The following is a 114,175-nucleotide window of genomic DNA, read 5'->3' as shown; positions in this document are numbered from 1 at the left end:
CGTTGTCCAGCAGCACCAGGTGGAACGCCGTGGGGCCGTCCCCGTCCGCCGTGCCCGTCCACATCGAGGTGTACGGGTTCATCCGCTCCGCCGTCGAGGAGCGGGGGAGTGTCTGCAGGAAGACCTCCAGGTCCCGCCAGGTCGGAACGATCTTCTCGATGCCGACGACCGAGATCAGTGTCTCGGGGAGGGTGAGGCACATCCGCCCGTTGCCCTCGGACTCCACCACCACCAGGGTGCCCGTCTGGGCGACCATGAAGTTGGCGCCGGAGACTCCCACCTTGGCGCGCAGGAACTTCTCCCGCAGATGCAGCCGCGCCGCCTCCGCCAGCTCCGCGGGAGTGTCGGTCAGTCCCTCGGGTGCCGGACGGCCCCACCGGCCCATCCGGGCGCGGAAGATGTCCCGGATCTCACCGCGGTTGCGGTGGATCGCCGGGACGAGGATGTGCGAAGGGCGGTCCTCGCCGAGCTGCACGATCAACTCGGCGAGGTCGGTCTCGTAGGCACGGATGCCCGCTGCCTCCAGCGCCTCGTTGAGGCCGATCTCCTGTGTGGCCATCGACTTGACCTTGACGACCTCCGACTCGCCGGTGGCCCTGACCAGCCGGGTCACGATCCGGTTGGCCTCTTCGGCGTCGGCGGCCCAGTGGACGGTGCCGCCGGCGGCCGTGACGGACTCCTCCAACTGCACGAGGTAGCGGTCGAGATGGCGCAGGGTGTGGTCTTTGATCCGCCGGCCCGCCTCCCGCAGCTCTGCCCAGTCCGACAGCTCCGCCACGGCCTTCTCCCGCTTGGCGCGGATCGTGCGGGTGGCGTGACGCAGATTGCCGCGCAGCGTGCGGTCGTGGACGGCCTGCCGCGCGGCCTCCGGGAAGGCCGGCATGCCGACGAAGGTTCCGCTCATGCTCCGGTCTCCTCTGCGATGTCTTTCGTGTCCGCTCGGCTGTCCGCTCGGCTGTCCGCTTCCGTATCGGCTTCCGTGGCCGCCTCGGTGTCCGCTTCGGTGCTCGCCAGGATCTCCGCGAGGTGGACGGGCCGCATGCCCGTCCTCAGCCGGGTCATCGTCCCGCCGATGTGCATCAGACAGGAGTTGTCGGCCGCGCACAGCACCTCGGCGCCGGTCGACTCGGCGCTGCGCACCTTGTCGGCGCCCATCGCGGCCGAGACGTCGGCGTTCTTCACGGCGAACGTGCCGCCGAAGCCGCAGCACTCCTCCGCGCCCGGGAGGTCCACCAGCTCCAGCCCCCTGACGGCCGCCAGCAGCCGCCGCGGACGGTCGCCGAGACCGAGGCCGCGCAGGCCGTGGCAGGTCGGGTGGTACGTCACCCGGTGCGGGTAGTGGGCCCCGACGTCGGTCACGCCCAGCACGTCCACCAGGAACTCGGTGAGCTCGTACGTCTTGTGCACCACGGGCGCCACGGCGGCGGCGAGCCCGTCGCCCCGCCCTTCGGCCCGGGCCCGCTCGCCCATGCGCGGGTACAGCTCCCGTACCATCGCGCCGCACGACGCGGAGGGCGTGACGATCGCCTCGTAGCCGCCGAACACGTCCGCGAAGTGCCGGGCCAGCGGCTCGGCACCGTGCCGGTAGCCGGTGTTGTAGTGGGCCTGGCCGCAACAGGTCTGGCCCATCGGGAAGTCGACCTCCACACCCAGCCTGGTCAGCAGTTTGACCACGGCCCGCCCGGTGTCCGGGTAGAGCGTGTCGTTGACACAGGTCAGGAACAGGGCGACACGCATCGCTGACTCCTTGTCGTCGATCGTCGGTCGTCGGACGGGTGCGGCACCGGTTCGCCGCACGGCTGCCGGGGCCGCCGCTCAGCGCTCCGCGAGCCGGGCCTGAGCCGCGGTCCACCGGGCCGTGTCGCCCCGTGGCTCGTACCGGGTCAGCGGCTGCGTACGGGCGATCAGGTCCCGCATGTGCCACCGGTCGCCGACGATCCCGTGGGCCCGCGCCTGCACCAGGACGTTACCGAACGCGGCCGCCTCCGCCGGCCCGGCCACCACCGGCAGCCCGCAGGCGTCGGCGGTCAGCCGGCACAGCAGCGCGTTGCGGGCACCGCCGCCGACGATGTGGACGACGTCGACCGGGTGGTCCGCCAACCGCTGCGCCTCCTCGACGGCCCGCCGGTGGGCGAGGGCCAGCGAGTCGATGACGCAGCGGGTGATTTCGGCGCGGGATTCGGGCACCGGCTGCCCCGAGGCCCGGCACGCCTCCGCGATCCGCTCCGGCATCCGCCCCGGCGTGAGGAACGCCGGGTCGCCCGCGTCCACGACGGACCGCAGCCCCGGCACGCTCTCCGCGGCGGGCAGCAGTTCCCCCAGCCCGGGGTCACCCCAGGCCCTTACGCACTCCTGGAGCAGCCACAGGCCCATGATGTTCCGCAGATACCGGACCGTGCCGTCCAGCCCCAGCTCGTTGGTGAAGTTGGCGGCGCGGCTCGCCTCCGTCAACACGGGAGCGTCCAGCTCCAGGCCCGCGAGCGACCAGGTGCCGGTGCAGATGTACGCGAACCGTTCGTCCGCGGCGGGCGCGGCGGCCACCGCCGACGCGGTGTCGTGCGAGGCGACGGCCGTCACCGGCACGGGACCGGTCAGCCCGGTCTGCTCCAGCACCTCCGGACGCAGCACACCGGCCGGGTCGCCGGGCTGCCGCAGCGGCGCGAACAGGCCCGGATCGACGTCCAGCCGGCGGGCGATGCCGTGCGCCCAGTCACGCGTCACGGGGTCGATTAGCTGGGTCGTGGAGGCGTTGGTCAGCTCGGTGCCCTGCTCACCGGTGAGCCAGTAGGCGATCAGGTCGGGGACGAGCAGCAGCCGCTTCGCGAGCGCCGTCTGCGGGGAGGTACGGGCGGCCACCAGCCGGTACAGCGTGTTGAAGGGCGCGTCCTGGAGCCCCGTCGCCGCGTACAGCTCGTCGGCGGGCACTGTCGCCCGCACCGCCTCCGCGATCCCCTCGGTACGGGCGTCACGGTAGTGGACGGGGTTGCCGAGCAGCGCGCCGTCCGCGTCGAGCAGGCCGTAGTCGACGGCCCACGTGTCGATGCCGACCGAGTCGACCTGTCCGGCCGCCCGCAGCCCGTCGAGGACGCCGGTGTAGAGGCCGAGCACGTCCCAGCGCAGCCCTTCGGGCACACGGACCGGCCTGTTGGGGAAACGGTGAGCCTCGGTCAGCTCGAGGCTGCCGGGGCCGACGCGGCCGGCCATGACGCGCCCGCTGGACGCGCCGAGGTCGACCGCGGCGTACGACTTCACGGCCTCGCTCATCGCAGGAAGGCGGCGGCGACACCGGCGTCGACCGGGATGTGCAGTCCGGTGGTGTGGGTGAGGTCGCCGCCGGTGAGCGCGAAGACGGCGTTCGCCACGTGCTCGGGCAGGACCTCCTGCTTGAGGAGGGTCCGCCCGGCGTAGAACTCGCCGAGCCTGTCCTCCGGCACGCCGTACACGGCGGCCCGCTGGGCACCCCAGCCACCGGCGAAGATGCCGGAGCCGCGGACGACCCCGTCCGGGTTGACGCCGTTGACGCGGATGCCGTGCTCGCCCAGTTCGGCGGCGAGCAGCCGCACCTGGTGCGCCTGGTCGGCCTTGGTGGCCGAGTAGGCGATGTTGTTCGGGCCGGCGAAGACGGCGTTCTTCGAGACGACGTAGACGATGTCGCCGCCCAGTTGCTGCGCGGTCATGATCCGGGCCGCCTCGCGGGAGACGAGGAAGGAGCCGCGGGCCATGATGTCGTGCTGGCGGTCCCAGTCCTTCGCCGTCGTCTCGAGCAGCGGCTTGGAGACGGAGACACCGGCGTTGTTGACCACCAGGTCGACACCGCCGAAGGCGAGTACCGCAGCCTTGAACGCCTCGGCGATCTGCTCCTCGGACGTCACGTCGACGGTCACGGCGACGGCCTTGTCGGGCCCGCCGAGTTCCTCTGCCACGGCGGCCGCGTTCGCGGCGTCGAGGTCCGCGACCACGACGCACGCGCCCTCGGCGACCAGCCGGTGCGCGATCGCCCTGCCGATGCCGGAACCGGCGCCGGTGACCAGGGCGGTGCGCGTGGCCAGCGGTTTGGGCTTCGGCGTCCGCTGCAGTTTGGCCTCCTCCAGCGCCCAGTACTCGATGCGGAACTTCTCCGACTCCTCGATCGGCGCGTACGTCGAGACGGCCTCGGCCCCGCGCATCACGTTGACCGCGTTGAGGTAGAACTCGCCCGCCACCCGGGCGGTCTGCTTGTCCTTGCCGAAGCTGAACATGCCCACGCCCGGCACCAGGACGATCGCCGGGTCGGCGCCGCGCATCGCGGGGGAGTCGGGCAGGGCGTGCCGCCGGTAGTAGGCGGCGTACTCCTCGCGGTAGGCGGCGTGCAGCTCGCCGAGCCGGGCGACGGCCACGTCGGTCGGAGCCGTCGGCGGCAGGTCGAGGACCAGCGGCCGGACCTTGGTGCGCAGGAAGTGGTCCGGGCATGACGTTCCGAGGGCAGCCAGCCTCGGGTGCTCGGCACGCGCCAGGAAGTCGAGGACGGCGGCGGAGTCGTCGAAGTGACCGACCTGCGGCTTGTCCTTCGAGGCGACGGCACGGATGTGGGGTGCGAGGGCCGCGGCCCGCTCCCGCCGCTCGGTCTCGGGCAGTGCCTCGTACCCCTCGATCACCGGACCGAAGGGTTCCGGCTTGCCGCGCTCGGCGAGGAACGCCTCGGCGGTGCGGATGATGTGGAGCGAGTTGCGCTCGCACTGCTCGGAGGTGTCCCCCCAGGCGGTGATGCCGTGGCCGCCGAGGACGCAGCCGACGGCACGCGGGTTGGCCTCCTTGACCGCGGCGATGTCCAGGCCGAGCTGGAAGCCGGGCCGCCGCCACGGCACCCACACCACCGTGTCGCCGAAGCATTCGGCGGTCAGCTTCTCGCCGTCGGCCGCGCAGGCCAGCGCGATGCCGGAATCGGGATGCAGATGGTCGACATGGGCGGCCTCGACGAGCCCGTGCATGGCCGTGTCGATGGAGGGCGCGGCGCCAGCCTTTCCGTGGAGGCAGTAGTCGAACGCGGCGACCATCTCGTCCTCGCGCTCGACGCCCGGGTAGACGCCGGCGAGGGCGCGCAGCCGGTCCAGCCGCAGGGCGGCGAGTCCGCCCTCGGTGAGTGTGCCGAGGTCGCCGCCGGAGCCCTTCACCCACATCAGTTCGACGTCGCCGCCGGTGACCGGGTCGGTCGCGGTGCCCTTGGCGGAGGTGTTGCCGCCGGCGTAGTTGGTGTTACGGGGATCGGCGCCGAGCCGGTGCGAACGGGCGAGCAGCGCGGCGGCTTGGGAATGAACGTCCATGATGGGATCAGTCCTTCGGAACGATGACGAACGTGGGCACGGCATGGGCGCGGGCTCCAGCGGGGCGGCACGCGGAACAACCCGTACGCGTACGGGAACGGCCGGTGCGCGTGCGACCGGCGGCGGGGGACGGCCTGTGCGCGTACGGGAACGGCCGGTGCGCGGGAAACAACGCGTATGCGCGGGAACGGCCCGTACGCGCGGGAAGGGACCCGTACACGATGGAACAACGGGTGAGCGCGTGACGGCCCGTACACGATGGAACAACGGGTGAGCGCGTGACGGCCCGGACACGATGGGAAGGTTCGCCCCCGTCCGCCCGCAGGAAGCGGCAGGACGCGGGCAGTACCGGCGGGTTGCGGCAGGCGGGCCAGGACGCGGCAGGGTCAGGCGCCCCAGCCCGCCTGCCGTCCACCGACCCGCTCGGCGGCGATCCGCTCCTGCCAGCCGGAGGCCCGGTACGCCGCCACCGGATCCGGGTCGAGCCCCTGCTCCTCGCGGACCTGGGCCAGCAGCGGCCGCACATCCGTGCTGTACGCGTCCATGAACACGGCGTTGGCCTCCAGCACGTCTCCCGCCGCCTGCGCGGCGGCCAGTGCCTCGTGGTCCACGAGCAGCGCCTTCGCGGTGGCCTCCTGCACGTTCATCACCGAGCGGATGATCGCGGGGATCTTCGCCTCGATGTTGTGGCACTGGTCGAGCATGAAGGCGACCCCGGGCGTGAAACCGCCGCCGCGCACCACCTCGTACATGATCCGGTACAGCTGGAACGGGTCGGCGGCACCGACCATCAGGTCGTCGTCCGCGTAGAAGCGCGAGTTGAAGTCGAAGCCGCCGAGTTTCCCCTCGCGCAGCAGCACCGCGACGATGAACTCGATGTTGGTGCCCGGCGCATGGTGTCCGGTGTCGACGACGACCTGCGCCTTCTCGCCCAGTTTGAGGCAGTGCGCGTACGCCGTGCCCCAGTCCGGCACGTCGGTCGTGTAGAAGGCCGGCTCGAAGAGCTTGTACTCCAGGAGCATCCGCTGGTCGTCGCCGAGTCGGTCGTGGACGGCCGCGAGCGCCTCGGCGAGCCGGTCCTGGCGGGCCCGGATGTCCCCCTGGCCGGGGTAGTTGGTGCCGTCGGAGAACCACAGCTTCAGGTCCCTGGACCCGGTGGCGTCCATGATGTCGACGCACTCGAGGAGATGGCCGAGCGCCTTGCGCCGGACCTGCGGGTCGGGGTTCGTCACGGAGCCGAGCTTGTAGTCGTCGTCCTGGAAGACGTTGGAGTTGATCGCCCCGATCCGCAGGCCCAGCTTCTCGGCGTGGGCGGCCAGGGCGGCGTAGTCGTCGACCGTGTCCCACGGGATGTGCAGCGCGACGGACGGCGCGGCGCCGGTGTGCGCGTGCACCCGCGCGGCGTCGTCCAGCTTTTCCTCCGGGGTGCGCGGGACTCCCGGCTGGGCGAAGACCTTGAAGCGGGTCCCCGAGTTCCCGTACGCCCAGGACGGCGTCTCGATGGCCTGGGTCTTGAGCGCGGCCTTCACCGCGGCGAGATCGGTCACTGCAGGACTCCTGTGGCATCGGTCGGAAGGAAAGGAAGGATCGGAAGGAAAGGAACGGGCGAACGCCTGTATGAAACGATTCAAACGTGAAGCTAGGTGGCTTGGAGGAGGCTGTCAACCGTCGGCGGGTCGCTTGCCGGTAGTCAAGCCATCGTGGGGACGCGGGAGGGAGACCTCTTGACCCGGCCGGTTGTCCTTGCCTAACGTCCCTGGCTGGGCTGAAACCTTTCATCACCCGGGAGTGGCACCTCGTGCAGCGCGTCTGTTTCCTCCTCAAGGTCCGTGCGGACCGGATCGACGAGTACCGGGAGCGGCATGCGGCCGTGTGGCCGGACATGCTGGAAGCGCTCTCGTCCACCGGCTGGCACAACTACTCGCTCTTCCTGCGCGACGACGGGCTCCTCGTCGGCTACCTGGAGACGGAGGACTTCGCCGCGGCGCAGGCCGCCATGGAAACCACCGACGTGAACGCCCGCTGGCAGGCCGAGATGGCGCCGTTCTTCGAATCGCTCGACGGCGCCCGCCCCGACGAGGCGATGAAACCCCTCACCGAGGTGTTCCACCTCGCCTGAAGAGCCTGCCGCCGGCCTCGGCCGGGCGCCTGAGCGGGGCAGTTCCCGAGACGGCGTGACGGTAGTGTGAAACGCCACGGCCGCCCCTCGTCCTCTCGGAGGTTCCTGCCTGATGTCCCAGTCGGTGGGTATCAAGGACGTCGCTCGCGCCGCCAAGGTCTCCGTGGGCACGGTCTCCAACGTCATCAACCGACCGGACTCGGTGGCCGCGGAGACCCGGGCCCGGGTGCTGTCCGCCATCGACCGGCTGGGCTACGTCCGCAGCGAGTCCGCACGCCAGCTGCGCGCCGGTCGCAGCAGGATCATGGGGCTCCTCGTCCTCGACATGGGCAACCCCTTCTTCGTCGACGTCGCCCGTGGGGCCGAGCGGGCCGCCCGCAAGGCCGGCCTCGGCGTGATGGTCTGCAACAGCGATCAGAGTCCCGGCGAGGAGGCCGAGTACCTGTCGCTCTTCGCCGAACAGCGGGTACGGGGCGTGCTGCTGACACCGGCCGACGCCACCGGGAGCACCGTCGCCGCCTTCCGCCGTCACGGCATCCCCTTCGTCCTCGTCGACCGCGTCGCCGACGGCGTCACGGAGTGCTCGGTCTCCGTCGACGATGTCACGGGCGGAGCCCTGGCCGTTCGGCACCTTCTCGACGCAGGGCACCGCTCCATCGCGTACGTCAGCGGCCCGCCGAACCTGAACCAGGTCGGGGACCGCCGCGTCGGCGCCCTGCATGCCCTTGCCGAGGCCGGTCTCGGTCCGGACGCCCTGCGCGAACTGCCGACCGAGCGGCTCGACGTCGGCGCGGGACGGGACGCGGGCGCCCGGATCCTCGGCCTCGTCGACCGCCCGACCGCTGTCTTCTGCGCCAACGACCTGCTTGCCCTCGGTGTCCTCCAGGCCCTGTACGCAGCCGGTGTCGCGGTCCCCGACGACCTCGCCATCGTCGGCTACGACGACATCGAGTTCGCGGCCGCCGCGGCCGTCCCGCTGACGTCGGTGCGGCAACCGGCCGTCACGATGGGCACGATGGCCGCGGAGCTGCTGCTGGAGGAGACCGAGGCGCAGGGCGGCGGGCGTACGCACGAGCACCGGCGGGTGGTGCTCCAGCCCGAACTGGTCGTCCGGCGCTCCAGCCTCTCCGTCCGCTGATCCGGCTGCCCGGGACCTCCGCGGGCGGGCAGGGGGACGACAATGGCAGCGTGCCGAAACGTAATGTGCCCAACGGGGACGCGCCCGAAAACCACGCGCCGTACGACGAGAAGGCGCCGGTCGGTGACGCGCCGTACGACGAGAAGGCGCCGGCCGGTGTCGGCCCGGCCGGCGGCAGGAAGAAGAGCGTGAGCCCCTCGCCCGAGCGCCGCCGCGAACTGCTCGGCGTCGCCGCCGACGTCTTCGCCGAGCAGGGCTACAACGCCACCACGGTCCGCAAGATCGCCGACGCGGCCGGCATGCTGGCGGGGAGCCTCTACTACCACTTCGACTCCAAGGAGTCGATGCTCGACGAGATCCTCTCCACCTTCCTCGACGAACTGTGGGCCGGATACGACGCCGTACTGGCCGCGCGTCTCGGCCCCAGGGAGACCATCGAGGCGCTCGTCGTGGAGTCCTTCCGTGAGATCGACCGCCACCGCGCGGCCGTGGCGATCTACCAGAAGGAGTCGAGGTACCTGTCGGCCCAGCCCCGCTTCTCGTATCTCACCGACTCGCAGCAGAAGTTCGAGAAGGCATGGCTGGGCACTCTGGAGCGCGGGGTCGCCGACGGGGTCTTCCGTGCCGACCTGGACGTCCGGCTCACCTACCGCTTCGTGCGCGACACGGTGTGGGTCGCCGCGTCCTGGTACCGGCCGGGCGGTCTGCACAGCCCCGACGAGATCGCCCGCCAGTACCTGTCGATGGTCCTCGACGGCATCGCCCTCGGGTGCGGACACCCGTAGCGGCCCCCGGCCGCGGCCCGGTGGCGTCCCCCGCCCGCGCCGGCTCGCCGCAGGGCTGCCGGAGCCGGCGCCGCCGTGCCCTCGCGTGCCCCGCACCGTGCCGCGGCGGGCGTCAGCCCCGGGCCTGCGTCGCGCCGGCCTTCTCCCGGTCGTAGTCCTCGCGTGCGGCCTGCACCCGGGGCACCCGCGCCTCCGCCCAGCGGGCCAGGGCCCACACCTGGTGGGCGGCCTCTTCGCCGAGCGGCGTGAGGGAGTACTCGACGCGCGGGGGGATGACCGGATGCGCCTTCCGGCGGACGAAGCCGTCCCGTTCCAGAGTCTGGAGCGTCTGGGCGAGCATCTTCTCGCTCACCCCGCCGACGGTGCGGCGCAATTCGCTGAACCGGTGCGTGCCGTCGAGCAGTGTGGCGAGCAGGAGCACCGCCCAGCGGCTGGTGACGTGCTCCAGCACCAGCCGTGAGGGGCAGTTCGCCGCATTGACGTCGGGCGCCCGGAGCCCGGCGGCGGCGGTTTCGTTTCTCACGCTCATGCCCCCAGCTTACCCAGAAGTGCGTACTTCCGAATAGTTAGTACCTCTCCTACGGTTAGTGACGTCATCGCCGCAGGCGTTCACGTACGCAGCACGGGAGCAGTCGAAACATGAGCATCGTCGTCACCGGAGCCACCGGGCAGCTGGGCCGTCTCGTCATCGACGAGCTGTTGGCCAGGATCCCCGCCGAGCAGATCGCAGCCGTCGTGCGGGATGAGGCGAAGGCCGCCCCCCTGGCCCTGCGCGGCGTGGAGCTGCGCGTCGCCGACTACGGCAGCCCGAAGGCCCTCGCGGACGCCTTCAAGGCCGGTGACACGGTCCTGCTGATCTCCGGAAGCGAGGTCGGACAGCGCATCCCGCAGCACACCGCGGTCATCGATGCCGCGAAGGCGGCAGGCGTCGCCCGGCTCGTGTACACGAGCGTTCTCGGCGGTCCCGCGGCCGCCTTCGAACTCGCCGACGAGCACCGGGCAACCGAGCAGGCCGTCCTCGGCTCCGGCCCTGACCCACACCTTCCTCCGCAACGGCTGGTACAGCGAGAACTACACGGACCAGATCCCGGTCCAGCTCCGGCACGGGGTCGTCGGCAGCGCCGGCGAGGGCCGCGTCGGCTCCGCCTCCCGCGCCGACTACGCGGCCGCCGCGGCCGCCGTCCTCACCACCGACGGCCACGACGGCAAGGCGTACGAACTCAGCGGCGACCACGCCTGGACCCTGGCGGAGTACGCCGCCCTGCTGTCCGACCGGTCCGGCCGGGAGGTGCTGTACCACGACGTTCCGGCCGAGGCGTACCGCTCGGTCCTCACCGGCGCCGGAGTTCCGGAGCCGCTGGCCGGCATCCTCGTGGACGTCGATGTCAGCGCCGTCCGGCGCGGTCTGCTCGAGGGCGGCAGCGGCGACCTGCGCCGTCTGATCGGCCGCCCGACGACGCCGATCGCCGACAGCATCGCCACCGCACTGGGTGCCGGGGCGTCAAGTACCGGTCATTGAGGCCCCCGTTACGCATCCGGGCGCGCCCGGATGGTCCGGCAGGATCCCGAGCGTGCCGCCCGGGGCCCTGTTCGGCGCGGATCGCGCCCGCCGGCCTGCGCGGTTCCGACGCGCCCTGCACGCCCTAGACTCGGCGGATGGCGAAGTACTTCGATGTGCACCCCGAGAATCCTCAGCGACGCACCATCAGCAGCGTGGCCGAAAGCATCAGGGCCGGCGCGCTCGTGGCCTATCCGACGGACTCCTGCTTCGCGCTGGGATGCCGGCTGGGCAGCCGTGACGGCATCGGCCGGATCAGGTCGATCCGCAATCTGGACGAACGTCACCACTTCACACTGGTGTGTCAGAACTTCGCGCAGCTGGGGCAGTTCGTGCAGGTCGACAACGACGTGTTCCGTCTGATCAAGGCGGCGACGCCGGGCAGATACACCTTCATCCTGCCCGCGACGAAGGAGGTGCCGCGCCAGCTGCTGCACCCGAAGAAGAAGACCGTCGGCGTCCGGATCCCCGACCACGTCGTCGCTCAGGCCCTGGTCGCCGAACTGGGCGAGCCGCTGCTGTCCAGCACGCTTCTCATGCCGGACGAGGAGGAGCCGATGACCCAGGGCTGGGAGATCAAGGAACGGCTCGACCATGTGGTGGACGCCGTGGTGGACTCCGGCGACTGCGGCACCGAGCCGACCACGGTCATCGACTTCTCCGGCGGCGAACCGGAGATCGTGCGCCGCGGGGCGGGTGACACCTCGCGGTTCGAGTGAGGCCGGCCGCCCCCGTGCGGGCCGCACCGTCGTGGGGGGGGCGGGGGGGGGGGCGGGGGCGGGGGCGGGGGGGGCGCCCGGGGCGGGGCCGCGGGTGTTTCGGCGGGGCTGGGGGGCGGGGCCGTGGGGGGCGCGGGGGGGGGGGGCGCCCCCCCGCGGGGGTCGGGGGGCCCCCCCCCCCCCGGGGGGGCCCCCCCCCCCCCCCCGGGGGGGGCCCCCCCCCCCCCCCCCCACGGCGGATGCCTCCGCCAGGAGGGCCCTCGTTGTGACACCGGGCATAGGAGCCACGTCACGTCCTAAGCCCGGTAGTGGACACCGGAACCCAGTCGAACTGGAATATGCGCCCCATCTGTGGATGATTCGGTCATGCCTCTGCAGTGGGGTAGTAGGTCACATTCTTGCGCCGCGCTCCGGCTGCCCCTGACCATGGCTGACGTCCCCGGAGGGTCATCTCCCTCCGCCGCCGAACCTCATCTGGTCGGCCCCACGACGTCCCCCTGGGAGTACCTCCGTATGACCGCCTTCGCCCGTACCGCCCGTTTCCGCAAGCTCTCGCTCACCGGCATGGCCACCGCGGGTGCCGCGGCAGTGGCGCTCACCCTGGCCCCTTCGCCCGCTCACGCCGCCCCGGCGGCGACCTCGGCGGCGGCCGGCGCCTCGGCGGAGAAGACGGCGGACAAGCCGGAGAAGGGCAAGAAGGTCTACGCCGACAACCTCGACGGCTGGATCAAGGAGGCGCTCGCCATCATGAAGGCCGAGGGCATCCCCGGCAGCTACGAGAGCCTGCACCGCAACATCATGCGCGAGTCCAGCGGCAACCCGGACGCCCAGAACAACTGGGACGCCAACGCCCAGAACGGCACCCCGTCCAAGGGGCTCCTGCAAGTCATCCAGCCGACCTTCGACGCCTACCACGTCAAGGGCACACCGCGCGACCTGACCGACCCGGTCGCCAACATCACCGCGGCCGCGAACTACGCCGCCGACAAGTACGGCTCCATCGACAACGTCGACTCCGCGTACTGATTCCTCGCCGGCGGCACCGGCAACCGCTCGGGCGCGGCGCCGCCTCAGCCCTCCGGGTGCAGCAGTCCGCGCTCGTAGGCTCGCACCAGCCGCTGCGGAACCATGACGGTCGATCCGTCGACCGTCACCGGCACGAGCTGGGCCGTCGCGGCCTTCCACTGGGAGCGGCGGTGCCGGGTGTTGCTGCGGGACATCTTCCGTTTGGGAACGGCCATGGTCGTCCTCCTCGTCGACGGTGGGCGAGGGTGACGCTACATGGAAATGAATCCCATGAACAATTCCGGAAAGGCCCCGTTACCTCTCCAGGCCCTTCCCGCCCTCCTTCGGTGGCCACAGGTGCGCCGTCTCACCCGGTGCGAGCTGGTCCACGACCTCGGCGAGCGCCGTGCAGGCCAGCTCGATCTTGCGGCGGACGGCGATCTGCTCGGTGACGATCGCCGCCAGCAGCAGCCCGGTCAGCGCCGCACATCCGTTGAGTGCCTGGAGGACGACCATGACCTCCAGTATGCTGCGGCCGCCGAACACGCCCGTACCGCCCGTCGCCGCCGAGATCGCCATGACCGAGATCAGCAGCGCACACGGCGCGGAGCCGGGCAGCTGGAACCGCAGAGCAGCCCAGATCAGCACCGGGAACACCAGGAACAGCAGTGACAGGTCGGCCCGCGTGGCCACCAGCGTCACGGCCACCGAGGTCACGCAGAGCGCCACGACCTCGGTCCACCACCACGCCCGTGTGTCGCGCGGCAGCCGAGCGCGGCGCAGTACCAGCAGCAGCGGCGTGATCACCAGAACGCCCATCGCGTCCCCGGCCCACCACGCGGACCACACGGCCCAGAACTCGCCGAGCGGCAGCGATCCGGCCAGCACCAGGGTCCCCGCACCGAGCGTCGCGCTCACCAGCATTCCGGTCAGGGCTCCCAGGAACACCAGCGCCAGTCCGTCCCTGAGCCGGTCGAGGCCGGTACGGAAGCCGATCCGCCGCAGCATCAGATAGGCGGACAGCGGGGCCAGCGTGTTGCCGGCCAGGATGCCGACGGCGGCCGGGTCGACACTGTCGATCGTGGCGATGGTGAGAAGCGCCCCCAGGCAGATCCCGGGCCACACCCCTGCCCCGGCCCACAGCAGACAGCTCAGCGCGATGCCCGTGGGCGGCCACAGCGGTGTGACGACCGCCCCCTCGACGACCACCTGCTGGAGGAGGCCGATCCGCGCGCCCGCCCAGTAGGCACCGGCGACGGCGAGGATGCGCAGCAGTGCTGCGGCAGGGCGTCGGACTCGTTCGCTGCGGACCACGCATGTCATCTCACAGCGTCTCCGTCGCCCCGTCCTCGTGACACGCGCGGCCGGAAGCCGCGAAGTTGCCGTGCAACCGCCCCGCCCGCCCCGCAGTCGGCGACTACGCCGCGTCCTGGAGCAGGACCAGGACCGCCGCGTCGTCCGTGTGATCGGTGAGCGCCGCCGTGCCCATCACCTGAGCCGCCAGCTTCTCCGCCGCGGTGCCGTGGAGGGCCGCGAACCGGACGACGTCGGCCACCGCTTCGAGCCCCACCTCGATCGGAAACGACGGACCCTCCACGACACCGTCCGTCAGCAGGACGAACGCGCCGCCCGCGGGCAGCTGTCGGCTCGCCACCGGATACACCTCGCCCGGCAGGATGCCGAGCGGTATGCCCGTCTCGTCCTCGACGATCCCGCCGTGCCCTCCGGCCGTCGCCCATACGGCAGGCACATGACCGGCACGGGCACTCCGCAGCTCGCGCAGCGCCGGGTCGTAGCGCAGGAAGCTGCACGTCGCGAAGAGCCCGTGGTCGACGGAGAGCAGCAGTTCGTTGGCGCGGCGCAGTACCTCGCCCGGGTCGGTGGTCGCCATGGCGACGGCGCGCAGCCCGATGCGCACCTGCCCCATGAAGGCGGCGGCCTCCACGTCGTGGCCCTGCACGTCACCGATCGAGAGGCCCAGCGAGCCGTCGGGAAGCACGAAGGCGTCGTACCAGTCGCCGCCGATGTCCAGGCCGTGCCGGGCCGGGGCGTACCGTGCGGCGACCCGCAGGCCCGGCACGGTGGGCAGGCCGGCCGGCAGCATCGAGCGCTGCAGTGCCTCCGCCAGTTCCACGCGGGCCTTGTGCCGCTCCGCACCCTGCCGTGCCCGGTCGGTGAGCCGTCCGAGCGTGGCCAGCATCTCCTCCGCGGTCGCCGAACGTGCGGGACGATGCCGGCTCATGGACGTCTCCGAAACCGAGTCCGAAGGTCGACCGGCCCGGTGTCCGTGCGGCGCACGGCGAACGGCCCGGCTGGGCCCTGCAGCCCGCGTTCATTGTATTTCCGCCGAACGGGGCCTGCCCGGGCTGACCGCCCGCCGCCGTCAGGGCTGTCCGGAGGGCGGGGGAGGGGGGACCATGGCCCACCGGATGGCGCCGGTCAGCGCCGCACCGGTCGGGTGTACACAGCGCCGCTCGAGTACCGGCGCGTACGGCAGTCCGAGCGGCTTCCTGGCCCACGGCGGCAGCAGCGCGACGGCGTTCGCGGCCAGGACCGCGTACGGCGCTCTGGCCGCCCAGGGCAGAGGCGGGTGGCGCAGCATGAAGCGGGCGGCCTCCCGGGCCTCCTGCGTGGCGCCGAGTTCGGGGCGGTACGCGGCGAGCCGCTCCGCCAGCCCGGCACGGTCGCGTGGCGGGTCACTCACCCCGAGAGCCTCTGCCACCCGCGCCGCGTCCGCGACGTACCCGTCGCAGCCCGCCGTGTCCAGCGGGTGCTTTCCGTAGCGCTGATGCGCGGACAGGAAGCTGTACACCTCCGCGACGTGCACCCAGCCGAGGAGATGCGGGTCAGAGGCGCGGTACGGCTCTCCCGACCGGGTCGTGCCCGCCACGCGCGCGTGGACGGCCCGCACCGACTCCACCGCGTCCCGGGCGTCGTCGGCAGTCCCGTACGTCGTCACCGCGAGGAACGTGCTGGTGCGCTGCAGCCGCCCCCACGGGTCGCCCCGGTAGCCGGAGTGTGCCGCGACGGCGGCCATGGCCAGCGGATGGAGCGACTGCAGCAGCAGCGCGCTCAGCCCGCCGATGAACATGGAGGCGTCACCGTGGACGGTGCGGATCGGCCGGTCGGGTCCGAACCAGCGCGGTCCCGGTGTCTCATGGATACGGGCACGGGTCTCGGCCCCCGAGGGGCCCGCGACACGGGCGAAGAGGCTGCTGCCCAGCTGCCGCCGCACACTCGGGATCCGGTGCACAGACTGGTCCACTCCTCAAGTATCGCGCCCGTCGCTGCGAACCCCGCCGCCCTTGCGACCGGCGTCAGCGGTGTGCGGCCAGCAGCCCCGCCAGCGCGCACAGGGCCGTCGCGCCGATCAGCGCCGCGACGCTCGCGCACAGCAGCCGGCGCCTGAGCTCCTCGTAGCGCGCGGTGTACTCCTCCCGCAGTTCGTGTGCCCGGGAGACCAGCGCCTTGAGGACACGCCGCGACAGCGCGATGCGGTCCTGGGTGTAGATGCGGACGACCTCCTCGCGCTGCGCACCCGTCAGCCACGGCATCCGGCCGGCGAACTCCTCCGCCTCCCGCTCCGCCTCCCGTACCCGGCTCTGCGCGAGCAGATAGCCCTCCAGCCTGGCGATCCCCGCGGCGGCCTCCGCGTCCGGCTGCCGCACCCGGCCCCTCACCTGCCGTCCCTGTCCTCGCCGAGCGGCGGGGCGACTCCCTGCCCCGGCTCGTAGACGTCGCGCCGTCCCGCGTCCGTGACCTCGTCGAGGGTGGCCATGGCCGGGTGGTGCAGGTCGAACGCCGGCGATTCGCTGCGGATACGCGGCAGGGTGAGGAAGTTGTGCCGCGGCGGCGGGCAGGAGGTGGCCCACTCGAGCGAACGGCCGTAGCCCCACGGGTCGTCGACCTCGATCTTCCTGCCGTACTTCGCCGTCTTCCAGACGTTGTACATGAAGGGCAGGATCGACGCTCCGAGCAGGAACGAGGCGATCGTGGAGATCGTGTTCAGCGCGGTGAAGCCGTCGGCGGCGAGGTAGTCCGCGTAACGCCGCGGCATGCCTTCCGCGCCGAGCCAGTGCTGCACCAGGAAGGTGCCGTGGAAGCCGATGAACAGCGTCCAGAAGGTGATCTTGCCGAGCCGCTCGTCCAGCATCTTGCCGGTGAACTTCGGCCACCAGAAGTGGAATCCGGCGAACATCGCGAAGACCACGGTGCCGAAGACGACGTAGTGGAAGTGCGCGACGACGAAGTACGAGTCCGAGACGTGGAAGTCCAGCGGCGGCGACGCCAGGATGATGCCGGTCAGACCGCCGAACAGGAACGTCACGAGAAAGCCGATCGCCCACAGCATCGGTGTCTCGAAGGACAAGGAGCCCTTCCACATCGTGCCGATCCAGTTGAAGAACTTCACGCCCGTCGGTACGGCGATGAGGAACGTCATGAAGGAGAAGAACGGCAGCAGCACGGCTCCCGTGACGAACATGTGGTGCGCCCACACCGTCACGGACAGGCCGGCGATCGCGATCGTCGCACCGATCAGACCGATGTAACCGAACAGCGGCTTGCGGGAGAAGACCGGGATGATCTCCGAGACGATGCCGAAGAACGGCAGCGCGATGATGTACACCTCCGGGTGGCCGAAGAACCAGAAGAGGTGCTGCCACAGGATCGCGCCGCCGTTGGCCGGGTCGAAGACATGGGCACCGAACTTGCGGTCCGCCTCCAGGGCGAACAGTGCGGCCGCCAGGACCGGGAAGGCCAGCAGGACCAGCACACCGGTCAGCAGCACGGTCCAGGTGAACATCGGCATCCGGAACATCGTCATGCCCGGAGCGCGCATGCAGATGATCGTGGTGATGAAGTTGACCGAGCCGAGGATCGTGCCGAAGCCGGAGAAGGCCAGACCCATGATCCAAAGGTCGCCGCCGACGCCCGGCGAGTGGACGGCGTCATTCAGTGGTGAGTAGGCGAACCAGCCGAAGTCGGCGGCGCCCTGCGGGGTGAGGAAGCCGGCCACCGCGATCAGCGAGCCGAAAAGGTACAGCCAGTACGCGAACATGTTCAGCCGCGGGAACGCCACGTCCGGCGCGCCGATCTGCAGCGGCATGATCCAGTTCGCGAATCCGGCGAACAGCGGCGTCGCGAACATCAGCAGCATGACCGTGCCGTGCATCGTGAACGCCTGGTTGAACTGCTCGTTCGACATGATCTGCGTGCCCGGCCGGGCCAGTTCGGCGCGCATGAAGAGCGCCATGAGGCCGCCGAGCATGAAGAAGCCGAACGCCGTCGACATGTACAGCGTGCCGATCGTCTTGTGGTCGGTGGTCGTCAGCCACTTGATCACGACGTTGCCGGGCTGCCTGCGCTGCACCGGCAGCTCGTTCTCGTATGCGTCCTCCGACTGGACGTCGAGGCGAGGACCTGACTCAGATGCCACACGAACTCCCGTACGTTCGGGTGCCTTCTGCTCTGGTTCAGGTGCGGATGCACCCACAGGCGGCGACCCCTATGACCTATACCGGTGCAATGTATATGTGTGCGCCCTTACGGGCTGTCCACGACATCCGCCATCAGGGTGACGGGCCCCGCGGCGCCCGGCGTTACGAGTTCCGGATGCCGGGTACGTCTGTGCGGTCGGTGCGCCCCCGTACGGGCCGCACGAATCGGGAGGTGCGAGGTGGACGCTTCGGCGGACCGGATCGCCCGGCGCCGGAGAGGCCGTACCCCGTATGCGCGGCACGGGACGTGGCGCGCTCGGGCGGACACCCGTCCGGTCGGCGGGGTGGCGGCGGGCGACGTGGAACGGTGGGTCCGGGCGGCTCGATTCTTCACTCGGACGGGGACGCCATGGACGTCGCAGGACAATTCCGAGGGGCATGTGATGTCTGTGCTGCCGGCGGTGCCCGACTCGCCGGACGGGTCGACGCGGGGACGGAGAGCTCCGGTGGTACTGATCACCGGCGCCTCCTCGGGTATCGGCGCGGCCGTCGCCGACCGCTTCGCCGGCGCGCCGGGCTGGCGCCTGCTGCTGCACGGACGCGACAAGGTGCGCCTCGACGAGGTGGCGAGCCGCACCCGAGGCGCCGTGCTGCGGGCCGACCTCGCCGATCCCGCCGGGGCCGCGCACCTGGCCCGTACGGCCCTGGAGTCCGCCGGACACGTGGACGTCCTGGTGGCGGCGGCGGGGATCGGCTGGGCCGGGCCGTTCACCGCCATACCGCCCGCGGCGATCGACGAGGTGCTCGCCGTCGACCTGGCGTCCGTGGTGCATCTGGTGCGCCGGCTGCTGCCGCAGATGGTGGCCCGGGGAAGGGGGCGGGTCGTGCTGCTGGGCTCCATCGCCGGAAGCGTGGGCGTCGAGGAGGAAGCGGTGTACTCGGCGGCCAAGGGGGCGCTGGCCGCCTTCGCCGACAGCCTCCGCTACGAACTGAAGGGCAGCGGCGTGGAGATCTGCGTCGTAGTGCCGGGTGTGGTCGACACGCCCTTCTTCGAGCGGCGCGGCACCCCGTACCACCGGTCCCGTCCGAAGCCGCTCCCGGCCGACCGGGTGGCAGAAGCCGTCTGGCGTGCGGTGGTGCGGCGCAACAGGGACGAGGTCTTCGTCCCGCCGTGGCTGAGGCTGCCGGCACGTGTCCACGGCGCGGTGCCGGTGGTCTTCCGGCGTCTTGCCGAGCGCTTCGGCTGAGTACCGGCACGCGCAGGACCGCCCGCCTGGTGGCGGTCGCGCGCAGACCGCCTGCGGCGGGTTCGTCCCCCACCCCGCCCCGGCGAACCGGGCCGGTCCTCGATGAGCACGGCGGGCGGCGGGGACACGTCCAAAAGCCGGCTCCGGCCCCGCCGCCCGTCGGCTGCCCGACCGCCGGTCCCGCCCTTGCGAGGGGGAGTGCGTGAACTCCCGCCCGGCGGCGGGGTCATGATGCGCAGGGACACGCCGAACCGAGAAACGGGGCGACGAGTGCGGTGCCCATGGGGGACGAGGACCAGGAACTCGCCCCGCGCTGCGGGGAACTGGCCGTCGCCTCCTGCCGCGCGGCTCCGGCCGGCAGCGGCTCCGGACGACTCTCCGGGGTGGGCACCCCGGCCGCTCCGCAATCGGCTCTCGCGCTGCGCGACGCACTGCTGAGTGTGGTGCTGGGAGTGGTGACGGTCGAGGAGCGGGTGCGGCCGGGCCGGTGTGCCCTTCGAAGCGGCGGCACTCGGCCTGCCGGTATCGGGTTGCCAGGGGCCGGTCGCCCGGGGCCGGTGAGGTCGCCGCTGCCGGCCGAGAACTCCGGGAGTGATGACGCGCTCCGGGGCGGGACCGGCCGCTGACCCCGCCGTGACGGGGACGGGGCGCGCCCTTCCGCGGGCCGGCTGTGCGATCAGGGTGTGCCCGCCCTGCCGACCGACCTGCATCCGCCCGGAGGCGCCGCGCCTGTTTCTGCCTGTTTTCCTGCCCGGATCTGTTTACTTCTCCGTGGTGCGGGCGTAGCATCCTGGAAAACCACAGACTCGGTCATGGAAACGGATGTAAAACCACATGTTCGCAGCGGAGCGTCAGCAGGAGATCATGCGCCTGGCCCGCGACAGCGGTCGGGTGGATGTGCTGTCCCTCGCCGAGGAGTTCCAGGTCACCGCGGAAACCGTGCGGCGCGACCTCAAGGCCCTCGACCGCGCGGGCCTGGTGCGCCGTGTGCACGGCGGCGCCATCCCGGTCGGCCACCTCGACTTCGAGCCCGACCTCGCGGAGCGGGACGCGGTCGCCGCCGACGAGAAGGAGCGCATCGCGCTCGCCGCGCTCGCCGAGCTCCCGGCCGACGGCAGCGTCATCCTGGACGCCGGCACCACGGCCGCCCGGCTGGCCGCGGCCCTCCCGGTGGATTCCGCGCTGACGGTCGTGACCCATGCGCTGCCCGTCGCCGCCCGGCTCGCCGACCACCCGGGCATCGCCCTCCACCTCGTCGGAGGCCGAGTGAGGCACCGTACCCGTGCCGCCGTCGACGCCTGGGCGCTGCGGGCGTACGCGGAGATCAAGGCCGACGTCGTCTTCCTCGCCACCAACGGATTCGGCCCCGACAGCGGCCTGACCACCCCCGACCTGGCGGAGGCGGCGGTCAAACGGGCCGTCATCGGCGCCGCCCGCAGAGTCGTCCTGCTGGCCGACTCCGCCAAGTTCGGGCAGCAGCACTTCGCCCGCTTCGGCGACCTCGCGGACGTGGACCTGCTGATCACCGACACGGGCCTCGCGCCCGACGACACCCGCGCCATCGAGGCGCAGGGCACGGAGGTCGTCCGCGCATGATCCTCACCATCACCCCGAACCCGAGCCTGGACCGCACCTACGAACTGCCGTTCCTGGACCGCGGAGCCGTGCTGCGCGCCGCCAGGGACCGCGTCGACCCCGGCGGCAAAGGTGTCAACGTGTCCCGCGCGGTCGCCGCCGCCGGCCACCGCACCGTGGCCGTCGTGCCGCTCGGCGGCCCCGAGGGCGCGCTGCTCGACCGGCTGCTCGGGGAACACGGCATCGAGGCCGCCGGCGTCCCCGTGGCCGGCTCCACCCGCGTCAACATCACGCTCGTCGAACCCGACGGCACCCTCACCAAAGTGAACGCGGCCGGCCCCGACCTCGCCGCCGGGGAGGCCGAGGCGCTGCTGGAGGCGGTACGGACCCGCTCCGCCGACGCGGACTGGATCGCCTGCTGCGGCAGCCTGCCGCGCGGCCTGGGCCCCGAGTGGTACGCCGAGCTGGTGGCGCGCCTCCACCGGGCCGGCGCCCGGGTCGCCCTCGACACCTCGGGCGCGGCCCTGACGGCCGCGCTGCGGGAACGGCCCGACGTGGTCAAACCCAACGCGGAGGAGCTCGCCGAAGCCGTCGGGCGCCCCCTGGCCACCGTCGGCGACGCTGTCAAGGCGGCGGACGAACTGTGCGAACGGGGAGCCCGGGCGGTCCTGGCCAGCCTGGGAGCCGACGGTCAGCTGCTCGTCGACGACACCGGTACCTGGTTCGGCCACGCGCCCGCCGAGGCGGTCCGCAGCAACGTCGGCGCCGGGGACGCCTCCCTGGCGGGCTTCCTCACCGCCGGCGGCAGCGGCCCCGCCGCCCTCGCCGCCGCCGTCGCCCATGGAACCGCCGCCGTCCAGCTGCCGGGGAGCGTGATGCCGTCACCTGCCCATCTGGACCCGGCGGCGGTGACGGTCACCCGGTCCGTCCCTCTGGACCGGGTCCTCGGGGAGCCGGCGCCATGACCGTCCTTCCGGGCCGGGCCCACCGCCCCCCTCGTACCGGAGCGCGGTACCACGGCACCGGCTCCGGCAGGGCCTGCCCGACGGATGCCGCACCACCATGTCCCACCACCGCCCCCGCGGCGGTTCGCGAGCAAGGAGCCGCGTGATGAGTGAGTTGATCACCGCAGGACTGGTCGACGTCGACCTGTCCGCCGAGACCAAGCAAGCCGCAGCGCGGTCCCTCGCCGAGCGGATGGTGGCCGCAGGGCGCGTCACCGACATCGACGGCTTCCTCGCCGACGTGGCGGCACGCGAGGCCCAGATGCCCACCGGACTCGACGGCGGCATCGGCATTCCGCACTGCCGCAGCGAGCACGTCACCGCCCCGACCCTCGCCTTCGGTCGCAGCGCCTCCGGCATCGACTTCGGTGCCCCGGACGGGCCGGCCGACCTGATCTTCCTGATCGCCGCGCCGGCCGGCGCGGACGACGACCACCTGACGATCCTGTCGTCGCTGGCCCGGCGGCTCATGGACCCCGACTTCACCGCCGCGCTCCGCGCGGAGCGGGACCCGGCGGCGGTCGCGGCCCTGGTCCGCGGGGACGAGGCTCCGGCAACGCCCGCAGACGACCCGGCGGCCCGCGAGGCCGCGGCGGGCACCCCTGCGCCCCCGGCCGCGCCCTTCCGGATCGTGGCCGTCACCTCCTGCCCCACCGGGATCGCCCACACCTACATGGCCGCCGAGTCCCTCCAGAAGGCCGGCGAGGCGGCGGGAGTCGAACTCGTCGTCGAGACTCAGGGCTCGGGCGGATTCACCCGCCTCGACCCCGGTGTGATCGCGGCCGCCGACGGCGTGATCCTCGCCCATGACGTCGAGGTCAGGGAGAAGGACCGGTTCGCCGGCAAGCCCACCGTCGACGTCGGGGTCAAGGCGGCGATCAACCGGCCCGCCGAACTCATCGCCGACGTACGCGGCAGAGCCGAACGCGGCGAGACCACCGCCGCGGCGGCAGGCCCCGCACCCATGGACACCGGCGCCCCCGGCGACCACTTCGGCACCCGGCTGCGCAAGTGGCTGATGACCGGCGTCAGTTACATGGTCCCGTTCGTCGCCGCGGGCGGCCTGCTCATCGCCCTCGCCTTCGCCGTCGGCGGCTATGAGATCAACAGCGCCCCGTCCGTCGCCGAGCACTTCGTGTGGACGGAGGCCGCGAGCTGGGCCGCGCTGATGTTCCAGATCGGGGGCGCCGCGTTCGGCTTCCTGGTCCCCGTACTCGCCGGATACATCGCCTACGGCATGGCCGACCGGCCCGGTCTCGTGCCGGGCTTCGTCGGCGGCGCGCTCGCGGTCACCATCGAGGCCGGCTTCCTCGGCGGACTCGCCGCCGGTCTCATCGCGGGCGCTGTGGTGAAGGCCATTCAGCGCGTCGACGTCCCGCCCGTGCTGCGCGGTGTCATGCCCGTCGTCGTGATCCCGCTGATCTCGTCCGCGATCGTCGGCTTCCTGATGTTCGTCGTCGTCGGCAAGCCCATCGCCTCCCTGCAGAAGGCCATGACCGACTGGCTGAGCGGCCTGTCCGGCGGCAACGCCGTCCTGCTCGGGGTCCTGCTCGGTCTCATGATGTGCTTCGACCTCGGCGGCCCGGTCAACAAGGTGGCCTACGCCTTCGCCGTCGGTGGCCTCGCCGATCCCACCGACGGCAGCCTCAAGGTCATGGCCGCCGTCATGGCGGCGGGTATGGTGCCGCCGCTGGGCATGGCGCTGGCGACGACCGTGCGCGGGAAGCTGTTCACGAAGACGGAGCGGGACAACGGCAAGGCGGCCTGGGTCCTCGGCGCCTCCTTCATCAGCGAGGGCGCCATCCCGTTCGCCGCGGCGGACCCGCTGCGCGTGATCCCGTCCGCGATGGCCGGCGGAGCCGTCACCGGTGCCCTGGCGATGGCGTTCGACACCACGCTGCGCGCTCCGCACGGCGGCATCTTCGTCGTCCCGCTGATCGGTCAGCCGCTGCTCTTCCTGCTGGCCATCGCGGCCGGCACGACGGTCACCGCCGCCCTGGTGGTGCTGCTCAAGAGCCGCCGCAAGCCGGAGACCTCGGCCGGGACCACCACCTCGGCCACCACCGACGCGGCCGCGGACACCAAGGTCCCCGCCGCCGCATGACCGGACCGGACCGGCCCGGGGCAGCGGCCCCGGGCCGGGCCCGCCCCGAGCACCGCCCGGGACCGCGCCCGGCAGACCGGTCACGTACCGCCCACCGGCCCGCCGCCGTGCCGTCCACGGCGGACACACACCCCACCGGCAGCCTCGCCCCGTCCCCGTAGGAGTGTCATCCCCATGCCCCAGCGCACTGTCGTCATCGGTTCACGTTCCGGACTGCACGCCCGGCCCGCCGCCGTCTTCGTCCAGGCCGCGGCCCGCCAGCCGGTCAGGGTGACCGTGGCCCGTGACGGAGGGACCCCGGTCGACGCCCGGAGCCTGCTGTCCGTGCTCGCTCTCGGCGCCAAGCACGGTGACCCGCTGGTGCTGTCCGCGGAGGGCGACGGCGCGGAGGCCGCCCTCGAGGAGCTGGCCACGCTGGCCGCCGCCGACCTCGACGCCCAGGAGCAGCGGTGACGACCGGCACGACCACGACGGCCAGGAGTACTCCCGTGCTGCACGGCATCGGCACCGGGGGCGGCAGCGCCGCCGGGCCCGTCGCCCGCATGGCGCCCCCGGCCGCCCTCCCGCCGTCGCGCACCGTGGCACCGGCCGATAAGCCCGCGGAGGCCGCGGCGGCGCGCGGGGCGCTGGCAGGGGTGGCTGCCGACCTGGAGGAACGGGCGGTTGCCGTAGGCGGTGAAGCGGCCGCAGTCCTGTCCGCACAGGCCATGATGGCCGCCGACCCGACCCTCGCCGACCAGGTCGGCGAGCTCGTGCTCGGCGGGGCCGACGCGCCCCACGCCCTGGACAGGGCGTTCCGCGCCTTCCGCTCGTCCCTCACGGCGGCGGGCGGCTACTTCGCCGAGCGCGTCGCCGACCTCGACGACCTTCGCGACCGCGCCGTGGCGCGTGTCCTCGGACTCCCGATGCCCGGCCTGCCCGACCCCGGCCGTCCGTACGTCCTCGTCGCGGACGACCTCGCGCCCGCGGACACCGCACTCCTCGACCCGGCCAAGGTCCTCGCCCTGGTCACCGAGCGCGGCGGACCCACCAGCCACACCGCGATCCTCGCGAAGATCCTCGGTCTGCCCGCCGTCGTCGGCTGTGCCGGCGCGGCCGCGCTCACGGACGGCACGCCGGTGCTCGTCGACGGCATCACGGGTACGGTCGTTCCCGATCCCGAGCCCGACACCGTCGCGGTGGCCGCCGCACGCGACGAACAGCGGCGCCGGCTCTCGGCGCAGGCCGTCGGCCCCGGGCGGACGGCCGACGGCCATCCGGTCAAACTGCTGGTCAACCTCGGCGCGTTGCAGGAGCTGCCCGCCGCGGCGGCGGCCGACAGCGAGGGCGTCGGGCTGTTCCGCACGGAGTTTCTCTACCTCGACCGCGAGCAGGCGCCCACCGGCGAGGAGCAGACGGCCGCCTACCGCGAGGTGTTCGCCGCCTTCGCGGGCCGCCGGGTCGTCGTACGCACCCTGGACGCGGGGGCCGACAAGCCACTGCCGTTCGCCACCGCTGCCGACGAGCAGAACCCCGCACTCGGTGTGCGCGGCCTGCGCACGGCGCGCCGGGACCCGCAGCTCCTCGAGACGCAGCTGGCCGCGATCGCCGCGGCGGCGCGGGGCGCTGACGCCGACGTATGGGTCATGGCGCCGATGGTCTCGGTGCCCGCCGAGGCAGCCGGCTTCGCCGACCGGGCGAAGGCCCACGGGCTGCGGACCGCGGGCGCCATGGTGGAGGTGCCCGCCGCGGCACTGCGCGCCGGCGAGCTCGCGCGGCGGTGCGACTTCCTCAGCGTCGGGACCAACGACCTGGCCCAGTACGCGTTCGCGGCCGACCGCACTCTGGGAGTTCTGGCCGAATTCCTCGACCCGTGGCAGCCTGCCCTCCTCGAACTCGTGCGAACGGCCGCGGAGGCGGGAGCCGGCCAGGGCAGGCCGGTCGGCGTGTGCGGCGAGGCCGCGGCGGACCCGCTGCTCGCCCTGGTCCTCGTCGGCCTGGGCGTCACCAGCCTGTCGGCCGCGCCGGGCTGCCTCGGCGACGTCCGGGCGTCGCTGGCGTCGCTGGCTCTGGACGACTGCCGCCGGCTCGCCGGCCTGGCACTCGCCGCCCCGGACGCGGCGGCGGCCCGCGAGGCTGTCCGGGAGGCCGCACGGGAGGCGTCGGCCTGACCCCGTGCCGTGCCGGTGCGGGGGTCGCGGGAGGCGTCGGCCCGATTCTGTGCCGGGCATGCGTGGCTGTCGCGGTAGGCGTGTCGGCCCGACCCCGTGACCGGCCGGGACGGCGAGGTCCCCTCGAGGTGTTCACGCCGTCCCGGCCGCAGGCCCCCACTCCCGCGGCGTCCCGGCCGTAGGGCCCCCCACCCGCGCGGCCCCCCACCCGCGCGCCGTCCCCGCCGCAGGCCCCCCACCCGCGCGGCCCCCCACTCCCGCGGCGTCCCCGGCCACGTGGCGTCCACGGCTGCTCGGCGTCCACCGCTGTGCCTGGAGCAGCACATCGCGGCCAGGGGTGCGAGCATGACGAGAGGGCCGTCGAGCACGGGCCTCTCGTCATGGACCAGGACCAACGGGCGGCCCGGGGATGGTGGAGCCGTTGAACGCCGCTCACCGGCAGCGGGAGCAGGACTTCCTGCGTGCCGTGTTCGAAAGCCTGGGCGCCGGCCTCTTCGTCACCGACCTCTCCGGACGGGTGACGGCCTCCAACCCGTGGGCCCGGCAGCTGGTGGGACGGGCCGAGGAACAGATGCTCGGCCAGGACGCGCACGACCTGCTGCACCGACAGGCGGACGGCAGGCCGATCCCCCGGGAGGAGTGCCACGTCCTCGGGGTGATCGGCACCGGGCGTCCGGCCGAGGGCAGCGACGAGTTCTACCTCCGGGCCGACGGCACCACCGTCCCGATCATCTGGGCCGCGACCCCCCTGATGCGGCAGGGGCAGGTGGACGGTGCCGTGATCGTTTTCCACGACTTCAGCCTTCACCGGGAGGCCGCGGAGCAGCGGGCGACGCACCTCGCGGCACTGGAGGAGCTCACCGAGCGGCTGACCATGGTCGCCGAGATCTCCGCGGTGCTCAGTTCCACCCTGGACGTCCCCAAGATGCTGCACCGGCTGGTCCGCCTGCTCGTGCCGGACCTCGCCGACTGGGCGGCCGTCGATCTGCACGACCAGGACCAGGAGCGGGACATGCGGCGGATCGCCGTACGGACCACGGGCGACGAGAACCGGGCGGACGATCTCCTCGGCCCCCTGCCCCCGCTGGCCCGCACCCCGTCGACATCGGCACTGGCACGGGTGATGCGGGGAAGCCGGCCGCTGCGGGTGGACGCCGACGCCCCCTCCCGCGCCGCCCAGCCGCCGCTCGCGCCCGCGCACCGGGAACTCTTCGACCGGCTCGGCGGGCACTCGGCCGTCGTCGTGCCGCTGAGCACCCGCCGGCAGGTGTTCGGCGCACTGACCCTCGGCCGCACCGGGGAACGCCGACCGTGGACGGAGGCCGAAATCCTGGTCCTGGCCGACATCGGCCGCCGTGCCGGACTGGTACTGGACAACGCCCGGCTGTTCGACCGGCAGCGGCATGTGGCGGAGACGATGCAGCGTCAGCTGCTCACCCCGCTGCCCCAGGTCGACCATCTGCAGATGGCCGCCCGCTACCAGCCCGCGCAGAGTGCCGCGGAGGTCGGCGGCGACTGGTACGACGCGTTTCTCCTGGCCGACGGCGTCACCACGATGGTCATCGGCGACGTCGTGGGCCACGACCTCCAGGCCGCGGCCCATATGGCCGAGGTACGCAACATGCTCCGCGCGCTGGCCTGGGACCGTCAGGAGCCCCCCAGCCTCATCATGCGCCGCCTGGACGAGGCCATGACCAACACCAGTGACGCCCCCATGGCCACCGCCGTGTTCGCCCGGATCGAGGGACCGGAAGGAGGTCCGTGGGAGCTGCACTGGGTCAACGCCGGCCACCCGCCGCCGCTGCTGGTGACGCCGGACGGGCACGCCCGCTTCCTCGCCGAGGGCCACGGCCCGCTGCTCGGCATGAACTCGGCCCTGCATCTGGGCCTCGGATGGCCGGACGCCCGTGAGGCGCTGCCCGCGCGGTCCACCCTGCTGCTCTACACCGACGGCCTGGTCGAGAGCCGCCACCGTTCCATCGACGTGGGCCTCGCCCAGTTGCGGCGCCACGCCGCCGCGCTCGCCGGCCGGGATGTGGAGGAGTTCTGCGACGAACTGCTCGCGCGCATCAGCCCCAGCGGCGACGACGTGGCCATGCTCGCCCTCCGCGTCCCGGCGTGGGGAGAGGGAGCGGACGGCGAGTCGCCGCCGCTGCATGCGCAGAGCCCGGCCGCCGCCACCCGTGGCGCCCCCGGATCGCAGGTGGAGGGCAGCCCGGTACGGGACACATCGTGAAGCCCGTCCGGCGCACCCGCAGGCCGTGTGCCCGGCCCGCCGGTCAGTCGTGCGGGACGACCGCGACGGGGCACGGCGCGTGGTGGAGCGCCGCATGCGCTACCGAGCCGATGCGTGCGCCGATGGTGGAGCGGCGGACCCGCCGGCCCACCACCAGCAGATCGGCATCGGACGACGCCGACAGCAGCACCGGCCCGGCGCTCCCGACCTCCACATGCTCGACCACCGGCACGCCGGGGTACCGCTCCCGCCACGGCTCCAGAGCCTCGGCCAGGGCCTGCTTCTCGTACGGTTGCAGTCCGCCGGTCCCGTCGGTGAGCCGTATCGTGCCCGAGCCGTAGGTGTACGCCGGCGGTACCTCCCAGGCCCGGACGGCCCGGACGGTCGCGCCCCGGGCGGCCGCCGCCCCGAAGGCGAAGCCGAGAACCGCCCCGCTCTCGTCCGCGCTGCCCTGCTGGCCCACCACCACCTCCCCGGTGCCGCGGCCCCGGTCGTCCTGAGCCGGCTCCCGGACCGCGACCACCGGACGGGTCGCGGAGGCGATGACCTGTTGCCCGTAGGAGCCGAGCAGGAATCCGACGAGGCGTCCGTGACCCCGTGAGCCGATCACCAGCATCTCGGCCTCGGCAGCGGCGTCGAGCAGCGCGGGCACGGGAGTGTCCGCCACGATCTGCGACGTGACCGCCAGCTCAGGGTGACGCCGGGTGACCATGGTCGCCGCCTCGCGCAGCACGGCCTCGGCAGAGCGGGCCTGCGTCTCCCTGTCCTGTACCAGCGGCACGTCGACCGGCTGCCAGAGCCAGGCGTGCAGCAGACGCAGCGGCAGCCCGCGCCGTTCCGCCTCAACGCCGGCCCAGTTCGCCGCGGCCAGGCTCTCCGCCGAGCCGTCCACTCCTGTCACGATCGCGCGACTCATGGGACCGCCTCCCTGGTTCCGGGCCTCGGATGCCGCCGGGCCGGGTCCGGACGAGCCGGTCGCCGGCGCTGCCACCTTCATGGTGCCGGACACACCGGGCAGGGCGGATCCTGGAGGCAGGACCTCCTACAGGGCGGGAGAGCGCGCCATGAAGACAACGCAGGAGTGGAAGGTCGGACTGTTCCTCTCGGAGGAGGACGGCACGACGAAGGCCCGGGCGGTGCTGGACACCGGTACCGCGACCCTTACCGGACACGGGACCGCGCACTGCAACCCCCAGGACCTGGACGTTCCGGAGATCGGTGACGACCTTGCCGCCGGCCGGGCGATGCACAGTCTCGCCCGGCAGTTGATGAAGACCGCCGACCGCGAACTGGAAGCGATGGGCGCGGGCCCCGCCGAGCCGCCCGCCCCGGGGTCCGTCAGGCCGTACACGACCCCCTGACACGGGCCCGCAGGCCCTCCCCCGACGCTTCGGCGCGCAGAGTGCGGGGTACGCGGCCATCCTGAACGCGTGACCCGATCGCCGGGCTCCGAATCGCCGACCGCCGGGCGCCACCGCCGCGGTGCCGTGCCGGTCGCACGCAGGGCCCGGCCGGCGAGCACCGCCGGCCGGGACCACCGCCGACGAGGGAGGACCGACATGACCGCGAGCGCGCCCGCACCGCCGCACCGCGGCGTCGACCCCGCCACGCGCCGGTGAGCCCGCCCGGCTGGCGCGGTGTGCAAGCCGTCGTACTCGACACCGACGGCGTCATCACCGACTCCGCCCGGGTCCACGCCGCCGCGTGGAAAACGGCCTTCGACGCCTGTCTTCGCGCCAACCCGCCGGACGACCCCGCCGCCCGCCGCCCGTTCGACATCCAGGACGACTACCTCCGGCATGTCGACGGCCGGTCCCGCCTGGACGGCGCCGCCGCGTTCCTCGCCTCACGCGGTCTGCGGCTGCCGCAGGGCAGCCCGGACGACGCGCCGGGCACGGACACCGTCGCCGCCGTCGCGGCGTACAAGGAAAAGCTGTTCACCGCGCGGCTGCGCGAGCACGGGATCAAGCCCTACCCGGGGACCGTTCGGCTGCTGAAGCTGCTGCGGGCCCGTTCCGTCCCGCTGGCGGCCGTGTCCGCGTCCCGCCACGCGCGCGAACTGCTCACCGGCGCCGGGGTCCTGCCCTGGCTGGACGCACTGGTCGACGGCGCGGAGGCGGCCCGGCTGCGGCTCCCCGGCAAGCCGGAGCCCGCGCTGTTCCTGGAGGCCACCCGTCGGCTCGGGGTCGCCGCGGGCCGTGCCGCGGTCGTCGAGGACGCCCTGGCGGGTGTCGAGGCGGGCAGACGCGGCGGCTTCGCCCTGGTGATCGGCGTCGACCGCACGGCGGGCCCGGGGTCGGGGGCCGCCCTGCTCGAGCACGGCGCCGACCTCGTCGTACGGGACCTCGCCGAACTGCTGCCTGACGGCCCCGACGCCCCACCCGCCGTACGCGACACCGAGGACTGAGGATGCACGAGTGGATCTGGACGTACGAGGGCTACGACCCCGCCCGTGAACGGCTGCGCGAGGCGCTCTGCACGCTCGGCAACGGCTACTTCGCCACCCGCGGGGCCGCCCCCGAGTGCGCCGCCGACGACACGCACTACCCGGGCACGTACGCGGCGGGCTGCTACGACCGCCTCACGTCGACCGTCGCGGGCCGCCAGGTCGAGAACGAGGACATGGTCAACCTCCCCAACTGGCTCCCGCTGCGCTTCCGGATGCACACCGGCGTCGGCGACGCACCCTGGTTCACCCCGGACGGTACCGCCCTGACCGAACACCGCCAGAGCCTCGACCTGCGCGCCGGCACCCTGGAGCGCACGATGCGCTACGTGGCCGACGACGGCCGCGCCCTCCACGTCCGCCAGCTCCGCCTGGTCCACATGGCGGATCCCCATCTCGCCGTGCTCCGCACCCAGTTCACGGCGGAGGGCTGGTCGGGGGACCTCGATGTGGAGACCGCGCTCGACGGCTCCGTCACCAACAGCGGTGTGGCCCGCTACCGGGACCTCAACGGCAGCCACCTGGTCCACGTCAACGCCGGAGACGGCGAGTCCGACACGATGTGGCTGCGCTGCCGCACCACGACCTCCGACATCCGGATCGGCATGGCCGCCCGAACGGTCGCCGACGACCCGGCCGGGGAGGAACACGCCCGCACCGCCCACGAACCCCTGCGCGCCGTACAGATCCTGCGGCTCGCGCTGCCCGCCGGCACGACCCGTACCGTCGACAAGACCGTGGCCCTGCACACCTCGCGGGATGCCGCCATCAGCGACCCGCTGCACGCGGCCGTCGACCGGGTCGGCCGGGCACCCGGCTTCGAGGCGCTGCTGGAGAGCCACCGCACGGCGTGGCGTCAACTGTGGCGCAGGGGCGAGCTGGACGTGCCGGGTGAGGCGGGGAGCATCCTGCGGCTGCACCTGTTCCATGTCCTGCAGACCCTGTCGCCGCACACCGCCGACCTCGACGTGGGTGTGCCGGCCAGGGGGCTGCACGGCGAGGCGTACCGCGGCCACATCTTCTGGGACGAGCTCTTCGTCCTGCCGTATCTGAACCTGCACTTCCCCGAGGTGTCCCGCGCGCTGCTGATGTACCGCTACCGCCGGCTGGAAAGGGCGCGCGCCCTGGCCCGCGACGCCGGGCACAGCGGCGCCATGTATCCGTGGCAGAGCGGCAGCGACGGCCGTGAGGAGACACAGGTCCTGCACCTCAACCCGCGGTCGGGCCGCTGGCTGCCGGACCACTCGCGGCTCCAGCACCACGTCGGCTCAGCGATCGCCTACAACGTGTGGCAGTACTGCGAGGCGACCGGCGACGCGGAGTTCCTGCACACCAAAGGCGCGGAGATGCTGACGCAGATCGCCCGCTTCTGGGCGGGCTTCGCCTCGTTCGACGAGGAGTTCGGGCGCTACCGCATCCGGGGCGTGGTCGGCCCCGACGAGTACCACGAGGCATATCCGGACTCCGGGCTGCCGGGCCTCGACGACAACGCGTACACCAACGTCACCGCGGCCTGGGTGCTGGCGCGGGCTCTGGAGGTGGTGCGCGAACTGCCCGAACCGCGGCGCCGCGAGCTCTCCGAGCGCACCGGGCTGGACCGGAGCGAGCTCGCCCGCTGGGAGGACGTCTCACGCCGGCTGTACGTGCCCTTCCACGCCGGCGTCATCAGCCAGTTCCACGGCTACGAGGACCTGGAGGAGCTCGACTGGGACGGCTTGCGCGCCCGGCACGGCGACATCCGCCGCCTCGACCGCGTGCTGGAGGCGGAGGACGACACCGTCAACCGCTACCAGGCTTCGAAACAGGCCGACGTGCTGATGCTCGGCTATCTCTTCTCGCCGACCGAACTGAGTGGCCTCTTCAGGCGGTTGGGCTACGCCTTCGATGACGAGATGTGGCACCGGACCGTGGACTACTACCTGAGACGCACCAGCCACGGCTCGACCCTGAGCGGCCTCGTCCACGGCTGGGTGCTGGCGCGGGTACGGCGCGAGGACGCGTGGACATACGTCCGTGAAGCCCTGGAGAGCGACATCGCCGACCTCCAGGGCGGCACCACGGAGGAGGGGGTGCACCTCGGCGCGATGGCCGGCACCCTGGACCTGGTCCAGCGGGGCCTGACCGGGATGGAGACCCGGAGCGGGGCACTCTGGTTCGACCCGGTGCACTCACCGCACCTGGCCGAGTACGGCTTCTCGATCCGCTACCACGGCCACTGGGGCGTACGGGTGCGGATGCGGCCCGGAGAACTCCACATCGGCGTGCCCGCGTCCGAGGAGGCGCCCATCGAGGTGCGCCTCGGTGACCGGACGGTGTCGGTGGAGCCCGGCGGTTCGCGGCTGCTGATGCTGCCCGACCACGGGCATCAGCCGCTGCCCTGACGAGGCGCGGTCGCGGCCCCTGAGGCGGGCCGGCCCCGAGACGGGCCGGCCCGCGGCTCGGAGCCTCAGGCGGCTCGGAGCCTCAGGCGGCCGAGCCGGCCGCGTGCGTTCCGCCCGGGGTGTCGTCCACGGTGCCGCCCGCGCCGCCGTGACCGGTGTCGTCGTGCTCGAAGGACAGCCGGTCCACCACCGCCACGGTGCCGTCCACGCTCTCGCAGAGCCGCACGACCACCGGCACGAGGCTGCGGCGGGGCAGCGTCCCGCTGAGCGTGACCCTGCCGTCCGACACCTCGACGGTGACGGCGGCCGGGGAGACGCCGAGCGTGCCGGCAAGCACGTCCTCGACGATCTCCTCCTGGATGGCCCGGTCCCGCCGCAGGAACAGCTGCAGCAGGTCGCTGCGGCTGATCACGCCGATGAGGACGCCGAAGCGGTCGACGACCGGCAGCCGCTTGACGCGCTGCTCCTCCATGACCCTTGCCGCCCGGACGGCGCTCCACTCGGGTCCCGCCACCACGGCGGGGCTCGTCATCAGCTCGCAGGCCGTCTCACCACCGTCACCGGAGGTGTGCCTGCGCAGCAGGTCGGCCTCCGACACGACACCGATCGGGTGCTGCCGGTCGTCGACGACGGGCACGGCCGTGATGCCGTACTCGTCGAGCAGCCGGGCGATCTCCTTGAAGGTGGTGCCGCGCTGGACGGCGACGGCCTGCGGAGTCATGAGGTCGGCCACGCTGCGGTGTCTCATCGGCCATCGGGTCCCTTCACGGCACGGCTCTGCGGGTTGGTCTGCTGCTGCGCAAGTCTGGCGCGCCCCGGCACGGGCCGCCGCACCGCGTTGTCGGCCCGGGCGCGGCCGGAGCCTCGGATCACCCGGACGGCGTGGCGGGAGTGGCGTCGAGGGCGCGGGGCCGGTGCCGGTTCGTGCGGGAGCTTCGCGAGCACCCGGGCAGGAGTGGTGGCCCAGCTCGCTGCGGCGCCGCGCGCCCTGGTCAGGGCCGGATGCGCCGCCATCGCCACAGGTCTGCAGCACAGCCACACCGATCCGGGCTCGGCCGGGAGCGAGGACCGTGAGGAGATGCGGGCCCGGCTCGAGAGGCTGTTCCCGTCCCTGGCGTGGCGCTGCCGGGTGCGGCGCGCCCCGTTGCGCGGCGCATTCGGATCCAGGTGGGGGCCCGGACCGGGAGACGGCCGTCGTGCGGTCCCGGACGCCGCTGGCTACCGTGAACGTGCGCGGCGAGACCGCGCCTCGCCGCAGCCGGCGGACCGACACGGGAAAGGTGCCCGCCATGTCCGAACAACCCCAGACCGGACACGGTTTCCTCGGTTCCGGGCACCCCAAGGGCGATATCGGCCGACGGGTGGCCGCCCGCCGGCAGCAGCTCGGGCTCTCCCGTGAGGACGTAGCGCTGCGCGCCGGTTCCGCACCCGGATACATCGAGTACCTCGAGGAGAAGACCGCCACGCCCGGCATGGGTTTCCTGCTGCGGCTGGCGGACGCCCTGGAGACGACCGTCACCGCCCTGACCGGCGGCGGCGCGGAGCTGGCGCCCGGTATCGGCGTGGCCGGCGAGCGCGCGGAACTGGCGGAGCTCGGCACGGACCAGTGCTGGGCCCTGCTGGGTACGCACGGCGTGGGCCGGGTCGCCGTCGTCACCGCCCAGGGCCCCGCCATCCTTCCGGTCAACTACCTGGTCTCCGAGGATCGCATCGCCTTCCGCACGTCACCGGACGCCGTGCCCGCCGAGGCGGCCGGCACGGAGACCGCTTTCGAGGTGGACCACATCGACGACGCCTTCAGCCAGGGCTGGAGCGTGCTGGCGGTCGGCGGCGCCCGCGCGGTCACCGACGAGGAAGCCGTCGCCAGGCTGGAGGGCCAGGCGTACAGCGCGCCGTGGGCGGGCGGAGACCGGAATCTGTGGATCGTGCTGACTCCCGAGCGGCTGACGGGACGCCGGATCCTCGTACGCGGAGCACCGGGGCAGGACCTGCCGCACTGAGTGCCTCGCAAGGCGTCCCGTCCGGGGCACGGAGCGACGTGGTGCCGCTGGTCGGCGGCCGGTCGCGGACCGCCGGTCAGGCGGGGCGGTGCTGTGGCGGGAGGGGGACCCCGGCCCACACGGTCTTGCCCCGAGAAGGTGACGGGCGCCAGGACCACGTGTCGCTCAACGCGCTGACCAGGAGCAGCCCGCGCCCGCCCGTCGTGTCGGAGCCGGGTTCGGTCAGGCACGGCGGGGCCGGACTGGGGTCGGTGACGGCGCAGACGAGGCGGCGGGTGTAGCGCAGGAGGGTGAGCCGGACCGGCTGCTCGGCCGTGCCCGGCGCGGCGGGCCCTACGGCGTGCCGCACGGCGTTGCCCACCAGTTCGCTGACGATCAGTTCGACATCGTCCGTGAGTGACCGCAACGCCCACTCGCGCAGCGTGTCTGCGGCGAACCGCCGTGCCCGCGCCGCACTTCGGGGATCGCCGTCCAGCATGCACACGGAGAGGCCGCGGCGGGGTCCTGCGCCTCGCCGGTCCGGCTGACCGGGGACGAGCGCGGCGGGCGGAGATTTCACGCCAGACCGGCACGGCCGTTCCCGCCCCCTGTGTGCGGCATCGCTGCTCGAGGGGGGCGGCAGGTGCGTCGTCACTGGTCATGTCTCCCTGCGGGCAGTGCCGTTCGACAGCAGAGGCAGGGCGAGTATTGTCGAGCGCAACCGATGATGCAATTGCATCTGGGATTGCAGTGGCGAAATCACTGTGAACGCGTGTGCGAGCTATGAGGAGTTGAGCAGAGTGGAGTTCGTCAACGGAATGCAGGCCAGTGCTCTGGAGCCGGTCGCCTGGATCAAGAGCAGCCACAGCAACGCCACCGGCAACTGCGTGGAGATGGCGACGCTTCCGGGCGACCGGATCGCGATCCGCAACTCCCGGGACCCGCAGGGTCCGGCACTCGTCTGCACGCGCGACGAGTTCGCGGAGTTCGTGGCCGGTGTCCGCGCGGGGGGCTTCGACTCGGTAATCGGCTGAATCTCACCGTCGTACCGACGACTCTCCCATGGCTTCGGCGGGGGAGTGCTGGATACTGTCGTGGTCCCTATCCCTCCGCAGGAGCACCCGATGGTTGCAGCCGAACCGAGTCCGTCGTTGTTCCGGCCGCTCGGGGCGGTCGAGAACAACCCGACCGCCCTGAGGCTCATCCTCGGCGGCAAACTGCGCGAACTGCGGGTGAGCGCCGGACTCGACCCGGCGGACGTCGACACTCGGCTGGGCTTCTCCCGGTCCAAGACCAGCCGGATCGAGCTCGGCCGCCACGGCTGCAAGCCGGCCGACGCCATGGCCCTGCTGGACCTCTACGGTGTCCAGGCTCCCGAACAGATCGCCGAATTCATGCGGCTGGTCTCCCAGTCCCGGCAGTCGGACTGGTGGCGCTCGTTCGGCGACGTCCTCTCCGACTTCTTCGAGCCGCTGGTGGCTCTCGAGGGCGCGGCGGCGACCATCCGCACCTACGAACCGTTCTACGTGCCGGGCCTGCTGCAGACACCGGCGTACACCGATGCGGTCGTCCGGTCCGGTCCCGGGCAGCTCCTGATGCACGACGTGCAGCGCAGGGTCGAACTCCGCCAGGAGCGACAGCGACAGCTGGACCAGCCGGACGCCCCGCGTCTGTGGGCCGTGATCGACGAGTCCGTCCTGATGCGCTCCGTCGGCGGGACTCAGGTGATGCGTGAACAACTGCTGCATCTCGTCGCGATGATGCAGCGTCCCCGGGTGACACTGCAGGTGGCACCGCTGGAGGTGACGGCCTCCGTGGGCGTGGGCACGGGCGTGACCTATCTGCGCTTCGCCCTGGGCGACCTGAAGGACGTCGTCTACATCGAGCACCTGACGGGCAGCACCTTCAGCCAGAAGCCGCAGGCCGTCGAGCAGTACCGCGACATGCTGGACCGGCTCGGCGCGTGCGCCCTCACGCCGAAGCAGTCGGTGGAACTGATCGAGCAGCGCCTCAAGACCCTCTGACCCCCTGAAGACCCCCTGAACCGCCAGGCCGCCCCGGATCAGCGCCGGCTCGTCACCCACTGCGACGGCCGAGGCCGGTGGGGCGCCCCGCGGGCATCCCACCGGCCTCGGCCGTCGTTACGCGCGACGCGTCGCCCGCCCTTACGGCAGGCGCGCGACACCACCCCACTCGATCCACTCGTCGGTCTGCTGCACCGGGGCCAGATCGGTGTCGGGACGCCAGGTGGAGACCTCCACCAGCCCCGGCTCCAGGATCTCCAGGCCGTCCAGGTACGCCGCGACCTCGTGCTCCTCGCGCACCCGGCCCCAGTGGTTGTCGGTGGCCTGCGCCATGAAGTCGGTGACGAACGTGCGGATCTCGGGCCGGTCGCTCACCAGCTGGCACACGACCAGGAAGCTTCCGGGCGCCAGCCGGGCCGCGACCCGCCGTACCAGTGCTGCCGGGTCGTCCTCGTCCGGGATGCAGTGCATCACCGACACGAACAAGGCCGCGACGGGCTTGCTGAAGTCGATCAGCCGGCGGGTCTCCTCGTGGTCGAAGATGCCGTCGGTGTCGCGCATGTCGGCCTGGATGACCGTGGTGCGGTCGTTCTCATCGAGCAGGGCCCGCCCGTGCGCGAGCACGATCGGATCGTTGTCGACGTAGACGACCCTCGACTCGGGATCGACCTCCTGCGCGACCTGATGGACGTTGTCCTGCGTCGGCAGACCGGATCCGTGGTCGATGAACTGGCGGATTCCGTACTCGGCCGCCAGCGTCCGTACGACACGCCGCAGGAACCTGCGGTTGTTGACGGCGAGCGTCTTGGTGCTGGGAACCTGCTTCAGCAACTCCTCGCAAGCGTCGCGGTCCGACTGGTAGTTGTCGTCGCCCCCCAGGAAGTAGTCGTACATGCGCGCCACGCTGGGCACCTTGGTGTCGATGGCGTCGGGGCGCCACGAGCTCTGCATCCAGGTCCTCACCCGTGTCGATGGAGATCCGGTCGTATGGGATTCACATGCTAGGGAGCACCCGGAGGGCGGTACAGGTGAACGTCGGGCGGGACCGGGCCCGCGCGTCGGCTTTCGGCCACGGCGCGGCCGTACCGAGTGCCCCCTTTTCCCACCATGGGTCACGGCTACTCACAGCGCGCCCCAGGAGTGGGCGCGGCTGCGCAGGTGGTCGTGGACGAGGGCCAGCGGCGGATGGGTGAGTGCACCCCTCCGGGTGGCCAGGTAGAGCGTGTTGAGCGGCGGGGCGGCGGGCTCGTGGAGCAGTTCCACGGAGCCCGCGGAGAGCGCCGGCTCGGCGAGGTAGCGGGGGAGCGCACTCACCCCCGCGCCCGCGACGACCGCGGCCAGAACGCCACGCAGATCCGGGACGATCACGGCGATGCGGTTCGGCGGCCGGCGGTTGAACTCACTGAGCCAGTAGCGGCGCACGATCGGCAGATCCTCCGCGTAACCCACCAGCGGGAGATGCGCCAGAGCGTCCACCGGGTCGCCGGCCAGCCGTGCGCTGTCGATACTGCGGGCCAGGGACGGCGGGCCGACCAGGACGAACTCCTCGTCGACGAGCGGTGTGGCCGCGATGTCCTGCTGCGTCGGCCTGACGGAGGACACCACCAGGTCCACCCGACCGGCCGCCAACGCCGCCAGCAGGTCCCCGGCGAGGCCCGACGTGACATGGATCCGCATCCCCCGGGTGGTCAGCGGTGCGAGCGTGGGCAGCACGCGCATGGCCATCAGCTCGCCGGGCCCCGCGATCCGTACGGTCCCGACGTGGGCAGCACCCGCCGCCGTCGGCTCCAGCGCCGCGCGCAGCTCGTCGAGACGCGTGCCGATGCGCGCGGCGAGGTCGGCCGCGTGCGCGGTGGGCGTGACGCCCTTGCGGGAGCGGACGAACAACTGCTCACCGAGCTGCTCCTCCAGCCTGGCCAGCTGACCGGTCACCGCCGGCTGGGTGAGGCCCAGCCGCTCGGCCGCCGCGGACAGCGACCCGCAACGGTAGATCTCCACGAAGGTAGACAGCAGATCCAGACCCGGCACGCAACACCCGCTCCATAAGAAGGCTTATGGCGCTCATGATGCCCCGGGACGGTGCCGGGGCAAAGCTGGTGTTGTCCCCTCGACGCCGCGATGGCCGGCCGATCGCCGGCCATCGCGGCGTCGAGCACAGTCGAGCACGGTCCCGAGTGAAAGAAGTAAGGACTCTCCATGTCGAAGATCCTCATGGTCGTTTCCGGCGCCGACAGCCTGAAGCTGTCCGACGGCACCGGCCACCCCACCGGCTACTGGGCCGAGGAGCTGGCCGCGTCGCACGAGGTACTCCGGGCCGCGGGCCACGAAGTGGACATCGCGACCCCGGGCGGCGTCCGGCCGACCGTGGACGCCATCAGCCTCGACGAGCGCGGCGGCGTCGAGGAGGCGGACGCCGAGCGGTTCCGCGCCTACCTGGAGGCGATCGACGCCGAACTGGCACGCCCCACCGACCTCTCCGGTGTGTCGGTGGCCGACTACGACGCCGTGTACATCCCGGGCGGGCACGCGCCGATGGCCGACCTCGCCGTCAGCACGGACCTCGGCCGGCTGCTGAACGACGCCGACGGCAGCGGGAAAATCGTCGCGGCGCTCTGCCACGGCCCCGCGGCGCTGCTCAGCGCGGTGCGGGAGGACGGCTCCTTCGCCTTCGCGGGTCGTGAGCTGACGGTGTTCAGCAACGAGGAGGAGCAGCAGGGCGGTCTGGGTGACAAGTCCCCCTACCTGGTCGAGTCGCGGCTGCGTGAGCTCGGGGCGGTGGTCCTGCCGGGTGACGCGTGGTCGAGCAGGGTGGTCGTGGACGGCAACCTGATCACCGGACAGAATCCGCAGTCGAGCGCCGACACCGCTCAGCGGGTGGTGGAGGCGCTGGCAGGCCGCTGACGCTCCGGGCCGCCGACGGCCCGCCGTCCGGACACGCTACCCGGCGGGGGCCGGGGACACCGCCAGGGAGAAGGAGTGACCCGACGGGTCGGAATAGAGCCGTTCCTCGTGGTGCCCGCGTCGGTTGTTGGTGTCCAACGGCATGGCCCCGAGGCCGACCACCTCCCGCTCCGCCGCGTCCAGGTCGCCCCGGCCGACCAGGATGCGCAGATGGGACTGCTGCGAGTTCTCCGGCCGCGGCCAGCTGGGCGGCGCGTAGCCGTGGTCGCGGCGCATCGCGAGATGCACGCCGCCGTGACCGATTATCTCGATGAAGTCGGGATCGCTGCCGACGCGTATCTCCGCGTCGAACAGGGCCGCGTAGAACTCCGCCAGTTGCATCGGCTCGGCGGCGTCGAGGACAAGGACACTGGTCTTCTCAACGGTCATGCGCTGCGGCTACCCACTGCCACGCCCGGCATACGGAGCGCTTGGGGGCGGGCCGGGCGTGCGGCCGCCGGTGCGTTGCGTACGCCGCCGGTGTGTTACGCACGCCGCCGCCGGGGCACCCGCGGCACAGGGAAACAGACCTCGGAGCGCACACAAACGGCTTCGCCTCGACACGCACAGTGACCGCCGCGTTCGCCGGTCGGCTTCCGAAGGAGGAACATGGGACCGGCCACCGCACGATTCGTCCCCGACCGCCGGACATGGTGATGAACGAGAACTCGACCCCGACAGCGACCCGCGCGGCCGCGTCCGCCGCGGTGTTCGGCGCCCCCTGCTGGGTCAGCCTCATGGCCCGCGACCTGCAGGCGGCCCAGGACTTCTACGGGGCGGTGCTCGGCTGGAAGTTCCGCAGAGGGCGGCTGGGCGACCAGTTCAGGGTCGCCGTCGTCGACGGCATGCCGGTCGCCGGGATCGGGGCGCTGTCCCCGGCCCTGACGGTGGCCATCGCCTGGACGCCCTACTTCGCCGTCGAGGACGCCGACCGGACCGCCGCACGTATCCGGGAACGCAGCGGCACCGTCGCGGTCGGGCCGCTCGCCCTGTCGCTGGGGCGCGGTGTGCTGGCGGCCGACCGGGACGGCGCCGTCTTCGGGCTGTGGGAGGGCGAACTCATGCGGGACTGGCCGGCCTGGCGCGACAAGGCGCCCGCGTGGATCCGGCTGCTGGCCAAGGACGCCTTCGAGTCGGCGATCTTCTACGGAGAGGTGTTCGACTGGGCCTCCGGGCGCGAGGGCTGCTGCGATGTCAGCTACCTGGAGGACGCGGTCGTACTGCACCGGGAAGGACGGGTTCTCGCCCGGCTCACCTCGGGCGCGGACGGCACGGCGGCCAGCCCGCTGCTCCATCCGCGCTGGCATGTGCACTTCGCGGTGAACGACCTCGAGGAGACGGTGCGTGCCGCCGGCCGCCACGGCGGCAGCGTCCTCGGCGAGCGGTCCACCCCGCACGGCGCAGAGGCAACCCTGCGCGATCCCGACGGCGCCATCTTCACCGTGACCGCCACGGACGACGCCGTCCCCGAGTAGCCGCCGGAATCCACCGGAAGGACCTGCAGACATGGCACGCGCCGCTGTGTTCGACGTCGACGGGACCCTGGTCGACACCAACCACCTCCACGTCGTGGCCTGGTGGGAGGCGTTCCGCCAGGCGGGCCACCATGTGGCGATGCACGACATCCACCGCTCCGTCGGGCTGCCCGGCCAGGACCTGATCGAGCACCTGCTCGGCGATGACCGGGACACCGGCCAGGACGACACCGTCAAGGCCGCGCACAAAACCCTCTACGCGACGTACTTCGACCGACTGCCGGCGTTCGACCGGGCGGGGGAACTGCTGCGCGCGCTCGCCGGTGACGGCTGGCAGGTGGTGCTCGCCAGCTCGGCGGGCGGATCCGAGCTCGCCGCGCTCCGGCGGGCCATCGACGCGGACGACGCCATCACCGCGACCTCGAGCGCCGACGACGTGGACGAGGGGAAGCCGGCGCCGGACCCGGTCGAGCAGGCGCTGGCACTGGCCGGGGTCGCGGCGTCGGACGCCGTGTTCGTCGGCGACACCGTGTGGGACATGCGGGCTGCCTCCCGGGCCGGAGTGCGGGCCGTGGGGCTGCTCTGCGGTGGCATCCCGCGTACCGCTCTGGAGGCCGCGGGAGCGGTGGCGGTCTTCGATCACCCGGCGGACCTGCTCGCCCAGATCGACGGCAGTCCTTTCGCCGCCGCGTCACGCGAAGGCGCCCGGTGACTCAAGGCGACTCAAGGCGCCGACTTGATCTTGATGCAGGACGTCGGGCAAGGCGCCGGGGCTTGATGCAGGACGTCGCGGCTTGATGCAGGACGCCGGCTCAGTGCGCCCGCGCTCCGGGGCCCGCGCTCCGGTCGGTCTCAGTGCGCCCGTGCCCCGGCCAGTGGGGCCGTCTGCTCGCCGGAGCCCTTGCGGACCCCGCGCAGAAACTCCTGGATCGCCTCCGTCGAGCTGTGCCGGGGCTCCCACTCCAGCTCCTCCACGGCCCGTGCGGTGCTCATCACCGGCATCCGCAGCAGGGCGTCGAACAGATGCGGCGAGGCCGGGACGGCACGCAGGTTCCAGGCGGCCGACAGCGCGGCGTGCACCGCCCGTTGCGGCACCCGGATCACCTTGGCGTCCAGCAGCTCGGCCAGTACCGTCGCGTCGATCACCGGCTCCGCGGCCAGGTTGAACGCCCCGCGCGCGTCGAGCAGGACCGCCATGACGTACGCCCGGGCGGTGTCGTCGGTGTGCAGCACCTGGAAGCGCAGTCCCTCCAGGTCGGGCACGAACGGGAGCAGGGCCGGGTTGAGCAGCGGGCCGGGCAGGAACCGGCCTGCGAAGATCCGGCGCTGCTCGCTCGCCGACGTCTCCTTGAACATGAAGGCGGGGCGGATACGCGCCACCCGTATCTCGGGGTGCCGCAGTTCATAGGTGTCGAGCACCCGCTCCACGTACGCCTTCTCCCGGCAGTACGCCGCGTCCGGCCAGCCGTTCGTCGGCCACGACTCGTCGACGCCCGCACCCGTCTTGGGGCCCGGCGAGTAGGCGCCGACCGAGGAGGCGTGCACCAGGACCGGCACCCGGGCCTCGGCGACCGCCTCGAAGAGCCGCATCGACCCCAGGACGTTCGTCTGCCAGGTGGTGACGGGGGAGTGCGTCGGCTGGAACTGCCAGGCGAGGTGGATCACGGCGTCAGCGCCGTCCAGCTGCCGGACGAGCGTCTCGCCGGCGTCCTCTCGCGACAGGTCCACGGATGCCCAGGCCGTGCGCGAGATGGCCAGATCGGGGACCCGGCGTGCCAGTCCGAGGACCGACGCGATCCGCGAGTCGGCGGCGAGTGCCCCGACGACGCTGGTACCGACGTTTCCGGTGGCTCCCGTGACCACCACTCGCAGTCCTGTCTTCGCGCTCATCAGCGACTCCGTGGGTTCTGAGGATGGGTCGGCCGCATTCCGGGTCCCCGGGCGGGCGGGACCGAAACGGATGAAATCGGCGACACGGGGCACCCGGGGATCAAGAAGCCGCCGGGTGGCCTCGGAGGCCGCCCGCACATCAAGCCGAGGGAGCTGCGGATGACCGGTGTGCTGGGAGTGGATCGGAGCGCCGACGCGCTCGTGCTCGCCCCGGGGGTCTACGCCCCGCAGAGCGACACGCGTCTGTTGGCGGACGCGCTCGCACGCGAACCGCTGAGACCCGGCGCAGAGGTGCTCGACGTCGGAACCGGCACCGGAGCCCTGGCGCTGGCCGCCGCCCGCCGCGGCGCCCGTGTCACGGCCGTCGACAGGTCCCGGCGCGCCGTCGCGGCCACCAGGCTCAACGCGGCACTGGCTCGTCAGCGGGTGCGTGTGCTGCGCGGTGATCTGCTGGCCCCGGCGGCGGGAAGGCGCTTCGACCTGATCGTGTGCAACCCGCCCTATGTGCCCGCGCCAAGCCCCGGAGTGCCGCGACGCGGTGCGGCGGTCGCCTGGGACGCGGGGCACGACGGAAGGGCGGTGCTGGACCGGCTCTGCGACGGTGCGGCCGGACTGCTGCACCCGTCGGGCGCCCTGCTCCTCGTGCACTCGGCGCTCAGCGGGGTGCGGGCCACCCTGGACCGGCTGCACGCCGGCGGACTCGACGCCGACGTCGTGGAGCGCCACGTCGTTCCCTTCGGGCCCGTGCTGCGCTCGCGTGCCGACTGGTTGGAGCGCCGGGGGCTGGTCGTGCCCGGTGAGGAGAAGGAAGAGCTGGTGATCATCCGTGCCGAACGACTCTGAGGAACGAACCGTCCGGGCGCCCTGCCGGGTGACCGTGACCCGGGAGGGCCCGATGCTCGTGGAGGGGCCCGTGGAGGTCGTGCTCGAGGACGGGACCACCGTGCGGTCCGACCGGTTCGCCGTGGCGCTGTGCACCTGCCGGCGGAGCCGGACGTACCCCTGGTGCGACACCAGTCACCGCCGGCGCGGCAGGAGGTGAACGATGGCGGACCATGCCCCCGAACCGAGGACCGGCCCGGAGGGTGAACTGCCCGGCGCACGCGGTGAACTGTCGCAAGGCGTGCTGACCGCCCTGAGCGGCCCCGCAGGCAGCCCCGTGCCCGGTTCCCACGGCGCTCGGAGTGCCGACCCCTTCGGCGACGATCTGCACCTCGCTCTCTACCTCTGCTACGAGTTGCACTACCGGGGCTTCTGCGGGGTCGACCCGGCCTGGGAGTGGGAGCCCGGCCTGCTCGGCCTGCGCGCGGCGATGGAACGACGCTTCCTCGCGGCACTCCGGGAACAGACCGCGGGCCTTCCTGACGTCCACGACGCCCTGGACGGACTACTCGTGGAACCCGTCGACGGCACAGGCGTGTCGTACTTCCTCAAGGACGAGGGAGAGCTGTGGCAGCTGCGCGAGTACGCGGCCCAGCGATCCCTCTACCACCTCAAGGAGGCCGATCCGCACGCCTGGGTCATCCCGCGGCTGCGCGGGAGGGCCAAGGCGGCCTTCGTGGCGGTGGAGTTCGACGAGTTCGGCGGCGGACGCGCCGAGCGGGTGCACGCCCGGCTGTTCGCCGACCTGATGGCCGACCTCGGGCTCGACACCGCCTACGGCCGCTACCTCGACGTCGCCCCGGCCGAGATGCTCGCAACCGTCAACCTGATGTCGCTCCTCGGGCTGCACCGGGCCCATCGAGGCGCCCTGGTGGGGCACTTCGCCGCCGTGGAGGTGACCTCGTCGCCCGGGTCCCGGCGGCTCGCGGAGGCGATGCGCCGCACCGGAGCCGGGCCGGCCGCCGAGCACTTCTACGCGGAACACGTGACGGCGGACGCCGTGCACGAGCAGATCGTACGCCGGGACGTCATCGGCGGGCTGCTGGCCGACGAGCCGTCGCTCGCCCCCGACATGGCCTTCGGGATCGCCGCCACGAGCCGGCTGGAGGACCGGCTCTCCGACCGGCTCCTGGCAGCCTGGCGAAACGGTTCGACCAGCCTGCGGGCACCGCTGTGAACCATGCGGCACACCCTGGAAGCGGGGCTTCCGGCGCGCCGCGGCGCTTCCCCGCACCGACGACTACCTACAGTAGCCAGCTGTGTGGCGGACTGGACCGCTCCGGTTCACAATGAGGCACCGGACGGACCTCGCTCCGCCGTGTCAGGGGGCCGCATAAACCGGGAGACCACGATGCTGATGCCCGACACGAGTGTGATCACCAGGCTGATTGCCCGCTACCGGGCGCAGGAACATTGCGTACTCGCCGCTCCCCATGACGAGTCCGCCCGGAGACGGTTCGAGGACACGGCCTACACACTGTGCGTGCTCATGTGCGAGCGCACGGCCCGTGAAGCACTGCTCGCGGCGGAGAGGTACGTGGGCCGCCGGATCCGGCAGGGCACCCAGACCGTGGGGGAGGGGGCGGCATCCGGCGGGCGCTGAGGGGGGCCTGGCGCTACGGCGCAGGGCGTCCGGGCGAGGAAGCGGGGAAGGACCGAGGTGTCTGAGGTTGGCTCGAGGCTTCGCGCACCGGTGGCCGGCATCGTCAGCCGGCGCAAGGAGCCGGCCGTCGTGCAGACGCTGCGGTCGGCCGCGGCGGCGACCATCTCCTACGTGGTCGCCCTGCATGTGGTGAACAGTCAGGTTCCCCCGCTCACCGCCCCGCTGACCGCGCTCCTCGTCGTCCAGGTCACCCTCTATGCCACGCTCACCACGGGGGTGCGCCGGGTGAACTCCGTCGTCGTCGGAGTGCTCATCGCCATCGGCTTCAGCGCGCTGGTCGGACTCTCGTGGTGGAGCCTCGGGCTGATCATCCTGGCCTCCCTGGTCGTCGGCAGATTCGTTCGCGTCGACGAGTTCGTCCCCGAGGTCGCGATCAGCGCCATGCTCGTGCTCGGCGTGACACAGGTGGGCGACGCCGCCTGGGACCGGGTGCTGGAGACACTCATCGGTGCCGTCGTGGGCCTGCTGTTCAACGTCCTGCTGGTGCCGCCGGTCTGGGTCGAGGCCGCCGGGGACTCGATCGAGGACCTCGGGCGGCGCATGCGGCAGCTGCTGCTGCACATCGGTGAGGAGCTGACGACCCACACCCCGGTCGAGCGGGCCGCCGCACGGCTCCACGAGGCGCGCAGGATCGACAACGACATCGCCGACGTGGACGCCGCGCTGAGGCAGGCCGAGGACAGTCTCCGCTTCAACCCGCGCGTCAAGGAAGGGCTGTTGCACCGCATCGTGCTGCGTACCGGCCTCGACACGCTGGAAATCTGCGCCGTCGTGCTGCGGGTGCTGGCCCGAACCATCACCGACCTGGCCAAGGAACGCAGGGAGGAGGACCTGTTCGGCCACGAGGTCGGCGTCGCCCTCGAGGAACTCCTCGCCCATGTCGCCGACACACTCGTCAGCTTCGCCGTCCTGGTCACCACCCAGACCAGTGAGAGCGCCGACGCCGCCGAGGAGCGGCTCACCGGTGAGCTGGCCGCCGCCCGCAGCAGCCGCGACAACGCCGCGGAACTGCTGCTCCAGGGTGTCCAGCGGCTGCCGCGACAATGGCAGCTGCACGGCGCGCTGCTCACGGAGATCGACCGCATCCTCGACGAGCTGGACATGGACCACCGCTCCCGCCGCCTCATGGAGGAGCTCGACCGCCACACCCGGGAACGCCGGGAGAAGCGGCCGCGGCTGTCCGGGCTCCGTGACTGGCTGTGGGGCAGGACCCCGCTCGGAAACTCCGCCCGCTGACCTGGGGCGCGACGGCACACGGTCCGGCCGGGCCCCCGCTGCGCCAGCCGGGGGCCGGCGACCGCGGCGCGAGCAGGACCCGTCCGCCGGACGGGCGGGACCCGGCTCAGCCGGAGGGCCAGGTCCTGCGGCGGCACCCCGTGGTCCAGCCGGGCGAGCCGCGGCGACAACACCTTCAGGGGAGCGGCGGTGACGTCCTCCCCGGAACAGCGGTGTCCGGTGGACGCGTCGCCGCCGCCCTGCGGGATGGGCAGCTCGCTCCCCGCGTGCCCGCCGCCGCCGAAGCGCCGGGTCGAAGACGTACGGGTCGGGCCACGCGCACCCACCACGGCTTCGGAAGGCGCCGATTCATCCCCGTACGGTCACTCCGTGCGCTGCTGATCCCGCAAGCCGCGGCCCCTGTTGCGGACGATCTCCTCGGCCACGGCGCTCAGCTTGCGGTTGGTCCGCTGCGAGAACCGCCGCAGGACGTCGAACGCGTCCGCGGGCCCGCAGCCGAGGGCGTGCATCAGGATGCCGCTGGCCTGGTCGATCACGGCACGCGAGTCCAGCGCCGTCTCGAGCTGGTTCACCTGGGCGAGGGCCGTCCGGTAGTGGTGGTCGCGCACCAGTTGCTGGGCGAACTGCTCGCCCAGCACCACGACCGGGTGGAGGGCCGGTTGCGCGAACGCTCCCGGCCGGAAGCTGTAGAGACTCAGCGTCAGCTCGACCTCACTTCGGCGGAACGGCACCGTGACACTGGACCTGATGCCGGAATCCAGGGCCGCGGCCCGGTATGCGGGCCAGCGCTCCTCGCCGAGCAGGTCGGCGGCGGCGACGGGCTCACCGGCGTCCAAAGCGCTCGAGGTCGGCCCCTGGCCCGAGGCGAACTCGACCGAGAGCAGCATGGTCAGATCGGGGTGCGTGGCCGCGGCGCGGCGATCGGACGCGCCGTCGGCGACCGTGGCGGCAGCGCCGCAGCAGCTGTCCACGCACCGCATCACCGCCTCACTGAAGTCCGAAAGGTCGCGGGCGGTAGCCGAGGGATCCACGACGGGTTCCGGCGGGGTCACCATGTTCATCCTCCTTCCCGCCGGTGCGGCTGCCCGCCTCGTTTCCGGACAAACCCCTGGCCGGGGACGTGCGGGCGGTGCGGGTCGGTTAGATTCCTCGCATGGCGGAGATCGATGAGTTCGGTGACGACCTTGAGGACTTCGTCCGCCGGGTGGGTGAGCTGCGGGCCGCACGCGGCCTGCCCCCTGAGGAGCAGCAGACGTTGCTGGACGCGACTCTCTTCGAGCTCCAGCACGTCGCCGAGACCCTGTGGCCCAAGTACGAGCAGCTCGCCGGCCAGGGCCCCGCGCGGGCCGCTGCGGACCGAACCGAGCTCCAACTGCTGCGCGCGCTTTTCCAGCGGCTTCCTCTGCCCGTAGCGCTCATGGGCGGTGACACGGTGGTCAGGCGGATGAACCTCGCTGCCACGGATCTCACCGGGGTACGCGCCGGATTCGCCGCCGGCCGGCCGCTGTCCGGGCTGCTCAGGCCCGGCGACCGGGGCGCGCTGCGGTCGCAGGCGGCCGCCGTCGCCCGCGGCGAGGGACCGCGCAGCCTGCGGGTGCGCCTGCAGCACCGGCCCGACGAGACGCTGCACGCCACGCTCACCGCCCTGCGCCCGCCGAACGAGCCGCAGCCGGCCGTGCTGATGGTCCTCCAGTCCGACACGGCCCCCGCCCCGGCGTCGGCACCGGCGCCGGCCGGGGCGGGCGAGCCCGCCCCCGGAGCAGCAGCCCCCGGGACCCGGCTGCGCCGCGCCGACGCCCCCGACCTCGCGGAGGCGGCCGGCCACGCAGCGCGGATGGACCTCCTCGACGCGATGACCACCGTCCTGCTGCGGGCACCCTCCGGCGACGCGGAGGCGGTCCTCGCAGCGGCGGCGGAAGTCCTCGCCGCCCACGGCGCCGACTGGGTCGTCGCCGACCTCGCGACCGGCGGCGCACTGCGCCGAACGGCCGTGCTGGGACCGGAGGGGCACGAGGCCGCCGCACTCGCGGCGCGGATCGCGGCCCAGGACCCCGCCGGCTGTCCGATCGTCGTCGAGAGCGCGGGCGAGGGTTCCCCCGTGCTCCAGGTACGGCCGGACGACCTCGACTCGTTCGGCCGGGACCGGGGCGGTGACTCGGTGCTCGTACAGGCCGACGTCACCTCGCTGATGTGCGTGCCGCTCAGGGAGCCCGGCGAGGGCGGCGTACCGGGGCCCGTTCTCGGCGTGCTGTCGATGTTCCGCAGTGGCAGCACCCCGGCCTTCTCGATGGCGCAGGCACGGGCCTTCGACGTCGTCTCACGGCATGTGGCGCTCGCTATGCGGCGTTCCGCATGAAGCGCTCCTGCGGGGCCTCGTCGCGCATGACCTCGTTCCGCAGCTGATCGCAGCTCCGGCTGATCAGCCGGGAGACGTGCATCTGGGAGATCCCCAGCGTGTGGGCGATGCTGCTCTGGGTCATGTCGCGGAAGAAGCGCATGTAGAGGATGTCCTGCTCCCGCTCGGGCAGCTTGCGCAGACCGGGCTTCACCGCCTCCCGGTCGACGAGCACGTCGAGGGCGGGATCTGCCGAGCCGAGGGTGTCGCTCAGTGAGTAGCCGTCATCGGCACCGGGCAGCTCCGCGTCGAGGGACAGCGCGGTGAAGCTCTCCAGCGCCTCCAGGCCGGCCAGCGCGTCCTCCTCGGAGATTCCGGCACGCTCGGCGATCTCCGCCACCGTCGGGGCGCGCCCCGAGATCGTCTGGACGAGGTCTCGACGGGCGAACCGGACGCGGTTGCGCAGATCCTGCACACGCCGGGGCACATGAAGCGCCCACATGTGGTCGCGGAAATGCCGCTTGACCTCGCCGACGACGGTGGGCACCGCGAAACTCTCGAACGCGCCGCGTGAGGGGTCGTACCGGTCGACGGCCTTGACGAGGCCCAGAGCGGCGACCTGCTGGAGGTCCTCGATGGGCTCGCCCCGGTTGCGGAACCGTCCGGCGATCCGCCGGGCCATCGGCAGCCAGGCCGACACGATCTCCTGGCGCAGTTCCTGCCGCTCCGGGCCGTCGTCCAGTTCGGCCAGCCTGCGGAAGGCTTCCGCGGTGTCGGGAGCGTCGGAATGAGAGTGCTTGGTGTGTGCGAACGTGGGCATGATGTCGCGACTCCCTGGGATCTGGGGGGTTGCCGTGCCGGAATCACTCACCCGGGGAAGACGGACAGGGGCCTGACGCGCCCGGAGTATCCGCTCCCACGGGGCGTGCCTCCTGTCCGAAGCACAATCCGCACCTGCCCGGGCGGCTGGGGCCGAAACCTCTCAGCCGATGGCCGGTACGTCGATGCGTGCCTTCACCGGCAGGTGGTATATCGCGAACGCGTGTCCGATGACGGGCTGGGCGACATTGCGCACCCTCACACCCCCGGCGGTCATCCCGTGCTCGGTGCCCAGGTGTGCGTGGCCGTGCACGGCCAGGTCCGCCTCCGCCTCGTCGATCGCCTCCGCGAGCAGATAGCTGCCCAGGAACGGGTAGATCTCGGGAGGCTCCCCGGCGAGTGTGTCGGGTACCGGCGAGAAGTGCGTGAGGGCGATACGCACATCGCACTCCTGGTCCTGGAGCTCCAGCAGGGAACGCGCCAGAGCGGCCGCGCATCGGCGGCTGTAACGGACGAAGCTCTTCATCTCCGGCTCGCCGAACTCGCCGGCGCTGCGGCCCGCGAAGCCGCCTCCGAACCCCTTCGTACCGGCGATGCCGACCTTGGCGCCGTCGACGCCGAGCACCGTCCCCCCGCCTTCGAGGACCGTTGCACCGGCGCGCTCCAGCACGTCCGTCACGTCGTCCTGGAGGTCGCTGTGGTAGTCGTGGTTGCCCAGCACGGCGACGACCGGCACGGGCAGCCCCTTGATCTCGGCGGCCACCACCTCCGCCTCCTCGACCGTGCCGTGCCGGGTCAGGTCCCCGGCCAGCAACAGCACGTCGGCGCAGTCGCCGAGCGTTTCCCACGCGGGGCGCAGCAGGCCCCGGCTGTCGGGTCCCAGGTGGATGTCTCCCACGGCGGCAACACGGATCACTCGAGCTCCTCGGGCCGTTCGGGGGCCGTCGCACAGGCGACCGTGAGGTCGGCCCGCACCGGCAGCCCGCCGAGTTCGGTCTCTGCGATGCGCAGGATCTCGGTCCTGCACGCGGCGGTGGAGACGGTGCCCCACAGGTGCACGTATCCACCGCGCATGTCGATCCGGACCCCCAGTTCGGAGATGTCGTCGCCGGTGAGACGGTCGCGCAACCGCTCGATCCGGTACTCGGATGCCTCAGGGTCCTTCATGGGGCGCCTCCTCCGGGGTCCTGCGCTCCCGGGCCGGTGCCGCCGTTGCCCCGGTCTCCCGCGGGGGGACGACGTCCAGGCGCTCCAGCAGGTAGAGGAACGCGTCCGGCATGGGCGAGGCCGAGTGGTCACGGCGCAGCCGGTCCCAGTCGACACGTTCGCGCAGCGCTCTGGCGACCGGGAGCAGCGCGCCGAAGTCGCAGTGGTGCTCGGACAGTGCCGTGAGCCGGCTCTCCAGCAGGTCGGTGGGGGCGAGCACCGGCATGTGCACGGAGTCGACAGGGAGGATCTCGGCCCGGTCGAGCATGTCCTTGGTGACCGGACGGTGGGCCAGCTCGAAGATCAGGTCGATCTCCTCGCCGCCGGCCCTCGCCTTCATCAGCCAGTCCTCGGGCGGGGAGACGACCTGTATACCGCCCGCGACGAGCGTCTGCACCACGCTTTCCGCGTCCTGCCGGCGCAGACAGAAGTCGGAGTCGTGCTGCAGCCGGGTCGGGACACCGTGTGCGTAGGCGGCGACGCTGCCCACCAGCGCGAACGGGTATCCCGACGCCTTGAGCAGCGCGCCGACCTGTTTCGTCGCCTGCAGGATGGCCTGGGTGTGGTCCTGTGGCAGCTCGTCCGGGGCGCTCGCGCCCACCGGTTCCGCCGCATCGAGGCCCTCGTACGGCCCGGAGGCCGGAAGCAGAGTCTCCGGCCGGGCCGTGTCCCGGGTGTGGTTCATCGCCGGTGCTCCGTCCTCGATCCGTCGGAGATTTTCGGGACTTCCCCTCCCACGCACGGCGTGAGCACATTGCCGTGAGGACACGACAGGTACCCCGTTGACGGCAATTGATCCGTGTTCGGGGGCCGCGGTCCGCCGGGCGGCAAAGGCCACGTCGGGCCCGCACGGCGCAGACCGGTGTGGCATGGCATGGCGTGTCGCGGGGCGGTGCGGCGGGCCGGTGTGGCATGGCGTGGCATGTCGTGGGGCGGTGTGGCGGGCCGGTGTGGCATGGCATGGCGTGTCGCGGGGCGGTGTGGCGCCGGGTGGGGCGGGTACCCGACCCCCCGGGCAGTCGCGGTTTGCAGCAGTCGGGTCGGCAGCCGTGGTGCCCGTTGGGCACCGGAGCCCAACCAGCGTCGAGGAGGCGGAGGCCATGCTCTCGGGAGCGACCAGGCAGTCGGGGGATGAGCCGGCCGCAGGCGGCGAGCACTTCGGCGTCGTGACCAGGCAGCGGGGCGGCACGGTCGTCCTCTCCCTCAGCGGGGAGTTGGACCACGACACCGCCGAGCCGCTGCGGAGAGCCCTCGCGCAGCAGGTGCGGGCGGGCGCCAAGCGGATCCTCGTCGACTGCGGCGGTCTGCACTTCTGCGACTCCACGGGGCTGAACGTTCTGCTGCACGCGCGGTTGGACGCCCAGGAGACGGACGGACGGGTGGACCTGGCCGCGCTGCGGCCACCCGTCGCCCGCATGTTCGAGATCACCGGGGCGCACGCGGTGTTCCAGGTGTACGCCGGCGTGGAGGAAGCGCTGGCCGACGAGCGGTCCCTCTGACCAGGGGAGGGTTGATGAGCACGGGCCACGCCCAGACTCGCCGCCTCGCCCTTTTCGGCACGAAAGGCGTGGTGAGCCGGTGCCGTGACTTCACCGAGCAGGCACTGGCCGACTGGGGGTGGCATGCGGCAGGACCGGAGGCGGAGGACGACGTCGTCGAGGATGTCCTGCTGCTCGTCTCCGAGCTGGTGACCAACGCGTGCCTGCACGCAGGAGGGCCCAGGGAGCTGACGCTCAGCCACTCGGGCGGGCGGCTGCGCGTCGAGGTGGCCGACGGCAACCCGCGGCCGCCCGCCCGCAGGACGCAGAGCGACCTCACGCAGCCGGGCGGCCACGGCCTGATCATCCTGGAGCGGCTGGCGCAGCACTGGGGCTCCGCTGCCCGTGGCAGCGGCAAGGTGGTCTGGCTCGAGGTGCGGCTCAGTCCTGGTCCGCGGCCGGGGCGTCGTCCATGATACCGGCGCGCAGCTCCTGGAGGATGCGCGCGAGAAGACGTGACACGTGCATCTGAGAGATGCCGAGCCGCTCGCCGATCTCGGACTGGGTCAACTCTTCGCGGAAGCGCAGTGACAGGATCAGCCGGTCACGCTCGTCCAGGTCGGCGATCAGTGGTTTGAGCGCTTCCAGGGAGTCGATGAGGTCGAAGGCGGGGTCCTCCCTGCCGAGGCGCCGGGTGACGGCGTTCGTCGCCTCTTCCTCGTTCACCGTGGCGTCGAGGGACTGAGCCGTGTAGCCGTTGGACGCGCACTCGCCCTCGAGCACCTCCTCCTCGCTGACGTTCAGGTACTCGGACAGCTCCGCGGTCGTCGGCCTGCGTCCCAGTTGCTGTTCCAGCAGGTCGAGCGCCTTGGCGAGGTCGATCCGTAGCTCCTGGAGCCGGCGCGGCACCCGGACCGACCAGCTCGAGTCCCGGAAGAAGCGCTTGACCTCGCCGACCACGGTCGGCAGTGCGAAGGAGGCGAACTCGACCTCACGTTCGATGTCGAACCGGTTGATCGCCTTGATCAACCCGATGGTGCCGACCTGGATGATGTCCTCCATCGGCTCGGCCCGGCCCGCGAACCGGAGCGCCGCGAACTTGACGAGGCTCAGATTCAGCTCGACGAGCGTATTGCGGACGTAGGAGTGCTCCGAAGTGCCCTCTTCGAGGGTTGCCAGCCGCTCGAACAACGCCGTCGACAGTGTGCGGGCGTCCATCGGGCTGACGGAGCGCGGGTCGAGGATCTCCGGCAGGCCGGCCGGTACGCCGCGCCGGGGCGTTCCGAGGCGCGCAGGGACGACGGTGGTGGCCGCCGGGGCCGCTGTGCGGTCCCGGGCATGCGCGCGGCCCGGGGCTTCTTCTGTCCCCGGTGCCGTACGGGCGGATGGGCGGGTGTGTGCGGAGCTGGACATCGAGGCTCCTTCGACGGGGCGGAGGCCGGCGCTGTCGGCTGCAGCGGGACCGTCGGTCGAGCGCTTATGTACCAATAATTCCCATTGGAGGGGCTTTGAAGCAATTCCACGGGGGCACCGGTCCGGCATGGGGCAGGCACCCACCGCTGTCACGGCTCTCCCGCCGCTTCGCGCTGGACGGTGGACAGGGCGTGGTGGGGCGGCGCCGTGACCTGACCCGCCAGGGGCTGGACGAGCGGTTTCGTCCCCTCCGGAGCCGCCGTGCGCGTCCTGGTCGAGGGCGTGCTGCTGCATGTCTCCGCAGTGGTCACCGATGCGTGCACGCATCGGTGGCGCTCCGTACGAGCAGAGGATCGACCGGGGCCCGGCCGAATCCGGGCCCATGGGAGCGATACCAGCCCCGTCCGGCCGCGCCCGCACGGCCCGCACCGGCCGGACCGGGCCTTCGGGCACGGCCTTCCTCTGGCGGAACGCCTCTCCGACGAGTGGGGATGGGCCTCTCGCGGGACCGGGAAGGCCGTCCGGTTCGCCGTCGCGGTCCGCGTGACGCGCTCCCGCGGCCCCGCCGGACGGACGGGACCGCCGGGGTGTCGTGACGGAGCCCGCGTGCCACAGTGGAGAGGGCCGCGGGCGACGCCGCTCCGGCGGGCAGGCCGCGGCGCCGTACGTCACGACAGCGCGAGGTCTGCGATGGACGCGTCCAGCAGTACCCCCGAGCCCGCACGGGCCCGCCCTCCCGCCGAGCTGAGCGAGGAGGGGCTCAGGAAACTGCTGACCGGGCTCACGGCCGTACGCGACGGGGATCTTTCGGTCCGGCTGCCCTACGACTCCGGGCTGCTCGGCGAGATCGCCGCGATCTACAACGGCATGGTCGACGAACTCTCCCTCGCCACGTCCGAGGTCACCCGGGTGGCCCGGGAGGTCGGCGGGCAGGGCCTGCTCGGTGGTCAGGCCAGGGACCCGCATGCCGGCGGGGTGTGGCGGGAGCTCACCTCCGGCGTCAACACCATGGCGGACAATCTCACGTCCCAGGTCCGCTCCATCACGCAGGTCGCGACCGCCGTGGCCCGGGGCGACCTCACGCAGAAGATCCGGGTCGACGCGCGGGGCGAGATCCTGGAGCTGAAGGAGACCATCAACACGATGGTGGACCGGCTGTCGTCGTTCGCGGAAGAGGTCTCCCGGGTCGCCCGCGAGGTCGGCACCGACGGCAACCTCGGCGGCCAGGCCGATGTCCGAGGGGTCTCCGGCACCTGGAAGGACCTCACCGGCAACGTCAACTCCATGGCGGACAACCTCACCAACCAGGTCCGCAACATCGCCCAGGTCACCACGGCGGTCGCCCGCGGCGACCTGACCCGCAGGATCGACGTCGACGCGCGGGGCGAGATCCTGGAGCTGAAGACCACCATCAACACGATGGTCGACCAGCTCTCCTCGTTCGCCGCCGAGGTGACCCGGGTGGCCCGGGAGGTCGGCAGCGAGGGACGGCTCGGCGGTCAGGCGGCGGTGGAGGGTGTGTCCGGCACCTGGAAGCGACTCACGGAGAACGTCAACGAGCTCGCCGGCAACCTCACCCGCCAGGTGCGTGCCATCGCAGAGGTGACCAGTGCCGTGGCTGAGGGCGACCTCACCCGCTCCATCACCGTCGAGGCCCCCGGCGAGGTCGGCGACCTCAAGGACAACATCAACGCCATGGTCGAGTCCCTGCGGGCGACGATCCGCGCCAACGAGGAGCAGGACTGGCTCAAGACCAGTCTGGCCCGGGTCTCCGGCCTGATGCAGGGCACCAGGAACCTCACCGCGGTCGCCGAGCTGATCATGGACGAGGTGCCGCCCCTGGTCCGCGCCCAGTACGGCGGCTTCTTCCTGGCGGAGCAGAGCGAACAGGACACCGAACTCGTCATGATCGCCTCTTACGGTGCGCAGGACGAACGGAGCGGACAGGGCCGCCGGATACGGCTCGGCCAGTCCCTGGTGGGGCATGCCGCGCGCAGCCGGCGCACCGTCGAGGTCCACGACCTGCCGCCGGGATACGCGACCGTCTTCTCCGGCACCGGCCGGATGGACCCGAGCCATCTGATCGTGCTGCCCGTCGTGGTGGAGGAACAGCTCCTCGGCGTCGTCGAACTCGCCTCCGTGCAGCCCCTCACCGTCCTCCACCGCGACTTCCTCGACCAGCTCATCGAGTCGGTCGGCGTGAACGTCAGCTCGCTGATCGCCAACACCCGCACCGACGAACTGCTCGACCGGTCCCAGCGACTGACCGCGGAACTCAGCACCCGTTCCAGGGAACTCCAGGCCCGCCAGGAGGAGTTGCAGCGCTCGAACGCGGAACTGAAGGAGAAGGCGGCCCTCCTCGCCGACCGCAACCGCGACATCGAGCGCAAGAACCTCGAGATCGAACAGGCCCGGCAGGAACTGGAAGCCCGCGCCCAGCAGCTCTCCCGCACCTCGATGTACAAGTCCGAGTTCCTGGCCAACATGAGCCACGAACTGCGCACCCCGCTCAACAGCCTGCTCATCCTGGCGCAGTTGCTCGCCCAGAACCTCGAGGGGAACCTCACCGAGAAGCAGGTCGACTACGCCGAGGTCATCCACTCCGCCGGCTCCGACCTGCTCCAGCTGATCAACGACATCCTCGACCTGTCCAAGGCCGAGGCCGGCAAGATGCCCGTCCATCCGGCGGCCTTCCCGCTCAGCGGGCTGATGGAGCACGTCGAGGCCACCTTCCGGCCCGTGGCGACCGAGCGGGAGCTCACCTTCGAAATCGTCGCTGAACCGGACGCGCCGCAGTGGCTGACCACCGACGAGGCCCGGCTGCGGCAGGTGCTGCGCAACCTGCTCTCCAACGCCCTGAAGTTCACCGATCAGGGGCGGGTGGAGCTGCGGGTCGGCGTCGCGGGAGAGGAGGAGCTGCCCCCGGCCCTGCGGGGCTCCGGGCCCGTCGTCGCCTTCCGTGTCGTCGACACCGGCATCGGTATCCCCGCAGACCGTCTGGAGAGCATGTTCGGAGCCTTCCAGCAGGGTGACGGGACGACGTCCCGCCACTACGGCGGCACCGGCCTCGGACTGTCCATCAGCCGGGAGGTCGCCCTGCTGCTCGGCGGAGCGGTGGAGGCGCAGAGCACCCCCGGCCGCGGCAGTTGCTTCACCCTGTACCTGCCGGTCCGCCGGCGCGGCTCCACCGAGGCGCAGCCCGCCGACATGGTCCAGGGCGGGGACGACCGCGGCCGGCGGGCCGGAGCGCCGGTGACGGACCGTACGGTCCTGGTGGTCGACGACGACACCCGGAACGTCTTCGCGCTCACCGAACTGCTGGAGAACGAAGGCGTGCGCGTCCTCCGGGCGGACAACGGCAGGGCCGGGATCGAGCTGGTGCGCACCCACCACGAGATCGATCTCGTCGTGATGGACGTGATGATGGCAGGCATGGACGGGTACGCCGCCATGGAGGCCATCAGAAAGGTGCCGCACGCGGCCGGCGTTCCGGTCATCGTGGTGACCGCGAAGGCGATGCCCGAACACCGCGCGGAGGCCCTGGCCGCCGGAGCCGACGACTACGTGTCCAAGCCGGTGGACGCGGACGCACTCGTCGCGAAGATCAGAAAACGGCTCGGACAGGGCGGCTGACCACCGCGTTTCGTCATCGTAGCGGCCGCAGCCCGGGAAGTGGGACGGCCCGCACGGCCCCGGCCCGCGCGGCATCGTCCGGCGCGGCATCGTCCGGTACGGGCGGCGCCTCGGTCGGTACGGGCGGTTTCGCAGTCGACACGGGCCGCGCTTCAGTCGATACGGACGGCGATGAGGCTCGTGTCGTCGTCCGTGTCCCCGGTGGCCGTGCTCAACAGCCGGTCCAGTTGTTCCTCGACCTCGCAGTCCGGGAGCCGCTCCGCCATCTGCCGCAGCGCCGCGAGCCCCTCGTCGAGGCCGTCGTGGCGCCGCTCGATCAGCCCGTCCGTGTAGAGCAGGAGCGTGTCACCGGGGTCCAGTGGCGTCGTCGCCTCCTGATAGACCGGCGCGTGCACGGCGCCGAGCAGAATGTCCTGCGGGGGGTCCAGCAGCGTCGCCGTGCCGCCGCGCAGCAGCAGGATCGGCAGGTGGCCCGCGCTCGCCCAGCGCAGGACGCGGTCCTCCGGGTCGTACAGCGCGCACAGCGCCGTGGCGGTGGGATGCCCGGCCGTGTACAGGGTCACCTCGTTGAGCAACCCCATCAGACGTCCGGGGGACTGGCCGGTGAAGGCGAGACCGCGCAGCGCGTTGCGCAGGGCGATCATGCCGGTGGCCGAGTCGATGCCGTGGCCGGCGATGTCACCGACCGCCATCAGTACCCTCCCGTCGGGCAGCGGCAGGATGTCGTACCAGTCGCCGCCCACCCGGTACTCCCGGGCCGCCGGACGGTAGCGGGCCGCCGCGCTGAGGCCGGGCAGACGGGCCGGCGCCGGCATCTCCGGCACGATCGCCTGCTGGAGCTGGAGCACCAGCCGGTGCCGCAGTGTCGCCTGCGCCCGGACGGCCGTGAGCTGGTCGAATGTCGCCGTGAGCGCCACCTCGGCGTGGTATTCGGCCGAGATGTCCTGGTAGACGCCGGTGATCCCGGAGAGGACCTCCCCGCGCAGCAGCGGCTCCGCGGCGATCCGGACATGACGCAGACCGCCGTCCTCCCGGGCCACCCGTACGACGGCGGTGGTGCCCTTGCGCCGTTCGAGCAGGTCCTTGAGGAGTTCGGCCAGTTCACCCGCGTCGTCGGGGTGCACGCGCGGTCCCAGCTCGGTGAGCGGGAACGGCGCCGTGCCACGGTCCATGCCGAAGATCGCGTACGTCTGCTCCGTCCAGGTCGAGCCTCCCGTGCCCAGGTCGTCCTCGAACAGCGCCAGACCCTGCAGCCTCCCGACGGCGCGCCCCACCGCCGTACGGCGGTCGCTGGACGTGTGCCAGAGCACGACGCTGCGGTCCGTGCCCGCGGGCAGTACCCGCAGGTCCAGCAACTGCCCGCCGGAGCCGGCCCCGTGCTCGGCGGGCAGCCGCGCCGCCCGCTGTGGGGCGGCGGCGTAGTGCGCCCGGCGGGCCATGGCGTCGAGATCGTCGTGGATCAGGGGGAACGCCGCCTCGACCGGCCGCCCCACCGCCTGCCGGGAGGCACCCAGCGCCTCGGCCGCCGGTCCGTTGACATGCTCGACCAGCAGGGCCGCGGTGCGCGGATCGCGCTTCAGCGTCATCGCGGGGTGGACGAGGGCGTCGAGGAGGTCGTCGAGGGCGGGCTCCTCGGAGACCGGTGACGATTCGGCGCCGAGCACCCTCGCCGCGACCTCCACGAGGCCCGTGAGCGCGGCCCGGAGCCGTTCGTCCAGGTCGGCGCTGTCCGGCCAGGCGGCCAGGGCGAGCCCCATGGTCCGCCCCCGCAGCCGCAGCGGGAAGAGGGCACGGGCCGCCCGGTCGGACGGGCCCGGCAGCCTCTCCCCGGCCGGCGTCCCCGTCGGCAGCCACACCGGTGCGCCGTCCGCGAAGGCCGCCCGGATCGGCGCGGGAGCCGCCGGGGGGATCCAGCGCCACTGCGACGCCTCCGACGCGCTCACGCCGGCGCGCCCCGCGAGTTGTAGACAGCCGGACCCGGTCAGCCGCCACAGCCACAATGACTCCACGCCGAGAGGCTCCAGTCCGCCTTCGAGCAGAGTCGTGGCGCCGCTGGACACGGTGTCGGCGGCCTCGGCGGCGGTGACCACCCGCCGCAGCCGGCGCTCCTCGGCGTGCGGCGCAAGCCCGTCCCCGTGCGCCTCCTCCGCCGGGCTTCGCGGGGCCGCGGGCGCGGCGACGGTGACGGCGCCGCCGACACCGTTGACGATGTCGGCGGCGATGTCCTCGAGACCGGCGGCGGCCGACTCGGCGAGACGGGCGAGATAATCACCGGCCTCTGACGGGGAGGTGCGCAGCTGCGCCGCGAGGATCCCGGTGGCCAGATCGGTCAGATGGCGCCGGGCGAGTTCCTCGCGGAGCGCGGCGTTCTCCTCGCTGAGCCGGACCACGAGCGCTCTGGGCTCGCGCTGTCCGCCGTCGGAGGGGGCGGGGCCCTGGGAAGGCGTGATCAGGACCACCCCCATCTCGAGCAGTCGGGCGAACGGACCGGTGGGTGATCGCGCCCGTCAGATTTTACGCGTGCGGCCACCGCCCGGCAGAAGCACGCACGGGCCAGGCACCACACCGGCACCCGGTTCCGGCCATTGACCGGCACCTCACCGGCACCTGCTTGGCCCCCGAACGGCCCGTTCTCGCGCCACGGCGGCGCCACAGCGGTCCCTCGGCCCGTTCACGCGCCACGGCGGACGCCACGGCGGTTCCTCGGTCCGCGCGCGCTCCCACGAGCCCCGGAATCAGGCCGCCGTGCGGTCCTTCGCCGACTCCGCGACGTCCTTGTCCAGCGCGGCCCGCACCAATCCGGCCGCCAGGTGCGCCGGATCCGAGTCGTCCGCGAGCTTCAGCAGTGTGCCCTGGTCGTCTGCGACGCCCAGCCGACGCGCGCCCTGCAGAGCCTTCTCGTCCAGCAGCGGCCCGGCCTCCGGCCACACCGACTGCGCCTCCCGCAGGAAGATGTCCGCCCCGGCGGGACCGATTCCCGGCACCTCCCGCAGGAGCCCGCGCAACTCGCCGACGTCGCCGCCCGCCTTCTCCCGCATGCGGCGCAGATCACCCCCGTACCTCTCGAGGAGGAGCCGCGCCCCGTCGCCGAGCTGCGTGGCCGTGCGTTCGTCGTAACGGCGGTAGCCGCCGCGGCCGAGGGCGTCGACACGGTCCTGCCACGAGGCGTCCAGCATCGCACGAGGGCTGCGCATCCCGGCGTCGCTCAGCTCACGGGCGGCGGCGACCGCCACGGAGGCGCGGATACGGGCGCTGAGCAGGTGGGCGAGCACCAGCAGCCGGTACAGCGGCTGAGGGGTGTCGCGGAGCGTGATCCCGGCCTCCTCCGCGTAGGTACGGCCGTGCTCGTCGAGGAGCGCGTGGAGCACCGCCCGTTGCTGCTCGTCCCGCGGCTGCCGGGGGCTCATGGACGTTCCATCTCGCTGTACGGCCAGCGCAGCAGCGCGCCGAGGCCGCCGACCGGGACGTCGTCGCCGCCGTCGGCCGGTGGCAGGCTCTGCGCCTCCGCACCGGTCACCACGGCGGAGCGCAGCAGCGCGTCGTCCGCGCGGGCCGAGGCGGGCTGCGTGTCGCCCAGGTACTGCGTCTCGGCACGGCGTACGGCCAGCTGGTCGGGCTCGTGGCCGACCCAGACCTCACGGTGGGTTTCCGGCCCGTCGGGCCGTACGAGCAGCTCGGCGATCCGGTGCTCACGCGCCGCCTCCACCAGTGCGGGCACGCCCTCGGCCTTCGCGTCGTGGGCGGAGCGGAACCGGTCCAGCTCCTCTTCGGCCCTGTGGCGCACGTGCTCGTGCCGGGCGTTCTCGAGTTCCTCGTCGAGCAGCCGGGTCGTGGCGCCCTCGGCCCGCCCGCCGTGTTCGGACTCCACCGCGCGGCCCCGCAGAGGACGGGGGAGCTTGTCGTGCACGGCCCGGCGCATCCGCGGGTCGCCCACCAGCACGACCAGATCGGCGCCGACATCCTCGTTGCAGGCGGCGATCGCGGCCGCGACCTCACCGGCGTTCTCCTCCCAGGTGTTCTCGACGCTCTGCTGGAAGTGCCGCTCGGACCAGTCGTCACGCCCGGTGCGGTGTATCGGCCAGTCCTTGCCGTGGGCCTCGCCGGCGGCACGGCTGCCCAGAGGCGTACGCACCTCCAGATCCGCGCCCGTCCGGTCGATGTAGGCGACCAGGCACACCGGTTCGCGGGCGGCGAGGTCGAGCAGCGGCGACACATGCGGCAGCGCGGACCACTTGACGTCGACGGGTGCCGGAGGCCGGGTGGCCAGCGGTGGATCGAGGACCACCTGACCGGCGGTGGCGAACACGGCCCGTCCCGCCCCGCGGGTGGGCCCGGGCCGTGACATCAATGCCTCGTAAACGGCGCGCCCGGTCGCGTCGTCCGCTCCCTGACGGGCGAGGGATTCACACACGTCGCGGGCTTGCAGCTCGCGCCGTGCGGTCGTGGACTCGTTCTCCCAGCCGGTGTCGAGATGAACACTGCCCCATGGGCCGGGACGCTCGTAGAGCGGTGTGAGAAACGAGAGCTGCATGACTTCCTCCCTCGGAGGCCGGATATCGCGTCACGAGCGGGTACCCGTAAGGCCGACCACCACACGCCATGACCAGCACCACTCGGAAGGGGACGGTCGCCGTGAACGAGCACGAGCACGAGCACGGGCAGCGGCACACGGGCGTCGACCCGGCGGAACTCGGCGAACAGGACCTGCTGCGGGAACTCGAGACCATCCACCGCAGCAGGCACGACACACTGCTCTACGGTTCGGCCGCAGCCCTGGAGGCGCACAACGTGCGGATGGCGGACCTGGAGGCGGAGTATCTGCGGCGCCACCCCGAGCGACCCGTCGCGTCCGGCCGCACCCGAGCCGGTGCCCGGTCGCGGCAGCCGTGAGGTCCCGGGTGCCGTGAGGCCCCGGGTGCGGGCGTTTCGGTCGCGGCAGCCGTGAGGCCCCGGCAGCCGTGAGGTCCCGGGTGTGGGCGTTTCGGTCGCGGCAGCCGTGAGCGCGGACGCGGGCGGGGAGGCCCTGGGCCGGGTGAACGCGGGCCGGGGCGGGCGCGCAGCGCCCGCCCCGGCGTCCCGCCGCGATGCCTTTATGCCCGACGCCGTCGGCGGGACCGTTCAGCGGCCCGCGCTCGCCCCCGCACCGGCGAACCTGGCGAACTCCGCGGTGAAGGTCTCGCAGAACGCCTCGAGATCGCCCGGCTTGCGGCTGGTGATCAGCGTGCCGGGCGCGGCGTCGCAGACCTTGACCCGTTCGTCCACCCAGTCGGCGCCCGCGTTGAGCAGATCCGTGCGCAGACTCGGCCAGGAGGTCATGGTGCGTCCGCGCACCACGTCCGCCTCGATCAGCGTCCACGGCGCGTGGCAGATCGCCGCGACCGGCCTGCCCGCGTCGAAGAACGCCTTCACGAACGCGACGGCGTCCTTGTCCATCCGCAGCGCGTCGGGATTGGCGACACCGCCGGGCAGCACCAGGGCGCCGAAGTCGTCCACCGAGGCGTCGGCGGCCACCTGGTCGACGGGGAAGGTGTCCGCCTTGTCGAGGTGATTGAACGCCTGCACCCTGCCGGAACGCGTCGACACCAGCCGCGGCTCGTCACCGGCGTCGGACACCGCCTTCCACGGCTCCGTCAGTTCGACCTGCTCGACCCCTTCCGGGGCCGTCAGAAACGCGATCCGCATGATCAGCTCCTCTCGTTGTTGCCGTCGGCCAGACTGATCTCCGCCAGCGCCGAGCCGGGATCCCGGTCGACGGCCAGATCACCGATGCTCACCACGCCGAGCGGGCGGCCGTCCTCCACCACGGGCAGCCGGCGCACCGCATGGGTGCGCATCAGCCGCACGGCCGACGCCACCGAGTCCTCAGGGGTGACGCACACGGGATCGGGGGTGCACGCGGATCCGGCACTGACACCGACCGGATCGGCTCCCTCGGCCACCGCGCGGAGGGTGATGTCCCGGTCGGTGAGCATGCCGACCACGCGGTCGCCGTCGGCGACCAGTACGTCGCCGATGTCCAGGTCCCGCATCAGCCGTGCCGCCTCGACCAGTGAGGCGTCCGGCCGGACCGCCGCCACACCGGCCGTCATGACTTCTCTCACGATCTCTGCCATCGCTGCTCGCCTTCCAGTGGTGGGGTCCCTGCCGGCCCGTTCCGGGCGGCTGCCGCGGGCCGGGTACCCCGCTCGTCCGGCCGTGACACGGACGGACGGCCGTACGGCGCGGCGATCGGGCGAGGCGATGTTTGGGGCCGCGGGAGACGGGGACCCGGAGATCGGCCGAGCGGCCATGGGATGGGAGAACGGGCCGGGCACGGAGGATCGGCGGACCTCCGTGCCCGGCCCTCCCCGCGGCCTCGCGCTCTATGGCCTCCCGAAGGCGTCGAGGATGCGCTCGGCCGCGAGGGTGGCGGTCAACTCCCCGTTCCGCACCCGCTGTTCGAGACCGGGTGCCAGCTCCCGTACCCCGGGATGCCGGCGCAGCCGGTCCAGCAGGGTGTCGTGGACCATGGCCCATGTCCACTCGATCTGCTGCTCGCGCCGCTTGGCGTCGAGAGCGCCTGCCGCCGACAGCACCGCTCGGTGCTGCTCCAGCCGCTCCCAGACGGTGTCGAGGCCCGCGCCCTCACGGGCGCTGCACGACAGCACCGGCGGGGTCCAAGCGGCGTCCGCCGGGTTCATCAGCCGCAGGGCCCCCGCCAGTTCACGGGCGGCCGAGCGGGCGTCCCGCTCGTGCGGACCGTCGGCCTTGTTGACCGCGATGACGTCGGCCAGCTCCAGCACGCCCTTCTTGATGCCCTGCAGCTGGTCGCCGGTGCGGGCGAGGCTGAGCAGCAGGAACGAGTCGACCATGCCCGCCACGGCGGTCTCCGACTGGCCGACGCCGACCGTCTCCACGAGCACGACGTCGTAGCCGGCGGCCTCCATGACGACCATCGTCTCCCTGGTCGCCCGGGCGACGCCGCCCAGCGTCCCCGAGCTGGGGGAGGGGCGTACGAACGCCGCCGGGTCCACCGCCAGGCGCTCCATCCGGGTCTTGTCACCCAGGATCGAGCCGCCGGTGCGGCTGGACGACGGGTCGACGGCGAGGACCGCCACCCGGTGGCCGAGCCCGGTGAGCATCGAGCCGAGCGCGTCGATGAACGTGGACTTGCCGACGCCGGGCACCCCGCTGATCCCGACCCTCCTCGCGTCCCCCGCGAACGGCAGCAGCTCGGTCAGCAACCGCTGGGCGAGCACCCGGTGGTCGGGGCGGGCCGACTCCACCAGCGTGACGGCGCGGGCGATGTACGCCCGCGAACCGTCACGCACGCCCTTCACATACGCGTCGATGTCGATCGTCGGCGGCATGGGCCTATGACTCGTGGCCGAGCGAGGCGGCCAGCGTCCGCACCAGATCCCTGGCGGCGTCCGGGATGACCGTGCCCGGCGGGAAGACGGCCGCCGCACCGGCCTCGCGCAGCGCGGGGACGTCCTGCGGCGGGATCACCCCGCCCACGACGATCATGATGTCGTCGCGTCCCTCCGCCGCCAGCCGCTCGCGCAGCGCGGGCACCAGCGTCAGATGCCCGGCGGCGAGCGACGAGACGCCGACGATGTGCACGTCCGCCTCGACCGCCTGCCGCGCCACCTCGGCCGGCGTCTGGAACAGCGGGCCGACGTCCACGTCGAAACCGAGGTCGGCGAACGCGGTCGCGATCACCTTCTGGCCGCGGTCGTGACCGTCCTGCCCCATCTTGGCGACCAGGATCCGCGGCCGGCGGCCCTCGTCCTGCTCGAAGGCGTCGACCAGGGCACGGGTCTCGTCCACCGCGGGCGACATACCCGCCTCGTTCCTGTACACGCCCGAGATCGTACGGATCTGGCCGGAGTGCCTGCCGTACACCTTCTCCAGGGCGTCGGAGATCTCACCGACGGTGGCCATGGCACGGGCCGCGTCCACGGCCAGCGCCAGCAGGTTGCCCTCCAGGCCGCCGCCCCGCGCGGGCCCGGCCTCGGCCGCCGCGGTCAGGGCGCGCAGCGCGTCCTGGCAGGCGGTCTCGTCGCGTTCCGCGCGCAACCGCCGCAGCTTCTCGATCTGCTGGGTGCGCACCTGGGAGTTGTCGACCTTGAGCACCTCGATCTGCTCGTCGGTCTCCACCCGGTACTTGTTCACCCCGATCACCGGCTGCCGGCCCGAGTCGATACGGGCCTGGGTGCGGGCCGCGGCCTCCTCGACCCGCAGCTTGGGGATACCGGCGTCGATGGCCTTCGCCATGCCGCCCGCTGCCTCGACCTCCTCGATGTGCTGCCAGGCACGCCGGGCGAGGTCGTACGTCAGCTTCTCGACGTAGGCGCTGCCGCCCCACGGGTCGATGACCCGACAGGTGCCCGACTCCTGCTGGAGCAGCAGCTGGGTGTTGCGTGCGATGCGGGCGGAGAAGTCGGTCGGCAGCGCCAGCGCCTCGTCGAGGGCGTTGGTGTGCAGCGACTGGGTGTGGCCCTGTGTCGCGGCCATCGCCTCGACACAGGTGCGGGTGACGTTGTTGAAGACGTCCTGCGCCGTCAGCGACCAACCGGAGGTCTGCGAATGGGTGCGCAGTGACAGCGACTTGGGGTTCTTCGGGTCGAACCGCTTCACCAGCTTCGCCCACAGCAGCCGCGCCGCCCGCAGCTTGGCGATCTCCATGAAGAAGTTCATGCCGATCGCCCAGAAGAACGACAGCCGGGGTGCGAACGCGTCCACGTCCATACCCGCCGCGACACCCGCCCGCAGATACTCCATGCCGTCGGCCAGCGTGTACGCCAGCTCCAGGTCGGCCGTGGCCCCGGCCTCCTGGATGTGGTAGCCCGAGATGGAGATCGAGTTGTAGCGCGGCATCCTCTGCGAGGTGAACGCGAAGATGTCCGAGATGATCCGCATCGAGGGGCCCGGCGGATAGATGTAGGTGTTGCGGACCATGAACTCCTTGAGGATGTCGTTCTGGATGGTCCCCGCCAGCTTCTCGGCCGGTACGCCCTGCTCCTCCGCGGCCACGATGTACAGCGCGAGCACCGGGAGGACCGCGCCGTTCATCGTCATCGACACGCTCATGCGGTCCAGCGGGATGCCGTCGAACAGCTGCCGCATGTCGTAGATCGAGTCGATCGCCACACCGGCCATTCCGACGTCGCCGGTCACCCGCGGGTGGTCGCTGTCGTATCCGCGGTGCGTCGGCAGGTCGAAGGCGACCGACAGACCCTTCTGGCCGGCCGCGAGATTGCGCCGGTAAAAAGCGTTCGACTCCTCGGCCGTGGAGAATCCGGCGTACTGGCGGATCGTCCAGGGCTGGTTGGCGTACATCGTCGGGTACGGACCGCGCAGATACGGCGCCACGCCCGGATACGTCGAGAGGAAGTCGACGCCCGCCAGATCCCCGTCCGTGTACAGCGGTTTGACCCCGATGCCCTCCGGTGTCTCCCACACCAGCTCACCGGGCTCCTTGCCGGTGGCCGCCTCGACGGCCGCCTGCCACTGCTCCCGATCGGCCGTCCCCGCGGCGGCGGGCCCCAGCTCGATCCCCGTGAAGTCCGGGATGCCCATCACACCACTCCGATCCGGTCGAGGGCCCCGGTGAGCACGGCGACCGCGTCGCCGCCCGCGACGACGAACTCGTCGACCCCGGCCCTCTCGTACGTCTCACGCTGCTCGCCGGGCCGCCCGGCGAGGTACACCCGGCGCGCGCCGGCCGCCTTCAGGGCCCCGGCCACCTCGGCGGCCTGCTCCGCGTAGAGCGCGTCGCTGGAGCAGATGCAGGCGACGGCGGCGCCGCTCGCGGCGAACGCCGCGGCGGCCGAGGCCGCGTCCACGGTCACCGGTTCGTGCACCGGCTCGATACCGCCCGCCTGGAAGAGGTTGGCCGCGAAGCCCGCACGCGCGGTGTGCACAGCGGCCGGGCCGAGCGCCGCGAGGAACACCGCGGGCCGGGCGCCCGTCGCCGCCAGGTGCGCGTCGGAGCGGGCCCGCAGTGCCTCGAACGCCTCGTCGCGGCGGACCACGGGAAGTCCGCCCGCGGGCCTGCGCGGAGCCGGGTCGCGCTCCACCGCCGCCTGCCCCAGCAGCGGGAACTCGCTCACGCCGGTGACTGGTTCGCGGCGGGTGGCCAGCTTCCGGCGGCGGGCCTCCCACGTGGCGCCGATCCGCTCCTCGAGCAGACCGCCGCGCAGCGCTGCGGCCAGGCCGCCCGCACGCTCGATCTCCTGGAACCAGGCCCAGGCCGCCTGCGCGAGCCGGTCCGTGAGCCGTTCCACGTACCAGGAGCCGCCCGCCGGGTCCACGACCCGGCCCAGATGCGACTCCTCGACGAGGATCGTCGACGTGTTGCGGGCGATGCGGCGCGCGAACGCGTCCGGCAGGCCCAGCGCGTGGTCGAACGGAAGCACGGTCACCGCGTCGGCTCCGCCGACACCTGCGGCCAGGGAGGCGACCGTCGTGCGCAGCATGTTCACCCACGGGTCGCGCCGCGCCATCATCACCGTCGACGTCACCGCGTGCTGGCGCTGCGCCCCGGCCGGGCCGGTCGCACCGCACACCTCGGCCACCCGGGACCACAGCCGGCGTGCCGCCCGCAGCTTGGCGATCGTCAGGAACTGGTCGGCGGTGGCCGCGTACCGGAACTCCAGCTGCCCGCAGGCCGCGTCCACGTCCAGCCCCGCGCCGGTCAGCTCACGCAGCCACAGGACGCCGGTCGCCAGCGAGCAGCCCAGCTCCTGGGCGGCGCTCGCCCCGGCCTCGTGGTACGGGAGCGCGTCGACGCTCACCGCGCGCAGATTCGGGTACGACCGGTGGCACAGGGCGGCGAGTTCGGACGCCGCGGCGGTCCCCTCCTCGATGTCCCCGTGGCGGCCGGTGCGCGCGGCGTGGCCCGGCGGATCCGCGCCGAGACGGCCGAGCGCCGCCTCGGGCGCCACACCCCGCTTCTCGAACAGGCCGAGCAGTTCGCGTGCCGCCGCGTCGAAGGCGCCGCCCGCGTCGAGCACCACGGGGGCCAGATCCAGATGGACTCCGTCCAGCGCCGTGGCCAGGTCCTCTACGGGTACGCCGGTCTCACCGGCGGCCAGCCACACGGAGGCGGCGCCGTTCTCCAGGTCGGCCAGCACCGCCTCGTTGGTACGGGCCGCGTCCGGCCGCTCGTGGCGCTGGCGCACGTCCCAGCCCGCCACGGCAGCACCGTGCGGTGTGCCGCCGCGGGTGAACGGCGCGAACCCCGGGAAGCCCGCGGAGCCGGCAGGGTGCGCGTCGTCGCCGGCCGTGTAGAGCGGACGGGTGGTGATCCCGTCCTCCAGGGCCGTGGACAGCGCGTCTTCGGCCGCCGGCCCCGCCGCGTCCTTGCCTGCCTTGCGCAGCACGCCTTCGACCAGGCGCTGCCACTGCTCGTGGTCCGCATCCGGGAATTCGGCGGCCAGTGAGAACCCGTCATCGGGAAGGACCGTCATGCCACGGATCGTAGGTCAGCCACCCAGAGTCACAGCAGGGTGGACGGCTGTGACTTTGCCCTCTCCGGGTTCTCTTGATCCATTGGCCGCCGTGCCCTACCCGCGGCCCGCCGCCGGCGGGCCGCGATGCATGGGCCCTACCTCGGTCGGGTACCCGCAACCGGACCATCCGACCTACGGAGACAGGTGAGACACATGGGTCTTGGTGGATGCATCATCCTGATAGCCGCCGGCGCGATCCTCACGTTCGCCACCGACTGGGAGTTGGAGGGCGCCAACCTCGACGTCATCGGACTGATCCTCATGGCCGTCGGCATCATCGGCGTCGCCACCTTCACCAGCATCGCCCGGCGCAGGCGCGTGGTCGTGCCACCCGCCACGCCGGTGGTCGAGGATCCCCACCGCCGCGCCTACGAGTGACGCGGCAGGCGCCCGACCCGTGGTTTGACGACCGGGGCCACGGGCACCCGGGACCCGCGCCCGACGTGCGCATTCCGTATCCATCCCCGTTCGCGGACGGAGCCCATCGTGAGCCGTTCCCGAGTCGTGGTCGTCGGAGCCGGGTTCGCCGGCTTCCAGGCGGCCCGCACGCTCAGCCGGAACCTGCGGGACAAGGCAGAGGTGGTCCTGCTCAACCCGACCGACTACTTCCTCTACCTTCCGCTGCTTCCGCAGGTGGCGGCCGGAGTCCTTGAACCCCGACGCGTCACGGTCTCCCTGCCCGGCGCACTGCCGCGGGTCCGCCTGGTGCTCGGCCAGGCCACCGAGGTCGACCTGGACGGCCGGCAGGTCCACTACGAAGGACCCGAGGGCGCCACCGGCCGGCTGGCGTACGACCGGCTCGTCCTGGCCGTCGGCAGTGTGAACAAGCTGCTGCCCGTGCCCGGCATCGCCGAACACGCACACGGCTTCCGCGGCCTGCCGGAGGCGCTGTACCTGAGGGACCACCTCACCCGCCAGATGGAGCTCTCCGCCTCGGCGGACAGCGCCGAGGAACGCGCCGCCCGGCGGACCTTCGTCGTCGTCGGAGCCGGCTACACCGGAACCGAAGTCGCCGCCCAGGGAGCGCTGTTCACCCGGGCGCTGGCCGACCGGCAGCGCGTCGGACACGTCGGCGTCCGGCCACGCTGGATCCTGGTGGACATCGCGGACCGGGTGCTGCCCGAACTGGACCGCAGGCTCTCGGACACCGCGGACCGGGTGCTGCGCGAACGGGGCGTCGAGGTCCGTACCAACACCTCCGTCAAGGAGGCCACGGCGACCGGGGCCCTGCTCGACGACGGTGACGACATCGCCACCCGCACCCTCGTCTGGTGCGTGGGCGTACGCCCCGATCCCCTGGTCTCCGACGTGGGGCTGCCCGTCGAGCGCGGCCGGCTGGTCGTCGACTCCAGGCTCACCGTGCCCGGCCGCCCCGAAGTCTTCGCCTGTGGCGACGCCGCCGCGGTCCCCGACGTCACCCGCCCCGGCGAGTACACACCGATGACGGCGCAGCACGCCTCCCGGCAGGGCAGGACGGCCGGCCACAACGTCGCCGCGTCGCTCGGTCGCGGCACCACCCGCACCTACGCGCACCACGACCTCGGCTTCGCCGTCGACCTCGGCGGCGTCAAGGCGGCCGCCAACCCCCTCGGCGTGGCGCTGTCAGGACCTCTCGCGGGCGCCGTCACCCGCGGCTACCACCTCGCGGCGATGCCCGGGAACCGGGTGCGTGTCGCCGCCGACTGGGTGCTGGACGCCGTACTGCCGCGGCAGGCGGTCCAGCTGGGACTCGTGCGTTCCGGCTCGGTCCCGTTGGACACGGCCTCGCCCGAACTGGCTCGTGTCCCGGCCACCCCCTCCAAGGAGAGCTGAGATGCAGGACGAACAACTCGCCGAGCTGGCGCAGCAGTTGCGCGTGGACGCGGTGCGTGCCGCCGACGCGGCAGGCTCCGGCCACCCCACCTCCTCCATGTCCGCGGCCGAACTCGGCGCCGTACTCCTGGCCCGCCATCTGCGCTACGACTTCGACCGCCCGGAGCACGCGGGCAACGACCGCCTCGTGCTCTCCAAGGGGCACGCCTCGCCGCTGCTGTATGCCATGTACCTGGCGGCGGGGGCCATCGACGACGAGGAACTGCTCACCTTCCGCAAGAAGGGCAGCCGCCTCGAAGGGCACCCCACCCCGAGGCTGCCCTGGGTCGACGTCGCCACCGGATCACTGGGTCAGGGACTGCCCGTCGGCGTCGGCATGGCGCTCGCCGGCAAGCGGCTGGACGAGATCCCCTACCGCGTGTGGGTGCTGTCCGGTGACAGCGAGATGGCGGAGGGCTCCGTGTGGGAGGCCGTCGAGCACGCCTCGTACGAGCAACTGGACAATCTCACCCTGCTCCTCGACGTGAACCGGCTCGGCCAGCGCGGACCCACCCGCTTCGGCTGGGACCTCGACGCCTACGGGCGCCGGCTGCGGGCCCACGGCTGGCACACCGTCGAGATCGACGGACACGACGTCAGGGCCGTCGACGACGCCCTCTCCGAAGCCGCCGCCACCGTCGGCCGCCCCACCGCGGTGATCGCCCGCACCGAGAAGGGCCGCGGGGTGAGCGCCGTGCAGGACCAGGAAGGCAAGCACGGCAAACCGCTGCCCGACGCCGAGGAGGCGATCGCCGAACTCGGCGGGCCGCGCACCGCCCGCATCGAGGTCCAGGCACCGCCCGCGGCCCGCGTGATGCACGCCCGCCGCAGCGGCGGACTGGCCCTGCCCGCGTACGAGAAGGGCGACGATGTCGCCACCCGCACCGCGTACGGCGAAGCGCTCACGGCACTCGGCGCCGCCCGCACGGACGTCGTGGCGCTCGACGCGGAGGTGGGCGACTCGACCCGGGCCGAGTACTTCGCCAAGGAGCACCCCGACCGGTACTTCCAGTGCTACATCGCCGAACAGCAGCTGGTCGCCGCGGCCGTGGGGATGTACGCCCGGGGCTACGTCCCCTTCGCGTCCACCTTCGCCGCGTTCCTGACCCGCGCCCACGACTTCGTACGGATGGCGGCCGTCAGCCGCGCCTCAGTCAACCTCGTCGGCTCCCACGCGGGCGTCGCCATCGGCCAGGACGGGCCGTCCCAGATGGGCCTCGAAGACCTTGCGATGTTCCGCTCCGTGCCCGGCAGCACCGTTCTCTACCCGTGCGACGGCAACCAGACGGCCCGGCTCGTCGCCGCCATGGCCGACCTGCCGAACATCAGCTATCTGCGCACCAGCCGCTCCGACATGCCGGTCCTCTACGGCCCCGACGAGGACTTCCCGGTCGGCGGCTGCAAGGTGCTGCGCTCCTCCCACCGCGACCGTGTCTGCGTCGTCGCCGCGGGCGTCACCGTCCACGAGTCGCTGGCCGCCGCCGCGCTGCTGGATCGCGAAGGCATCCCGGTGCGGGTCGTCGACCTGTACTCGGTCAAGCCGGTCGACGGCGGCACCCTGCAGGCGGCGGCCGACGACACCGGCTGCCTGCTGACCGTGGAGGACCACCGCACCGAGGGCGGCCTCGGCGACGCGGTCGCCGAAGCGTTCTCCGACGGCCGTCCCATGCCCCGGCTGGTGCGGCTCGGGGTCGGCAACATCCCCGCCTCCGCCACGCCCGAGGAGCAGCTGCACACCTCGGGTATCGACGCCGAGTCCATCGCGGCGGCCGTGCGTCTGCTCGTCGCGGAAGCCATGGTGCGCCCGTGAAGGAGGAGCGGACGCACCGGGTACGCGCGGGCGGGCGCATCGTCCGTATCCGGCGGCCCGACAAGGTGCTGTTCCCGGACGACGGGATCACCAAGGCCGGCCTCGCCGAGTACTACCGGGCGATCGCGCCCCACATGCTGCCCCATCTGCGCGACAGGCCGTTGATGCTGGAACGGCACCCCGACGGCATCGACGGGCCCCGCTTCATGCAGAAGAACACCCCGGACGGCTACCCGGACTGGGTACGCAGAGTGGAGGTCGCAAAGGCGGACGGCACCGTGTGCGACAACACGGCCACCCTGATGCACCTCGCCGACCAGGCACGCATCACCCTCCACCGCTGGCAGTCACGCGCCCGCAGACCGCAGTACCCCGCCCGGCTGGTGTTCGACCTGGACCCTCGGGCGACTCGGCGGACGGTTTCGACGCCGTACGCCGGGCCGCGCGGCAACTCGGAGAACTCCTCGACGATCTGCGCCTCGCGTCCGTGCTGATGACCACCGGCTCGCGGGGACTCCATGTGATCGTTCCGCTGACCGGGGACACGGACTTCGACGCGACGCGTGCCTTCGCCCAGGAGGTCGCGGACACCCTCGCGGAGCGCGACCCGGACCGGCTGACCACGGCCGCGCGCAAACAGGCCCGTGGCGACCGTCTCTATCTGGACGTGCAGCGCAACGGGTACGCGCAGACAGCCGTGGTGCCCTATTCGGTGCGCGCCAGGCCCGGCGCCCCGGTCGCCACGCCCCTCAGCTGGGACCAGCTGGCGGATCCTGGCCTCGGCCCGCGGCGCAGGACCGTTGCCGACGCGCTGGAGCAGGCCCGTACCGCACCGTGGGGCGACGCGCTCGGCGGCCGGCGGGCACTGGGCCCGGCCGGCCGCCGACTCGCCGCCCTGCGATAGGAGCGGCCCTCCGATCGCCGTCTACCACCTGTACCAGCGGGAGCGCCCGCCACCTGCCGACGTCCCGCGCAGGACGAATCCCAGCAGCCAGATCACCAGAACGGCGAGGGCGATCCACCAGAGGACCTCCACCGCGAATCCGGCACCGAAAAGAATGACGGCGAGAAGAAGAACGAGCAGGATAGGAACCATTGTCAGCACCTCCATAACAGCGGGTGCCCACATTTTCCCGCCGCACACTGTCCGACGCGAAGGGAGCCTGAGCGTGATGGACCGGAACAGGGAAAACGATGACGGAAAGGGAAACGGCGGTCCCGGGCGCGACGAGACGGAGGAGGAAAGGGCCGACAGGAAGTGGGTCGATCTTGTTCAGGAACTGAGGGTCGCGCAGACCGGTGTGCAGATCCTCTTCGGATTCCTCTTGACCGTCGCGTTTCAGCCGCGCTTCGAGCAGTTGTCTCAGACGGACCAGACCATCTACTCCGTGACCGTCATGCTGGGCGCGGCCACCACCGGGGTGCTCGTCGGGCCGGTCGCGTTCCACCGGATGCTCACCGGGCGGCGGCTGAAGACGGAGACGGTGGCCTGGGCCTCCCGCCTGACCATGGTGGGGCTGGTGCTGCTGCTGTGCACCATGGCGTGCGCGCTGCTGCTGATTCTCCGTGTCGTCCTCGACGACACCATCGCGCTGTGGCTGGTCGCCGCCATGGTGGTGTGGTTCGTGGTGTGCTGGTTCGTACTGCCCGCATGGACCCGCGCCACCCGCCGCGGCATTGACTGACGGCTTTTCAGCCCTCCACTGCGCAAAGGAGGCAGCCCGGTTGGGAGACCGTGCTGCCCCGGCGGTACTGTGCGCGCACCGCCGGACCGAAGAACGCGGTAAGTGTGGAGGAAGCAGTGACTGAGAACGGAAAAACGTGGCGGCGTGCAGGAGCACTCGTAGCCGTCGCGTCGGCCGGCGCACTCGGCGTCGGCCTGTTCGCCGCACCGGTGTTCGCGCACACACCGGTATGGTCGGTGACCTGCGACCAGGTCAGCGTGGACCTGACCGCGTACAGCCCCATCGCGCACAACACCGTGACCATCACGGTGGACGGCGAGGACCTGCTGCCGGTGACGACCTTCAAGAAGGAGTTCCACGACAAGCTGGAACTGCCCGCGCATGACAAGGAAGTCACCGTCCGCCTGATCGTCAAGGCCGGCGACGGGGACCGGTTCTCCCGCGACGAGACCAAGACCGCGCCCGTCTGCGAGGACGACACGCCGAGCCCGTCGCCGTCGACGACGCCCCCCTCGACGCCTCCCGCGCCGACGCCGAGCGTGTCCTCGGACGCCCCCGGCGGCACGCCGAGCACCACCGCCCCCGCGACGCCGTCGGCCGAGCCGAGCACCACTGCGCCCGGCGGCGGTCTCGCGGAGACCGGTGGCTCCAGCACCACCCCGCTGATCGCCGGGGCGGCAGCCGCCGTGATCCTGGCCGGCGGCGGCATCATGTGGGCCGCGCGCTGCCGCCGCGGCGCCCAGCACTGATGTTCACGCCGATGTGACGCGCAGCGCGGGCGGGCCGTCCTCGGCCCGGCCGCCCTGCCGCCGCCCGGCCGTCGTGCGAGACGGCCGCCTGCACCACGAGCCGCCCACTCGACCCGTCGAGGGGGCGGCTTCGCGTGTGACGGGACGCGTCCTTGCGCCGAACGGCGAGGCACCGCCCCCGTCGGCGTGGTGACGTCGCATCACCCGGCCCCGCCACGCGAAGATGCCAGGCACCACCTGTTCCTCCGTCCGTCGTTCCGATTCTCTGGCGCGATCCCCCCGGCCCGGCGATGCTGTCCGCCGACAGCGCTTACCACGTGCTCAACCAGCCATCCTCCAGGAGATGTTGTGGGCCTTGGCAGAGCAAGACGCACCGTCGTGCTGGTCGCGACGCTGACCGCACTCTCGGTCGGGGCCACCGTCCCCGCCGCCGCCGATCCCGTACCACCGCCGCCCCGGGAGTCGGCCGAGATGCTGCGGCCCGTCGCGCCGCCCCCCGCGAGCACCCCGGACGGCAGCCCCACCGCCGTCGCCGACCCGGACGGCATCGAGACCGCCCGCAGCTCCCGGCCCGTGGCGCCCGGTGTCGAACTCACCTCGTACGACCGTCTCGAAGCCGACAAGTGGCTGCGCGTCGACACCCTCTCCGTCGACCTCGGCGGCGGCATACAGGCTGACTACCTGTCGACCGGCAAGGTCACCGACCGGCACAGCGTCTCCGAACTCGCCGCCCGGCACGACCCCGGCCGGGGCCGTCGCACCGTCGCCGCCGTCAACGCGGACTTCTTCGACATCAACCAGACCGGCGCACCGCAGGGCCCCGGCATCAAGGGCGGCCGCTTCACCCACTCGCCCGCCCCCGGCGCCCACCGGGCCGTCGGCATCGGCCCCGGGGGTGCGGGACGGATCCTGCAGCTGTACTTCGACGGCGTCCTCACCGTGCCCGGTGGCGAGCACCGGCTCGGCGCCTACAACGCCGCGAACGTGCCCGCCGGCGGTATCGGCGCGTACACCTCCGCCTGGGGCGAGGCCGACCGGGCCCTCACCGTCGACGCCGCGACGCCCGTGGCGGAGGCCGCCGTCCGCGACGGCAAGGTCGTCGCGGTCACGGACCGCCCCGGCAGCGGGGGCGTCGCCGCCGGCACCACCGTGCTCGTCGGGAGGGAGGCGGGGGCTGCCGTCCTCTCGGCGCTGAAGCCCGGCGACCCGGTGAAGATCGCCTACCGGCCGCGCACCGACGGCGGCCCCCTGCCGCGCACCGCCGTCGGCGGCCGCGAACTCCTCGTCGTCGACGGCGCAGCGCAGAACCACGACGGCACCGGCAACAACACCACCGCGCCGCGGACCGCCGTCGGATTCTCCGAGGACGGCCGCACCATGCACATCATCACCGTCGACGGCCGACAGGCCGACAGCGGCGGCGTCACCCTCACCGAGCTCGGCCTGATGATGTGGAAGGCCGGTGCGCACAACGCGCTCAACCTCGACGGCGGCGGCTCCTCCACCCTCGTCGCCCGCGACGTCGGCAGCGACGCGTTCCGAGTGGAGAACAGCCCCTCCGACGGGAGCGAGCGCGAGGTTCCCAACGGACTCGCACTCACCGCCCCCGACGGCAGCGGACAGCTGCGCGGCTACCGGGTCGAAACCGCCGTCCCGGCCCTGGCCGCGCCCACCGCGGATCCGGTCGTGGGCGGGCACCCGGAGCGGGTCTTCCCCGGACTCACCCGCAGGCTCACCGCCGCCGGCCACGACGAGACCTACGGGCCCGCCGCGGGCCGGCCGCACTGGCGGACCCTGCGGCCCTCCGTCGGCCGGGTCGACGACGACGGCGTCTTCAGGGCGCGGCACAGCGGTACCACCGACGTCCGCGCCGAACGGGGCGCCGCACACGGCAGTATCCGCCTCACCGTGCTGGACGATCTCGCCCGCATCGAGCCGACCGTCCGCCGCGTCTCCCTCGCGGACCCCGGCGCCACCGGCACCTTCGGCGTCCTCGGTCTGGACGCCCAGGGCAACAGCGCGCCCATCGAACCCGGCGACGTACGTCTTGACTACGACCACGGCCTGTTCGACGTCCGAGACGACGGCCGCGGCGCGTTCACCGTCGCCGCACGCGGCGGCGCCGGCACCACCGGACTGATCACCGCCACGGCCGGCGGCGCGCGCACCGTGCTCGCCGTCAGCGTCGGCCTCGCACGACATGCCGTCACCGGCTTCGACGACGCCGGTTCCTGGACCTTCAGCCAGGCCAGGGCGAGCGGATCCGTCGCGGCCGTACCCGACGGACTGGACGGCACCGGCCTCGAACTCGCCTACGACTTCACGAAGTCCACCGCGACCAGGGCCGCCTACGCCAACCCGCCGCAGCGGATCGCGGTCGCCGGCCGGCCGCGGTCCTTCACCCTCTGGATCAAGGGCGACGGCAACGGCGCCTGGCCCACCCTCCACCTCAAGGACGCCACCGGGTCCGACCAGTTGCTGCGCGGTCCCTTTGTCACCTGGACCGGCTGGCAGCAGGTGCGGTTCCCCGTCCCCCAGGGCGCGGCGATGCCCTTGTCCGTCCACCGCTTCTATCTCGCGGAGACCGCCGCGGCCCGGCAGTACACCGGACGGATCGTCGTCGACCGCCTCGAAGCGCAGGTGCCGCCCCCGGTCGGCCTGCCCGAACCCCCGCGTTCCGCCGACCCGCTCATCGACCCGGCGGGCGTCACCGAGCGGCGCGACTGGCGGTTCGCCGTGATGTCCGACGCACAGTTCGTCGCCCGCGACCCCGACAGCCCGATCGTCGCCCAGGCCCGCCGGACGCTCCGCGAGATCAGGTCTGCCCGCCCCGACTTCCTGGTCGTCAACGGCGACCTCGTCGACGAGGGTTCACCCGCCGACCTGGCGTTCGCCCGCCGGGTGCTCACCGAGGAACTGGGGGACGAGGTGCCCTGGTACTACGTGCCCGGCAACCACGAGGTGATGGGTGGCAGGATCGACGACTTCACCGACGAGTTCGGCCCGGCGCAGCGGACGTTCGACCACCGGGGCACCCGCTTCATCACCCTGGACACCTCCAGCCTGACCCTGCGCGGAGGCGGGCTCGCCCAGATCAGGACACTCCGCGCCCAGCTCGACGCGGCCGCGGCAGACCGGGGCATCGGCTCCGTGATGGTCGTCCAGCACGTCCCGCCGCGCGACCCGACCGTCCAGCAGGCAAGCCGGCTCGGCGACCGCAAGGAAGCCGCGCTGATCGAGGACTGGCTGGCGGAGTTCCGCCGGACGACCGGCAAGGGCGCGGGGCTGATCGGCAGCCACGTCGGCGTCTTCCACGCCGCGCACGTCGACGGCGTGCCGTACCTCGTCAACGGCAACTCCGGCAAAGCCCCGGCAGGGCCTGCGGACGAAGGCGGCTTCAGCGGCTGGTCACTCGTCGGCGTCGACGAGGTGTCCCGCGCCGAACAGGCGGCCGCCCGCCGGGCCCCGTGGGAGGCCCGGCCCGACTGGGTCTCCGTCCAGACCCGGGCCCACGTCGACGCGCTGGAACTCGAGACGCCCGTCGTCATGCGCCCGGGCGACACCGGCGACGCGAAGGCGACGGTCGTCCAGGGCGCACGCCGGGTCCCGGTCGCGTTCCCCGTCAGTGCCGACTGGTCGGGCTCCCCGAACCTCCACATCGGAGCCCCGGACGATGCCCGAGCCCACCACGTGGCCTCCTTCGACCCGGCAACGGGCCACCTCACGGCCCTGCGCACCGGCACGTTCACTCTGGCGGTGACGGTCAGCGGCACGACACGGGAGGTGCGTACCAACGTGGTGACACTCCGCGACCGGGCGGCGTGACGGGGGCGCTGCGCCGTGCGCCGCGCCCCGGCCGGGACCGGGCGCGCCGGCGTCCTTGGGCGGCGCGGGAGGGGCCTGCTTCGAGAGCGGCATGTTCCGGCACGGGGGCGTCGCGCGCCGACCCGGTCCGGGCGTCGGCGTCCGGGGCCGGCGCGGCCCCGCCGGAAGCCCGGCCCGGTGTTCCCGCCGGCGCGGCCCCACCCGGAGGACGCCGAGACCCGCGCCCTCCCGCCGCGCGGGAGCACACGGCGACCCGCTCGGCAGCTCACGGCGGACCGTTCCGCCGTGGTTCCGCATCCGCGCGGACACCGGCGTCCCGTGTTTGCCCGGCGCCACGTGCTTGCCCGGCGTCGCGGGTCCCCGCTCAGGAGGGTCTTCCCCCGTGCACCAAGTCCTAGCCCGGGATGTCGCGAGGGTCGTCGCCGTAGGTGAACTCGGTGCGAATGCGCCCGTCCCGGCCATGGACGACGACCTGGGCCGGCTTGTGCTCCTTGGCCTGTCGGCGGGCCGAGTCAATGGCCTTCTTCTGCGTCGAGTGAGGCTCCGCGACCTTCCGGGTGCCCTCGGTGTGCTGGATCTGCCACCCCTCCTCGCTGCTGCCGGCTGCCGGAGTGATGTGGTAGACGGTCCGCTTCGGCTGCTTCGCTGCCATCGGTCCTCCCAGGATCGTCAGGACTGCCTTCCAGGATCACCCGGCAACGCCCGCCCCGCCCGTCCGGCCGGAGCATCGCGCATCGCCGCTGCGAGTCGGCCACCGGGTCGCCCGCACCGGTCCGGCAACCGCCCTCGGATGCCCCGCAGGAGCGCCTTCGGAGCCGTCGTGCGCACGCGTCGAGCACCGGGCCGGACGGCTCCCGGCATGCTGAAGGGAGTTCGGCAACCGGCGCCCGCCCATGCGGGTGGACAGGTCACCGCAGAACAGCGCCTCCCGATACGGCCGCTGGGGCGGCATGACACTCGTTCGGCCTACCTTCCGGCGCCCGCCGGAGGCTGTCCTCCTATGGTCGAACCGACCGTCTCGGGGATCATGAGGAGGTCCAAGTGAAACGCCGTACTGCTGTGGCCTGCATAGCTCTGGCTTTCGCCGTCACCGCCCCGCTCTCCGGCGTGGCCCATGCTCAACGGGATCTCGACTGCCGCGACTTCCGCTTCCAGGAAGACGCTCAGGCAGTGTTCGAACAGGACCGCAGTGACCCGCACCGGCTGGATGAAGATCCGGGACCGGACGACGGCATCGCGTGCGAGGTCCTGCCGAGGCGGGGCATCATCTCCGCCACCCGCGCGCCCGCGCGCCCGACCGTGATCCCGAGCCGCGCGCCCGCGAGCCCGACGGCAAGCCCGAGCCGCGCGCCCGCGAGCCCGACCGTGATGCCCACCCGCGGAGCCAAGGGCGGAGTGGGCGGCACGGCATCCGAATCGAGCAACCTGGAAATCGGCATCGGACTCACTCTGGCTGTCGGCGCGACCGCGGGGGTCGCCTACATGGTGGTCCGGCGCCGTCGCCGAACCTGAGCAGGCCCCTGCCGCCCGTCGTCGCGTCCTCCCGGCGGGCAACGAATCCGACCGCCCGGTCCGCGTGCACCTGACGGCCCGGCCTGCGCCCGTTCCGGAGCGGCCGGGCCGTGAGGTGTACGCGGACCGGGCCGTGAGGTGTACGGGGCCGTGCTCCGCCGTGGCTGACCGCGTGCCGCGCAGCCGCGTTCCGCGCGGAGGGCGGGGCGACGGGCCCGTAGGCGCCGGGGCCGCGGGACCCCGGGGCCCGGGTGGAGCCCCGGTTCGGGTTAGGGGCAGGGGGCGGTTCCCCGCCCGCCACCGGGCTCGCCGTGCGGGATACCGGCCCAGCGGGCAGCCTGTGGGTCAGGGGTTCCCTGAGGAGGTGGTCCCGTGTCCGATCGCCCCGCCTCCCGGCCGGCGCCGCCAACCGGCGCCCACGCCGGCAGCCCGGGCTCCCACCCCCTCCTCTCGCTCGCTCTCGCCGGGATGATGGACGACGTCCGGGCCCACTCCGGTGCGGTCTATCTGCTCTCGGAGGCCGAACCGGTCCTCGAGATGGCGGTCATGGCGGGACTGCCCCGTGCCTTCGCCGCCCCCTGGGAACGGGTCGCCCTCACCTCCCCCGTCCCCGTCGCCGACGCGGCCCGCGGGCGGCGGCTCGTATGGGTGCCGGGCGAGGAGGACATGGCCAGGAGGTACCCCCGTATCGCCGTCGTCCTGCCGTACCCGTTCGCGCTCGCCGCACTGCCCGTCGCCACCGCCGACACCGTGTACGGCGCCGTCTTCGTCACCTGGCCCGGATCGCATCCGGCCGATCTGTCGCCGTCCGAGCGCACTCTTCTCACGACCGCATGCGACCGTCTCGCGCTACGTCTTCAGCGGGCGGCGGAGAGGGGCCGCAGGGTCGTACCGGAGGTCGACTTCCTGGGCACGGCGCCGATGGCGGGCACCAGCAGCGCCGTCGAGGCCGTGCAGATGGTGGCCCGCATCCCCGACGGCATGTGCGCACTCGACGTCAACGGCCGCGTCACGTTCGCCAACGCCGCCATGGCGGAGCTCGTCGGAAGCACGGCGGAGGAGCTGCACGGCAGACCTCTGTGGGCCACGCTGCCCTGGCTGAACGACCCGGTCTACGAGGACTACTACCGCGCGGCCCTGTTCAGTCAGCACGGCACGTCGTTCGAGGCGCTGCGTCCGCCACAGGACTGGCTCGTGTTCCGTTTCCATCCGAGCAGGAGCGGGATCAGCGTCCAGGTCACCCCGGCGGGAGCCGCGGCGGGGCAGCGACCGTCCGGTGACAGGGCCGGGCACCGTCCGACGCGTCTGGTGACCATCTCCCACCTGCTGAATCTGGCGAGCGCGCTGACGGAGGCCGTCGGCGTCCGGGACGTGGTCGAACTCGTCGCCGACGAGATCATGCCGGCCGTCGGGAGCTCCGCCCTGGTGATGCTGGCACCGGACGGGGGACGGCTGCGCGTGCTGGGTCAGCGCGGCTACGACGATCCCGGCGTCGTCGACCGCTTCGACGGCATGCTGCTGACCGCCGCCACGCCGGGCGCCCACGCGCTGGCGACCGGTGTGCCGTCGTTCTTCGAGACGCGCGAGGAACTCGAGCACCTGTATCCCGCCCGGGAGGCCACGCCGGAGTCCATGGCCGCTTGGGCGTATCTGCCGCTGATCGCCTCCGGGCGTCCTGTGGGGACCTGTGTCCTCGCGTACGCGCAGCCGCACGCCTTCACCTCCGACGAGCGTGCCGTGCTCACCAGCCTGGGCGGTCTGATCGCGCAGGCCCTGGAGCGGGCCCGTCTCTACGACACCAAGCACCGCCTCGCGCACGGTCTGCAGTCCGCGCTGCTGCCGCACTCGCTGCCGGCGCTGCGGGGACTGGAGGTGGCCGCCCGCTATGTGCCCGGTACCCAGGGCATGGACATCGGCGGCGACTTCTACGACCTGATGCGGGGGAGCGGGGAAGGCGACCTCTTGCCCGGGTCGGTGCACCCGGAGGCCGCCGCGGTGATCGGTGACGTACAGGGCCACAACGTCGCCGCCGCCGGTCTGATGGGGCAGGTGCGCACCGCGGTGCGCGCGTACACCGCCGTCGGACAGCCGCCCGGCCGGGTCATGGCGAGCACGAACCGGCTGCTCGTCGACCTGGACGTGGATCTGCTCGCGAGCTGCGTGTATCTGCACCTGGACCTGGCGCACGGCCGGGTACTGCTGGCCCGTGCCGGTCATCCGCAGCCGCTGCTGCGGGACCCGGACGGCCGGGTCCACGTCCTCGACCTCGCCGGCGGTCCGCTGCTGGGCATCGATCGCTCGGCGACCTACCCCACGACCGCGGTGCCGCTGCCGGCCGGATCCGTTCTGGTCCTCTACACGGACGGGCTGATCGAGACACCGGGCGTCGACCTCGACGACGGGCTCGCCGAGTTGGCGGGGCGGCTCGAACGGGGAGTCGGCCAGCCGCTGGAGACGCTGGTGGACAGCCTGATCGGCGACCGTACGACGGCACCGAGCCGTGGCGACGACATGGCTGTGCTGCTGCTGCGTCCGCAGCGTTGACCTGCGCTCGCGCGGGCGGCGCACCCGTCGTCTGCGCGGGCCGTGCACCCGTCGTCTGTGCGGGCGGCGCATCCGGTCATCCTTGCGGGCCGTGCACCCGTCGTCTGTGCGGGCGGCGCACCCGTCATCCTTGCGGGACGTGGCACCCGTCACCCGTGTGGGCCGTGCATCCGTCATCCTTGCGGGCCGTGCACGCGTCACCCGCGCGGTGTCACACGTCGGCTCATCCGGCCGTGGTGACGCACGTCGGCCCACCCGCGCCTGGTGTCACCCGGTCAGTCCGAGCCCCGCTTCGCCCCTGGGAAGCGGAGCGAAGTGGGCCTCGACGGCCGAGTCGGTGACCGCGTCCAGCCGCGCCGGTGACCACCGCGGCCTGCGGTCCTTGTCGACGACCTGCGCACGGATGCCTTCGACCAGGTCCGGCGAGGCCAGCGCGGCGCAGGAGACGCGGAACTCCTGCTCGAGGACCGACTCCAAAGAGTCCAGCGTCCGTGCCCTGCGGATCGCGGCGAGCGTCACCTTCACGGACGTGGGGGACCTGGTCAGGATCGTCTCCGCCGCCTCCTTGGCCGCGGGCTCGCCGCAGGACGACAGGCGTTCGACGATCTCCTCCGCGGAGCCGGCGGCGTAGCAGTGGTCGATCCACTGGCGGTGGGCGGCCAGCTCCGCTCCGCCGGGCGCGGGTGCCTCGTGGCGCCGCACGGCTTCGGCCGGGGCCACGGAGGCGAGTGCCGCCGAGAGACCGGCGAGCCGCTCCGAGGGCACGAAGTGGTCGGCGAGGCCGAGCAGCAGCGCGTCGCCCGCACCCACCGCCTCGCCGGTGAGCGCCAGGTGGGTCCCCAGTTCGCCCGGTGCCCGCGCCAGCAGATGCGTGCCGCCGACGTCCGGCACGAAGCCGATTCCGGTCTCCGGCATGGCGACCCGGGAGCGTTCGGTGACGATCCGCACGCCGCCGTGGGCGGACACGCCGACGCCGCCGCCCATCACGATGCCGTCCATGAGGGCGACGTACGGCTTCGGGCAGCGGGCGATGCGGGCGTTGAGCCGGTACTCGTCGCGCCAGAAGGCCACCGACGCCCGCCCTCCGGCGCGCGCGTCGTCGTGGATGGCGCGGATGTCGCCTCCGGCGCACAGCCCCCGCCCGCCGGCCCCGGCGACGACCACGACGTCGATGGCGTCGTCGCGCTCCCAGGCGTCGAGCGCCGCGTCGACGGCGCGCACCATCGGGTGGGTGAGCGCGTTGATGGCGCGGGGGCGGTTGAGCGTGATGTATCCGGCGCGGCCGTCGGTGCTCAGCAGTACGGCGTCGTCATTCGGCGGTACGGAGACGCCCGGGGAGCCGTCGAGGGCCATCGCTTCGTCCTTCCGGGGTGAGGATCCTGCGGACTTCCGTGGTGAGGATCTTGCGGTTCCATCCTCGCTCACCGGTGAGCGAGGACAGCACGCCCCCTTCCCTCTCAGTCCGACCAGTCGGTATGTTCCGCGCAGGACGAGGCGACGGAGGCCCCTATGACCGAGCGAGCCATCGAGATCGAAGGCCACTGCGACGAGCGCTTCTCGGCAGTGCGCGCCGCTTTCGGGGAGAACTTCCGCGAGCGGGGAGAACTCGGCGCCGCCGTGACCGTGCTCGTGGACGGCGAGAAGGTCGTGGACCTGTGGGGCGGCTGGGCGGACTCGGCCCGGACCCGGCCGTGGCGGAGCGACACGACGGTGAACGTCTGGTCCACGACGAAGGGTCCGACCGCGCTCTGCGCCCATGTGCTCGCCGACCGCGGACTGCTCGACCTGGACGCGCCGGTCGCCGACTACTGGCCCGAGTTCGCCGCGGAGGGCAAGAAGGCCGTCCTGGTGCGCCATCTGCTCTCCCACCGGGCCGGGCTGGCGGGACTGCGCGAGCCCCACTCCCTCGACGAGCTCTACGACTGGGAGCTGACCTGCGCGCGGCTGGCCGCCACCGAGCCGTGGTGGGACCCCGGTACCCGCTCCGGATATCACGCGATCACCTACGGCCACCTCGTCGGCGAGGTCGTGCGCCGGGTGAGCGGGCAGCTGCCGGGTGAGTTCCTGCGACAGGAGATCACCGGACCGCTCGGGATCGACTTCACGATCGGCCTGCCGGAGAGCGAGGCCGCGCGAGTGGCCGAACTGGTGCACCCGTCGCCCCCGCGTAGCAGTGAACAGGCCGCTGCCTTCGCGCAGTTGGCGCCCGTCGCGCTCGCTGCGCTGGTCAACCCGGTCACCGGCGCGGACGCCGCCAACTCGGCCGCGTGGCGCGCTGCCCAGATTCCCGCGGCGAACGGCCACGGCACCGCCCGCGCGGTCGCCTCGCTGTACGGGGTCCTCGCAGGTCGGGGCCGGCTCGGCGGGCACCGGGTGCTGACGGAGCGGGCGGCGGAGCGCGTACGCGAAGGGCAGGGCGCCTGCCGCGACCTGGTCCTCGGGGCCGGGTTCGCCCACGACACGGAGGTCGGCCTCGGTCTGTGGCTCAGCGGTGCCAACGGCTCGTACGGGCCCAACCCCAGGGCGGTCGGCCACGACGGCTTCGGCGGCTCGTGCGGGCTCGCCGACCCCGAGAGCGGCATCGCCCTCGGGTACGTGATGAACCGCATGGGCCCGCACATCGCCGACGACCCGCGCAAGATGGCCCTCGTCGAGGCCGTGTACGCCGCGCGGTAGCGAACCCGCACGGCTCTTCCGGATTACTGCAACACGTTCTACTGTGTGCGCCGCCGCGCAAGGGAACGGACCGCGAGACGCCTGGAGGGGCCGTGCACCTTCGATACACGCCGCAGCAGGAGCAGTTGCGCACCGAACTGCGCACCTACTTCGCGAAGCTCGTCCCCGACAACGCCTACGCGCGCTTCGCCGAGCCGGCCGCCCGTAAACGCTTCTACCGAGAGACGATCCGCCGGCTCGGCTCGGACGGCTGGCTCGGGGTCGGCTGGCCCGAGCAGTACGGCGGCCGCGGGCTCAGCCCGATGGAGCAGTTCATCTTCTTCGACGAAGCAGCCCAGGCGGGCGTGCCCCTGCCACTGATGGCGCTCAACACGGTCGGCCCCACGATCATGCAGTTCGGCACCGACGAGCAGAAGGCGTACTTCCTGCCGAAGATCCTCTCCGGCGAGATCGACTTCGCCATCGGCTACAGCGAACCGGGTGCCGGCACCGACCTCGCCGCCCTTCGCACCAGGGCCGTGCGGGACGGTGACACGTACGTCGTCGACGGGCAGAAGATCTGGACGACCAACGGCGACACCGCCGACTGGGTCTGGCTCGCGGTCCGCACCGACCCGGACGCCCCGCCCCACAAGGGCATCACCATGCTCCTCGTACCGACGTCCGACCCCGGTTACTCGTGCACCCTCATCAACACGCTCGCCTCGCACGACACCACCGCCGGCTACTACGAGAACGTCCGTGTCCCCGCAACCCGCCGGGTCGGCGAGGAGAACAAGGGCTGGCGGCTGATCACCAACCAGCTCAACCACGAGCGGGTCACCCTCGCCGCCCACGGCACCATGGCGATACGCGCCCTGCGCGACGTCCAGCACTGGGCCGCGCGGACCGAACTCGCCGACGGCCGCCGGGTGATCGACCTCGGCTGGGTCCGCGGCCGGCTCGCCCGCACCCACAGCAGGCTTGACGCCATGAAACTGCTCAACTGGCAGATGGTGAACGCCGTCCAGGACGGCACCCTCACCCCGCAGGACGCCTCCGCGGTCAAGGTCTACGGCTCAGAGGCGCGGCGGGACGCCTACGCCTGGCTGATGGAGATCGTCGGCGCGGCGGGCCCGCTGAAGGAGGGCTCGGCCGGGGCCGTCCTCGGCGGCGAACTCGAACGCGGCTACCGCTCCGCCGTGATCTTCACCTTCGGTGGCGGCAACAACGAGATCCAGCGCGAGATCATCTCCTGGATCGGACTGGGGATGCCGCGGGTGCGGCGCTGACGCATCGCGGCTGCGTTTCGTGCCGGGTCTGCGGGATCGGCCTGTGGACCGGCAGGGACCGGCAGGGATCGGCCTGTGGACCGGCAGGGACTCAAGGGCCCGGAGGAGGGCCGGACGGTCCCTCCTCGGGCGCTGTCCGGCTGTGTCACCGTGCGCGGAGAGTGCTTCTCGGCAACCATGACGGCGACGGGTCCGGAAGGACGCCCGGGCTCAGGAGCGGACGCATGGGAGTGGGGCTGTGGGCCCCTCGGCCCGTGCACGACGGCGACCCGTGCGGATCACGTCCATGGGAGCGAGTCCGTACTCCGCAGCGGGGCGTGGCACGTCCTCCGTCACAAGGAGGGCCGGCCGCTGCGCCGTGGCCGGAACAGGTCGCCCCCGGCCCATGGGCGACACATCGGAGAGACCCCGACTCACCGACGGAGGAACACATGCGCAAGGCCAGGCGTCAGGACCGCCCCGAGCTGTCCGACGAGGAGCTCACCGCGCTGGACGCCCACTGGAGGGCCGCCAACTACCTGTCGGTCGGGCAGATCTATCTGATGACCAATCCGCTCCTCAAGCGGCCGTTGGAACCGGCTCACATCAAGCCGAGGCTCCTGGGGCACTGGGGCACGTCCCCCGGGCTGAACCTCGTCCACACCCACCTGAACCGGGTCGTCCGGCGGAGGGGCCTCTCCGCGCTCTGCGTCTGGGGGCCGGGGCACGGCGGTCCCGCCGTGCTGGCGAACTCCTGGCTGGAGGGCAGTTACAGCGAGACCTACCCGGACGTGAGCCGGGACGAAGCCGGTATGGAGCGGCTGTTCCGGCAGTTCTCCTTCCCCGGAGGGGTCCCCAGCCACGTCGCGCCCGAGACCCCCGGGTCCATCCACGAGGGCGGTGAACTGGGCTACGCCCTGGCACACGCCTACGGCGCCGCGCTGGACAACCCGGAACTGCTGGTCACCTGCGTCATCGGTGACGGTGAAGCCGAGACCGGGCCGCTCGCCGCCTCGTGGCACTCCAACAAGTTCCTCGACCCCGTCCACGACGGGGCCGTACTGCCGGTGCTGCACCTCAACGGCTACAAGATCGCCAACCCTGCGGTGCTCGCCCGGCTCCCGGAAGCCGAGCTCGACGAGCTGCTGCGCGGATACGGGCACGAACCGCTGCACGTCACCGGCGACGACCCCGCCGCGGTGCACCGCTCCATGGCGGCCGCGATGGACACCGCCCTCGACGGCATTGCCCGGATCCAGCGTGAGGCGCGGACCGGCGGAACGACCGTACGCCCGCGCTGGCCCCTGATCGTGCTGCGGACGCCCAAGGGATGGACCGGACCGGCCGAGGTCGACGGCCTGCCGGTCGAAGGCACCTGGCGCGCGCACCAGGTCCCCCTCGCCGGGGTGCGTGACAACCCGGCCCACCTCGCCCAGTTGGAGGAATGGCTGCGTTCGTACCGGCCCGAGGAGCTTTTCGACGAGCACGGCCGACCCCGGTCCGAGGTCCTGGCCTGCGTACCTGAAGGCCGCCGCAGGCTCGGCGCGACTCCGCACGCCAATGGCGGCCTGCTCCTGCGGGAGCTTCCCGTCGCACCGCTCGAACGGTTCGCCGTACCCGTCGACAAGCCCGGCGTGACCCTGCACGAGCCGACCCGGGTTCTCGGCGATCTGCTCGAAAGCGTCATGGCGGCCACCGCCGACCGTCGCGACTTCCGGCTCGTCGGACCGGACGAGACGGCGTCGAACCGACTCCAGGCGGTCTACGACGCCAGCGGCAAGGCATGGCAGGCCCGGACGCTCACGACCGACGAGCATCTGGACCGGCACGGCCGTGTGATGGAAATTCTCTCCGAACACACCTGCCAGGGCTGGCTGGAGGGCTACCTTCTCACCGGCCGGCACGGGCTGTTCTCCTGCTACGAGGCATTCGTCCACATCGTCGACTCGATGGTGAACCAGCACATCAAGTGGCTCAAGACGTCCCGGTCGTTGCCCTGGCGCGCCCCCGTGGCCTCCCTCAACTACCTGCTGACCAGTCACGTCTGGCGCCAGGATCACAACGGCTTCTCCCACCAGGACCCCGGCTTCGTCGACCACGTCCTGAACAAGAGCACCGAAGTCGTACGGGTCTACCTGCCGCCCGACGCCAATACCCTGCTGTCCGTCGCCGACCACGCGCTGCGCAGCCGCGACCACGTCAACGTGATCGTCGCCGGCAAGCAGCCCTGCTTCGACTGGCTTTCGCTCGACGAGGCCCGCCTCCACTGCGCGCGCGGCGCCGGTGCCTGGGAATGGGCGGGCACCGAGAGGCCCGGCCAGGAGCCCGACGTGGTGCTGGCCTGCGCGGGCGACGTCCCGACACAGGAGGTACTCGCGGCGGCCGATCTGCTCCGCCGCCACCTTCCCGACCTCGCCGTACGCGTCGTCAACGTCGTCGACCTGGCCCGCCTCATGCCGCACGAGGAGCATCTCCACGGCATGACCGACTCGGAGCACGACGCTCTGTTCACGACCGACAAGCCGGTGATCTTCGCCTACCACGGTTATCCGTGGCTGATCCACCGGCTCGCCTACCGCCGTACCGGCCACGCCCACCTGCACGTACGTGGCTACAAGGAGATGGGCACCACCACCACACCCTTCGACATGGTCGTACGAAACGACCTTGATCGCTACCGCCTCGTGATGGACGTCATCGACCGAACCCCGGGACTCGGCGTGCGCGCGGTGGGCGTACGGCAGGCCATGGCGGACGCCCGCACACGCCACCATGCCTGGATCCGCGAACACGGCACCGACATGCCGGAGATCGCCGACTGGGCCTGGAGCGGGTGAACCAGGCCGCCAGGTCGTCTCGGCGGTGTCCTCCACGGGCGCGCCCGGCGCCCCGGCAGGATGCGCGAGGGGCTGTGGAGCGTGCCGTGCCCGGACAGGTCGGCGACGGCGTCGCCGACGCCTGCCTGGGCGAGCGGAGGGCGCGGTACCGCTCGCCACGAGGGACGACATGAGGACGGCATGCGGGGGACGACGCCGGGCAGGATCGCGCCCCTGTGCGATGTCAGGCCGACGGACCACTGTCCGGGGCCGATACGCTGGCCGCGCAGACCGGGTGACGGCCAAGGAGGTCCCGTGGGCTTGGAGAAGCCGTTGTCGCGGATGCCCCAGATGCGGCTCGACGAGTTGCTCGAGGAGCTGCAGGCGCGCATCAACGCGGCTCGGGGCACCCGGGACCGCGTGCACAGCCTGCTCGAAGCGGTGGTCTCGGTGGGTCGCGAGCTGGACCTCTCGCAGGTGCTGAGACGCATCGTGGAGGCCGCCGCGCTCCTGGTCGACGCCCAGTACGGAGCCCTGGGCGTGATCGGCCCTGACGGTCGGACGCTGTCGCAGTTCCTCACGGTCGGCCTGGCGGAGGACGAGATCGCCGAGATCGGGCACCTGCCGGAGGGGCACGGCATCCTGGGTGAGCTCATCCGCCACCCTGAGCCGCTGCGCCTCACCGACATCGGCACGCATGAGGCGTCGTACGGCTTCCCCGCGCATCACCCGCCGATGCGTACGTTCCTCGGAGTTCCCATCCGGGTGCGGGACGAGGTCTTCGGCAACCTCTATCTCACCGACAAACGCGATGGTCAGGAGTTCGACGCAGAGGACGAGGGGGTCATCTCCACCCTGTCCGTGGCCGCCGGTGTCGCCATCGACAACGCCCGGTTGTACGAGGCGTCGCGGCGCCAGCAGCGCTGGCTCCAGGTCAACGCCGAGATCACCAACAGCCTGCTCTCCGGCAGTGCGCGGCTGGACGTCCTGGAGCTGATCGCCCGGCGTGCACAGGAGATCACCCGCGCACAGGTGGCGGATGTGTCCGTGCCCGTCCCCGGCACCGACGACCTGGTGGTGGAGCTCGCCCTCGGGGCCGACGACGACACGCGCCGTGGCCTGGTGGTACCGGTCGAAGGCACCCTGTCCGGCGCCGCCCACCGGACGGGCAGCCTGGTGACCACGCCGGGACTGGCCGATGACCATCGCTACACGGCGGGGCCGCGGCGTTTCGAGGGCCTGGGGCCGGCGGTCGCGGTCCCGACGGGCACCGAGACCGAGGGCACGCGCGGTGTCCTGCTGCTGGCGCGTCCCACGGGAGAACCGGCATTCACCGAGGAGGAACTCGAACCGCTCCGGGCGTTCGCCGGTCAGGCGACGCTCGCCCTGGAGCTGGCCGAGCGTCGCAAGGACGCCGAACACCTCGCGCTCCTGGAGGACCGCGACCGCATCGCACGAGACCTGCACGACTTGGCCATCCAGCGTCTCTTCGCGACCGGCATGACCCTGCAGAGCGCCGCACGGCTCATCGAGCACGCAGGCGCCGCGGAACGCGTCTCACGTGCCGTGGGCGACCTCGACGAAACCATCAAGATCATCCGATCCACGATCTTCGGGCTGCGGGCACGGGAGGAGGACCCGGGTCAGAGCCTCAGAGCCCGTGCGGCGCGCGCCGTCGGCGAGGCCGGAGCGACGCTCGGCTTCCCGCCCCGTCTGAGCATGGAGGGCTTGCTGGACACCGATGTCCCGCCGCACATCGCCGACCACGTCATGGCAGTCCTCGTCGAGGCGCTGAGCAACGCGGCCCGCCACGCGCACGCGACGCGGGTGGAGGTGTCTCTGCGGGCGACAGCGGACGAGGCCGTGCTGACCGTCACGGACAACGGCAGGGGCATCCCGGCCGGCGGAAGGCGCAGCGGACTGAACCATCTTGCGGAGCGGGCCCGGAGCCTGGGCGGCACGTTCGACATCGAGAACCCGCCGGAAGGGGGCAGCCGACTCGTCTGGCGGGCCCCTCTTGCCCCGGCACGGTGATCAGGATCCGTCGCCGAAGTCTTCCGCCACCTCCGCGCCGGCTGCCGGCTCCGCCGTGAGCCGCAAGCCCGTGACGAGGTCCGGTCGGATACGAAGCGCGGCGTTCATCGCGGCGCGCTGCACCCATGGGCGGAGCGTTGCGGCATAGCGGGCGAGATCGCGGTCGTCGGTGACCCGGTGGGCGTAGCCGGTGACGACGACGCTCCAGCCGAGATGCGTGTCGGGGTCGATGACGTCCGCCTCGTAAGCCACCACGACACCTGCGGTGTCCGTCGGGGCCACGATCGAGGTGAGCGCCGCACCGTCGTGCAACCGCACGATGATGTCCCGTCCGTCCATGAGGTGATTGACGGGCCGGACGGCCGGCAGGGCGTCGTGGGTGAAGACGACGCGTCCGAGCGAGACGGTGCCCAGGAGCCGCAGCGCCTCGGTGCGGTCGAGTCGTGTCATGCGCCGGGGGGCCACCCCTTCGCGGGGGCCGTCCACCGTGCCGTACGCGGCCTCGTCAGTCATCGTGCCCACCTCATGCCGCCGGGCCCTGATCCACGGGGCGCCAGGTCCTTACCAGCCAGAGTCCTTCGGGTACCGCTGCCGGGACAGGGCCGGACGGACCCTTTCCGAAGGCTTCTCGTCCCCCGAGCACCGCTTGCCCTTGGAAGGGGAGGGGAGACGGAGCAGGAATGACGGGACCCTCCTGTTGCTCCTCTTCCTTCTGTTCCTCTCGTTCCTTCTGTTCCTCTCGGCATCGTCGGCGTCAGCGGCTGCCCCTGCTGGGCCCATGCCGACGGGCCACCGGCAGCGCGAGTCCAAGGACGCAGGCCCGCCGGGAGCCCTCTGGCCGGCCGTAGATCCCTTTCGCCCGCCGACCATGGGCCGACCGGCCCTGGCCGTCGGACCGACCGGGGCGGCACGATGTTCGTAGGTCTCTGGCGGACGGACTCCCCGAGTACGGAGTGTGCGATGACGGACAACAGCGGCGGCTCCGTCGATAAGGCACCGGTCACGGTCTTCCTCCTCGACGACCACGAGGTGGTGCGCCGCGGCGTACACGACCTCCTGGACGCCGAGCCGGACCTTGAAGTGGTCGGCGAAGCCGGCACGGCGGAGCAGGCGCTCGCACGCGTGCCCGCACTGCGTCCCCGGGTCGCCGTACTCGACGTACGTCTGCCGGACGGGGACGGGGTGGCCGTCTGCCGTGAGCTGCGCTCCCGCATGCCCGATCTCGCCTGCCTCATGCTGACCTCGTTCGACGACGAGGAAGCACTGCTCGACGCGATCATGGCAGGCGCCTCCGGCTACGTGCTCAAGCAGATCACCGGCGTGGACCTGGTGAACGCGGTGCGCACGGTGGCGTCGGGCCAGTCCATGCTGGACCCCGGCGCCACGGCGCGCGTGATGGCCCGACTGCGCGGTGGCGCCCGGGAGGAGCCGCCGCAGGGGCTGCCCGGGCTTACGGAACGCGAGCGGGAGATCCTTGCCCTGGTGGGGGAAGGACTGACCAACCGGGAGATCGGTAACCGGCTCTACCTGGCTGAGAAGACGGTCAAGAACAACATCTCCCGGTTGCTGGCCAAACTGGGCGTGGAACGGCGGGTGCAGGCCGCGGTCATCGCCACGCAGGCGGCAGCCGCTCAGGGCGACCGGACTCAGGGCGACCGGACTCAGGGTGATCGGACTCAGGGTGATCGGAACGGCTCGACAGCGACGCGGAAAGGCCGCTCACAGACCTGAGGCGGATCAGCGCCGCAGGGCCCACCGGGCTTCCCCCGTTCCCCCGCGTCGCTCGCGGCGGCGAGCGGGGGAACGGCTGCTTGCGGCGCGTGGGCTGTTTGCGTTCACCGTCGGCAGGCGCGGCTGGAGGCGGGCCCGTACGGAGACGATCGGTTGTCGTCCGTACGGGCACGATCGGTCGTCAGGGGTGCGGGATCACTGCCACCGGACAGCCGGCATGGTGGAGGGCGGCGTGCGCGACGGAACCGATGCGGCTCCCGACGGGAGAGCGGCGTACACGGCGGCCCACCACCAGAAGCCCGGCGCGCGAGGCGGCCGACAGCAGGACCTGCCCCGGGCTCCCGATCTCGACATGCTCCGTCACCGGTATGGCGGGGAAGCGCTCACGCCACGGTGCGAGTGCCTCCTGCAGCGCCTTCCGTTCGAACGGCTCGAGCCCTCCCGCCTCGTCGGCGAGTCGCATCGAGCCGGGGCCGTAGCCGTGGATCGGCGGCAGACTCCAGGCCCGCACCGCTCGAACGGCAGCACCTCGTGCGGCAGCCGCCTCGAAGGCGAAACGCAGCACCGGCTCGCTGTCCTCCGGCGTACCCTGCTGGCCCACGGCGACCTCGCCCGCACCCGCCCCGGACATCTCCCTGTCCCGAGTTCGTACCGACACGACGGGCTTCGTCGCGGCGGCGATCACCTGCCGGCCGTACGAGCCGAGCAGGAAGCCGATCAGCGCGCCGTGCCCTCGTGAACCGATCACCAACATGTCGGACTTCTCCGTCTCACTCAGGAGAGCGGAAACGGGCACGTCCGGCACCACTTCGCCGGTGACGGAGAGCCCCGTGTACCGGCCGAGGACATGCGTCTCGGCCTCGTGCAGGATGCCGTCGGCGGACTTGGCCTGCGCTTCCCGGTCCTGGACGACGGGTACGTCCAGGGGCTGCCAGAGCCAGGCATGCACGATGCGGAGCGGGATCCCGCGGAGCACGGCTTCGCGCGCTGCCCAGTCGGCTGCCGCCAGGCTCTCCGGTGATCCGTCCACGCCTACCGTTATCGCGCCGGTCATGGGTGCCCTCCGTACGGTTCGACGGGTACGGCCACTTCGGCCCGCCCGATGCCCGTTCAGCATCCGGGAGCGGTGCGCGCCCCGCGAGGGCCGATCGGCCCTGCATCACGGCCGCACGGTCCGGTGGCCGCCGTCGGCAGGGCATGAGCGCCGTGAGGGCCCCGATCGGTTCCCTCCCCCGGGCCGACCGGCCCAAGCGCTCGCCGACCGGAAGAGCGACCCTGGTTGGACACCCTCGACAGGAAGGGCGACATCATGAAGGCACTGGTGTTTCAAGGCCCTGGACAGACGTCCTGGCAGGATGTTCCCGACCCCGGAATCAAGGACGCCGGCGACGCGGTGATACGCGTCGACGCCGTCACGATCTGCGGTACTGATCTGCACATCATCCAAGGCGACGTTCCCGAGGTCGCCCGGGGCACGGTGCTGGGCCATGAGGCCGTGGGAGAGGTCGTAGAGGTAGGCGGCGACGTACGCACGGTACGCCCCGGCGACCGCGTGCTGGTCTCCTGCATCGCTTCCTGCGGCCGCTGCGGGTTCTGCCGGGAGAACCGCTACGGGCAGTGCCGGGGCGGCGGAGGCTGGATGCTGGGCCACCTGATCGACGGCACCCAGGCCGAGTACGTCCGGGTGCCTTTCGCCGACCTCTCGGTCCACCCTCTTCCCGGCGCCGTGACGAGCGACGACGCGGTTCTGCTGGCGGACATCTTCCCCACCGGCTACGAGGTCGGCGTCCTCAACGGACGCGTGCGGCCCGGTGACACCGTCGTCGTGATCGGAGCCGGTCCGATCGGCCTCGCAACCATCGCCACCGCGCAGCTCTGCACCCCGGGACGGATCATCGCCGTCGATCTGGCCGAATCCCGGCTGGAGGCCGCACGTGCCATGGGCGCGGACGCCACCGCCGATGCGGCAGAAGACCCGGAGCAGCTGGTCGAGGACCTGACGGACGGCCTCGGTGCCGACGTCGTCGTCGAGGCGGTCGGCGTACCCGAGGCGTTCGAACAGTGCACCCGGATGGTGCGGCCCGGAGGCCGTGTCGCCAATGTCGGTGTGCACGGCAAGCCGGCGGTGCTCCACCTCGAAGATCTGTGGATCAAGGACGTGACGATCACGACCGGGCTCGTCGACACCCATTCCACGCCGCTGCTTCTTCGGATGATGGCGGGTGGGAAGCTTCCGGCGGCGTCTGCGATGGTCACGCACCGATTCCGGCTGGAGCAGATGGAAGAGGCGTACGACGTCTTCGCCCGAGCAGCGCACACCGGGGCGCTCAAAGTGGTGCTGGGCGGCCCCACGCACGACGAGGTCAGCGTGGCCGGCTAGCGGGAGAGACGGGGGCGGCAGGTGAGGACCGTGTCCCGGCCGGCCTCCCTTCTCCGCCGAACCGTGGGGCCGGCTCAGGAGGGCCGGTCGGCCCTGGTGGGCGGCCGCGGGCGGTGGTTACCTGTAAGTGACGGAAGGAGTCCTGACGGAGACGCGGAGAAGCGGTCGTGAACCGCGCACCGCGCAATCAGGATCCGCGAGAAGCGGGTGGGACTCCTTCCGCCCCTCACCCGGTGCGCCGACCTGCGATGCGGTCGCTCCCGTCGGTCGGCACCATGCGCTCCGCCGGCCCGCCCGGTTCCACGCCACCGTGCGGTCACCGCAGTCCGCGGGTGCGCCTATACGTACACGCCGAAGGGTGCATCATGCGCAAGACGGTCACTGCGGGCATTGACGGGTCCGCCGAGAGCAATGCCGCTGCCCGGTGGGCGGCTCGCGAGGCGATTCTCCGAGGAGCGCCTCTGACCTTGCTGCAGGCCGGGTACGAACCGACTCCGCGCACACACCTCCCGGAGATCGACGTACCGGCCGAGCGTGTGAACAGAGCTCTGGACCACATGGCCAGAAGGCTGTTGGCGGACTGCCCCGGCCTGCAGATCGTTCCCCGTCGGACCGCGGAGGCGCCGGTGACCGCCCTGCTGGCCGCGGCGGAGACCTCCGTCGTGCTCGCCATGGGGTCCCGGGGATTCAGCAGCCTTGCGGGGTTCATGATCGGCTCCGTGACTCTGGACGTCACCGCGCAGGCGCGAGGCCCGGTCGTCCTCGTCCGTGCCGGTGAACGTGCGGAGGAGGAACACGCTCACGCCCCGACGACCTCGGCATCCGAGCGGACGGCGTTCCGGCCGGTCGTCCTCGGGCTCGACCCGGAGCACCCGGGTGAGGAGCTGTTGTCGTTCGCCTTCGAGGCGGCGAAGGTGCGGGCGACGTCACTGACCGCCGTCTACGCACGAAAGCTTCCCGCTTGGCATGGCTACGGGCCGACACCGACGGCCGAGGCCGACACCCTGCGGAACGAGACGCGGCTTTCGCCGGCCGCGGTACTGCACGCGTGGCGCGAGAAGTACCCGGACGTGTCCGTCACCGAGCGGCTGGCCGAGGAGCGCGCTGCCCACGGTCTGCTCCTCGCCGCCGAGAACGCGAGCCTCGTCGTCGTCGGCCACCGCGTCGGCACCGGCACGCGTATCGGTCCCGTCACGCACGCGATGATCCACCATGCGGCCTGCCCCGTAGCGGTGGTGCCCCACCCCCTGTAGGGGGATGCCGGGGGACAGTCTGGCGGCATGCCTCATGGCTCGTCCCTCATGCCTCGTCGGTCAGCGAAGACGGCGCAGTTCGGCGTCGTCGGGGAGAGCAGGGCGAAGACAACGGTGGTCCCAACCGTCAGCGGCGCGGGTGTGGAGGCTTCGGTACTCGTCATCGGCCGGCCCTCCTCGTACGTCCTCACCTCCGGCGTGCGCCGATGACGGGACCGGACATGGGGCCGTACGGGCATCCGCAGCGGTCCGACCGGCCCTGGGGACCGCCGGCCTCCCGTGTGACGGTGAGAGCGAGAGCTGACGGCCCTTCGGTGAAAGGCGGTGGGGATGATGGAGTCGCCCCTGGTTGTAGGCGTGGATGGTTCGGAGTCCAGCTTCCTGGCGACCGACTGGGCAGCGGACGAAGCGCTTCGCCACGGTCTGCCGCTGCGCCTGGTGTACGCGTCCTTGTGGCAACGCTACGAAGGCGCCGCCCTGGCGTCCGGCCTGGGCCGTCCCGACGGGCAGGTGCTTGCCGAGAACATCGTGGGAACCGCAGCGGAGCGAGTCCGTCGCCGCACGCCGGACGTCAAGGTCGTCACCGATGTGCTTCCGGAGGACACGGTGGGCGCTCTGCTGAGAGAAGGGCGGCACGCCTTTGCCCTGGTCACCGGATCACGAGGCCGTGGCGACATCGCGGGACTGCTGCTGGGCTCGGTCAGCCTCGCTGTGGCCGCCGCCGCCCAGTGCCCGGTCATCGTGGTGCGCGGCGACAAGGCGGGACTGGCAGGTACACACCAGCGCCTCACGCTCGGCGTCGGAGATGCCGACATCGACTCGGCAGCGGTCCGGTTCGCCTTTCGCGAAGCAGAGCTGAGAGGTTGCACCCTGGATGTGATCCGGGCCTGGCGCCGCCCGGCCCACGAGACGACGGACCACCCGCTACTGGCGGGAGACCCCGCCCGCTACCACGAGGACCGGGCGTCGAACCTGCTCGAAGAAGCACTCGAGACATCGGTGCGGGACCACCCGGACGTCCGGGTGAGGCGGGCCACTGTCGAGGGGTCGGCGCGCAAGGTCCTGGTCGCGAGGTCGGCGGCGGCCGACCTCCTGGTCCTCGGAGCCCGCCGTCGGCACAGCCACTTCGGCATGCAGCTGGGCAGGGTGGGCCACACCGTGCTGCACCACGCGTCCTGCCCCGTCGTGGTCGTGCCCGACCAGTGACACGCCGCCGGCGGCCGAACCCGGAGAGCCGGGGCTTGGCCAGGGCCGTACGACGGGCCGCTCGGCCCTGTCGTCCGACGTGCTCGAAGGGCAGGCTGACATTGCAGGAATCCGCCTCTTGGGGCAGAGCCGATGCACTGCCGAAGGGGGCGTGCCGTGAATCGCCGATCACCGCATGTCGTCAGCGACGTGATGACTCCGACCGTCGTCGCTGTGGAGCGGGACGCCCGGTTCAAAGAGATCGTGACCGCCATGAAGCAGTGGCAGGTCACCGCGGTGCCCGTGCTGGAGGGGGAGGGGCGCGTCGTAGGAGTGGTGTCCGAGGCGGATCTTCTGGCCAAGGAGGAGCTGCGTGACACGGAGCCCACGCTGATCGGCCGGCAGGAGCGCCTGGCGGACCACGCCAAGGCCGGGGCCGTCACCGCGCGGAATCTGATGTCGGCTCCCGCCATCACCGTTCACCCCGGCGCCACGCTGCCCCAGGCGACCCGCCTGATGGCACGACATCAGGTGAAGCGCCTGCCGGTCGCCGATGAGCAGGGCCTCCTGCGAGGCATCGTGAGCCGGTCCGACCTCCTCAAGGTCTTTCTCCGGACGGACGAGGACCTCGCAGAAGAGGTGAGGCACGACGTGACCGCTCGGGCTCGGCGGACCGCGTCACGGAGCTCGGGAAGCCGGTCGCCGGACGCACTGGTGCCGTCGTGGCTCCGGGGGCTCCGGCGACAGTTCCCGCATCCCCGTATGGACCTGGTCCCGCCCGCGGAGGGCGTCTCGGAGGGTGTGCTCCGCCGGTGCGCGGGTACCCGGTGAGCCGACACGGGAAATACCCCCCGGGGTACCTCTGTTAAAGTGGATGAATACCCCCGGGGGTACACAGGAAGGAGTCTTGATCGTGTTCTTCGTCGAGAGCCTGAAGCAGGAGGGCCTGGGCAACCGCAGCTATCTGGTCGGCGGCCGTGGATTCGCGGCGGTGGTGGATCCGCCCCGCGACATCGACCAGGTCATCACCGCGGCGGCCCGGCGGGGAGTGCGCATCGCGTACGTGCTCGAGACACACCTGCACAACGACTACGTCAGCGGCGGTCTGCACCTGGCACACGTCACCGGCGCCCGGTACCTGGTGCCCGCGGACGCCCCGGTGGCGTTCGCCCGTACACCCGTCGTCGACGGTGACACCGTGACCGTGGACGAAAGCCTGGTGCTGCGCGCGCTGGCCACTCCGGGGCACACGCCGCACCACACCTCGTACGTTCTCGAGGAAGGCGGCCGGGGTGTGGCCGCCTTCACCGGCGGGTCGCTGCTCATCGGCAGCGTGGGACGGCCGGATCTGGTCGAGCCCCGGCTGACCGCGCGGCTGGCGCGCGCGCAGCATGCCTCCGCACATCGCCTGGCCGACGAACTCGACGACGATGTGCAGGTGCTCCCCACGCACGGATTCGGCAGTTTCTGCTCGTCCGCCCAGGCCGAAGGGGAGACGACCACGATCGGCGCGGAACGCAAGACCAATGACGTGCTCACCAAGGACGTGGACGGCTTCGTCGGCGACATGCTCGCGGAACCGGAGGACGTCCCCGCGTACTACGCGCACATGGGCCCGGTCAACGCGGCCGGTCCCGCACCCGTCGACCTGACCCCTCCGCAGCCGGCCGACGCCGAGCAGATCGCGGCGCGGCTGGCGGCGGGGGAGTGGGTCGTCGATCTCCGCAACCGCGTCGCCTTCGCTCACGGGCATGCCTCTGGAGCGTTCAACTTCGAGGGAGAAGGCAAACTCGCCACCTACCTGGCGTGGCTCATCCCCTGGGGCAAGCCCGTCACCCTGCTGGCCGAGACGTCCGAGCAGGTCGCGGACGCCCAACGGGAACTGGCCCGCGTCGGCATCGACCGTCCGGCGGCCGCCGCCACGGGTGGTCCGGACCGCTGGGTCAGGGAGGGCGAGGAGCCCGCTTCCTTCCCTCGCGCCCGGTTCGCCGATCTTGCCGCCTTGCGGGAGCGCGGAGACCAGGTGGTCGTGCTGGACGTACGCCGTGACTCCGAGCGGGCGAACGGCTTCGTCGACGGCTCGCTGCACGTACCGATCCATGAACTGCGCGGGCGCCTCGCGGAGGTGCCGCCCGGTGTGGTGTGGGTGCACTGCGCCGGTGGGATGCGCGCGGCGATCGCAGCGTCGCTGCTGGATGCCGTCGGGCGGGACGTCGTAGCGGTCGACGACGGTTTCGAGGCCGCCGAAGAGGCCGGCCTCACCCGTACCCCTTGACCGCTTGCACCCCCTTTCACGGAGTGAGACACCATGCCTTCCCGACGTGCCCCGAGCCGCCTCTTTCCTGCACAGGCCCGGCAACGGGCGGAGCAGGGCGATGCTGCCCTGCTCGACGTGCGAGAGCGGTACGAGTGGGCTGCCGGACACGCACCCGGCGCACAGCACCTCCCGCTGACGCGGCTCCTGGCCGGTGCCGCACTGCCTGCCTCCGTGCAGGGCCGGCCCGTCGTCGTCATCTGCCGTTCCGGTAGCCGGTCCCGACAGGCGGCCGAACTCCTGGCCGACTGCGGGGTGGACGCGGCCGATGTCACCGGCGGCATGATCGCCTGGGCCCGGGAGGGCCTTCCGGTGGTCGACGGGCGCGGCGACCGCGGCGTCATAGCGTGAGTGCGGTGGTCCTGGCGCTGCTCGCCGGTGCCCTGGTCGGTGTGGCGCTCGGCGCGCTCGGGGGCGGCGGCAGCGTTCTCGCCGTTCCCGCGCTCATCTACGTGCTCGGCTTCTCCCCGGCGGCAGCCACTACGGCAAGCCTGCTCATCGTCGGCGCGACCTCCGCCACCGCTCTGTACGCACACGCCCGCGCGGGCAACGTGCGGTGGAGGACGGGAGCGTTGTTCGCCGCGGCCGGCGTCCTGCCGGCCGCCGCCGCGGGAGCGGCCGCCTCCCGGCTGCCGCAGCACGTGCTGACCGCCGCCTTCGCCGCCGTCGCGGGGCTGGCCGCGGTCAGGATGTTCGCCCCGGCCCGGACCGCTGCCCAGGACGGTGCGGAGCACCCTGTGAAGGCGGCGGGGGCCGGCGCCGGGCTGGGCGCTCTCACCGGATTGCTCGGTGTGGGCGGCGGTTTCCTCGCCGTTCCCGCTCTGATCACCGTCCTGGGCTTGGAGGTGCAGGCGGCAGTCGGCACCAGCCTGCTGGTCATCTCGGCGAACGCGCTCGCCTCGCTCGTCACTCGCGGTCCGACGACGGCGGGACTCGACTGGGCCGTCGTCGCGCCGTTCATCGCCACCGCGGTCCTCGGGGCGTGGGACGGCAAGCGGCTGGCGGCCAAGGTCTCCGGCAAGGTGCTTCAGCGTATTTTCGCCTCAGCGCTGTTGGCGGTGGCCGCGCTCATGCTGCTGGACGTGCTGACATGAGGCGGCGCCGGGAGCGCCTCAGGCCAGGGACAGGAAGAGCTTCTCCAGCCGGGCCCGCATCTGCTCGCGGTCACCGCTCGCAGCCATGTCGGTGTCGGTCAGGCACTGCTGCAGACCGGTGGCGATGATCGCGAATCCCGCCTTGTCCAGCGCCCGGGAGGCGGCGGCCAGTTGCGTGACCACGTCTTCGCAGTCTCGGCCCTCCTCGATCATCTTGATCACGCCGGCTATCTGCCCCTGAGCCCGGCGCAGCCGGTTGACCACTGCCTTCAGTTCCTCGGCCGCCATCGCCAGTTCCACAAGCGCTCCTTCCCGATACCCCTCTGGGTATCTTACCGGAGCGACACCTCATTACCGCGAAGAAGGAAACCAGTGACGACTCCCACCGCTATCGACGCCGGCCAGGCCGTCAGCCGTCTGCACGAGCTGATCGTGATCGACGTCCGCACCCCGGGCGAATACGCCACGGGCCACCTGCCCGGTGCCCACAACATCCCGCTCGACCACCTCGACGACGCCCTGCCCGCGATCAAGGCCGCCGCCTCACGGGGTGACCTGCTCGTGGTGTGCGCCTCCGGCGCCCGCTCCGGCCAGGCGTGCGCCACCCTGGCCCAGGGCGGTGTCCGCGCGGTCACCCTCACCGGTGGCACCGACACCTGGACGCGGCTCGGGCACGACCTTCACCGCCCCCGGGGCGCACGTACGGTCTGGGGCATGGAACGCCAGGTCCGACTGGCTGCCGGCTCACTGGTTCTCGCCGGGCTCGTACTCGGACAGCACCGACCCCGTGCACGCCTCTTGTCCGCCGGTATCGCCGGCGGGCTGGTCTTCTCGGCACTGACCGACACCTGCGGTATGGCCCGCATCCTCGCCAAGCTGCCGCACAACCGCCCGAAGGCCGGTGACCTGAAGGCCACACTCACCGCGCTCGCAGGCTGATCCCGCTGCTCCTGAGCCGGTGCGGTGCCGCGAGCGAGGCGTCCTCACGGCAGCCGCGCCGCAGCCGTCTCCGTACGGGGCCGATCCGGGCGGACGGCCCCCTGTCCGGCGCGCTGCCATGTGGGCCTCATGGCCCCGCAGAGGGTCCTGTGGCCTCTCTCCTCTCCCGCCTGAACCGACCAGTCTGGGAGAGGAAGGACCCATGGAAAGGAGCCCGTCATGCCCGGCACACCGCTCGCGTCTGGGAGCCCGCATCGGGCCGGCCGTCCATTCCGTGCTTTCCACACGTCGGCCCCGTGGCGGTCGTTCCGCACGACTGACGACCGAGCGCTTCAAAGGCGGGTCACGGGGGACTCGACGGGCATCGGGAGACGGATGGAGTGCCATGGAACGCAGGTACGTGTACGACTTCGCCGACGGCGGGCGGGACATGGCCGACCTCCTGGGCGGCAAGGGCGCGAATCTCGCCGAGATGGCGCGCATGGGTCTGCCCGTGCCGCCGGGCTTCACCGTCACCACGGAGGCATGCCGGGCGTTTCTGGCGACAGGTGAGCCGCCCCCGGGGCTGGAGCAGCAGGTCGGCGAGCATCTGGCCGCCCTGGAACGAACGGCCGGCCGCCGGTTCGGGCAGGTGGACGACCCGCTGCTGCTCTCGGTCCGTTCCGGGGCGCGGTTCTCGATGCCCGGCATGATGGAGACCATCCTCGACATCGGACTCAACGACCTTTCGGTTCTCGGCCTCGGCCGGACTCCCGAAACGGAACGGTTCGCCTGGGACTCCTACCGACGTCTCGTGCAGATGTTCGGCAGCACGGTGATGGGAGTCGACAGCGCCTCCTTCGAGGAGGTCCTCGCCGGTGTCAAGAAGCAGCACCACGCCGTCGACGACACCCGGCTCGACACCCCTGATCTGATGAGGCTGGTGGAGACGTACAAGGACCTGATCCTGGTGAAGACCGGAGAGGAGTTCCCGCAGGAACCCGCCGAGCAGCTCCGCCGCTCAATCCTCGCCGTCTTCACCTCGTGGAACGGCGAACGGGCCCGGCTCTACCGGCGGCGGGAGCACATCCCGGACGACCTCGGCACCGCCGTCAACATCCAGACCATGGTCTTCGGCAACCTCGGCCCCGACTCGGGCAGCGGCGTCGCCTTCACGCGCGACCCGGCCACGGGCCGGCCCGGCATATACGGCGACTACCTGCCGAATGCCCAGGGCGAGGATGTCGTCGCGGGCATGCGCAACACCGTCCCCCTGCAGGACCTGGAGAGCCTCGACCCGGCCTCCTTCAACCGGCTGCGCGACTGCATGCGGCAGCTGGAGACGCACTACCGGGACCTGTGCGACATCGAGTTCACCATCGAACGCGGAACGCTGTTCATGCTTCAGACCCGTGTCGGCAAGCGCACCTCGCAGGCGGCCTTCGCCATCGCCGGGCAGCTGGTCGACGAAGGGTTGATCACCGCGCCGGAGGCACTGGGCCGGGTCGACGGCGAAGGTCTGGCCCGGCTGATGTTCCCGCGGTTCGACAGCGCCGGCACCCGCGAGGTCCTGGCCCGGGGCATCCCCGCCTCTCCGGGCGCCGCCGTCGGAGCGGTCGTCTTCGACTCGGCCGAAGCGGTTCGCCGGGCCGCCGCGGGAGAGAGGGTCGTTCTCGTGCGGCAGGAGACGACACCGGACGACCTGCCGGGCATGATCGCCGCGGAGGCCGTGCTCACCAGCCGCGGTGGCAAGACGAGCCATGCGGCCGTCGTCGCCCGGGGCATGGGCAAGGTCTGCGTCTGCGGTGCGGAGGAGCTGACGGTCGATCCCCGTCGGCGGCGCTTCTCCACGACCTCGCACACCGTCACGGAAGGCACCGTGGTCTCCGTCGACGGCTCCGAGGGGGCGGTGTTCCTGGGGGCCGCCCCGCTGGTCGACTCCCCGGTGATGAGGTACTTCGAGGGCGGCGGCCACCCGCCGGGCGAGGATGCCCCGCAGGTCGTACGGGATGTGCACCGGATCGTCCAACAGGCCGACGCGGCCCGGAGCATGGAGGTCCGGGCCAATGCCGACACACCCGAGGACGCCGCCCGGGCACGGCGGTTCGGGGCCCGGGGGATCGGGCTGTGCCGTACCGAGCACATGTTCCTCGGTGACCGCCGTCCCTTGGTCGAAGCGATGATCCTGGCGCACGACGACGCAGAGAGGGAAGCGGCGCTGGCTGCTCTGCTGCCTCCGCAGCGGCAGGACTTCACCGGCATCCTGGCAGCGATGGACGGTCTGCCCGTGACCATCAGGCTGCTCGATCCACCGCTGCACGAGTTCCTGCCCGACCTGACGGAGCTGTCGGTACGCGTCGCCCGGCACGGTGCCCTGGGGCGGCAGCCCGATCCGCGCGACGCCGAGCTGCTGGCAGCGGTCAGCCGGATGCACGAGGAGAACCCCATGCTCGGCCTGCGCGGGGTACGGCTGGGACTGGTCGTTCCCGGTCTCGTGGCCATGCAGGTGAGAGCCGTCGCCGAAGCCGTCGTGGCACGTCGACGGGCCGGTGGCGATCCCCAGGCAGAGATCATGGTGCCGCTCGTGGACGACGTGGAGGAGTTCCGTCTGGTCAGGGCGGAAGTCGCCCGCGTACTGGAGCGGGTTTCCGCGGAGACCGGAGTCGCCCTCGACTGCCCGGTCGGTACGATGATCGAACTGCCGAGAGCTGCCCTCACCGCGGGCCGTATCGCCCAGGACGCGGAGTTCTTCTCCTTCGGCACGAACGATCTGACACAGACCACCTGGGGCTTCTCCCGCGACGACGTCGAGGCGGCGTTCTTCTCGGCCTACCTGGACAAGGGCATCTTCGAGGTGTCCCCGTTCGAGACGATCGACCGTGAGGGCGTGGGGCGCCTGGTGGAGATCGCCGTCGCCGAAGGCAGGGCCGCCCGGCCGGGGCTGAAGATCGGTGTCTGCGGGGAGCACGGCGGAGACCCGGAATCCGTGCACTTCTTCCACGACACCGGTCTGGACTACGTGTCCTGCTCGCCCTTCCGCGTCCCCGTGGCACGTCTCGAAGCCGGGCGCGCGGCGCTTCGGGCCACAGAAGCCCAGGCCGGCAAGTGAGTCCCGGGCCGGTGAGTGGATCCGAGCCCCGGATCGCTGCGCCGGACCGGTGACGCGGCACGGCGCACGGGACCCGATGACGCGCACGGCCCGGACGTCGCACACCTCAAGGCGGAACTCAAGGCGCCAGGCACGACTCAAGGCGCCGCTCGTCGCCGCGTACGCCCGTCGTCGCCGCCTACGCGCGCACGTCAGGTCTCGCCGCCGTGCACGTCAGGTGATGACCAGCACGTCCGACACGGACCTGCGAGGGGTCGCGGGAGCCTGCGGTCCGTAACCGAGGCGGATCACCATCTGCGGGTATCCCGTGGCGGACACCGGATCGCGCAGCGCCCAGCGCAACTCCGGCCATTCCAGAGCCTGCGAGTTGAGCGACGTGGCAAGGCCGTCCCGCGTCGCCTGCAGCAGCACGCGCTCCATGGCCTGACCGGCGCGGAGCCAGTCTTCGCTCGTGTCCTCCCGTGTACCGAGAACCGCCAGACAGGGCGCTTGCTCGAACACGGCGGATCCACGCCCCTCGACGCGTCGGCCAACGGCGAAGTCCCGGACGGGAGCCCGGCCGTCGTAGCGACGGGGCCCCAGTGCATGGAGCGGGATGCCTTCGGTGCTCGTGCTGTCCGCGCCGACCGCCCAGCGGGCGATCTCCTCCAGCACGGCGGGGGAGAGCTGCTCCGCCTGCTCGGCGTCCCGGACGAGGTCGAGCACCGCCTGGATCTGCCACTCACCCGGCAGGTCGAGCCGCGCCCCTTCGGACAGAGCGGCACCGCGCAGTCCGTCGAGCAGAGCCTCGGGGACGGCCTCGTCCCTGAACGGCTCCCTGCTCGTGCGCCGCCTGCCGATCGCCGGATACAGGTCGGCGATGTCGTCCCGCTCGCCGTTCTCCACGAAAGTGATCACGGCGAGTGCTTCCGGGTCCGCGGTGTCCGGCAGCAGCCGGACCCGCGGTTCCCAGCCGGCCCGAGCCGCGGCGACGCGAAGGTTGAACAGCGCGGCACCGCACCCGAGGTGCAGACCGCGTGACGAGGGGTCGGTGTGCGGCATCCTGCGGCTCGGGTCGATTCGCAGCGACAGCACACCGTCTGCCTCCGCGTAGTGGAACCGCCAGGGCTGCGCGTTGTGCATGGACGGTGCCCTGGTGGCATCGGTGACCCACGAGGTGACCGGTGTCGTGTCTGGTGTACGGATGGGCATCGAAGCCACCTCCGAGAATGCGGTCATGGATTGCGGGCCGCGTTTCTGTACCTCCAGCGTCGCCGCTCAGGGAGCGCATGGAGAGGGCCGACGGGGTCATGAACGGGGCCGAGCGGCTCTGATACGCGGCTCCAGGGCATGGCGCCCGGGAAACCGCGTCGATGCCCCCGGGCCTTCAGGCCGCCGGTGGGCCTCCGGCCCGGTCTTCGACAGCACGGGGCCGGACGTCCCTGTGCGCTGTCCCATCCGCCTCTCCTTCCGGTGCGAGCCCAGTGCGACGGTGGCAGTAGATGAGATTTCGGCACCGGCACGAAGCGGGTGAAGACCATGTGGTTGCCTTTGGTCGTAGGAGTCGACGGATCGCGCTCCAGCATGCTCGCGCTCGACTGGGCCGCCCACGAGGCAGCCCGGCTCACCCTGCCTCTGAAGATCGTGCACGCGACCGCTGAGGGCGAGTACGCGCCCTCGTCCGTCCAGGCGTCCGATGCGGCGAACCCGTTCGGGCAGGACTGCGGCCGTCATGTGATCGACGCTGCCGAGCGCCGAGCCCGCCTTGAGGCCCCGGACGTCGAAGTGACGACGGAAGTCGTGCACGACGACCCGGTGACCGCTCTGCTGAACGCCGACTGCAACGCCTCCGCACTCGTCATCGGGGCGCGCGGCCGCGGTGAGCTGAAAGACCTCCTCCTGGGGTCCGTCAGCCTGGTCGTCGCGGCTCGCGCACAGTGCCCCGTCGTCGTCGTCCGGGGCGAGAACCGGCCGCCGCCCGAGGGGTATGGACAGATCATGATCGGTGTCCCGGACGCCGCATCCAACTCGGCGGCCGTCCGTTTCGCCTTCGAGATCGCGGCGGCACGCGGCTGCCCCCTCGACGCGGTGATGGCCCGGCCCCGTCCCGCGCGAAGGCCCGTCAGCGGGACGCTTGATCTTCCACGCCACGACGACCAGGACGGATATCAGGCGAAGGCCCTGCTCGACGAGGCCCTGACCCGCTCCGCCGGTGAATTCCCGTCAGTGGATGTCCAGCGCACCGTAGCCGAGGGGCCGGCGCGGGACGTGCTCCTGCGGCGCTCCGCAACCAGAGACCTGCTGGTCGTGGGAGCCCGGCACCGGCTCGATCGCGTCGGACTGCACCTCGGCAGGGTGAATCACGCGCTGCTGCACTATGCCGCCTGCCCTGTCGCAGTCGTACCGCAGTGGCGCTGAACCCGCGGGGCGAACGCGGAGTTGTCCCATGACGCACCTGCCCGCACTCCGGAGCGCCGCCGACGATCAGTCCGGGCCCCGTACCGCTGCCCATGCCGTCCCGCGGGCTCGGTACCGGAGCGCGTGTCACGAAGTGTGGCCGCTTCCGACCTACGGGAAGTCCTCCACGCTCGGGCCATGGGGAGACATGTCCGTCGAACTGGTCACGCCGGCCCCGGGGCTGACGGGGGAGGACCATTCGGTTCGTGCGGAACTCCACTGACAGCGGTCGCGACTGCTCCGTTCGGATGCCGTACCGGCCCTGTGAACAGGCGGGCGGCGGCGCTGCGTGCGAGCGTCTCCACGTCATCGCGTCGCCCCTTTCGCCTGCGCTCAGCCACTTGGCCGGGAGCATGTCTGAGGGGCACGTTCGGCATACCGTCCGAGGAGGCTCCCATGGAGATGCCCGCCGTCCAGGAGTGCGCGGTCGACGACTGCGCGTACAACAGGGATCACGCCTGCCATGCGCTGGCCATCACCGTGGGGGACGTCCGCCATGCGCGCTGCGACACGTTCTTCACCGCCTCGACGAAGGGCGGAGACCCCGCGACCACCGGACGTGTCGGCGCCTGCAAGGTGTCCGCCTGCCGGCACAACGACCAGTTCGAGTGCCGTGCCGCCGGGATCACCGTGGGCTACGTCGAGAACGAGGTGGACTGCATGACATTCGAGCCCGCCTGAAACAGCCGTGACAGCCCGGCATCGCGTGCCACAGCAGGTGTGGACGGGCTGCTCGCGGCCGGTGCGCCGGTGGCTCGTCCCGACGGGCCGGTTTGCGGGCGAGCCGCCTGGTCGCCAGAGTGATGGCTGCCCGGATGACGAGTGGATCGGACCGCTGCCCGCAGTCACGTGCAGGGTGGCGGGGGTGACCCACGCGAGCGGCCGCTCGACCACCACCTGCGAGGCAACAGGGCACATCCGGAGGAGTGCCTCGGGCGGTTGACGGTCGGCGACGTACTGCGTCGGCCCCCGCGCGCACGGCTCCGGGGCCGGTCGCCGCACTCGCCTACGACGGCCTGCCTCCGTACGCCCGCGCGCCGCAAGAGCAGAGCCGCACCGCCGCCGTAAGGCAGCGCCGCCCCGTCGCCGTACGGCAGCCGCACCGCCGCCGTATCGCGTGACACGCCGGCTGACGGCCACGGGCAACCTGCTGCGCCGCGTACCTTCCCGTATACGCTGGCGGCTGCCGCCCGGTCACGTCCGGCGAGCGATCGCCCGGCTCGGGTCCGGAACACGCCCCGCCCCGTACAAACCGCGCAGGCGGGCCGCCATACTGGACCGGCCGGGGAGGGCGCAGCACAGCGACGGGGGCGACAGCACGCGATGGCGGAAACCAGGCTGATCCAGGGCCGGTACCGACTGCTCGATCTCATCGGGCGGGGCGGTATGGGCGAGGTGTGGCGGGCCCGCGACGAATCCCTCGGCCGGCATGTGGCCGTCAAGTGCCTCAAGCCGATCGGATCGCAGCCCGACCGGTCCTTCACCCGGGTCCTGCGGGAACGCTTCCGCCGCGAGGCCCGCGTCGCCGCCGCGCTCCAGCACCGGGGCGTGACCGTCGTCCATGACTTCGGCGAGCACGAGGGCGTCCTCTACCTCGTGATGGAGCTGCTCGAAGGCCGTAACCTCAGCCAGCTGCTCGACGACAACAAGCAGCAGCCCCTTCCCGTCGCCGAGGTCGTGGACATCGCCGACCAGATCGCCGACGCCCTCGACTACACCCACGAACGGGGCATCGTGCACCGCGATCTGAAGCCCGCGAACATCATGCGGCTCACCGGCGGCGGGGTGAAGATCTGCGACTTCGGCATAGCGCGCCTCGGCGAGGACATCGGCTTCACGTCCAAGCTCACCGGCACCGGCATCGCCATGGGCACCCCGCACTACATGTCGCCCGAGCAGATCAGCGGCGGCGAGGTCGACCACCGCAGTGACCTGTACTCGCTGGGCTGCGTGCTCTACGAACTCGCCACCGGCGCGCCGCCCTTCGACGTCGGCGACACCTGGTCCATCCTCGTCGGACACCGCGACACGGATCCCCGGCCGCTGCGTGAACACCGTGACGAGATTCCCGAGTTCCTCGACCTGATGGTGCTCGACCTGCTCGCCAAGACACCCGAGGAGCGGCCCGGTGCCGCAGGGCACCTGAGGCACCGTATCCACGCCGCGGGCCACGTGCGCCACCGGCCCGCCGTGGTGCCCCTCCAGCGCGAGCCCGTGCCGGACGCGGCACGCGAAACCGCCCTGCCGTACTGGACACGCGGGATGACCGTCGGCCGTCCGGCGGCCGCCACCCCCGCCGCCGGACGGGTGCCGCCCGGCCCCGACCACACGGCGGCGCTGACCGGCCAGTGGACCACGCGTCCCGCACGGCCTCAGGGAGCACCGGCGACGGAACCGCACGAAGGGGTGCCGGTGCCCGAACGGCACGAGGGGGCGCCGGCGCGCGCCGGGCACCAGGCAGCACCGGCGCCCGCGTCACACATGGGGGCGGCCCCGGCACCCGCCGGGCTCCCGGGGGCCCCGGTGCCGGGCCAGGGACCCGAGCCCGAGCGGACCACTCCGTCGCCCGAACTGCTCGCCGTCCTCGCCACCCGGCACGACGCGGGCCTGAGCCTCGGCCGCCTGGGCCGCTGGGAGGAGGCCGGCGAGGTGCATCGCGCGGTGGCCGCGGAACGCGGAACGCTGCTCGGCCCCGACCATCCCGACACGCTCTCCAGCCGCTACGAGATCGCGTTCAGCCTCAGCCGCACCGGCCGCGCCACGGACGCCCTCGAGGAGTTCGGCCATGTCGCGGCCGGACGGGAGCGCGCCCTCGGCCCCGACCACCCCGACACGCTCGCCGCCCGCCAGGAGACTGCCTATGTTCTGAGCGGTCTCGGCCGGTACAACCAGGCCGACGGGATGTACGCGGCCGTCCTCGCCTCCCGCGAGCGGGCCATGGGCGCCGACCACCCCGACACCTTGCGCTGCCGGCACAATCTCGCCTTCAACCTGGGCCGGATGGGGCGGATCGAGGAGGCTCACCGGATCGCCGACGACGTCGCACAGGCCCGCGCCCGGGTACTCGGCAGCGATCACCCCGACACGCTCGTCACCCGCTACGAGGCGGCTCACATGCTCGGGCTGCTGGGCCGCTGGGCACAGGCGCTGACCGTCTACCGGGAGGTGGCTGCGGCACGGGCGCAGACGATGGGCCCCGACCACCCGGACACGCTCGCCGCCCGCTACGAGACCGGCATCTGCCTCGGCAGGCTCGGCCGCGGCGCGGAGGCCCTCGACGTCTACCGTGGCCTCGTCGCCGACCGTACCCGCGCGTCCGGCCCGGACGATCCGGAGACCCTGCGCGCCCGCCACGGCCTGGGCGTCAACCTCGGCCGGCTCGGCCGCTGGGACGAGGCGCTGGCCGAGGCGCGTGACGTGAGCGCCCTGCGCGAGCGGGTCCTCGGCCCCGACCACCCCGACACCCTCGTGAGCCGACGGGAGGTGGCGGTCGCGCTCGGCTGGCTGGCCCGCTGGTCCGACGCCATGGGCGTCTACGAGCAGGTGGCGCGGGCCCGCGAGCGGGTCCTCGGCCCCGACCACCCCGACACCCTGTCCAGCCGCAACGACGAGGCGCACTGCCTGGAACAGCTCGGGCGCCACGCCGAGGCGGTCGACCTGTACCGGCAGGTCGCCGCGCTGCGCCGCACCGTGGCGGAGCAGACGTCCGGCGGTTAGGGTCCGGCCATGCCCGCACATGCCTCGTACGACGCCGTGATCGTGGGCGGTGGCCACAACGGTCTGGTCGCCGCCGCCTATCTGGCCCGCGCCGGTCGCTCCGTCCTTCTCCTGGAGCGCCGGGCGGACACCGGGGGCGCGGCCGTGTCATCGCGTCCGTTCCCCGGCGTCGACGCCCGGCTGTCCCGGTTCTCATACCTCGTCTCGCTGCTGCCCGACAAGATCGTGCGTGACCTGGAACTGGACTTCGCCGTACGTAAGCGGACCGTCTCCTCCTACACGCCGAGGGGCCGCGGCGGCCTCCTGGTGGGCGCCGGCCGCACCCGCGAGTCGTTCGAGGTCCTCACCGGAGGTGACCGGGAGTACGCGGCGTGGCAGGAGTTCTACGCGATCACCGGCGAGGTCGCCCGCCGGGTGTTCCCGACGCTGACCGAGCCGCTGCCCACCCGTGAAGAGCTGCGGGCCCTGGTCGGCGACGAGCAGGCATGGCGGATGCTCTTCGAGGAGCCGATCGGCGCCGCGATCGAGCAGCGGTTCACCCACGACCTCGTCCGCGGCGTGGTGCTGACCGACGCGCTGATCGGCACGTTCGCCGACGCCCACGATCCGTCGCTGGTCCAGAACCGGTGCTTCCTCTACCACGTCATCGGCGGCGGCACCGGTGACTGGGACGTGCCGGTCGGCGGGATGGGCGCACTCACCGCCGCGCTGGCCGCCGCGGCCAGGAAGGCCGGGGCGGAGATCGCCGTCGAGCACGACGTCGTCGCCGTGGGGACCGACGGCGAGCGGGCCGAGGTCGCCTTCCGCGCTCCAGCGGGCGAGGGCGCCGTCGCCGCCCGCCGGGTCCTGGTGAACGCGTCACCGAAGGAACTGGCCGTGCTCCTCGGCGAACCGGCACCAAAGGAGGCGGAGGGCGCGCAGCTGAAGGTGAACATGCTCCTGCGCCGGCTGCCTCGGCTGCGGGACGCCTCCGTGGCTCCGCAGGACGCCTTCGCGGGCACGTTCCATGTCTCCGAGGGCTACGAGCAGTTGGCCGCCGCCTACCGGGAGGCGGCTTCGGGCCGGCTGCCGAGCGCTCCGCCGTCCGAGATCTACTGCCACTCGCTGACCGACCCCTCCATCCTGTCGCCGGAACTCGCCGCCCAGGGCTGCCAGACCCTGACGCTCTTCGGACTGCACACCCCGGCCGGGCTCTTCGCCGACGACAACGACCGGGCGCGCGCCGAGCTGCTGAAGGCGACGCTCGCCGAACTCGACTCGTACCTGGCGGAGCCGATCGCCGACTGCCTTGCGCTCGACGCGAACGGCGACCCCTGCATCGAGGCGAAGACGCCACTCGACCTGGAGCGCGAACTGCGGCTGCCCGGCGGCCACATCTTCCACCGCGACCTGTCCTGGCCGTACGCCGCAGAGGGCGACGGCGGCCGCTGGGGCGTGGAGACCGCGCACGCCAATGTACTGCTGTGCGGGGCCGGCGCGGTGCGCGGCGGCGGGGTGAGCGGAGTGCCCGGCCACAACGCCGCGATGGCGGCGCTGGGCCGGTAGCAGGCGGGCGGCCCGGGCGGCCCGGGCGGCCCGGGCGGTGACGCGGCCGCAGCCGGTGTCGCGGGGGC

The 114,175-nt window shown here is 72.3% G+C and carries 97 protein-coding genes and 4 pseudogenes (1 of these 101 cut by a window edge); 61 read left to right on the top strand and 40 right to left on the bottom strand.

Features of this window, described 5'->3' with window-relative positions:
* From AB0903_RS15800 to rhaI, 5 genes are all read right to left on the bottom strand, one after another.
* Positions 1-904: the 5' portion of a LutB/LldF family L-lactate oxidation iron-sulfur protein gene (locus tag AB0903_RS15800; protein WP_366703021.1), read on the bottom strand. It extends 572 nt beyond the left edge of the window; 904 of the gene's 1,476 nt are visible here — the first part of the coding sequence; its start codon is at positions 902-904; its stop codon lies beyond the left edge, outside the window.
* Entirely contained in the window at positions 901-1,737 is an 837-nt protein-coding gene (locus AB0903_RS15795) for a (Fe-S)-binding protein (RefSeq protein ID WP_366703019.1), read from the bottom strand. Before AB0903_RS15795 ends, AB0903_RS15800 begins: the two co-directional genes overlap by 4 nt.
* 78 nt (positions 1,738-1,815) lie before the next feature.
* Positions 1,816-3,264 (bottom strand): rhamnulokinase family protein, encoded by a 1,449-nt coding sequence (locus AB0903_RS15790; RefSeq protein WP_366703017.1) that lies wholly within the window; start codon positions 3,262-3,264, stop codon positions 1,816-1,818.
* Positions 3,261-5,300 carry a bifunctional aldolase/short-chain dehydrogenase gene (locus tag AB0903_RS15785; protein WP_366703015.1) on the bottom strand — a complete coding sequence of 680 codons (2,040 nt, stop codon included), beginning with the start codon at positions 5,298-5,300 and terminating at the stop codon, positions 3,261-3,263. Before AB0903_RS15785 ends, AB0903_RS15790 begins: the two co-directional genes overlap by 4 nt.
* Before the next feature lie 386 nt (positions 5,301-5,686).
* Positions 5,687-6,847 carry an L-rhamnose isomerase gene (gene rhaI / locus AB0903_RS15780; RefSeq protein WP_366703013.1) on the bottom strand — a complete coding sequence of 387 codons (1,161 nt, stop codon included), beginning with the start codon at positions 6,845-6,847 and terminating at the stop codon, positions 5,687-5,689.
* Positions 6,848-7,098: 251 nt separating this feature from the next.
* Between rhaI and AB0903_RS15775 the strand changes: the two genes are divergently transcribed.
* The 3 genes from AB0903_RS15775 (at position 7,099) to AB0903_RS15765 (ending at position 9,342) form a co-directional block, all read left to right on the top strand.
* Positions 7,099-7,419, top strand: a complete 321-nt coding sequence (locus tag AB0903_RS15775; RefSeq protein ID WP_366703011.1) for an L-rhamnose mutarotase — start codon at positions 7,099-7,101, stop codon at positions 7,417-7,419.
* A gap of 112 nt (positions 7,420-7,531) precedes the next feature.
* Positions 7,532-8,557, top strand: a complete 1,026-nt coding sequence (locus tag AB0903_RS15770; RefSeq protein WP_366703009.1) for a LacI family DNA-binding transcriptional regulator — start codon at positions 7,532-7,534, stop codon at positions 8,555-8,557.
* A 188-nt stretch (positions 8,558-8,745) separates the two neighbouring features.
* Positions 8,746-9,342, top strand: coding sequence for a TetR/AcrR family transcriptional regulator (locus AB0903_RS15765; protein WP_366703039.1), 597 nt, complete (start codon positions 8,746-8,748; stop codon positions 9,340-9,342).
* 112 nt (positions 9,343-9,454) lie between these two features.
* Here the strand turns inward: AB0903_RS15765 and AB0903_RS15760 are convergent, their stop codons facing one another.
* Positions 9,455-9,871: a helix-turn-helix domain-containing protein gene (locus AB0903_RS15760; protein ID WP_366703008.1), complete on the bottom strand. Its 417-nt coding sequence runs from the start codon at positions 9,869-9,871 to the stop codon at positions 9,455-9,457.
* 110 nt (positions 9,872-9,981) lie between these two features.
* On the opposite strand from AB0903_RS15760, the pseudogene AB0903_RS15755 reads away from it, so the two are divergent.
* The 3 genes and pseudogenes from AB0903_RS15755 to AB0903_RS15745 all read left to right on the top strand — a co-directional run bounded on the left by AB0903_RS15755 (position 9,982) and on the right by AB0903_RS15745 (position 12,645).
* Positions 9,982-10,861, top strand: a pseudogene (locus AB0903_RS15755) (SDR family oxidoreductase).
* Positions 10,862-10,998: 137 nt separating this feature from the next.
* The gene (locus AB0903_RS15750) at positions 10,999-11,619 is read left to right on the top strand and encodes an L-threonylcarbamoyladenylate synthase (RefSeq protein WP_366703006.1); all 621 of its coding nucleotides are present in this window, start codon (positions 10,999-11,001) and stop codon (positions 11,617-11,619) included.
* A gap of 513 nt (positions 11,620-12,132) precedes the next feature.
* Positions 12,133-12,645 carry a transglycosylase SLT domain-containing protein gene (locus AB0903_RS15745; protein ID WP_366703004.1) on the top strand — a complete coding sequence of 171 codons (513 nt, stop codon included), beginning with the start codon at positions 12,133-12,135 and terminating at the stop codon, positions 12,643-12,645.
* Between the two features lie 44 nt (positions 12,646-12,689).
* On the opposite strand, the gene rpmF is transcribed toward AB0903_RS15745, so the two are convergent.
* From rpmF to ctaD, 6 genes are all read right to left on the bottom strand, one after another.
* Positions 12,690-12,860 carry a 50S ribosomal protein L32 gene (gene rpmF, locus AB0903_RS15740; RefSeq protein ID WP_366703002.1) on the bottom strand — a complete coding sequence of 57 codons (171 nt, stop codon included), beginning with the start codon at positions 12,858-12,860 and terminating at the stop codon, positions 12,690-12,692.
* Positions 12,861-12,939: 79 nt separating this feature from the next.
* Positions 12,940-13,938, bottom strand: coding sequence for an MASE1 domain-containing protein (locus AB0903_RS15735; protein WP_366703037.1), 999 nt, complete (start codon positions 13,936-13,938; stop codon positions 12,940-12,942).
* A gap of 103 nt (positions 13,939-14,041) precedes the next feature.
* The gene (locus tag AB0903_RS15730) at positions 14,042-14,866 is read right to left on the bottom strand and encodes a PP2C family protein-serine/threonine phosphatase (RefSeq protein WP_366703001.1); all 825 of its coding nucleotides are present in this window, start codon (positions 14,864-14,866) and stop codon (positions 14,042-14,044) included.
* 141 nt (positions 14,867-15,007) lie between these two features.
* Complete coding sequence (locus AB0903_RS15725) at positions 15,008-15,889, bottom strand: oxygenase MpaB family protein (protein WP_366702999.1); 882 nt, start codon at positions 15,887-15,889, stop codon at positions 15,008-15,010.
* A 52-nt stretch (positions 15,890-15,941) separates the two neighbouring features.
* Positions 15,942-16,292, bottom strand: coding sequence for a hypothetical protein (locus AB0903_RS15720; RefSeq protein ID WP_366702997.1), 351 nt, complete (start codon positions 16,290-16,292; stop codon positions 15,942-15,944).
* Positions 16,293-16,300: 8 nt separating this feature from the next.
* The gene (ctaD, locus tag AB0903_RS15715) at positions 16,301-18,061 is read right to left on the bottom strand and encodes a cytochrome c oxidase subunit I (protein ID WP_366702995.1); all 1,761 of its coding nucleotides are present in this window, start codon (positions 18,059-18,061) and stop codon (positions 16,301-16,303) included.
* 507 nt (positions 18,062-18,568) lie between these two features.
* Here ctaD and AB0903_RS15710 point away from each other — a divergent pair.
* The 7 genes from AB0903_RS15710 (at position 18,569) to AB0903_RS15680 (ending at position 28,378) form a co-directional block, all read left to right on the top strand.
* Positions 18,569-19,309 (top strand): SDR family NAD(P)-dependent oxidoreductase, encoded by a 741-nt coding sequence (locus tag AB0903_RS15710; protein ID WP_366702993.1) that lies wholly within the window; start codon positions 18,569-18,571, stop codon positions 19,307-19,309.
* Between the two features lie 834 nt (positions 19,310-20,143).
* On the top strand, positions 20,144-20,905 hold the full coding sequence (locus AB0903_RS15705) for a DeoR/GlpR family DNA-binding transcription regulator (RefSeq protein ID WP_366702991.1): 762 nt from the start codon (positions 20,144-20,146) through the stop codon (positions 20,903-20,905).
* Positions 20,902-21,849, top strand: coding sequence for a 1-phosphofructokinase (pfkB, locus tag AB0903_RS15700; RefSeq protein ID WP_366702989.1), 948 nt, complete (start codon positions 20,902-20,904; stop codon positions 21,847-21,849). Before AB0903_RS15705 ends, pfkB begins: the two co-directional genes overlap by 4 nt.
* A 145-nt stretch (positions 21,850-21,994) precedes the next feature.
* Positions 21,995-23,992, top strand: a complete 1,998-nt coding sequence (locus tag AB0903_RS15695; protein ID WP_366702987.1) for a fructose-specific PTS transporter subunit EIIC — start codon at positions 21,995-21,997, stop codon at positions 23,990-23,992.
* Positions 23,993-24,166: 174 nt separating this feature from the next.
* Positions 24,167-24,445 carry an HPr family phosphocarrier protein gene (locus AB0903_RS15690; protein WP_356896103.1) on the top strand — a complete coding sequence of 93 codons (279 nt, stop codon included), beginning with the start codon at positions 24,167-24,169 and terminating at the stop codon, positions 24,443-24,445.
* Positions 24,442-26,142: a phosphoenolpyruvate--protein phosphotransferase gene (gene ptsP, locus AB0903_RS15685; RefSeq protein ID WP_366702985.1), complete on the top strand. Its 1,701-nt coding sequence runs from the start codon at positions 24,442-24,444 to the stop codon at positions 26,140-26,142. The genes AB0903_RS15690 and ptsP overlap by 4 nt, the downstream gene beginning before the upstream one ends.
* Positions 26,143-26,563: 421 nt before the next feature.
* Positions 26,564-28,378 (top strand): SpoIIE family protein phosphatase, encoded by a 1,815-nt coding sequence (locus AB0903_RS15680; protein WP_366702983.1) that lies wholly within the window; start codon positions 26,564-26,566, stop codon positions 28,376-28,378.
* Between the two features lie 43 nt (positions 28,379-28,421).
* Here the strand turns inward: AB0903_RS15680 and AB0903_RS15675 are convergent, their stop codons facing one another.
* A complete protein-coding gene (locus tag AB0903_RS15675; RefSeq protein WP_366702981.1) occupies positions 28,422-29,294 on the bottom strand; it encodes a universal stress protein in 873 nt (290 codons plus the stop codon).
* Between the two features lie 148 nt (positions 29,295-29,442).
* On the opposite strand from AB0903_RS15675, the gene AB0903_RS15670 reads away from it, so the two are divergent.
* The 3 genes from AB0903_RS15670 (at position 29,443) to AB0903_RS15660 (ending at position 33,205) form a co-directional block, all read left to right on the top strand.
* The gene (locus tag AB0903_RS15670; protein WP_366702979.1) at positions 29,443-29,739 is read left to right on the top strand and encodes a DUF1876 domain-containing protein; all 297 of its coding nucleotides are present in this window, start codon (positions 29,443-29,445) and stop codon (positions 29,737-29,739) included.
* A 254-nt stretch (positions 29,740-29,993) separates the two neighbouring features.
* Positions 29,994-30,785, top strand: coding sequence for an HAD-IA family hydrolase (locus tag AB0903_RS15665; RefSeq protein WP_366702977.1), 792 nt, complete (start codon positions 29,994-29,996; stop codon positions 30,783-30,785).
* Positions 30,786-30,787: 2 nt separating this feature from the next.
* A complete protein-coding gene (locus tag AB0903_RS15660) occupies positions 30,788-33,205 on the top strand; it encodes a glycosyl hydrolase family 65 protein (protein WP_366702975.1) in 2,418 nt (805 codons plus the stop codon).
* Between the two features lie 82 nt (positions 33,206-33,287).
* Here the strand turns inward: AB0903_RS15660 and AB0903_RS15655 are convergent, their stop codons facing one another.
* Positions 33,288-33,953 (bottom strand): CBS domain-containing protein, encoded by a 666-nt coding sequence (locus tag AB0903_RS15655; RefSeq protein ID WP_366702973.1) that lies wholly within the window; start codon positions 33,951-33,953, stop codon positions 33,288-33,290.
* Between the two features lie 207 nt (positions 33,954-34,160).
* On the opposite strand from AB0903_RS15655, the pseudogene AB0903_RS15650 reads away from it, so the two are divergent.
* A pseudogene (locus AB0903_RS15650) lies at positions 34,161-34,322 on the top strand (transcriptional regulator); the annotation flags it as partial.
* A 172-nt stretch (positions 34,323-34,494) separates the two neighbouring features.
* Positions 34,495-35,205 (top strand): pyridoxamine 5'-phosphate oxidase family protein, encoded by a 711-nt coding sequence (locus AB0903_RS15645; protein ID WP_366702971.1) that lies wholly within the window; start codon positions 34,495-34,497, stop codon positions 35,203-35,205.
* 76 nt (positions 35,206-35,281) lie between these two features.
* Here the strand turns inward: AB0903_RS15645 and AB0903_RS15640 are convergent, their stop codons facing one another.
* On the bottom strand, positions 35,282-35,764 hold the full coding sequence (locus tag AB0903_RS15640) for an ATP-binding protein (protein WP_366702969.1): 483 nt from the start codon (positions 35,762-35,764) through the stop codon (positions 35,282-35,284).
* Positions 35,765-35,984: 220 nt separating this feature from the next.
* On the opposite strand from AB0903_RS15640, the gene AB0903_RS15635 reads away from it, so the two are divergent.
* Together AB0903_RS15635 and AB0903_RS15630 are read left to right on the top strand one after the other, a co-directional pair.
* The gene (locus AB0903_RS15635) at positions 35,985-36,218 is read left to right on the top strand and encodes a DUF397 domain-containing protein (protein ID WP_366702967.1); all 234 of its coding nucleotides are present in this window, start codon (positions 35,985-35,987) and stop codon (positions 36,216-36,218) included.
* A 90-nt stretch (positions 36,219-36,308) separates the two neighbouring features.
* Entirely contained in the window at positions 36,309-37,208 is a 900-nt protein-coding gene (locus AB0903_RS15630) for a helix-turn-helix transcriptional regulator (RefSeq protein WP_366702965.1), read from the top strand.
* A gap of 141 nt (positions 37,209-37,349) precedes the next feature.
* Here the strand turns inward: AB0903_RS15630 and AB0903_RS15625 are convergent, their stop codons facing one another.
* Positions 37,350-38,159 carry an SAM-dependent methyltransferase gene (locus AB0903_RS15625; protein ID WP_366702963.1) on the bottom strand — a complete coding sequence of 270 codons (810 nt, stop codon included), beginning with the start codon at positions 38,157-38,159 and terminating at the stop codon, positions 37,350-37,352.
* Between the two features lie 171 nt (positions 38,160-38,330).
* A complete protein-coding gene (locus tag AB0903_RS15620; RefSeq protein ID WP_366702961.1) occupies positions 38,331-39,236 on the bottom strand; it encodes a LysR family transcriptional regulator in 906 nt (301 codons plus the stop codon).
* A 168-nt stretch (positions 39,237-39,404) separates the two neighbouring features.
* On the opposite strand from AB0903_RS15620, the gene AB0903_RS15615 reads away from it, so the two are divergent.
* Complete coding sequence (locus tag AB0903_RS15615) at positions 39,405-40,109, top strand: type 1 glutamine amidotransferase domain-containing protein (protein ID WP_366702959.1); 705 nt, start codon at positions 39,405-39,407, stop codon at positions 40,107-40,109.
* 36 nt (positions 40,110-40,145) lie between these two features.
* On the opposite strand, the gene AB0903_RS15610 is transcribed toward AB0903_RS15615, so the two are convergent.
* Positions 40,146-40,538: a VOC family protein gene (locus tag AB0903_RS15610; protein WP_366702957.1), complete on the bottom strand. Its 393-nt coding sequence runs from the start codon at positions 40,536-40,538 to the stop codon at positions 40,146-40,148.
* A gap of 266 nt (positions 40,539-40,804) precedes the next feature.
* On the opposite strand from AB0903_RS15610, the gene AB0903_RS15605 reads away from it, so the two are divergent.
* Both AB0903_RS15605 and AB0903_RS15600 read left to right on the top strand, forming a co-directional pair.
* Positions 40,805-41,623, top strand: a complete 819-nt coding sequence (locus AB0903_RS15605) for a VOC family protein (RefSeq protein WP_366702955.1) — start codon at positions 40,805-40,807, stop codon at positions 41,621-41,623.
* Positions 41,624-41,654: 31 nt separating this feature from the next.
* Positions 41,655-42,335: an HAD family hydrolase gene (locus AB0903_RS15600; protein ID WP_366702954.1), complete on the top strand. Its 681-nt coding sequence runs from the start codon at positions 41,655-41,657 to the stop codon at positions 42,333-42,335.
* Between the two features lie 140 nt (positions 42,336-42,475).
* On the opposite strand, the gene AB0903_RS15595 is transcribed toward AB0903_RS15600, so the two are convergent.
* Complete coding sequence (locus tag AB0903_RS15595) at positions 42,476-43,513, bottom strand: NAD-dependent epimerase/dehydratase family protein (RefSeq protein WP_366702952.1); 1,038 nt, start codon at positions 43,511-43,513, stop codon at positions 42,476-42,478.
* 159 nt (positions 43,514-43,672) lie between these two features.
* Here AB0903_RS15595 and AB0903_RS15590 point away from each other — a divergent pair, with 159 nt between their 5' ends.
* The 5 genes from AB0903_RS15590 to AB0903_RS15570 all read left to right on the top strand — a co-directional run bounded on the left by AB0903_RS15590 (position 43,673) and on the right by AB0903_RS15570 (position 47,294).
* Complete coding sequence (locus AB0903_RS15590) at positions 43,673-44,356, top strand: HemK2/MTQ2 family protein methyltransferase (protein ID WP_366702950.1); 684 nt, start codon at positions 43,673-43,675, stop codon at positions 44,354-44,356.
* Positions 44,340-44,555, top strand: a complete 216-nt coding sequence (locus AB0903_RS15585; RefSeq protein WP_366702948.1) for a CDGSH iron-sulfur domain-containing protein — start codon at positions 44,340-44,342, stop codon at positions 44,553-44,555. The genes AB0903_RS15590 and AB0903_RS15585 overlap by 17 nt, the downstream gene beginning before the upstream one ends.
* 3 nt (positions 44,556-44,558) lie before the next feature.
* The gene (locus AB0903_RS15580) at positions 44,559-45,572 is read left to right on the top strand and encodes an iron-containing redox enzyme family protein (RefSeq protein ID WP_366702946.1); all 1,014 of its coding nucleotides are present in this window, start codon (positions 44,559-44,561) and stop codon (positions 45,570-45,572) included.
* 174 nt (positions 45,573-45,746) lie between these two features.
* The gene (locus tag AB0903_RS15575) at positions 45,747-45,998 is read left to right on the top strand and encodes a DUF5133 domain-containing protein (RefSeq protein ID WP_366702944.1); all 252 of its coding nucleotides are present in this window, start codon (positions 45,747-45,749) and stop codon (positions 45,996-45,998) included.
* A 57-nt stretch (positions 45,999-46,055) separates the two neighbouring features.
* The gene (locus AB0903_RS15570) at positions 46,056-47,294 is read left to right on the top strand and encodes an aromatic acid exporter family protein (RefSeq protein ID WP_366702942.1); all 1,239 of its coding nucleotides are present in this window, start codon (positions 46,056-46,058) and stop codon (positions 47,292-47,294) included.
* Between the two features lie 362 nt (positions 47,295-47,656).
* Here AB0903_RS15570 and AB0903_RS15565 read toward each other — a convergent pair whose 3' ends face one another.
* A complete protein-coding gene (locus tag AB0903_RS15565; RefSeq protein ID WP_366702940.1) occupies positions 47,657-48,349 on the bottom strand; it encodes a GAF and ANTAR domain-containing protein in 693 nt (230 codons plus the stop codon).
* A gap of 98 nt (positions 48,350-48,447) precedes the next feature.
* Between AB0903_RS15565 and AB0903_RS15560 the strand changes: the two genes are divergently transcribed.
* Positions 48,448-49,650 (top strand): PAS domain-containing protein, encoded by a 1,203-nt coding sequence (locus tag AB0903_RS15560; RefSeq protein ID WP_366702938.1) that lies wholly within the window; start codon positions 48,448-48,450, stop codon positions 49,648-49,650.
* Here AB0903_RS15560 and AB0903_RS15555 read toward each other — a convergent pair.
* The 4 genes from AB0903_RS15555 to AB0903_RS15540 form a co-directional block, all read right to left on the bottom strand.
* Positions 49,631-50,449, bottom strand: a complete 819-nt coding sequence (locus AB0903_RS15555) for a SigB/SigF/SigG family RNA polymerase sigma factor (RefSeq protein ID WP_366702936.1) — start codon at positions 50,447-50,449, stop codon at positions 49,631-49,633. The two genes, AB0903_RS15560 and AB0903_RS15555, sit on opposite strands and share 20 nt — an antisense overlap.
* Positions 50,450-50,611: 162 nt before the next feature.
* Positions 50,612-51,364: a metallophosphoesterase gene (locus tag AB0903_RS15550; RefSeq protein WP_366702934.1), complete on the bottom strand. Its 753-nt coding sequence runs from the start codon at positions 51,362-51,364 to the stop codon at positions 50,612-50,614.
* Positions 51,361-51,615 carry a BON domain-containing protein gene (locus AB0903_RS15545; RefSeq protein ID WP_366702932.1) on the bottom strand — a complete coding sequence of 85 codons (255 nt, stop codon included), beginning with the start codon at positions 51,613-51,615 and terminating at the stop codon, positions 51,361-51,363. Before AB0903_RS15545 ends, AB0903_RS15550 begins: the two co-directional genes overlap by 4 nt.
* Positions 51,602-52,339, bottom strand: coding sequence for a nucleotidyltransferase family protein (locus AB0903_RS15540; protein ID WP_366702930.1), 738 nt, complete (start codon positions 52,337-52,339; stop codon positions 51,602-51,604). Before AB0903_RS15540 ends, AB0903_RS15545 begins: the two co-directional genes overlap by 14 nt.
* A gap of 415 nt (positions 52,340-52,754) precedes the next feature.
* Between AB0903_RS15540 and AB0903_RS15535 the strand changes: the two genes are divergently transcribed.
* Positions 52,755-53,153, top strand: a complete 399-nt coding sequence (locus tag AB0903_RS15535) for an STAS domain-containing protein (RefSeq protein ID WP_366702928.1) — start codon at positions 52,755-52,757, stop codon at positions 53,151-53,153.
* 14 nt (positions 53,154-53,167) lie between these two features.
* Positions 53,168-53,608, top strand: coding sequence for an ATP-binding protein (locus AB0903_RS15530; protein ID WP_366702926.1), 441 nt, complete (start codon positions 53,168-53,170; stop codon positions 53,606-53,608).
* Here the strand turns inward: AB0903_RS15530 and AB0903_RS15525 are convergent.
* Positions 53,574-54,545 (bottom strand): SigB/SigF/SigG family RNA polymerase sigma factor, encoded by a 972-nt coding sequence (locus tag AB0903_RS15525; protein ID WP_366702924.1) that lies wholly within the window; start codon positions 54,543-54,545, stop codon positions 53,574-53,576. The genes AB0903_RS15530 and AB0903_RS15525 overlap by 35 nt on opposite strands.
* A 690-nt stretch (positions 54,546-55,235) precedes the next feature.
* Here AB0903_RS15525 and AB0903_RS15520 point away from each other — a divergent pair.
* A complete protein-coding gene (locus tag AB0903_RS15520; protein ID WP_366702922.1) occupies positions 55,236-58,178 on the top strand; it encodes a HAMP domain-containing protein in 2,943 nt (980 codons plus the stop codon).
* A gap of 152 nt (positions 58,179-58,330) precedes the next feature.
* Here the strand turns inward: AB0903_RS15520 and AB0903_RS15515 are convergent, their stop codons facing one another.
* The 3 genes from AB0903_RS15515 to AB0903_RS15505 all read right to left on the bottom strand — a co-directional run bounded on the left by AB0903_RS15515 (position 58,331) and on the right by AB0903_RS15505 (position 62,709).
* Positions 58,331-60,643, bottom strand: a complete 2,313-nt coding sequence (locus AB0903_RS15515) for a SpoIIE family protein phosphatase (protein WP_366702920.1) — start codon at positions 60,641-60,643, stop codon at positions 58,331-58,333.
* Between the two features lie 270 nt (positions 60,644-60,913).
* A complete protein-coding gene (locus tag AB0903_RS15510) occupies positions 60,914-61,585 on the bottom strand; it encodes an endonuclease (protein WP_366702918.1) in 672 nt (223 codons plus the stop codon).
* Positions 61,582-62,709 (bottom strand): Vms1/Ankzf1 family peptidyl-tRNA hydrolase, encoded by a 1,128-nt coding sequence (locus tag AB0903_RS15505; RefSeq protein WP_366702916.1) that lies wholly within the window; start codon positions 62,707-62,709, stop codon positions 61,582-61,584. The genes AB0903_RS15510 and AB0903_RS15505 overlap by 4 nt, the downstream gene beginning before the upstream one ends.
* Before the next feature lie 101 nt (positions 62,710-62,810).
* On the opposite strand from AB0903_RS15505, the gene AB0903_RS15500 reads away from it, so the two are divergent.
* On the top strand, positions 62,811-63,068 hold the full coding sequence (locus AB0903_RS15500) for a DUF6158 family protein (protein ID WP_366703035.1): 258 nt from the start codon (positions 62,811-62,813) through the stop codon (positions 63,066-63,068).
* A 228-nt stretch (positions 63,069-63,296) separates the two neighbouring features.
* Here AB0903_RS15500 and AB0903_RS15495 read toward each other — a convergent pair whose 3' ends face one another.
* The 5 genes from AB0903_RS15495 to AB0903_RS15475 all read right to left on the bottom strand — a co-directional run bounded on the left by AB0903_RS15495 (position 63,297) and on the right by AB0903_RS15475 (position 69,631).
* Positions 63,297-63,860, bottom strand: a complete 564-nt coding sequence (locus AB0903_RS15495) for a type 1 glutamine amidotransferase domain-containing protein (RefSeq protein WP_366702914.1) — start codon at positions 63,858-63,860, stop codon at positions 63,297-63,299.
* 2 nt (positions 63,861-63,862) lie between these two features.
* A complete protein-coding gene (locus tag AB0903_RS15490; RefSeq protein WP_366702912.1) occupies positions 63,863-64,291 on the bottom strand; it encodes a CBS domain-containing protein in 429 nt (142 codons plus the stop codon).
* 249 nt (positions 64,292-64,540) lie between these two features.
* On the bottom strand, positions 64,541-65,527 hold the full coding sequence (gene meaB, locus AB0903_RS15485) for a methylmalonyl Co-A mutase-associated GTPase MeaB (protein ID WP_366702910.1): 987 nt from the start codon (positions 65,525-65,527) through the stop codon (positions 64,541-64,543).
* A 4-nt stretch (positions 65,528-65,531) separates the two neighbouring features.
* Complete coding sequence (scpA, locus tag AB0903_RS15480) at positions 65,532-67,739, bottom strand: methylmalonyl-CoA mutase (protein ID WP_366702908.1); 2,208 nt, start codon at positions 67,737-67,739, stop codon at positions 65,532-65,534.
* Complete coding sequence (locus AB0903_RS15475) at positions 67,739-69,631, bottom strand: methylmalonyl-CoA mutase family protein (protein ID WP_366702906.1); 1,893 nt, start codon at positions 69,629-69,631, stop codon at positions 67,739-67,741. The genes scpA and AB0903_RS15475 overlap by 1 nt, the downstream gene beginning before the upstream one ends.
* Before the next feature lie 195 nt (positions 69,632-69,826).
* Here AB0903_RS15475 and AB0903_RS15470 point away from each other — a divergent pair, with 195 nt between their 5' ends.
* The 4 genes and pseudogenes from AB0903_RS15470 to ligD all read left to right on the top strand — a co-directional run bounded on the left by AB0903_RS15470 (position 69,827) and on the right by ligD (position 74,238).
* Complete coding sequence (locus AB0903_RS15470; RefSeq protein ID WP_366702904.1) at positions 69,827-70,051, top strand: DUF6458 family protein; 225 nt, start codon at positions 69,827-69,829, stop codon at positions 70,049-70,051.
* Positions 70,052-70,159: 108 nt separating this feature from the next.
* Positions 70,160-71,485 (top strand): NAD(P)/FAD-dependent oxidoreductase, encoded by a 1,326-nt coding sequence (locus AB0903_RS15465; RefSeq protein WP_366702902.1) that lies wholly within the window; start codon positions 70,160-70,162, stop codon positions 71,483-71,485.
* 1 nt (position 71,486) lies between these two features.
* A complete protein-coding gene (locus AB0903_RS15460) occupies positions 71,487-73,334 on the top strand; it encodes a transketolase (protein WP_366702900.1) in 1,848 nt (615 codons plus the stop codon).
* A pseudogene (gene ligD, locus AB0903_RS15455) lies at positions 73,331-74,238 on the top strand (non-homologous end-joining DNA ligase). Before AB0903_RS15460 ends, ligD begins: the two are co-directional and overlap by 4 nt.
* A 21-nt stretch (positions 74,239-74,259) precedes the next feature.
* On the opposite strand, the gene AB0903_RS15450 reads toward ligD, so the two are convergent.
* Positions 74,260-74,430 carry a hydrophobic protein gene (locus AB0903_RS15450; RefSeq protein WP_366702898.1) on the bottom strand — a complete coding sequence of 57 codons (171 nt, stop codon included), beginning with the start codon at positions 74,428-74,430 and terminating at the stop codon, positions 74,260-74,262.
* 76 nt (positions 74,431-74,506) lie between these two features.
* On the opposite strand from AB0903_RS15450, the gene AB0903_RS15445 reads away from it, so the two are divergent.
* The 3 genes from AB0903_RS15445 to AB0903_RS15435 all read left to right on the top strand — a co-directional run bounded on the left by AB0903_RS15445 (position 74,507) and on the right by AB0903_RS15435 (position 79,593).
* Positions 74,507-75,019 (top strand): DUF6328 family protein, encoded by a 513-nt coding sequence (locus tag AB0903_RS15445; RefSeq protein ID WP_366702896.1) that lies wholly within the window; start codon positions 74,507-74,509, stop codon positions 75,017-75,019.
* Between the two features lie 116 nt (positions 75,020-75,135).
* Positions 75,136-75,768: an LAETG motif-containing sortase-dependent surface protein gene (locus AB0903_RS15440; protein ID WP_366702894.1), complete on the top strand. Its 633-nt coding sequence runs from the start codon at positions 75,136-75,138 to the stop codon at positions 75,766-75,768.
* A gap of 471 nt (positions 75,769-76,239) precedes the next feature.
* Positions 76,240-79,593: a phosphodiester glycosidase family protein gene (locus AB0903_RS15435; RefSeq protein WP_366703033.1), complete on the top strand. Its 3,354-nt coding sequence runs from the start codon at positions 76,240-76,242 to the stop codon at positions 79,591-79,593.
* Positions 79,594-79,987: 394 nt separating this feature from the next.
* Here the strand turns inward: AB0903_RS15435 and AB0903_RS15430 are convergent, their stop codons facing one another.
* Entirely contained in the window at positions 79,988-80,245 is a 258-nt protein-coding gene (locus tag AB0903_RS15430; protein WP_366702892.1) for a DUF2188 domain-containing protein, read from the bottom strand.
* A gap of 389 nt (positions 80,246-80,634) precedes the next feature.
* Between AB0903_RS15430 and AB0903_RS15425 the strand changes: the two genes are divergently transcribed.
* Together AB0903_RS15425 and AB0903_RS15420 are read left to right on the top strand one after the other, a co-directional pair.
* A complete protein-coding gene (locus tag AB0903_RS15425) occupies positions 80,635-81,105 on the top strand; it encodes an excalibur calcium-binding protein (protein ID WP_366702890.1) in 471 nt (156 codons plus the stop codon).
* A 468-nt stretch (positions 81,106-81,573) separates the two neighbouring features.
* The gene (locus AB0903_RS15420; protein WP_366703031.1) at positions 81,574-83,649 is read left to right on the top strand and encodes a SpoIIE family protein phosphatase; all 2,076 of its coding nucleotides are present in this window, start codon (positions 81,574-81,576) and stop codon (positions 83,647-83,649) included.
* A gap of 267 nt (positions 83,650-83,916) precedes the next feature.
* Here AB0903_RS15420 and AB0903_RS15415 read toward each other — a convergent pair whose 3' ends face one another.
* Positions 83,917-85,002 (bottom strand): enoyl-CoA hydratase/isomerase family protein, encoded by a 1,086-nt coding sequence (locus tag AB0903_RS15415; protein WP_366702888.1) that lies wholly within the window; start codon positions 85,000-85,002, stop codon positions 83,917-83,919.
* A 156-nt stretch (positions 85,003-85,158) separates the two neighbouring features.
* Between AB0903_RS15415 and AB0903_RS15410 the strand changes: the two genes are divergently transcribed.
* The 4 genes from AB0903_RS15410 to AB0903_RS15395 all read left to right on the top strand — a co-directional run bounded on the left by AB0903_RS15410 (position 85,159) and on the right by AB0903_RS15395 (position 92,425).
* The gene (locus AB0903_RS15410; RefSeq protein ID WP_366702886.1) at positions 85,159-86,325 is read left to right on the top strand and encodes a serine hydrolase domain-containing protein; all 1,167 of its coding nucleotides are present in this window, start codon (positions 85,159-85,161) and stop codon (positions 86,323-86,325) included.
* Positions 86,326-86,417: 92 nt separating this feature from the next.
* Positions 86,418-87,596 carry an acyl-CoA dehydrogenase family protein gene (locus tag AB0903_RS15405; protein WP_366702884.1) on the top strand — a complete coding sequence of 393 codons (1,179 nt, stop codon included), beginning with the start codon at positions 86,418-86,420 and terminating at the stop codon, positions 87,594-87,596.
* Between the two features lie 431 nt (positions 87,597-88,027).
* The gene (locus AB0903_RS15400) at positions 88,028-90,412 is read left to right on the top strand and encodes a phosphoketolase family protein (RefSeq protein ID WP_366702882.1); all 2,385 of its coding nucleotides are present in this window, start codon (positions 88,028-88,030) and stop codon (positions 90,410-90,412) included.
* Between the two features lie 330 nt (positions 90,413-90,742).
* Entirely contained in the window at positions 90,743-92,425 is a 1,683-nt protein-coding gene (locus AB0903_RS15395; protein WP_366703029.1) for a GAF domain-containing sensor histidine kinase, read from the top strand.
* Here AB0903_RS15395 and AB0903_RS15390 read toward each other — a convergent pair whose 3' ends face one another.
* The gene (locus tag AB0903_RS15390) at positions 92,426-92,938 is read right to left on the bottom strand and encodes a pyridoxamine 5'-phosphate oxidase family protein (RefSeq protein WP_366702880.1); all 513 of its coding nucleotides are present in this window, start codon (positions 92,936-92,938) and stop codon (positions 92,426-92,428) included.
* Between the two features lie 447 nt (positions 92,939-93,385).
* Between AB0903_RS15390 and AB0903_RS15385 the strand changes: the two genes are divergently transcribed.
* Positions 93,386-94,156 carry a response regulator transcription factor gene (locus AB0903_RS15385; protein WP_366702878.1) on the top strand — a complete coding sequence of 257 codons (771 nt, stop codon included), beginning with the start codon at positions 93,386-93,388 and terminating at the stop codon, positions 94,154-94,156.
* Between the two features lie 181 nt (positions 94,157-94,337).
* On the opposite strand, the gene AB0903_RS15380 is transcribed toward AB0903_RS15385, so the two are convergent.
* Positions 94,338-95,210: a universal stress protein gene (locus tag AB0903_RS15380; RefSeq protein ID WP_366702876.1), complete on the bottom strand. Its 873-nt coding sequence runs from the start codon at positions 95,208-95,210 to the stop codon at positions 94,338-94,340.
* 255 nt (positions 95,211-95,465) lie between these two features.
* Between AB0903_RS15380 and AB0903_RS15375 the strand changes: the two genes are divergently transcribed.
* From AB0903_RS15375 to AB0903_RS15345, 7 genes are all read left to right on the top strand, one after another.
* The gene (locus AB0903_RS15375) at positions 95,466-96,536 is read left to right on the top strand and encodes an alcohol dehydrogenase catalytic domain-containing protein (RefSeq protein ID WP_366703027.1); all 1,071 of its coding nucleotides are present in this window, start codon (positions 95,466-95,468) and stop codon (positions 96,534-96,536) included.
* A 248-nt stretch (positions 96,537-96,784) separates the two neighbouring features.
* Positions 96,785-97,789 carry a universal stress protein gene (locus tag AB0903_RS15370; RefSeq protein WP_366702874.1) on the top strand — a complete coding sequence of 335 codons (1,005 nt, stop codon included), beginning with the start codon at positions 96,785-96,787 and terminating at the stop codon, positions 97,787-97,789.
* A 324-nt stretch (positions 97,790-98,113) separates the two neighbouring features.
* A complete protein-coding gene (locus AB0903_RS15365) occupies positions 98,114-98,995 on the top strand; it encodes a universal stress protein (RefSeq protein WP_366702872.1) in 882 nt (293 codons plus the stop codon).
* Between the two features lie 192 nt (positions 98,996-99,187).
* Positions 99,188-99,805: a CBS domain-containing protein gene (locus tag AB0903_RS15360; protein ID WP_366703025.1), complete on the top strand. Its 618-nt coding sequence runs from the start codon at positions 99,188-99,190 to the stop codon at positions 99,803-99,805.
* An 82-nt stretch (positions 99,806-99,887) separates the two neighbouring features.
* A complete protein-coding gene (locus AB0903_RS15355) occupies positions 99,888-101,249 on the top strand; it encodes an MBL fold metallo-hydrolase (protein ID WP_366702870.1) in 1,362 nt (453 codons plus the stop codon).
* A gap of 33 nt (positions 101,250-101,282) precedes the next feature.
* The gene (locus tag AB0903_RS15350; RefSeq protein WP_366702869.1) at positions 101,283-101,639 is read left to right on the top strand and encodes a rhodanese-like domain-containing protein; all 357 of its coding nucleotides are present in this window, start codon (positions 101,283-101,285) and stop codon (positions 101,637-101,639) included.
* The gene (locus tag AB0903_RS15345) at positions 101,636-102,382 is read left to right on the top strand and encodes a sulfite exporter TauE/SafE family protein (RefSeq protein ID WP_366702867.1); all 747 of its coding nucleotides are present in this window, start codon (positions 101,636-101,638) and stop codon (positions 102,380-102,382) included. The genes AB0903_RS15350 and AB0903_RS15345 overlap by 4 nt, the downstream gene beginning before the upstream one ends.
* 18 nt (positions 102,383-102,400) lie before the next feature.
* Here the strand turns inward: AB0903_RS15345 and AB0903_RS15340 are convergent, their stop codons facing one another.
* Positions 102,401-102,682: a metal-sensitive transcriptional regulator gene (locus AB0903_RS15340; RefSeq protein WP_356896243.1), complete on the bottom strand. Its 282-nt coding sequence runs from the start codon at positions 102,680-102,682 to the stop codon at positions 102,401-102,403.
* 72 nt (positions 102,683-102,754) lie between these two features.
* On the opposite strand from AB0903_RS15340, the gene AB0903_RS15335 reads away from it, so the two are divergent.
* Together AB0903_RS15335 and ppdK are read left to right on the top strand one after the other, a co-directional pair.
* Positions 102,755-103,321, top strand: coding sequence for a rhodanese-like domain-containing protein (locus AB0903_RS15335; protein WP_366702865.1), 567 nt, complete (start codon positions 102,755-102,757; stop codon positions 103,319-103,321).
* A gap of 385 nt (positions 103,322-103,706) precedes the next feature.
* A complete protein-coding gene (gene ppdK / locus AB0903_RS15330; protein ID WP_366702863.1) occupies positions 103,707-106,409 on the top strand; it encodes a pyruvate, phosphate dikinase in 2,703 nt (900 codons plus the stop codon).
* Positions 106,410-106,622: 213 nt separating this feature from the next.
* Here ppdK and AB0903_RS15325 read toward each other — a convergent pair whose 3' ends face one another.
* On the bottom strand, positions 106,623-107,600 hold the full coding sequence (locus AB0903_RS15325) for a nitroreductase family protein (RefSeq protein ID WP_366702861.1): 978 nt from the start codon (positions 107,598-107,600) through the stop codon (positions 106,623-106,625).
* A 327-nt stretch (positions 107,601-107,927) separates the two neighbouring features.
* On the opposite strand from AB0903_RS15325, the gene AB0903_RS15320 reads away from it, so the two are divergent.
* From AB0903_RS15320 to AB0903_RS15300, 5 genes and pseudogenes are all read left to right on the top strand, one after another.
* Positions 107,928-108,806: a universal stress protein gene (locus tag AB0903_RS15320; RefSeq protein WP_366702859.1), complete on the top strand. Its 879-nt coding sequence runs from the start codon at positions 107,928-107,930 to the stop codon at positions 108,804-108,806.
* Positions 108,807-109,241: 435 nt separating this feature from the next.
* Positions 109,242-109,526 carry a DUF1540 domain-containing protein gene (locus tag AB0903_RS15315; protein ID WP_366702857.1) on the top strand — a complete coding sequence of 95 codons (285 nt, stop codon included), beginning with the start codon at positions 109,242-109,244 and terminating at the stop codon, positions 109,524-109,526.
* A 418-nt stretch (positions 109,527-109,944) separates the two neighbouring features.
* Positions 109,945-110,187: pseudogene (locus AB0903_RS15310) on the top strand (DUF2236 domain-containing protein); the annotation flags it as partial.
* Positions 110,169-112,562: a tetratricopeptide repeat protein gene (locus tag AB0903_RS15305; protein WP_366702855.1), complete on the top strand. Its 2,394-nt coding sequence runs from the start codon at positions 110,169-110,171 to the stop codon at positions 112,560-112,562. The pseudogene AB0903_RS15310 and the gene AB0903_RS15305, both read left to right, overlap by 19 nt.
* A 9-nt stretch (positions 112,563-112,571) precedes the next feature.
* On the top strand, positions 112,572-114,107 hold the full coding sequence (locus AB0903_RS15300; protein WP_366702853.1) for an NAD(P)/FAD-dependent oxidoreductase: 1,536 nt from the start codon (positions 112,572-112,574) through the stop codon (positions 114,105-114,107).
* Positions 114,108-114,175: the final 68 nt, after the last annotated feature.

This window comes from Streptomyces sp. NPDC048389 (genome assembly GCF_040706335.1).
Lineage (GTDB): Bacteria > Actinomycetota > Actinomycetes > Streptomycetales > Streptomycetaceae > Streptomyces.
The sequence above is the reverse complement of the archived record's forward strand: the minus strand, read 5'-3'. Positions and strand labels throughout refer to the sequence as shown.

What these genes read in the sequence shown, in the direction of transcription:
- AB0903_RS15575 (WP_366702944.1), top strand. Translation starts at nt 45,747, where the DNA reads ATGCTGATGCCCGACACGAGTGTGATCACCAGGCTGATTGCCCGCTAC.
- AB0903_RS15795 (WP_366703019.1), bottom strand. Translation starts at nt 1,737, where the DNA reads ATGCGTGTCGCCCTGTTCCTGACCTGTGTCAACGACACGCTCTACCCG.
- AB0903_RS15385 (WP_366702878.1), top strand. Translation starts at nt 93,386, where the DNA reads ATGACGGACAACAGCGGCGGCTCCGTCGATAAGGCACCGGTCACGGTC.
- AB0903_RS15360 (WP_366703025.1), top strand. Translation starts at nt 99,188, where the DNA reads ATGACTCCGACCGTCGTCGCTGTGGAGCGGGACGCCCGGTTCAAAGAG.
- AB0903_RS15380 (WP_366702876.1), bottom strand. Translation starts at nt 95,210, where the DNA reads ATGACCGGCGCGATAACGGTAGGCGTGGACGGATCACCGGAGAGCCTG.
- ppdK (WP_366702863.1), top strand. Translation starts at nt 103,707, where the DNA reads ATGGAACGCAGGTACGTGTACGACTTCGCCGACGGCGGGCGGGACATG.
- AB0903_RS15785 (WP_366703015.1), bottom strand. Translation starts at nt 5,300, where the DNA reads ATGGACGTTCATTCCCAAGCCGCCGCGCTGCTCGCCCGTTCGCACCGG.
- AB0903_RS15630 (WP_366702965.1), top strand. Translation starts at nt 36,309, where the DNA reads ATGGTTGCAGCCGAACCGAGTCCGTCGTTGTTCCGGCCGCTCGGGGCG.
- AB0903_RS15475 (WP_366702906.1), bottom strand. Translation starts at nt 69,631, where the DNA reads ATGACGGTCCTTCCCGATGACGGGTTCTCACTGGCCGCCGAATTCCCG.
- AB0903_RS15315 (WP_366702857.1), top strand. Translation starts at nt 109,242, where the DNA reads ATGGAGATGCCCGCCGTCCAGGAGTGCGCGGTCGACGACTGCGCGTAC.
- rpmF (WP_366703002.1), bottom strand. Translation starts at nt 12,860, where the DNA reads ATGGCCGTTCCCAAACGGAAGATGTCCCGCAGCAACACCCGGCACCGC.
- AB0903_RS15435 (WP_366703033.1), top strand. Translation starts at nt 76,240, where the DNA reads ATGCTGCGGCCCGTCGCGCCGCCCCCCGCGAGCACCCCGGACGGCAGC.
- AB0903_RS15320 (WP_366702859.1), top strand. Translation starts at nt 107,928, where the DNA reads ATGTGGTTGCCTTTGGTCGTAGGAGTCGACGGATCGCGCTCCAGCATG.
- AB0903_RS15760 (WP_366703008.1), bottom strand. Translation starts at nt 9,871, where the DNA reads ATGAGCGTGAGAAACGAAACCGCCGCCGCCGGGCTCCGGGCGCCCGAC.
- AB0903_RS15410 (WP_366702886.1), top strand. Translation starts at nt 85,159, where the DNA reads ATGACCGAGCGAGCCATCGAGATCGAAGGCCACTGCGACGAGCGCTTC.
- AB0903_RS15770 (WP_366703009.1), top strand. Translation starts at nt 7,532, where the DNA reads ATGTCCCAGTCGGTGGGTATCAAGGACGTCGCTCGCGCCGCCAAGGTC.
- AB0903_RS15535 (WP_366702928.1), top strand. Translation starts at nt 52,755, where the DNA reads ATGCTCTCGGGAGCGACCAGGCAGTCGGGGGATGAGCCGGCCGCAGGC.
- AB0903_RS15705 (WP_366702991.1), top strand. Translation starts at nt 20,144, where the DNA reads ATGTTCGCAGCGGAGCGTCAGCAGGAGATCATGCGCCTGGCCCGCGAC.
- AB0903_RS15595 (WP_366702952.1), bottom strand. Translation starts at nt 43,513, where the DNA reads ATGAGCGCGAAGACAGGACTGCGAGTGGTGGTCACGGGAGCCACCGGA.
- scpA (WP_366702908.1), bottom strand. Translation starts at nt 67,739, where the DNA reads ATGGGCATCCCGGACTTCACGGGGATCGAGCTGGGGCCCGCCGCCGCG.
- AB0903_RS15530 (WP_366702926.1), top strand. Translation starts at nt 53,168, where the DNA reads ATGAGCACGGGCCACGCCCAGACTCGCCGCCTCGCCCTTTTCGGCACG.
- AB0903_RS15415 (WP_366702888.1), bottom strand. Translation starts at nt 85,002, where the DNA reads ATGGCCCTCGACGGCTCCCCGGGCGTCTCCGTACCGCCGAATGACGAC.
- AB0903_RS15730 (WP_366703001.1), bottom strand. Translation starts at nt 14,866, where the DNA reads ATGAGCCGGCATCGTCCCGCACGTTCGGCGACCGCGGAGGAGATGCTG.
- AB0903_RS15750 (WP_366703006.1), top strand. Translation starts at nt 10,999, where the DNA reads ATGGCGAAGTACTTCGATGTGCACCCCGAGAATCCTCAGCGACGCACC.
- AB0903_RS15390 (WP_366702880.1), bottom strand. Translation starts at nt 92,938, where the DNA reads ATGACTGACGAGGCCGCGTACGGCACGGTGGACGGCCCCCGCGAAGGG.
- AB0903_RS15420 (WP_366703031.1), top strand. Translation starts at nt 81,574, where the DNA reads ATGATGGACGACGTCCGGGCCCACTCCGGTGCGGTCTATCTGCTCTCG.
- AB0903_RS15510 (WP_366702918.1), bottom strand. Translation starts at nt 61,585, where the DNA reads ATGAGCCCCCGGCAGCCGCGGGACGAGCAGCAACGGGCGGTGCTCCAC.
- AB0903_RS15615 (WP_366702959.1), top strand. Translation starts at nt 39,405, where the DNA reads ATGTCGAAGATCCTCATGGTCGTTTCCGGCGCCGACAGCCTGAAGCTG.
- AB0903_RS15545 (WP_366702932.1), bottom strand. Translation starts at nt 51,615, where the DNA reads ATGAAGGACCCTGAGGCATCCGAGTACCGGATCGAGCGGTTGCGCGAC.
- AB0903_RS15350 (WP_366702869.1), top strand. Translation starts at nt 101,283, where the DNA reads ATGCCTTCCCGACGTGCCCCGAGCCGCCTCTTTCCTGCACAGGCCCGG.
- AB0903_RS15625 (WP_366702963.1), bottom strand. Translation starts at nt 38,159, where the DNA reads ATGCAGAGCTCGTGGCGCCCCGACGCCATCGACACCAAGGTGCCCAGC.
- AB0903_RS15540 (WP_366702930.1), bottom strand. Translation starts at nt 52,339, where the DNA reads ATGAACCACACCCGGGACACGGCCCGGCCGGAGACTCTGCTTCCGGCC.
- AB0903_RS15565 (WP_366702940.1), bottom strand. Translation starts at nt 48,349, where the DNA reads ATGGTGACCCCGCCGGAACCCGTCGTGGATCCCTCGGCTACCGCCCGC.
- AB0903_RS15450 (WP_366702898.1), bottom strand. Translation starts at nt 74,430, where the DNA reads ATGGTTCCTATCCTGCTCGTTCTTCTTCTCGCCGTCATTCTTTTCGGT.
- AB0903_RS15495 (WP_366702914.1), bottom strand. Translation starts at nt 63,860, where the DNA reads ATGCGGATCGCGTTTCTGACGGCCCCGGAAGGGGTCGAGCAGGTCGAA.
- AB0903_RS15605 (WP_366702955.1), top strand. Translation starts at nt 40,805, where the DNA reads ATGAACGAGAACTCGACCCCGACAGCGACCCGCGCGGCCGCGTCCGCC.
- AB0903_RS15675 (WP_366702981.1), bottom strand. Translation starts at nt 29,294, where the DNA reads ATGAGTCGCGCGATCGTGACAGGAGTGGACGGCTCGGCGGAGAGCCTG.
- AB0903_RS15580 (WP_366702946.1), top strand. Translation starts at nt 44,559, where the DNA reads ATGGCGGACCATGCCCCCGAACCGAGGACCGGCCCGGAGGGTGAACTG.
- meaB (WP_366702910.1), bottom strand. Translation starts at nt 65,527, where the DNA reads ATGCCGCCGACGATCGACATCGACGCGTATGTGAAGGGCGTGCGTGAC.
- AB0903_RS15300 (WP_366702853.1), top strand. Translation starts at nt 112,572, where the DNA reads ATGCCCGCACATGCCTCGTACGACGCCGTGATCGTGGGCGGTGGCCAC.
- AB0903_RS15520 (WP_366702922.1), top strand. Translation starts at nt 55,236, where the DNA reads ATGGACGCGTCCAGCAGTACCCCCGAGCCCGCACGGGCCCGCCCTCCC.
- AB0903_RS15445 (WP_366702896.1), top strand. Translation starts at nt 74,507, where the DNA reads ATGGACCGGAACAGGGAAAACGATGACGGAAAGGGAAACGGCGGTCCC.
- pfkB (WP_366702989.1), top strand. Translation starts at nt 20,902, where the DNA reads ATGATCCTCACCATCACCCCGAACCCGAGCCTGGACCGCACCTACGAA.
- AB0903_RS15460 (WP_366702900.1), top strand. Translation starts at nt 71,487, where the DNA reads ATGCAGGACGAACAACTCGCCGAGCTGGCGCAGCAGTTGCGCGTGGAC.
- AB0903_RS15670 (WP_366702979.1), top strand. Translation starts at nt 29,443, where the DNA reads ATGAAGACAACGCAGGAGTGGAAGGTCGGACTGTTCCTCTCGGAGGAG.
- AB0903_RS15560 (WP_366702938.1), top strand. Translation starts at nt 48,448, where the DNA reads ATGGCGGAGATCGATGAGTTCGGTGACGACCTTGAGGACTTCGTCCGC.
- AB0903_RS15490 (WP_366702912.1), bottom strand. Translation starts at nt 64,291, where the DNA reads ATGGCAGAGATCGTGAGAGAAGTCATGACGGCCGGTGTGGCGGCGGTC.
- AB0903_RS15590 (WP_366702950.1), top strand. Translation starts at nt 43,673, where the DNA reads ATGACCGGTGTGCTGGGAGTGGATCGGAGCGCCGACGCGCTCGTGCTC.
- AB0903_RS15505 (WP_366702916.1), bottom strand. Translation starts at nt 62,709, where the DNA reads ATGCAGCTCTCGTTTCTCACACCGCTCTACGAGCGTCCCGGCCCATGG.
- AB0903_RS15305 (WP_366702855.1), top strand. Translation starts at nt 110,169, where the DNA reads ATGGCGGAAACCAGGCTGATCCAGGGCCGGTACCGACTGCTCGATCTC.
- AB0903_RS15370 (WP_366702874.1), top strand. Translation starts at nt 96,785, where the DNA reads ATGCGGTCGCTCCCGTCGGTCGGCACCATGCGCTCCGCCGGCCCGCCC.
- AB0903_RS15745 (WP_366703004.1), top strand. Translation starts at nt 12,133, where the DNA reads ATGACCGCCTTCGCCCGTACCGCCCGTTTCCGCAAGCTCTCGCTCACC.
- AB0903_RS15610 (WP_366702957.1), bottom strand. Translation starts at nt 40,538, where the DNA reads ATGACCGTTGAGAAGACCAGTGTCCTTGTCCTCGACGCCGCCGAGCCG.
- AB0903_RS15655 (WP_366702973.1), bottom strand. Translation starts at nt 33,953, where the DNA reads ATGAGACACCGCAGCGTGGCCGACCTCATGACTCCGCAGGCCGTCGCC.
- AB0903_RS15600 (WP_366702954.1), top strand. Translation starts at nt 41,655, where the DNA reads ATGGCACGCGCCGCTGTGTTCGACGTCGACGGGACCCTGGTCGACACC.
- AB0903_RS15395 (WP_366703029.1), top strand. Translation starts at nt 90,743, where the DNA reads ATGCGGCTCGACGAGTTGCTCGAGGAGCTGCAGGCGCGCATCAACGCG.
- AB0903_RS15515 (WP_366702920.1), bottom strand. Translation starts at nt 60,643, where the DNA reads ATGGGGGTGGTCCTGATCACGCCTTCCCAGGGCCCCGCCCCCTCCGAC.
- AB0903_RS15375 (WP_366703027.1), top strand. Translation starts at nt 95,466, where the DNA reads ATGAAGGCACTGGTGTTTCAAGGCCCTGGACAGACGTCCTGGCAGGAT.
- AB0903_RS15695 (WP_366702987.1), top strand. Translation starts at nt 21,995, where the DNA reads ATGAGTGAGTTGATCACCGCAGGACTGGTCGACGTCGACCTGTCCGCC.
- AB0903_RS15525 (WP_366702924.1), bottom strand. Translation starts at nt 54,545, where the DNA reads ATGTCCAGCTCCGCACACACCCGCCCATCCGCCCGTACGGCACCGGGG.
- AB0903_RS15325 (WP_366702861.1), bottom strand. Translation starts at nt 107,600, where the DNA reads ATGCCCATCCGTACACCAGACACGACACCGGTCACCTCGTGGGTCACC.
- AB0903_RS15660 (WP_366702975.1), top strand. Translation starts at nt 30,788, where the DNA reads ATGCACGAGTGGATCTGGACGTACGAGGGCTACGACCCCGCCCGTGAA.
- AB0903_RS15470 (WP_366702904.1), top strand. Translation starts at nt 69,827, where the DNA reads ATGGGTCTTGGTGGATGCATCATCCTGATAGCCGCCGGCGCGATCCTC.
- AB0903_RS15430 (WP_366702892.1), bottom strand. Translation starts at nt 80,245, where the DNA reads ATGGCAGCGAAGCAGCCGAAGCGGACCGTCTACCACATCACTCCGGCA.
- AB0903_RS15790 (WP_366703017.1), bottom strand. Translation starts at nt 3,264, where the DNA reads ATGAGCGAGGCCGTGAAGTCGTACGCCGCGGTCGACCTCGGCGCGTCC.
- AB0903_RS15555 (WP_366702936.1), bottom strand. Translation starts at nt 50,449, where the DNA reads ATGCCCACGTTCGCACACACCAAGCACTCTCATTCCGACGCTCCCGAC.
- AB0903_RS15400 (WP_366702882.1), top strand. Translation starts at nt 88,028, where the DNA reads ATGCGCAAGGCCAGGCGTCAGGACCGCCCCGAGCTGTCCGACGAGGAG.
- AB0903_RS15645 (WP_366702971.1), top strand. Translation starts at nt 34,495, where the DNA reads ATGTCCGAACAACCCCAGACCGGACACGGTTTCCTCGGTTCCGGGCAC.
- AB0903_RS15690 (WP_356896103.1), top strand. Translation starts at nt 24,167, where the DNA reads ATGCCCCAGCGCACTGTCGTCATCGGTTCACGTTCCGGACTGCACGCC.